Below are 115,343 nucleotides of genomic sequence, written 5' to 3'. Positions count from 1 at the left end.
AATCCGCCGCTCAGAGGAGCAGAAGATCGCGAGGCGCTGATCGAGGGGCTTTTAGATGGCACGATTGATTTTATCGCCACAGACCATGCACCGCATACAGAAGAAGAAAAGAACGAAACGATGCAGAGGGCACCTTTTGGGATTGTCGGACTTGAAACAGCGTTCCCGCTTCTGTACACACGTTTTGTGAAAACAGGGGAATGGACATTAAAAGAACTTGTTGATTATATGACCATCAAACCAGCAGAAGCCTTTGCTCTTCCATACGGAAAGCTGGAAGAAGGTCAAATTGCTGATATCACACTGATTGATTTAAACAAAGAAATGGCAATTGACAAAAAAAGCTTCTTATCTAAAGGACAAAATACACCGTTTGACAAATTGACTGTATCAGGATGGCCGGTCATGACACTTGCATCTGGGAAAGTCGTTTATGAAGAGGGGAGACTAGTAAAATGAAGAGACGCTTAGTGCTAGAAAACGGAACAGTATTCGAAGGAACAGGCTTTGGCAGCTTAGAACCGTCAGTCGGAGAAGTCGTCTTTAACACAGGGATGACAGGCTATCAAGAGATTTTGTCTGACCCGTCGTACTGCGGACAAATTGTCACACTCACTTACCCGCTGATCGGCAACTACGGCATTAACCGTGATGATTTTGAATCGATCACACCGTTTGTGAAAGGGCTGATCGTGAAAGAGCTTTGTGAAAAGCCTTCAAACTGGCGCTCTTCATACTCACTTGATGAGTATTTAAAAATGAAAAATATTCCGGGTCTCAGCGGCATTGATACACGCAAGCTCACGCGCATGATTCGAAGTGCAGGTACATTAAGAGGAGCATTTGCAGGACCGGATGAACAAGTAGAAGACGTTGTAAGCCGCCTTCAAACGATGCAGCTGCCAACAGATCAAGTAAGCCAAGTATCTGTGAAAAATGCGTATCCAAGCCCAGGAAGAGGCAAAAGAATTGTGCTTGTCGATTTCGGCATGAAGCACGGCATTTTGCGCGAGCTCAATAAGCGAGATTGTGATGTCATTGTGGTGCCATACAATATCACGGCAGATGAAGTATTACAGTTAAAACCAGATGGCATCATGCTTTCAAACGGACCTGGAGACCCAGTCGATGTACCAGAAGCAGTTGAAATGATTCAGCAGCTGATTGGAAAGGTACCACTCTTTGGTATCTGCCTAGGACACCAGTTATTTGCGCTTGCGTGCGGCGCAAGTACAGAAAAAATGAAATTTGGGCATAGAGGATCCAACCATCCAGTCAAAGAACTAGCAACTGGCAAGGTAACCTTGACGTCTCAAAACCATGGCTACACGGTTAGCGCCATTAATGAAGACGTGCTTGAAGTCACACATATTGCGCTAAATGACAACACCATTGAAGGATTAAAACATAAAGAAGCACCAGCATTCACTGTCCAGTATCACCCAGAAGCATCACCGGGTCCAGAAGATGCGAACTACTTATTTGACGAGTTCATGGACATGATTCATACAACTGAGAAAGAAGGGGAAGAAGTATGCCAAAACGCGTAGATATCAAAAAGATTTTAGTGATCGGTTCAGGTCCAATCATCATCGGTCAGGCAGCGGAGTTTGACTATGCAGGCACACAGGCTTGCTTAGCGCTAAAAGAAGAGGGCTATGAAGTCGTTCTTGTGAACTCTAACCCTGCGACGATCATGACGGATACAGAAATGGCCGATAAGGTATACATCGAACCACTGACACCAGAATTTTTAACACGAATCATTCGAAAAGAACGTCCTGATGCGATTCTGCCAACACTTGGCGGACAAACTGGATTGAACCTTGCTGTTGAATTATCAGATCTTGGTGTACTCGCTGAATGCGGTGTTGAAGTACTAGGCACAAAGCTGTCAGCTATTCAAAAAGCAGAGGACAGAGATTTATTCCGTAATCTAATGAATGAATTAAATGAACCTGTACCAGAAAGTGAAATTATCCATAACCTTGAAGAAGCGATGGCATTCACAGATCAAATCGGTTTACCGGTCATTGTTAGACCAGCCTATACACTAGGCGGCACAGGCGGCGGAATTTGTACAAATGAGCAAGAATTAAAAGAAATCGTCGAGAATGGACTGAAATTAAGTCCGGTGACACAATGTTTGCTTGAAAAAAGTATCGCAGGTTTTAAAGAAATTGAATATGAGGTCATGCGTGACAGCGGAGATCATGCCATTGTGGTTTGTAACATGGAAAACTTTGATCCTGTCGGCATCCACACAGGTGACAGTATCGTTGTGGCACCAAGTCAAACGCTAAGTGATCGTGAATATCAGCTGCTTCGTAATGTGTCACTCAAGTTGATTCGTGCACTTGGCATTGAAGGCGGATGTAACGTACAGCTGGCGATTGATCCAGACAGCTTCCAATACTATATTATCGAAGTAAACCCGCGCGTGAGCCGTTCTTCTGCTCTTGCGTCTAAAGCAACTGGATATCCAATTGCAAAACTTGCAGCGAAAATCGCAGTTGGCCTAACACTTGATGAAATGATGAACCCAGTCACAGGTAAAACATATGCAGCGTTCGAGCCAGCACTCGACTATATCGTTTCAAAAATCCCGCGCTGGCCGTTCGATAAATTTGAATCTGCCAACAGACGACTTGGAACACAAATGAAAGCAACGGGTGAAGTCATGGCGATTGGCCGCACATTAGAAGAGTCTCTTTTAAAGGCTGTTCGTTCACTTGAAGCGGATGTGCATCACATTGAATTAAAAGACGAAGCGGACATTACAAACGAAGTGCTTGAAAAGCGGATTATCAAAGCAGGAGATGAGCGTCTGTTTTATATCGCTGAGGCGCTAAGAAGAGGCTATACCGTCGAACAGATTCATGAATTCTCGAAAATTGATTATTTCTTCCTTCATAAGCTGGAAGGCATTATCGCATTTGAAAAGACACTAAAAGAAAACAAAGGCAATGTAGACGTTTTAAAAGAAGCGAAAGAAAAAGGTTTCTCAGATATTTATATTAGCCGCGAATGGAATATGAATGAGGCAGATGTCTATAACCTAAGAACAGAAGCAGGCATCGTTCCTGTGTATAAGATGGTGGACACATGTGCGGCAGAATTTGAATCAGAAACACCATATTTCTACAGCACATATGAAGATGAAAATGAATCCGAACGAACAGATAAGAAAAGTGTCATCGTGCTAGGCTCAGGTCCAATCAGAATCGGACAAGGAGTAGAATTCGATTATGCGACCGTTCATTCAGTGTGGGCAATCAAACAAGCAGGCTATGAAGCCATTATTATTAACAACAACCCTGAAACCGTCTCAACAGACTTTAGTATTTCAGATAAGCTCTACTTTGAACCACTCACTGTAGAAGATGTGATGCACATCATCGACCTTGAACAACCAGAAGGTGTCGTCGTTCAGTTTGGCGGACAAACAGCGATTAACTTAGCAGATGAATTATCAAATAGAGGGGTTCAGATACTTGGAACATCGCTTGAAGACCTTGACCGTGCGGAAAACCGTGACAAGTTTGAACAAACATTAGAAACTCTCGGCGTGCCGCAGCCAAAAGGTAAGACAGCAACGTCTGTGCCAGAGGCAGTAGCGATTGCGAATCAAATCGGTTACCCTGTGCTTGTCCGTCCTTCCTATGTATTAGGCGGCCGTGCAATGGAAATTGTGTATCAAGAAGCTGAGCTCCTTCACTACATGGAGAATGCGGTGAAAGTCAATCCGCAGCACCCAGTGCTCATTGACAAGTATTTGACAGGAAAAGAAATTGAAGTAGATGCTGTGTCTGACGGAGAAACGGTTGTCATACCAGGCATTATGGAACACATTGAAAGAGCCGGCGTTCACTCTGGAGACTCGATTGCGGTCTACCCGCCGCAAACTTTGTCTGAGGACATCAAAGCGAAAATCGCAGAATACACGATTAAACTCGCAAAAGGCCTTAACATCATTGGGCTTTTGAACATTCAATTTGTGCTATCAAAAGGTGAAGTGTATGTACTTGAAGTGAATCCGCGTTCAAGCCGGACTGTCCCATTCTTAAGTAAAATTACAGGCATTCCAATGGCGAACTTAGCTACAAAGGTTATTTTAGGAGAAAAACTGAAAAACTATGGCTACCAAGAAGGGCTTCATGTTGAGCAAGAAGGCGTATATGTGAAAGTTCCAGTCTTCTCTTTTGCAAAACTAAGAAGAGTAGATATTACACTAGGGCCTGAAATGAAATCAACAGGTGAAGTCATGGGGAAAGATATCACAATCGAAAAAGCCCTCTACAAAGGATTGATTGCATCAGGCATTCAAATTCCAAAAGACGGAACGGTTCTCCTGACAGTGGCTGATAAAGATAAAGAAGAAGGACTTGAGATTGCAAGAAGATTCCATTCCATCGGCTATCATATTTTAGCAACAGAAGGAACAGCGAATTACTTAAAACAAGCCTCTATTCCATCAAGTGTTGTCGGCAAAATAGGAGAAGAAGGAAAGAACCTGCTGGATGTCATTCGAAATGGTGAAGCCCAATTTGTCATCAATACCTTAACAAAAGGAAAACAGCCGGCAAGAGACGGCTTTAGAATTAGACGTGAATCTGTTGAAAATGGTGTCGCTTGCTTAACGTCACTAGATACAGCGGAAGCGATTTTAAGAGTGCTAGAGAGCATGACATTTAGAGCAGATGAAATGCCAGAAGTGAAAACGAATGCTGAGGTGACAGTAACGATATGAAAAAAGCATACTTGACGGTCGTCTCAAACCGAGAGATCGCTGATCATATTTACGAAATGACATTAAAGGGTGATCTTGTTGAATCCTTTCAAACAGCTGGACAGTTTCTTCATATAAAGGTCAGTGAATCCATGACACCGCTGCTGAGAAGACCGATCAGTATTGCCAACATTCATGCCGAAAAGCAAGAAGCAACCATCATTTACCGCGCAGAGGGAGAGGGCACAAAGCTCCTTTCCCAAAAGCGGGCGGGAGAGGCAGTCGATGTGTTAGGTCCGCTTGGAAACGGCTATGACCCTTCAGTCGTTCAGGCCGGACAGACCGCATTATTAGTCGGTGGAGGAATCGGTGTGCCTCCGCTATATGAACTGTCTAAGTTGTTAACGAAAAAAGGCGTCATCGTAAAACATGTTCTCGGTTTTCAATCGAAAAAGGATGTATTTTATGAGGAGAAGTTTCAAGCACTCGGAGATACGTTTATCGCAACCGGTGATGGGACATATGGTTCGAAAGGTTTCGTGACAAATGTCATTGAAGAGAATGAGCTGGACTTTGATGTCTTGCTTTCCTGTGGACCGACACCTATGTTAAAAGCACTAAAAGACTCTTATCCCGATAAGCCTGTCTATATTTCAATGGAAGAACGAATGGGCTGCGGAATCGGTGCATGCTTTGCTTGTGTCTGTCATACCGATCAGCACGAGAAACCGTACGTTAAAGTTTGTCTGGATGGACCTGTTTTTAAAGCGGAGGAGGTGGCGCTATCATGCTAAACATCGAATTACCCGGCTTATCTCTAAAAAATCCAATCATTCCTGCATCAGGCTGTTTTGGATTTGGAAAAGAATTCGCATCATTATATGACCTTTCCTTGCTGGGCGGCATCATGATTAAAGCCACGACCCTTGAACCGAGATTTGGCAACCCGACACCGAGGGTAGCTGAGACAGGAGCCGGTATGCTGAATGCGATTGGTCTCCAAAATCCAGGTCTAAAAGGCGTGCTTGAACATGAATTACCTTGGCTTGAGCAGTTCGATACCCCTATTATTGCCAATGTTGCTGGATCACAAGTTGATGATTATGTTGAAGTAGCGAAGCAAATTAGTCAAGCAAGTAATGTTCACGCCCTTGAACTGAATATCTCGTGTCCGAATGTGAAAACAGGTGGAATTGCCTTTGGGACCGATCCAGAAATGGCGGCTACATTGACAAAAGCCGTTAAGGAAGTTTCCTCCGTTCCTGTTTATGTGAAACTGTCACCTAATGTAGCCAATATCGTTGAGATTGCTAAAGCGATTGAATCGGCTGGAGCGGATGGACTCACCATGATCAATACCTTGATTGGGATGCGTTTAGATTTAAAGACAGGCAAACCCATTCTTGCCAATAAAACAGGCGGATTATCAGGTCCTGCTGTAAAACCTGTTGCCATCCGAATGGTGCATGAGGTCAGTCAGGCCGTTTCTATTCCGATTATTGGGATGGGCGGGGTGCAAAGCGCTGAAGATGTACTTGAATTTTTACTAGCTGGCGCAAGTGCGGTAGCTGTTGGGACAGCCAATTTTGTGAACCCATTTATTTGCCCGGAAATCATTGATGAACTGCCGAATGTGTTAGCGGCTTATGGGTATTCATCTGTAGAGGAATGCATCGGAAGGAGCTGGAAACATGAAGCACTTGCCCATCATCGCGCTTGATTTTCCATCAGGACAGGAGGCGCACGCCTTTATAGATCGTTTTGAAGGCACTCCATTATTCGTAAAGGTTGGCATGGAGCTGTTTTACCAAGAAGGTCCTGCCATTATTGACGCACTGAAAGAAAAAAATTGCCGTATTTTCCTTGATCTGAAGCTTCATGACATTCCAACAACTGTGCAAAAAGCGATGAACAGGCTTGCTGCACTTGGTGTTGATTTGGTGAATGTACATGCAGCCGGCGGGAAAAGAATGATGCAGGCGGCCGTAGAGGGACTTGAAAGCGGAACCCCTGCCGGGCAAAATCGCCCGGCTATTATTGCAGTGACCCACCTGACAAGCACGTCAGAAGATATGATGAAAAAAGAATTACTAATTGACCGCCCATTGCAAGAGGCGGTGCTTCATTATGGACAATTGGCATATGAAAGTGGACTTGATGGTGTGGTGTGCTCTGTTCATGAATCAAAACAGCTTCATGAACAAATCTCTCCTTCCTTTCTCACTGTCACACCAGGGATTCGCTTACCAAATGATCAAACGGATGACCAAAAGCGTGTGGCGACACCTGCCTTTGCCAAAGAACAGGGTGTTTCACAGATTGTTGTGGGAAGATCGATCACAAAAGCCACAAACCCAGTGGAAGCTTATCAACAAATTTTGAAAGAGTGGGAGTGACTGCCGGATGAAAACGAAAATCGCGAAGCATTTATTACAAATCAAAGCTGTCTCTTTAAAACCAGACGAACCATTTACATGGGCGAGCGGTATCAAATCACCGATTTACTGTGACAATCGCCTCACCTTGTCTTATCCTGAGGTCAGAGGAGACATTGCGGAAGGTTTAAAAGACTTGATTCTCACTCATTTTGAAGGAGCGGAAGTTGTCGCAGGTACAGCTACAGCTGGCATTCCTCATGCGGCATTAGCAGCTGATCGTCTGAACGTACCGATGTGCTATGTAAGAAGTAAACCAAAAGCACACGGAAAAGGAAATCAAATTGAAGGAGCCGTATCACCTGGCCAAAAGGTGGTTGTCGTAGAAGACCTCATCTCAACTGGAGGCAGCGTTCTTGAAGTTGTGGCTGCTTTAGAAGAAGAAGGCTGTGAAGTACTCGGAGTTGTTGCGATCTTCACTTATGGACTGCCAAAAGCAGCTGCGGCTTTTCAAGAGAAAAACATTCCCTATGTCACGCTGACAGACTATGACACACTGACAGAAGTGGCACTTGAGCTAAAAGCAATTGAGCCTTCTGCTATGAATAAACTAAAACGTTGGAGACAGGATCCTTCGTCTGAATCTTGGATGGAAGAAACGGTCTAAAAAGCTTGTCTTGTTTTAAAAAAGCTGTGCTGCGCTGCACAGTTTTTTATTTGGTTAAAAATAGTAAAAAAGACTCAAATTTAAATAAAAACTAATCCTATCAATAAAGTCGGGTTGACTTTTGTTTGAATTGTGTTAATATTTAATACAAATTAAAACTCTTATCCAGAGAGGTGGAGGGACTGGCCCGATGAAGCCCGGCAACCTGCGATTTGCAAGGTGCTACTTCCTGCAAAATGATTCTATTTTGAAAGATAAGGAAATCGTGAGCTTCCTCATCTTTCTTTCGGACTGAAAGAAAGTTTTTTTATTTTAACGGTGAGGAGGAAGAGGAGATGGAACTGAAACAAAACCAGGATGAGGACTTAGTGAAGCATATGCAAGAGCTGATTGGGGATATGAAATTCGGTTCAATTACGTTGATCGTTCAGGACGGTCAAGTGATTCAAGTGGAAAAAAATGAAAAAATCAGATTAAAGTAGTGCGGAGAATAGCAATAGAAGCAGTACTCCGGAAGGGGAGAAACAATGTTAACTTATGAAAATTGGCAAGAGCCGTCCATTACATTTCAAGAGGACGATTTGTATAAAGGGGCCCTATCTGTGCTGAAATGGGCGTACGGCCACTATGGTGATCAGCTCGTTTATGCATGCAGTTTTGGCATTGAGGGCATTGTCCTGATCGATCTTATTGCGAAAGTAAAAAAAGATGCAAGAATTGTCTTTTTAGATACAGGTCTGCATTTCAAGGAAACATACGACACCATTGATGCAGTTAGGGAAAGATATCCCGGGTTAGACATCGTGCTGAAAACACCTGAGCTGACGGTGGAAGAGCAGAATGAGCAGCATGGTGATAAATTATGGGAAACGAATCCTCAAAGCTGCTGCCATATGAGAAAGGTCATTCCATTGCAAGAGGCACTATCTGGCTATCCGGCATGGCTGTCTGGTTTAAGAAGAGAGCAGTCGCCTAAACGAGCAGGTACGAACTTCTTAAATAAGGATGAAAAATTCCAATCAGTCAAAGTATGTCCGCTCATTCACTGGACGTGGAAGGACATATGGAGATATGCGTCTAGAGAGGATCTTACTTATAATCCGCTGCATGACCAAGGATATCCAAGCATCGGGTGTGCACCTTGTACACAGCCGGCATTTACTGCTGATGATTTGCGTTCTGGAAGATGGTCAGGGACAGCAAAGACTGAGTGCGGATTACATGAGTAAGGGAGCATAATGTATGGAAATCGCCGCAATTTTATTTAGCTTATTCTTTGCTTTAAATATTGGCGCAAGCGGAGCAGCCGCTTCGATGGGCATCGCATATGGTTCAGGTGCGATCAAAAAGCCAATATACGCGCTCAGCGTTTGTGCAGTTGGAATATTAGCAGGTTCAGTGATTGGCGGCGGCGAGGTCGTCAAAACGATCAGCTCCGGGATTATGCCTGAATCTGTCATCACACTTGAAATTGTGTGTATCATCATTGGCTCGGCCGCATTATCACTTTTCATAGCGAACCTCTTGGCCATTCCTTTATCCACAAGTGAGGTCACAGTAGGAGCTGTGGTCGGTGTGGCAGCCGCATATAAAGTGCTGTATGTGAAATCGATCTTAGTCATTGTCTCTTTTTGGGTGATTATTCCGATTGTTGCCTTTGTTTTTACCTTTGCTGTTGTCAAAATCATCAGATTGTTCCCTAAACGGACATTATCCAAAAAAGGTACATTGATCTTATCTGTTGTTTTGATTATCAGTGGGTTTTTAGAAGCGTTTTCAGCCGGCATGAACAATGTCGCCAATGCGGTCGGCCCGCTTGTCGCATCAGGTGTTTTATCAGTCGGGCAAGGAACCCTTTACGGCGGAATCTTTGTGGCCATTGGGGCGCTGCTTCTAGGAAGAAGGGTACTAGAAACAAACGGAAAGAAAATTACACGCTATCAAACGGGTGAAGGCATTCTATTATCGAGCACCGGTGCAGGACTTGTCATCGTCAGCTCTATATTCGGACTCCCTGTTCCCCTTACTCAAATTACCTCCTCGTCCATTATTGGGCTTGGTATGGCAAAGGGTGGACCGAACATTTTTCATAAACATGTTGTGAAAAAAATGCTGAAGGTATGGGTTGTGTCACCTTTCTTATCACTTAGTCTATCTTATTTGTTGGTAAGCCTTTTCTTAAAAGGAGACTATTACTCTATCTTTATCATGATGAGTGTACTGCTTGCTTCACTAGGTGCACTGAGTCTTATGAAGGCAGTTAAAAATGAGAGCAGCTCGATTCATGAACAGGGCGGCGGGATTTAAATATAAATCCGACTATTAACATCTAATAAATATGAACATTGAGAGGAAGATGAACAAATGAGTTTAACACCACATGGTGGCGTATTAATTAATCGAGTAAATGAAGAATTTGATCTAAGCACAGCTGCGAAAGAAATTGAGCTGGATGCCATCTCTTTTGCAGACCTTGAACTCATCGCAATTGGCGGGTATAGTCCAATTGAAGGGTTTTTAACGAAAGCTGATTATGAAGCAGTTGTCAGCAGTATGCGACTAGCAAGTGGTGTCGTTTGGTCTCTTCCGATTACTTTGCCTGTCACAAAGGAAAAAGCAGCGGAGATCAATCGAGGTGACATTGTTCGTCTATCGTATAATGGAACAGTATACGGGGTCATTGAGGTAGAAGATCAATACACACCTGATAAGGAAAAAGAAGCAGTGAATGTGTATAAAACAGATGACCGCAATCACCCAGGCGTGAAAAAATTATTTGAACGCGGTGATACGTATATTGGTGGTAAAATTACACTGACGAAACGCAGTGAAAAACCTTTCCCGCAATTTACGTATGAGCCAGAAGAAACAAGAAAACATTTTAAAGAAAACGGCTGGAAAACCATTGTTGGTTTCCAAACGAGAAACCCAGTCCATCGTGCGCATGAATACATTCAAAAGACAGCACTGGAAACAGTGGATGGTCTATTTCTAAATCCACTTGTTGGTGAAACAAAATCTGATGATATTCCAGCAGATGTAAGAATGAAAAGCTATCAAGTGTTACTGAACGGTTATTACCCGAAAGACCGCGTCTTTTTAGGTGTTTTTCCTGCTGCCATGCGTTATGCTGGACCAAAGGAAGCGATTTTTCATGCGCTTGTGCGTAAAAATTATGGCTGTACACATTTTATTGTCGGCAGAGATCATGCAGGTGTTGGTGATTATTACGGCACATACGAAGCGCAGGAGCTATTTGAACAATTTACAAGCGAAGAAATTGGGATCACACCATTAAAATTTGAGCACAGCTTTTACTGCAATACATGTGAAGCCATGGCAACACCAAAAACATGCCCACATGATAAAAGCGAACATGTCATTCTTTCAGGTACAAAGGTTAGAACGATGCTGAGAAATGGTGAATTACCACCGAGCACGTTCAGCCGAAAAGAAGTCATTGAAACATTAATCGAAGGATTAAAAACGACGGTATCTTAAAGGAGGGTATGACATGAGCAACGAACATATCGTGTGGCATGATTCATCTATTACTAAAAAAGAATATCAACAGAAAAACAACCATACAAGCGGGATCATTTGGCTGACAGGACTAAGCGGTTCAGGTAAATCGACGATCGCCAACGCAGCGGCTCGAGAGCTGTTTGAACAGGGGTACCAAGTGACAGTTCTTGACGGCGATAACGTACGCCATGGACTCAATAAAGACTTAGGCTTTTCAGATGACGACAGAAAAGAGAACATTCGGCGCATCGGTGAAGTGGCGAAATTATTTGTTGAGCAAGGAACGATAGTTATTACTGCTTTTATTTCACCATTTCAAGAAGACCGCCAAATCGTAAGACAGTTAGTCGAAGACGGAGAATTTCACGAAGTGTTTGTGAAATGTGATCTGAACGTGTGTGAAGAGCGTGATCCAAAGGGATTATATAAAAAAGCAAGAAACGGCGAAATTCCATTTTTCACGGGAATCGATTCACCATATGAAGAGCCAGCTGCGCCTGAGCTCGTCCTAGATACAGGTGAATTATCACGCGAGGAGTCAAAACAGCGCCTTGTTGATTATGTAAAGGATAAAACGAAATAATCGCCTGATGGCAGGGGGAGAAAGCAAGATGGGGAAAGTATACATTGTTGGTGCCGGACCGGGTGACCCAGACTTAATTACGCTAAAGGCCCATAAGGCAATACAGCAGGCAGATGTCATTTTATATGATCGTCTTGTCAATCAAGAGATTCTTGCCCATGCCAAACCGGAGGCGGAGTTGATCTATTGCGGCAAACTGCCGAATCATCATACGATGAGACAGGAAGCGATTAATGAAGCGCTTGTTGCTCATGCGAAGGAAGGGAACATAGTCGTTCGTCTAAAAGGCGGTGATCCCTTTGTATTTGGTCGCGGCGGTGAAGAAATCGAATGCTTAGCTGAGCATGGTATTCCGTATGAAGTTGTCCCGGGGATTACTTCTGGCATTGCAGCGGCTGCTTATGCAGGCATTCCAGTCACGCACCGAGAATTCAGCTCAAATGTTGCGTTTGTGACAGGGCATTATCAAAAGGATGAACATTTTGAAGAAAAGTGGGAAGCGCTGGCGACGGGGATTGATACCCTTGTCATTTACATGGGCGTCAAAAACGTGGAAAGAGTCCAGCGGCTGCTTTTGAAAAATGGGCGGAATCCTGAAACCCCAGCTGCGTTTATTCACTGGGGAACGACCACAAGGCAAAAGACGACTTGCTGCACGGTGGCGACACTATCTAAAACGGTTGAAAAAGAAGGGATCGAGCACCCAAGTTTAATTGTGGTAGGAGATGTCGTTCACTTTCATCAAAAGTTGAACTGGTTTGAACCAGCACTGATTGAGAAATGAGAACAAAAAGGTGAAAAGACACGTGTAGACATCGTGTCTTTTCGTCTGAATAAAACTAAGGTCGCAAGGAGGAGTCAAATGAAACAAGCTGTCCTTTATGTTGGGCATGGAAGCAGGGTAAAAGAAGCACAGGATAAAGCCATTTCTTTTATGAAAAGCTGTATGCCGTTAGTCGAAGCAGATATCCAAGAAATTTGTTTTTTAGAGTTGACGGACCCTTCAATCGAAGAAGGGTTTGAGACTTGTGTACAAAAAGGAGCAACCCACATTGCGATCGTCCCGCTCCTCCTTTTAACTGCCATGCATGCCAAATCAGATATTCCAGATGAGATTGTGAAAGTACAAAAACGTTTCCCACAAGTGAAGGTGACATATGGAAGACCTATAGGCGTGAACCAAGAAGTCACGAAAGCTGTTATCGCAAGGATTGAAGAAGCTGGATACAAGGGAGAGCGTGCAAAAATTCTCTTAATTGGCCGCGGAAGCTCTGATCCAGATGTAAAGCGGGATGTGTTTGGCATTGCAGATGATGTCCGAAGTTTGTTGCCTTGTGCAGAGGTTTTTCCGTGTTTTATTACAGCGTGTGAACCGAATTATCGTGACGTCTTAGCACAGTTAACAGTAGATGATGATACGCCTGTCTATCTCGTGCCTTATCTTTTATTTACCGGCATTTTAATGAAAGAGATTGAGAGTGAAGCGAATCAGGCGAGAGAGCGGCTGCGAGATGTCCGTGTCTGCCGATACATTGGGTTTCATCCCCATGTAAAAGCAGCTTATATTGAACGTGTGCAGGAAACCATCTTAAACAAAGAGGATGCGTTTCGTTTTCAAGGAGAAAGCCATGCTTCCAGTTCATCTTGATCTAACCAATAAACACGTGCTAATTGCCGGCGGAGGAAGGGTTGCGGCTAGAAGGACGAGTGCGCTATGCATGGAGCCATGCAGCATAACCATTGTGAGCCCTGACATTTGTGATGAAATGGCGAATCTCATTGAGACATATCAGCTGACTTGGAAGAAAAAGAAAGTTGATGCGGAAGATGTAAAGGATGCATTTTTAATTGTCGCTGCTACAGACGATGCTTCAGTAAACGAGTGGATGACGCAATCAGCGCTTCCTCATCAGCTCGTCAACTGTGTGAGCCAGTCAGAGCTAGGCAATGTGATTGTGCCAAAGGTTGTAAGGGCAGGAAAAGTAACAATCTCCATATCTACGAGTGGTGCAAGCCCAGCCCGCACTAAACAGCTGGCTGCGGCCATTGAGACCTTGCTTGAACAAGAGGATGTAGATGCACTGGATGAGCTCTATATAGAAAGAAAAAAAAGACAAAGAAAAAGCCGATAAAATCTCATCTAAAAATTTAATCGGCTCTTTTTTATTTTCTCAGCTTTAGGACAACATCCTCATCAGGCGTCACAAATAATGTTTGCTGCTGATCATACGTGACAAAGCCCGGTTTTGCTCCGTTTGGTTTTTTCACATGCCGGATTTTCGTATAATCGACAGGGACGGAGCTTGATTCTTTTGCCTTCGAGAAGTAGGCAGCAATTTGTGCCGCTTCAAGCAAGGTTTGTTCATCAGGCGCTTTGTGACGAATGACAACATGTGATCCAGGAATATCCTTTGTGTGAAGCCAAATGTCATCACGAGCTGCCGCCTTTGTGGTCAAATATTCGTTTTGCTTGTTGTTTTTTCCAACGAGAATCGGAACACCTTGAGAAGATTCATACGTTTCCAGTTGAATGGCCGATGGTTTCTTCTTTTTGGCGTTGCGTTTTTGTTTGGGACGCAAATATTTTCCTTCCACCAGTTCTTCTCTTATTTCCTCTAAATCTTTTGGTGAGGCAGAGGACAGCTGCTGGATCAGCTCGTCAAAATAAACAATTTCTTCATGTGTTCGCTCAATTTGTTCATTTACGGCCTCTACTGCATTTTTTGCCTTTTGGTATTTTGTAAAATACGCTTGTGCATTTTCAGAAGGGGTTTTGTTTGTTTTGAGCGGGATCGTGATCTCTCCGCCTTCTTCATCATAATAATTGATAACAGTCGCTTCTTTATCCCCTTTTTTAATCGCATATATATTGGCAGTAAGCAATTCACCATAAAGCTGATACTTATGCGCATTTTGAGATTCTTCAAGTGTTCTTGTTAGTTTTTTCAGCTTGTTTTCATTTTTCTTTTTTTCATTGGCAACAAAACGTTCAAGATCAGCCGCCTGCTGTTTGACTCTGTCTCTTTCAGCTTTTCCGAAATAAAAACGGTCAAGTAGCTCGCTAAGAGAATCAAATGTCTTCATGTCACCATCGACGTGCTGAAGTTCTAATAAATAAAAATACTCTTTCCCATCTTTTCTCGTGAGCTGAGGGGTAAAAGAATGCGCCTGAATGAGCTGAAACATCTCGAGCAATGTACTTGGAATCGTTTCCTGATTGGCAAGACCGGCCCTGTGGACAGCTTCCTTAGCAAACAGCGGAGAAACCCCAGAGAATGTATCGACAATTTGATTGGCGATTTTCCCTTCTTGAAAACGTAAATGCTTTAAAATATCTTCCTTCGTCACGTCAAAAGGATTCAGCTTTTGCTGTGCCGGCGGCAGAAGATATTGATGTCCGGGTAGCACCGTTCGATAGCTGTTCACAGATGGAGAAAGATGTTTCAGTCCGTCAATGATCTGCTCCGTTTCGTCCTCCACGAGAATTAAGTTGCTGTGCCGGCCCATAATTTCAATATATAGCTTACGGGTTTGTTCATCGCCAATTTCATTTCGGCTTCGCACGTGCAGCACGATCACCCGATCTAACCCAATTTGTTCAAAACGTTCAATGAACCCACCCTCAAGATGTTTTCTGAGGAGCATACAAAACATTGGCGGTTCGCTCGGATTATCATCATGGTGCTCAGTGAGCTGTACCCTTGCATAGCTCGGGTGAGCGGATAAAAGAAGCTTATGATTCTTCCCCTTTGACCGGATATGAAAAATCAGCTCATGCTTGTATGGCTGATGTATTTTCGAAATTCTTCCGCCAGTTAATGTTTCTTGCAATTCATTTGTCATACCGTATGTAAAAATGCCGTCAAATGACATGTTGGATACACCCTCTTCTTTCACACAAATCTACTGAAAGAACCTTACGTTTTCTCGTTCTTTAGGCAGTCTTATTATTATAGCATGATTTAGGACGAGTCTGAATAAACTGGCTTATAGAACACTGCATAAGAGAGAGAACAAAAGAGGAGTGGACGAGGTCAAATGAATTGGCATGAACTGAACCAAACCGATTTATTAAAAACAATGAATACATCGATAGGTGACGGACTGTCAGAAAAAGATGTGCAAAAGCGGCTTGAAAAGCATGGGCCAAATGAATTACAGGAAGGGAAAAAGGTGTCGGCGTTCGTTATTTTTTTAGCGCAATTTAAAGACTTTATGGTGTTAATCCTGCTTGCGGCAACGATTATTTCTGCTTTTTTAGGTGAATACATTGATGCTGTGGCGATTGTGGCGATTGTGCTGATAAATGGTGTGCTTGGCTTTTATCAGGAACGCCGTGCGGAAAAGTCCCTCCAAGCACTAAAGGAATTATCAACGCCGCATGTCTATGCAAGGAGAAACAATGAATGGGTCAAGATCCCGTCCAAGCACCTCGTGCCGGGAGATATTGTGAAGTTTTCAAGCGGGGACCGAATTGGAGCAGATATCAGATTACTAGAAACAAAGAGTTTGGAAATCGAAGAATCTGCCCTCACTGGAGAGTCCATCCCAGCGGTCAAACATGCGAGTCCGCTCTCGCGAGATCATGTCTCACTTGGAGATTTGACGAACATGGCCTTTATGGGGACGCTTGTCACGAGGGGAAGCGGTGTAGGGGTTGTCATTGGTACAGGGATGAATACGGCGATGGGACAAATTGCCGGTATGCTGGATTCAGCAGGTAATATGGAAACACCGCTGCAAAGACGCCTTGAGCAGCTGGGGAAAATTTTAATTGTTGCTGCATTATTTTTAACTGTTCTTGTGGTTGTTCTTGGTGTGGTGCAAGGTCATGATTTGTATCATATGTTCTTAGCGGGTGTATCTCTCGCTGTTGCTGCGATTCCAGAAGGACTGCCGGCGATCGTCACTGTCGCACTTTCCCTAGGTGTGCAGCGGATGATTAAACAAAAATCCATTGTCAGAAAGCTGCCGGCTGTGGAAACACTCGGCTGCGCCTCGATTATTTGCTCAGATAAAACAGGCACAATGACACAAAATAAAATGACAGTGACACATGTATGGGCAGAGGGGAAAACGTGGAATATTTCTGGCACTGGGTACGAGCCGTCAGGTGATTTTACCTTAAACGGAGAACTTGTCCATGTAGACAAACATCCAAGCCTGCAAAAGGTGCTATTATACGGAGCACTTTGTAATACATCAACCATCTTTGAAAAAGACGGAGAGATGAGACTTGATGGTGATCCGACAGAAGGAGCACTTCTAACCGCTGCGCGTAAAGCGGGTTTTACAGAGCAATTCATCGAAGCGGGATTTCGTGTGGTGGAGGAATTCCCTTTTGACTCTGAAAGAAAAATGATGTCAGTCGTCGTGGAAACGAATCAGAAGGAGCGGTATGTCATTGCCAAAGGGGCGCCAGATGTGCTGATGAACCGTTCAAGTCATATGATGCACGGCGGACGCACCGCCTCATTTTCAAAGGCCCACCGGCAAGAAACAGAAGCTGCCATTCAAGGTTTAGCAAGACAAGCGCTTAGAACCATTGCGATTGCATATAAAAAAGTAAGCCTGACAGAAAAAATCACCTCTGTTCAGCAGGCAGAAACTGGCCTCACATTTATCGGTCTAGAGGGCATGATTGATCCACCTCGTCCTGAAGTGAGACGAGCGATTAAAGAATGCCGGGATGCTGGCATTAAAACAGTGATGATTACAGGCGATCACGTAGAAACGGCTAAAGCGATCGCTAAAGATTTAAGTCTCTTACCGAAGCAAGGAAAGGTGCTTGATGGAAAAGCTCTGGATCAGCTAAGCGACAAAGAGCTGGAGCAAACAGCAGAAGATGTGTACGTCTTTGCCCGTGTATCACCTGAGCATAAACTGAGAATTGTGAAGGCCTATCAAAAAAATGGCCATATTGTCGCGATGACAGGTGATGGGGTGAATGATGCGCCAGCGATTAAACAGGCGGATATTGGTATATCCATGGGGATTACCGGAACAGACGTTGCCAAAGAAGCTTCTTCTCTTATTTTGCTTGATGACAACTTTGCGACCATTAAATCCGCTATTAAAGAGGGCCGGAATATTTATGAAAACATTCGCAAATTTGTCCGCTATTTGCTGGCATCGAATGTGGGAGAGATTTTGGTCATGCTGTTTGCGATGCTTCTTGCGCTTCCATTGCCTCTCGTTCCAATTCAAATTTTGTGGGTAAACCTTGTCACAGACGGCTTGCCGGCTATGGCACTTGGAATGGATAAACCAGAAGGCGAGGTCATGAAGAGAAAGCCGCGCAACATGAAAGAGGGGATTTTTGCAAGAGGACTTGGTTGGAAGGTCATATCAAGAGGGTTTCTGATCGGGATTGCCACTTTGTTAGCCTTTATGTTTGTGTATCACCGTGATCCGAACAATCTTCAATATGCGCAGACGGTTGCATTCAGCACACTCGTTTTGGCGCAGCTCATTCATGTTTTTGACTGCCGCAGTGAACGGTCTATTTTTGAACGCAATCCATTCGGGAATATGTACTTGATCGGCGCCGTTGTGTCTTCCCTGCTGCTGATGCTTGTGGTCATTTATTATCCGCCGCTTCAGCCAATTTTCAAAACGGTGGCGGTCGCACCAGTCGATTGGCTTCTGATCATCGGTATGTCTGCATTGCCAACTTTTTTACTGGCAGGATCACTTTTGACAAGAAAAAAATAATTGGTTATGGTATAATTTTGAGGTAATAGTGTCTGCTATTACCTTTTTCATTTTATTAATATGAAAGAATTGGGTGTTTTCACATGATACGCAGTATGACGGGATTCGGCCAAGCGAGTAAAACGGATGGTGAACTGACAGTGTCAGTTGAGCTAAAATCGGTCAATCACCGTTTTAAAGAGGTTCATGCCCGTTTGCCGAGGCCGCTTTTATATTTCGAAGATACATTAAAAAAAATCATTCTTCGTCACGTGCAGCGCGGTCGAATTGAGCTGTTTGTTACGATTGAAGGCGGTAAACTTGCAAGCCGGTCTTTACAGATTGACTGGCCGCTGCTTGATGAATATATGAAAGCCGCAAAAGACCTTGAGGACCGCTATCATATTTCAGGTATTCAGCATGCACATGACTTACTGAAGCTGGAACAGGCTGTTCAGGTGGAAGAGTCAGTCAGCCGAAATGAGCAGCTGGAGCATTTGCTGATAGACACTTGTGAAGAAGCTGTCAAGGAGCTTTGCTTCATGAGAGAGCAGGAGGGAACATCACTTCAAAAAGACTGTGAACTCAGGCTGTCTGAACTCGAGGCATTTACAGAAGAAATCAAAGTGTTTGCACCAGAGGTTGTGAGTCAGTACAAAGAACGATTGAATCAAAGATTGCAAGAATGGATCGGAGAGGCGCTTGAAGAGAGTAGGCTGACCACAGAAGCGGCCATCTTTGCTGATCGCTGTGACATTACAGAAGAGATTACCAGGCTGAAAAGTCATTTTCAGCAGTTCCAGCAAATTTTGACGCAAGGCGGCGCTGCCGGACGAAAGCTTGACTTTCTTGTACAGGAGCTCAACCGTGAAGTGAACACGATTGGATCAAAAGCAAACCATCACCATTTAACAAAGCTGGTGGTTGAAATGAAAAGCGCTATTGAAAAAATAAAAGAACAAGTGCAAAATATAGAATAGTCATTGTGTATGCTGTTTACAGTGCGTCTCTTTCGGCGAGACTAGAGACGTTTATATTACAGGGGGACGAAAGAAGATGACCATAAAGTTGATCAATATCGGATTTGGAAACATCATTTCAGCGAATCGGATGATTTCGATCGTCAGTCCGGAATCAGCACCGATTAAACGAATGATACAAGACGCAAGAGATCGAGGCATGCTCATTGATGCGACATACGGAAGAAGAACCCGTGCTGTTGTCATTATGGACAGTGACCATGTCATCTTATCTGCCGTTCAGCCTGAGACTGTCGCGCAAAGACTTTCTGTAAAAGAAGAAATCATAGATGAAGGGCAGGGGTAATACGCCATTATGAAAGAAAGAGGACTTTTAATCGTTCTCTCTGGACCTTCGGGAGTTGGAAAAGGAACGGTCAGACAAGCCATTTTCTCCCAGGAAGATACGAAATTTGAATACTCTATTTCTGTGACAACCCGCAAACCGCGTGAAGGTGAAAGAAATGGTGTTGATTATTTCTTTAAAACCAGGGAAGAATTTGAACATATGATTGAAAACAAAAAGCTGTTAGAATGGGCAGAATATGTCGGGAATTACTACGGCACGCCTGTTGACTATGTAGAACAAACATTGAGCGAAGGAAAAGATGTTTTCCTTGAAATCGAAGTGCAAGGTGCACTTCAAGTAAGAGAAGCATTCCCGGAAGGTCTCTTTATTTTCCTTGCACCGCCAAGTCTTTCAGAACTTCAAAACCGCATTATTACACGCGGGACAGAATCTGAGGATCTCATCCGTAACCGAATGGCTGCTGCAAAAGAAGAAATTGAAATGATGGATGCTTATGACTATGTCGTTGAAAACGACGATGTCGAGCTTGCATGTGAAAGAATTAAAGCGATCGTCCTTGCAGAGCACCTGCGAAGAGACAGAGTCGCACCAAGATATAAAAAAATGCTGGGGGTAGAATAAACCATGTTAGATCCTTCAATTGACTCATTGATGAACAAACTTGACTCAAAATATACACTTGTCACAGTGTCTGCACGCCGTGCACGTGAAATGCAAATCCATCAAGATCAACAAATCGAAAACACAAAATCCTACAAATTTGTAGGGAAAGCTCTTGAAGAAATCGATGCTGGTCTTTTGACATTTGAAAAAGAAGAGCAAGAATAACATCGCTTCTGCTATGCAGATACGATACGTTCAAAAAAGTCAAAACTATGATTGGTTTTGACTTTTTTGAATTGTAGACGAATTTGTGAAAAAGGCCGTTAAGGGGGACAAACAAATGTTACAGTCAAAAAATATTTTACTCGGCGTCAGCGGAGGAATCGCCGTATATAAAGCAGCTGCACTCACTAGTAAACTCGTACAGGCAGGCGCAAACGTAAGAGTGATTATGACAGAATCTGCCCGTGAGTTTGTGTCTCCGCTCACCTTTCAAGCCCTATCTCGGCATGAGGTGTATGTGGATACATTTAAAGAAAACAATCCAAAAGTCATAGCGCATATTGATGTAGCTGACTGGGCCGATCTCATTCTTGTTGCCCCTGCAACAGCACATACCATTGGTAAAATGGCCGCAGGACTTGCTGATGATATGCTCACAACGACCTTGCTTGCTTCAACAGCTCCTGTATGGGTTGCACCGGCTATGAATGTGCACATGTATGACCATCCAGCTGTCAAGCGAAACATCCGCACTTTATATGAAGACGGCTACCGGTTTATAGAGCCAAGTGAAGGCTATTTAGCATGCGGCTACATTGGAAAAGGACGCTTAGAGGAGCCTGAAAAAATTGTTGAACACATCCGTGCGTTTTTTGATGAGCCAACCAGCTTGCCGCTTTCAGGCAAAAAAGTCGTGGTCACAGCTGGTCCTACACGAGAAGTGATCGACCCTGTTCGTTTCCTTTCAAATCGATCTTCTGGGAAAATGGGCTATGCCATTGCAGAAGCTGCCGAGCAAATGGGGGCTGATGTCACGCTCATTTCAGGACCTGTTTCGTTAACTGCACCTGAGCATGTCGATGTAGTGCAAGTGGAATCGGCTGAGGAGATGTATCAAGCAGCGTTAGAGGTGTACGAGTCAGCAGATATAGTGATAAAATCAGCAGCCGTTGCCGATTATACGCCTGTCACGACGTATTCTCATAAAATGAAAAAACAAGACGGTGAACTAGCGGTTGAATTTAAGCGGACGAAAGATATTTTAAAAGAGCTTGGGAAAAGAAAAGAACATCAGGTCCTAGTCGGCTTTGCAGCTGAGACGCAGGATGTTGAATACTATGCGAAAAAGAAAATCGAATCCAAGCATTTAGATATGATTGTCGCGAACAATGTTGCAGCAGAGGGCGCAGGCTTTGGCACAGATACAAATGTCGCAGCATTGATCAAAGCAGACGGAACAAAAAAAGAGCTGCCAATGATGAGCAAAAAAGATCTTGCCTTTGAAATCTTACAGGAGGCAAAGCAGCTGCTGCCAAAAGAGCGTGATCGAGCATGATTGCTGAAGTGATCGTCGATGTCACAACGAAAGCCATTGACAGGCCATTTGACTATCGTGTGCCAGACCGCTTTAAAGGCCTTGTCAAGGCTGGTATGAGGGTAGTGGTTCCTTTTGGCCCAAGGAAGATTCAAGGGTTTGTGACAAAAATCAAAGAAGAAACAGACGTACAGTCAGGAAATATCAAGGACATTGTCGATTTATTTGATTTATCTCCTGTTCTGACAGATGAGCTATTGGAGCTTTCCCACTGGCTGACGGAAAAAACATTGTCCTATCATATTACGGCGCTTCAATCGATGCTTCCAGCAGCGATGAAAGCAAAATATGAAAAAGAAATTCAGGTGTTATCAGCTGAGGAACTTCCGCAGTCATTGAAAGAGCTTTTCGGTCAGCAAGAGAGCATCCTTTACGCTGACATTCCGCCTGAACAGCTGAAGCCTATTCAAAAGCATGTCCAAAAAGGTCATCTAGAAGTCAGATATCACGTCTCACAAAAATCCGGAAAGAAAAAGGTGCGGACACTTCAGGTAGCAGTTACGAAAGAAAAACTTGAAGAAAAGCAGGAACAGTTAAAGAAAAATGCGGTGAAACAGAAGGCGCTGCTTGCCTTTTTACTTCAAGCGAATGAAACGACGTTTTTAGCAAAAGATTTGCAGCAGCAAACAGGTGCTAGTTCTCAAACGATAAAAGCCTTGATTCAAGAAGGCCTGTTAACAGAAAGCTATGAAGAGATTTATCGAGATCCTTATCGGGATAGGGAGTTTACACCATCTACTCCTCTTGATCTCACAACAGAGCAAGCAGAAGCGGCAAAACCCATTCATCAAGCAGTGAGCGATGAAAAACATGAAACGTTTTTACTGCACGGGGTCACAGGAAGCGGTAAAACCGAAATTTATTTACAGACGATTGATCATGTCCTCCAAAAGGGAAAAGAAGCGATCGTCCTAGTTCCTGAAATTTCATTAACGCCTCAAATGGTCCAGCGTTTTAAAGAGCGCTTCGGCTCCAATGTGGCTGTCCTTCATAGCGGCTTATCGACTGGGGAAAAATACGATGAATGGCGGAAAATCCACCGCAAGGAAGTCAAACTTGTCGTTGGCGCAAGATCGGCTGTTTTTGCCCCGTTTGAGAATTTAGGAATGATCATTATAGATGAAGAACACGAATCTTCATATAAACAAGAAGAAATGCCTCGGTATCATGCGAAAGATGTGGCCATTGAACGAGCAGGGCGGCACCAATGTCCGGTTGTATTAGGCAGTGCAACGCCTTCACTTGAGTCATATGCGCGTGCAAAAAAGGGTGTGTATACACTGCTGACGCTCAAACGGCGCGTCAATCAGCAGCAGCTGCCGCACGTTTCGTTAATTGATATGAGAGAAGAATTAAGAAACGGCAACCGCTCCATGTTCTCAGAAGAATTAATGCTCAGGTTAAAAGAAGTACTTGAAAGGAAAGAGCAGGCGGTTTTATTTCTCAATAAAAGAGGTTATTCATCCTTTGTGATGTGCCGGGATTGCGGATATGTGGAACAATGTCCTCATTGTGAGATATCTCTCACTTATCACCGCTTTCAAAAACGGCTGAAGTGCCATTACTGCGGTCACGAAGCTCCTGTACCTGCAGAATGTCCAGAATGCCATAGTGAGCATATTCGCTATTTTGGTACAGGCACGCAGCGTGTGGAAGAAGAGCTGACGAAGGTATTGCCAGAAGCAAGGGTCATCCGAATGGATGTAGATACAACCTCTCGGAAAGGCGCACACGAAAAGCTTCTCACGTCCTTTGGTAATAAAGAAGCAGACATTCTGCTTGGGACGCAAATGATTGCAAAAGGATTAGACTTCCCAGATGTTACACTTGTCGGTGTCCTTAGTGCGGATACGTCTCTTCACATCCCTGATTTTCGTTCAAGTGAAAAAACGTTTCAGCTTCTCACGCAAGTAAGCGGACGTGCGGGACGTCATGAAAAAGCGGGGTCAGTCATTATTCAATCATATACACCTTCGCATTATAGTATTGAATTAACCAAACAGCATGATTATGAAGCCTTTTATGAGCAAGAGATGTTGCACCGTCGTCATCAGTCCTATCCGCCATTTTATTTTTTGGCGATGGTGACTGTATCACATGAAGAAGTGACGAAGGCAGCGCATGTCACAGACAAAATTGTTCAGTTCTTGAAAATGAATTGTGCACCGAATACAAGGATTCTCGGTCCTGCTGCTTCTCCGATCGCTAAGATCAAAGATAGATATCGATATCAATGCGTGATAAAATACAAAAGGGAAAATGAACTGGCAAGTTTATTACGAAAAATACAAGATCATTATCAAAAAGAAATGGAACAAAAACAGTTGATGATATCAATCGATATGAATCCATATATGATGATGTAAAACGGAGGTCTTTTCGTGGCAATCAAACCGATAGTCTTACATCCTGCAGACGTGCTTGAACAACAAACAGAGCTTGTTGATACATTCGATAAAAAACTGAAAAAACTGCTGGATGATATGTATGATACAATGCTTGAACTAGATGGAGTCGGCCTAGCCGCACCACAAATCGGCATCTCAAAAAGAATCGCCGTGGTCGATATCGGCGAAGATTCTGGGAGGATTGACTTGGTAAATCCTGAGATTCTTGAAGTGGAAGGGAGCCAGACAGACATTGAAGGCTGCCTGAGCTTTCCATCTTTGTACGGAACGGTTGAAAGACCAAATTATGTGAAGGTGAAAGCCTTTGATAAGAAAGGCAAACCATTTACAATAGAAGCAGAAGGATTTTTAGCAAGAGCTTTATTGCATGAAATTGATCACTTAGACGGTGTATTATTCACGTCGAAAATCATTCAAACCTATACAGAAAAAGAACTTGCGGAAATGGAAGGGTGAAGAAAATGGCACGTATCGTATTTATGGGAACCCCTGATTTCTCAGTACCTGTGCTGCAAACACTTATAACAGAAGGATATGAAGTTGTCGGGGTCGTCACACAGCCAGATCGCCCGAAAGGCAGAAAACGAGTACTGACGCCGCCTCCTGTAAAAGTAGAAGCCTTAAAACACGGCATTCCAGTTTTACAGCCTGAAAAGGTACGTCTTGATGAAGAAATTGATAAAGTGCTTGCGTTAAAGCCAGATTTGATCGTAACAGCAGCGTTCGGACAAATTTTGCCAAAAAGATTACTTGATGAACCTGAATTTGGCTGTATCAACGTTCATGCCTCACTGCTGCCAGAACTAAGAGGCGGTGCACCGATCCATTATGCGATCCTGCAAGGCAAAAAGAAAACAGGCGTGACGATCATGTATATGGTAGAAAAGCTTGATGCAGGTGACATGATTAGCAAAGTAGAAGTAGAAATTGATGAATTAGACAACGTCGGAACACTGCACGATAAATTAAGTGTGGCTGGTGCGGCGTTATTAAAAGACACCGTTCCAAATGTGTTAAGCAGGTCTATCTCGCCAATTCCGCAAAATGAAGAGGCAGCAACGTATGCACCAAATATTAAGCGGGAGCAGGAAAGATTAGACTGGACCAAGCCAGGAGAAGAGCTTTACAACCAAGTTCGCGGCTTAAATCCATGGCCAGTTGCCTATACTGAATGGAACGGTGCTAACTTAAAAGTATGGGAAGCGAAAAAAGTTCCGCTTCAAGCACCAGAAGAACCTGGGAAAGTGATTGAGCTTCAAAAAGAAGGACCAGTCGTTGGAACAGGAAATCAGCAAGGCCTTTTATTAACGAGTGTACAGCCCGCTGGAAAGAAAAAAATGAGCGGTGAAGACTTCTTAAGAGGCGCAAATATCGAAATTGGGCAGAAATTAGGGTTAATCAATGAAGAAAAGTAATGTGAGAGAAGTAGCGCTGGACGCTTTAATCAAACTCGAACAAAATCAAGCCTACAGTAACTTGCTTTTGCAGTCAGTGATGAAAGAGAAAGAACTTTCCGATCAAGACAAACCGCTATTAACAGAACTTGTATACGGTACACTGCAAAACAAGCTGGCACTTGATTATATGCTCACACCCTTTGTGAAAAAACCGCAAAAAGTGGCTCCATGGGTGATGCAGCTTTTGCGGATGTCTCTTTATCAGATGGTTTACCTTGAAAAAATTCCAGATCGTGCAGCCATCCATGAAGCAGTGGAACTAACGAAAAAGCGCGGACATAAAGGCATTTCTTCACTAGTCAACGGCGTTTTGCGTTCCGTGCAAAGAGAAGGCGTGCCAGCATTTGATGCGATCAAAGATCCGGTAAAAAGGCTTTCAATAGAGACAAGCCATCCATTGTGGCTCGTACAAGAATGGGTGGAGGCGTACGGTTTTGAAGCAACAGAAAGCATGTGCCGTATTCATTTAGTCCCGCCAAAGCAGACATTGCGTGTCAATCGAATGAAAAAAGACCGCCCTGCACTGCAGCAAGAACTCATGGATGCAGGAATTGAAACAGAGCTCGGCGACTTATCTGAGGATGCACTCAAACTCATGAAAGGATCTATCGTATCTACTCCTTTCTTTCAAGAGGGCTTTGTCACGATTCAAGATGAAAGCTCCATGCTTGTCGCAAGAGCGCTGGATCCTCAGCCGGGAGAAATGGTGCTTGATGCCTGTGCCGCTCCTGGTGGTAAATCAACACATATCGCAGAGCAAATGAACGATGAGGGGAAGATTGTGTCTCTTGATTTACATGAGCACAAAGTAAAACTGATCAAACAGGCAGCAAAGCGTCTAAACTTAACGCATATTGAGGCAAAAGCGCTTGATGCAAGAAAAGCATCCGACCATTATGATGATGCTTCGTTTGACCGTATTCTCATTGATGCACCATGTTCAGGTTTTGGCGTCATCAGACGAAAACCAGATATGAAATATACAAAGTCCTCGGAAGACTCAGCAAGACTTGCGACAATTCAGCAATCGATCTTGCATGAAACAGCCCAGCTGCTAAAGCCAGGCGGAACCCTTGTATACAGTACATGTACAATGGATCCAACAGAAAATCAACAAGTGATTCATGCGTTTTTACAAGAACACCAAGACTTCGAACCCGATCTATCTCTTAATGAACGGCTGCCTGAGCAGGTTGCTCCGTTTGTTCAAAACGGAAGTGTACAAATTCTTCCTCATTATTTCGGAACAGATGGTTTCTTTATTTGCAGCATGAGAAAGAAGGGATAAAAAATGACAGAACAAAAACAAAAAGTAAGAAAAGAACTGAAAACAGACATGCCGTCGATCTACTCGTTTGAGCTAAATGAAATCAAAGACTGGTTAAAGGAACAAGGCGAAAAGCCTTTCCGTGCAACACAAATTTTTGAGTGGCTTTATGAAAAACGCGTCACATCCTTTGATGAAATGTCTAACCTTTCAAAGGAATTAAGAGAAAAATTAAAAGATCAATTCGCCATCACGACTTTAAAAACAGTGATCAAACAAACTTCTCAAGATGGAACGATCAAGTTCTTATTTGAATTACACGATGGCTATACCATTGAAACCGTGCTGATGCGCCACGAATATGGCAACTCTGTCTGCGTCACAACACAGGTTGGCTGTCGGATTGGTTGTACATTCTGTGCATCTACACTTGGCGGTTTGAAACGTAACCTTGAGGCGGGAGAAATTGTGGCCCAAGTATTGAAAGTACAACAGGCGCTTGATGAAACAGATGAACGCGTCAGCTCAGTTGTCATCATGGGTATTGGCGAACCGTTTGATAACTTTGATGAAATGCTTGCATTCCTTAAAATCATTAACCATGACAACGGTTTAAATATTGGTGCACGTCATATTACCGTTTCGACGAGCGGGATCATTCCAAAGATTTATCAATTTGCGGATGAGCAAATGCAAATCAACTTTGCTGTCTCCCTGCACGCACCAAATACTGACATTCGAAGCCGCCTCATGCCAATCAATAAGGCATACAAGCTGCCAAAATTAATGGAAGCTATTGAATATTACATTCAAAAAACAGGCAGACGCGTGAGCTTTGAATACGGTCTGTTTGGCGGAGTCAATGATCAAGTCCATCATGCAGAAGAACTTGCTGATTTATTAAAAGGAATCAAATGCCATGTAAACCTCATCCCGGTGAACTATGTACCAGAAAGAGATTACGTGAGAACACCAAGAGAACAAATCTTCCTATTTGAAAAAACGCTGAAAGAACGAGGCGTAAACGTAACGATTAGACGAGAGCAAGGCCATGATATTGATGCTGCTTGCGGTCAGCTAAGAGCGAAGGAGCGTCAGGAAGAGACGAGGTGACGAATGTTGATAAGGGCAGCCTTTCAAACCGATACAGGAAAAGTCCGTCAGCATAATGAAGATGATGCAGGTATTTTTGAAGCAAAAGAAGACACACTTCTAGCTGTTGTAGCAGATGGAATGGGAGGTCATCTTGCTGGTGATGTAGCCAGCAAGATGGCAGTTTCTTCTTTAAAAGAATACTGGCAGGAAACATCTTCAATTCCAAATAAACCAGCCGATCAAGAAAATTGGTTAATCTCAAAAATTAGCGATATTAATGACCAAGTATACGAACATGCGAAAAACAATGAGGAGTGCCAAGGAATGGGGACGACCATCGTTTGTGCGCTCGTTCATTTGCAAACGGTCACAATTGCCCATATTGGTGACAGCCGCTGCTATTTGCTAAGAGAAGGAGCACTGACCCAATTAACAGATGATCACTCACTAGTGAATGAGTTAGTGAAAACAGGAGAGATTTCAAAAGCGGATGCAGAATATCATCCAAGAAAAAATGTGCTGACCAAAGCGTTAGGAACGGATAAACACGTTCAAATTGATGCACGAACTTTTGAAGTGGACCCAGGAGATCAAATTTTGCTTTGCTCAGACGGATTATCGAATAAAGTAGAAGAAGAGCATTTGATTCAGATTTTATCGCAAACAACCGCACCAGATGAAAAAGTAACAGAGTTAGTTCAAACAGCGAATGACAACGGCGGTGAAGATAACATTACAGCAGTACTGTTAGAAATCTCCTCCCAAACAGAGGAGGGTGACAGCAAGTGTTGATCGGAAAAAGGATCAGCGGCCGTTATCAAATTCTTCGCGCCATAGGCGGAGGCGGAATGGCCAACGTTTATTTGGCGGAGGATATGATTTTAGATCGCGAAGTGGCGATTAAAATTTTACGGTTTGACTTTGCAAGTGATGATGATTTTATTAGACGGTTCCGGCGAGAAGCGCAATCAGCAGCCAGCTTAGATCATCCGAATATTGTCAGTATCTACGATGTAGGAGAAGAAGATGACATTTATTATATTGTCATGGAATATGTCGAAGGGATGACGCTGAAAGAATACATACACGCCAATGGACCGCTTCATCCAAAAGAAGCCGTTCGCATTATGGAGCAAGTCGTTGCGGCGATGGAAGAAGCCCATGCGAAACAGCTCGTCCATCGAGACATTAAGCCTCACAATATATTAATAGACAACTTGGGGAATATCAAAGTCACTGATTTTGGCATTGCCATGGCACTTAGCTCAGCGACCATTACCCATACGAATTCTGTTCTTGGTTCCGTGCATTATTTGTCCCCAGAGCAAGCGCGCGGCGGTCTTGCAACGAAAAAGTCAGACATTTATTCACTTGGTATTGTTCTTTATGAGCTGATTTCAGGACGCATGCCATTTGAAGGAGAATCCGCTGTCAGTGTCGCACTGAAGCATTTGCAATCAGAGCCGCCATCTGTGAGAAGGTGGAATCCTTCTGTACCACAAAGCGTGGAGAACATCATTTTAAAAGCGATGGCCAAAGATCCATTCTATCGATACGAAGATGCATCTGAAATGCAAAAAGACTTAAAAACGGCTTTTGACCCTGCAAGACTAAAAGAAAAGCGCTTTGTCATTGAAGAAGATCATGAAGCAACAAAAGCCATTCCCATTATAAAAGATCATCAAGTCGATCAAGACAATGAAAAAACAGCCGTCCACCCGGTTCAAAAACCAAAGAAAAAAGAGAAACAAAAGCCGAAGAAAAAACGGAAAAAATGGCCGTGGATTGTAGCATCGATCTTATTTGTTTTGACGGCTGCGACCATTTTAGCGATCACGGTCTTCCCAGGATTACTCTTTCCAAAAGACGTAGAGGTGACCGATGTTTCTGGCATGACGGTTGAAAAAGCGGAAGACACCTTGAAGAAAGCCGGATTTACCGTCGCTTCTGAACCCATTGATATTGCCGACGAGAAGATTGAAAAAGGGCTGGTTGTCAAAACAGACCCGAAAATTGGAACAAAGGTAAAAGAAGGGACAGAAATTCAGCTTTATCAAAGTACAGGTAAAGAAAAAACCGAATTACCTGATGTAACAGGTGAAAAGGTCGAGAAAGCAAAAGAACGATTAGAGAAAAAAGGGTTTAAACAGGTTGTTGTAGAGGAAGTGAATGATAATGACACAGAATCAGGCATTGTCATGGAACAGAAACCTTCCGCGAATACAGAACTTGTCGCAGCAGATGAAGAAGTCACATTGACCGTCAGTATAGGCCCTGCCGATATTACCTTACGGGATTTAACGACCTATAGTAAACAGGCCGCATCAAATTATCTAGAGGATAATGGACTAAAGCTAGATGAAAAAGAAGCATATTCTGACGATGTGCCAAAAGGTGAGGTCATGAAGCAAGAACCGGGAGCTGGGACAGCTGTTAAACCTGGTGATACGGTCAAAATTACGTTCTCTCTTGGACCAAAAGAGAAACCAGCCAAAACAGTGACTGAAAAGATTGCGATCCCATATGAACCAGAAACAGAAGGACAAGAAATGAATGTTCAAATATCTATTGATGATGCAGAACATAGCATTTCTGATTTATATGAAACCTTTAAAATCACTGCTCCCACTGAGCGAACGATTAAATTTAAGATAGAACCTGGTCAAAAAGGATACTATCAGGTGACTGTGGATGATAAAGTAGTAAGCTCCAAAACGATTGAATACCCTGATGATGAATAAAGGAGGGACTTTATGCCTGAGGGCAAAATTATTAAAGCATTAAGCGGATTTTATTATGTGCTGGATGAGTCTCTAGAAAGTGGCAAAGTAATTCAGTGTAGAGCAAGAGGGATTTTTCGTAAAAACAAAATAACCCCTCTTGTTGGAGATTATGTCGTCTATCAAGCAGATAACGATAAGGAAGGCTATTTGCTGGAAGTAAAAGAGCGGACCAATGAGCTGGTTCGGCCGCCTATTAGCAACGTTGATCAAGCGGTGCTCATTTTCTCAGCAGCAGAGCCGACCTTTAGTACATCGCTGTTAGACAGATTCCTAGTGCTTGTTGAAGAGAGCCAGATTGAACCGATTATCTGCATCACAAAAATGGACTTGCTGAAAACAGAGCAAGAGCGAGAAACGATTCAAGCCTATGCAGAAGACTATCGCCAAATTGGATACGACGTTCATTTAACATCGACGATCGAAGGGGATGGAATTGAAAAGCTGACCCCGCATTTCCATCACAAGATTACTGTTTTTGCAGGTCAATCGGGTGTAGGGAAGTCTTCCCTCTTAAATGCGATGAGTCCTGATTTAGCACTGAAAACAAATGATATTTCCTCCCATCTTGGCAGGGGGAAACATACAACAAGACATGTGGAACTCATTCGAACGGCTGAAGGGCTCATTGCCGATACACCAGGATTTAGCTCGCTTGAATTTACAGGTATCGAAGCGGAAGATTTAGGGCTCTATTTCTTAGAAATCAGAGAGAAGAGTGCAGAATGTAAATTCAGAGGCTGTTTGCACGTAAAAGAGCCTGGATGTGCAGTAAAAGAGGCAGTAGAACACGATCGCATCAGAGAGTATCGCTATCAGCATTATTTAGAGTTTTTAACTGAAATTAAAGACAGAAAGCCGAGGTACTAAATCATGGTTTATATTGCCCCATCCATTTTATCAGCCGATTTTGCCAATCTTGCGAAAGATATCCGTGATGTGGAACAAGGTGGAGCGGATTATATTCATATTGATGTGATGGACGGTCATTTTGTACCGAATATGACATTTGGACCAAATGTAGTGGAGGCGATCAGGCCGCATACAAAGCTGCCGCTCGATGTTCACTTAATGATTGAGCAGCCAGACCAGTATATCCCTGCATTTGCAAAAGCGGGCGCTGATATTATTTCTGTTCATGTCGAGGCGTGTCCACACTTACATCGCACGATTCAGCATATAAAAGAACAAGGTGTCAAAGCAGGGGTTGTTTTAAACCCGCACACACCCGTTTCTCAAATCGCGCATGTATTAGAGGATGTTGACCTCGTCTTATTCATGACGGTGAACCCTGGTTTTGGCGGACAGGCGTTTATTCCTGCTGTTCTCTCAAAGGTAAAAGAAGTAAAGACACTTAGTGAACAAAAAGGCTTAACTGATTTACTCATTGAAATAGATGGCGGTGTCAATGTAGAGACAGCAAAGAGCTGCAAAGAAGCAGGCGCTAATCTACTTGTTGCCGGCTCAGCGGTATATGGGAAAGACGACCGCGCGGCGGCCATTCAGGCCATTCGAGAAGCATAAGAAAAAGAACCAAAGTCATTGTGATCTTTGGTTCTTTTTCAATGGAGAGGAGCGTAAGCATGCACATACATATCGTAGCCGGCGGTCCTTTTGCGTACATCCCGCCGCTTGATCATGAAGCATCTGAGGAGGACATTCTCTGGATCGGCGTAGACCGGGGAACCCTTTTCTTACTAGAGCATGGCATTGTACCTGACAGAGCATTTGGTGATTTTGATAGTGTGACAGAAGAGGAGCTTCATGAACTGAAAAAGAAATTGCCTGCACTCAATCTATTTCAGGCAGAGAAAGATGAAACAGATTTAGAACTTGCGCTGAACTGGTCTTTGCGTCAGAATCCAGCACATATTCAAATTTACGGCATCACAGGCGGGAGAGCAGATCATTTTCTTGGGAATATCCATCTCCTTTATAAAGGCATTCAGCACAAACAGAGCATGACCCTTGTAGATAAACAAAATATTATTCAAATGTTTGGACCTGGTACATACGACATCAAACAAGACCCGGATAAAAAATATGTGTCGTTTTTGCCCTTCGGTACATCGGTTGAAAAGCTGACATTAAAAGGTTTCAAATATCCTCTGAAAAATTGTCATATTGAGCCTGGTTCCACACTATGTATTAGTAACGAACTCATCCACTCAAATGGTACTTTTTCTTTTCATGAAGGCATATTAATAATGGTAAGAAGCAAAGATTGACCAACCTATCAATGTGGATGGCTGATTAAGCTCAATTGTGCTGCAAGCGGTACTTTTAGGAGGGGGACAAAATGAAATTTTATACAATCAAACTGCCTAGATTTCTTGGCGGCATTGTCCGTGCGATGCTTGGTTCATTTAAGAAAGATTAATGAGTAATCTCCTTTATTTCCACATAAAAACGCCTGCTACATTTAACTGTAGCAGGCGTTTACTCTTGCTTATACACGCTCAACTTTACCAGATTTCAAAGCTCGAGCTGATACATATACTCTTTTAGGCTTACCGTCCACTAGAATACGAACTTTTTGAAGGTTCGCGCCCCATGTACGTTTTGTAGAGTTCATTGCGTGAGAACGGTTGTTCCCAGCTTTTGTTTTTCTGCCTGTAATAACGCATTTACGTGCCATTTGTTTCCCTCCTAACTGCGAAAACATCATCATATTCTTCATATACGTACTTAGAGATGCCTCAAGATACTTTAATAATTTACCACAGCTTCAAGGGGTTTGCAAGGATTGTTTGCTCCTCTTTCAAGAAAAATACCTTGACATCTTGATAAAAATTCAAGGCTATAGTATAAGTAGGATTGGGTCGGATTGAATGATTTCTTTTAAAAAGAAGGGTCTTATAGTAAAATAGTGATAACTCAGGGCAATTTCTCAAAAAGGGGGAACCAATGTGTCCATTGAACTTAGAACGAAATACGGACAAATTGATATATCAAATGAAGTCATTGCAATGGTGGCAGGAGGCGCTGCGATCGATTGCTATGGTATTGTTGGCATGGCGTCCAAAAATCAAATAAAGGACGGCTTGACGGATATTCTCCGCAAAGAGAACTTCAGCCGGGGTGTTCTTGTGCGTCAAAAAGAAGATCGCATTCATATTGATATGTACATCATCGTCAGCTACGGTACAAAAATATCAGAAGTCGCACATAATGTTCAAACGAAAGTCAAATATACGATTCATCACACGATTGGACTTTCAGTTGACTCAGTCAACATTTATGTACAAGGAGTAAAAGTTACGAACCCGTAGTAAGGAGGAAATATATTGTCTATTAGAAATCTGGGTGGCCGCTCATTTGCAAAAATGATTCTTGCAGGTGCTCACCATCTTTCTCAAAACGCACAAATTGTTGATGCGTTAAATGTTTTTCCAGTGCCAGACGGAGACACGGGGACAAATATGAATTTGTCAATGACTTCAGGGGCAAAAGCAGTTGAAGAAACAAATACCGATCACATTGGTAAGGTCGGGGTGGCTCTGTCGAAAGGGCTGTTAATGGGGGCAAGAGGAAACTCAGGTGTGATCCTGTCTCAGCTCTTCAGAGGTTTCAGCAAAAATATAGAACAAAAAGAAACAATTGACGCAAAAGAATTTGCGCTTGCCTTGCAGGCCGGTGTTGATACAGCATATAAAGCCGTCATGAAACCGATTGAAGGAACCATCTTAACGGTTGCAAAAGACGCAGCAAAGAAAGCGGTTGCTGTTTCAGCAACAGAAGACCAAATCGATCGTGTGCTTGAATTAACGATTGAGGAAGCAAGAGCATCACTTGACCGCACGCCAGATCTCCTTCCTGTTTTAAAAGAAGTCGGCGTTGTAGATAGCGGCGGTAAAGGACTTCTTTGTGTATATGAAGGTTTTCTTGCTTCATTAAGAGGAGAAGAGCTCCCTCCTAAAACGGCCTCTTTGCCAACATTAAAAGAATTAGTGAGTGCAGAGCATCATAAAAGTGCACAAAGCCATATGAACACAGAAGATATTGAATTTGGTTATTGTACAGAATTTATGGTGAAATTCGAAGAAGACAAACAGTCCTTTGACGAAAATGCCTTCAGAGAAGAATTAAGCGAATTCGGAGATTCACTTCTTGTGGTATCTGATGATACGCTTGCAAAAGTCCATATTCATGCAGAGCAGCCAGGAGATGTCTTATCATATGCACAGCGCTACGGCAGCTTGATTAATATGAAAATTGAAAACATGAGAGAGCAGCATAGCTCGATCGTCAATGAAGAAAAAGATCACTCGCCTGCTGCACCAAAAGCAACAGCTGCTGAAAAACAGCGTTTTGGAGTAGTGAGTGTCGCAATGGGAGAAGGGATTGCTGACTTGTTTAAAAGTATCGGAGCATCCGTCGTCATTGAAGGCGGACAGACAATGAATCCGAGCACAGAAGACATTGTCAAAGCAATTGATAGCATTCATGCCGAAACCGTCTTTATCTTACCTAATAATTCTAATATTGTCATGGCAGCTAAACAGGCGGCAACTGTCTCAAGTCGTGAGGTCGTTGTTATTCCGACAAAGACCGTTCCTCAAGGAATGTCGGCACTTCTTTCTCTCAATGAAGCAGCTTCAAATGAAGACAATGAAGCAGCGATGTTAGAAGCGATTGATCATGTGAAAAGCGGCCAAATTACCTTTGCAGTGAGAGATACCCAAATTGATGGGATCGACATTGCCAAAGGCGACTATATGGGCCTATACAATGGAAAAATCACCTTAACAGCTAAAAATCAATTAGATGCAGCAAAAGAGCTTTTGACCCAAATGGTGACAGAAGATGATGAGATTGTCACAATCATCAAAGGGGAAGATGCATCATCTGATGAGATGGAAGCTTTAGAAGCATATATTGAAGACACATTTGAAGATGTAGAAGTTGAAGTCCACGATGGAAAACAGCCGCTTTATTCATATATTTTGGCTGTTGAATAAAGAAAGAAGGGCACATGAAGCCCTTCTTCTTCTTTTGCATTTTTTTACTATGTGTTCATTCGTGAAATGAGTTGCGGGAATCGAATGAATCCATTAGTCTAAAGGGAGTAACAAACCAATCTGTGATTGGTGATGAGAGGGGAAGACCTATGAAATTTAGAAGTGTGTTTGATATTATTGGACCCGTCATGATTGGTCCATCAAGTTCGCACACGGCGGGTGCGGCTCGTATTGGAAGAGTGGCTCGCAGCTTGTTCGGAAGAGAACCGAAACGAATTACTGTATCGTTTTATGGCTCTTTTAAAGATACGTATAAAGGACACGGGACAGATGTAGCCATTATCGGCGGTGTTCTTGACTTTGATACATTTGATGAACGAATCAAAACAGCGATCGATATTGCAAAAAGCAAAGAGATCGACATTGAGTTTAAAGAAGAAGATGCGGTACCAGCGCATCCGAATACAGCAAAAGTAGAAATTTCAGATGCCAATGGAAAGCTTGAATTAATCGGCATTTCCATTGGCGGAGGTAAAATTGAAATCACAGAATTAAATGGCTTTGAACTGAGACTCTCAGGGAATCACCCGGCCATTCTTGTGGTTCATAACGACCGCTACGGGACGATTGCGGCAGTTGCCAATGTGTTAGCGAAATTTGCCATCAATATTGGTCATATGGAAGTGGCACGTAAAGAGGTCGGGCAAGAAGCACTCATGACGATTGAAGTGGATCAGAATATTGACCCAGCGGTTTTAACAGAGCTTGAGACGCTGCCAAACATTATTCAAGTCACACAAATTGCAGAGTAACAACAAGGAGGTTATGTATGATGTTTAAAAACGTCAAAGAACTCGTGCAGCTAACAGAAGAACGGAATACCTCCATTTCAGACATTATGATTACTCAAGAAATGGAAGTGACAGGGAAATCACGTGAAGACATTTTCTCGCAGATGTACCGCAACCTAGAAGTGATGGAACAGGCCGTTGAAAACGGACTGAAAGGTGTGAAATCATTATCTGGTTTAACAGGCGGAGATGCGGTGAAACTTCAAGCATATATCGCATCAGGCAAGACATTGTCTGGTCATACCATTTTAGATGCTGTCAGTAAGGCAGTGGCAACAAATGAAGTGAACGCAGCAATGGGAACGATCTGTGCAACGCCTACTGCTGGCTCAGCAGGTGTTGTGCCAGGAACGCTCTTTGCGGTGAAAGAAACATTAAAGCCAACAAAGGAACAAATGGTCAGATTCCTATTTACATCTGGTGCATTTGGTTTTGTTGTCGCCAATAACGCAAGTATCTCTGGTGCAGCAGGCGGATGTCAGGCAGAAGTAGGATCTGCATCAGGTATGGCAGCAGCAGCTATTGTAGAAATGGCAGGCGGTACGCCGCAGCAATCCGCTGAAGCCATGGCCATCACCCTAAAAAATATGCTGGGTCTTGTTTGCGATCCAGTCGCAGGACTTGTAGAAGTGCCATGTGTGAAACGAAACGCAATGGGCGCTTCTAATGCGATGATTGCAGCAGATATGGCACTTGCCGGCATTACAAGTCGCATCCCTTGTGATGAAGTCATTGATGCGATGTACAAAATTGGTCAAACGATGCCAACAGCTCTTCGTGAGACCGCACAAGGCGGGCTTGCTGCAACACCGACAGCAAGGGAGCTTGAAAAGAAGATTTTCGGAGGTGTGACCTCATCTCGTGATACAGAAACTGCAAGATAATATCTCTGCCCTCAAAGGGATTGGAGAAGAAACAGAAAAAACACTAAATGAACTTGGAATCTACACAGTAGCCGACTTACTCGGCTACTTTCCTTATCGATATGACGACTATGAGCTTCGCAACTTAGAAGAAGTCAGACATGACGAACGTGTCACAGTTGAAGGAAAAGTGCACAGTGAGCCCGTTCTCACCTATTATGGAAAAAAACGAAGCAGGCTGACATTCAGGCTGCTTGTCGGTCGTTTTTTGATTACAGCCATATGCTTCAATCGCCCCTATTTAAAACGAAGTCTTGCTTTAGGCGATACGGTATCCGTCACAGGCAAGTGGGATAAAAACCGGCAATCCATTATGGTGCAGGAATTTAAAAAAGGAACACACGAACAAGATGGCAGCATAGAACCCGTTTATTCGGTCAAAGAAAATGTAACCGTGAAAATGATGAGGCGATTTGTGAAACAAGCGTTGTCCCTCTATGTAGACCATGCAGAAGATCCACTGCCAAAGCAGCTTGTGGCTGCTTATAAACTCATGTCTTATCAAGAAGCACTAAAAACCATTCATCTCCCTGAAACGAGAGACTCACTCAAGCAAGCAAGACGACGATTCGTGTACGAGGAATTTCTCATCTTTCAGCTGAAGATGCAGGCGATCAGAAAAAAAGAACGAGAAAAAACATCAGGCATCCAGCATCCATTCTCAAAAGAGGCGGTCTTTGAGTTTGTACATAGCCTGCCGTTCCCGCTGACAAAAGCACAATCAAGAGTGCTTGATGAAATTATGGCAGATATGGCGTCCCCGTACCGCATGAACCGGCTTCTTCAAGGGGATGTTGGATCGGGGAAAACAGCTGTTGCGGCAATTGCTCTTTATGCCGCTCATTTATCCGGCTTTCAAGGTGCGCTGATGGTGCCAACTGAAATTTTGGCAGAACAGCATGCCGATTCACTGTATCAGCTATTTGAAAAATGGGGGCTAAATATTGCTCTTTTGACGAGTTCAGTGAAAGGAAAGCGCCGCAGAGAACTGCTTGAACGTCTGAAAGAGGGAGATATTGATATTTTAGTCGGCACGCATGCCCTTATCCAGGACGAAGTGGAATTTCAGCAGCTTGGCCTTGTTATTACAGATGAACAGCACAGGTTCGGCGTGGAACAGCGGAAAAAACTGCGAAGCAAAGGGCAGGACCCAGATGTTTTGTTTATGACCGCAACACCGATTCCAAGAACGCTTGCCATCACAGTATTTGGAGAAATGGACGTCTCAGTCATTGATGAGCTGCCAGCCGGCCGAAAGCAGATTGAAACGTATTGGGTGAAGCATGACATGCTTGAGCGGATTCTTGCTTTTGTTGATAAAGAGCTAAGAAAAGGCAGACAAGCGTATATTATTTGTCCACTTATAGAAGAATCAGACAAACTGGATGTCCAAAATGCGATTGATGTTCACAGCATGCTGACAGAGGCGTATCGCGGAAAATGGTCGATCGGCTTAATGCATGGGAAACTCGCAAGTGATGAAAAAGATCAAGTGATGAGAGATTTCACTTCCAATGAAGTGCAAATCCTTGTGTCAACGACAGTTGTTGAAGTTGGTGTCAACGTGCCGAATGCGACCATCATGGTCATTTATGATGCGGACCGCTTTGGACTGTCACAGCTTCATCAGTTAAGAGGCCGGGTCGGACGCGGAGAGCATCAATCTTTTTGTATTTTAATGGCGGACCCTAAATCAGAGACCGGTAAAGAGCGCATGCGGATCATGTCTGAAACAACGGATGGCTTTGAACTGTCTGAAAAGGACTTAGAACTAAGAGGCCCTGGCGACTTCTTTGGCAAGAAACAAAGCGGAATGCCTGAATTTAAAGTGGCAGATATGGTTCATGACTATAGAGCGCTTGAAACCGCTAGAAAAGATGCGGCAGAGCTCGTGCAGTCTGAAGCCTTTTGGACAGAACCTGAATACAAAGAACTTAGGCAAACACTCGTAGACAGCGGTGTGCTTGGCGGAGATAAATTGAGCTGATCAAGTGCTGGAGGAATTTTCTTGTCTTTTTGAAACAAGGATTGATTTATCATCTATGAGATTATATACTACTATTAGTACCTAGTCATAAATGTACGGATGGTGTCTGCATATGAAACTAAATAAAAAAGAACGACAAAAGCTTCTCCAGCAAACGATCAGCTCGACTCCGTTCATTACTGATGAAGAATTGGCAAGTAAGTTCGGTGTAAGCATTCAAACAGTTCGTCTTGACCGTTTGGAGCTGTCAATCCCTGAATTACGCGAACGAATTAAGCACGTGGCCGAAAAGACATTAGAGGATGAAGTGAAGTCTCTTCCGCTGGATGAAGTCATTGGAGAAATGATTGATGTAGAGCTTGATGATCAAGCGATTTCCATTTTTGAAGTAAGAAAAGAGCATGTATTCAGTCGTAACCAAATTGCCAGGGGACATCATCTTTTTGCCCAGGCAAATTCGCTGGCAGTAGCCGTCATCGACGATGAACTGGCTTTGACAGCAAAAGCAAATATTAAGTTTACAAGGCAGGTCAAACAAGGCGAAAGAGTCGTCTCAAAAGCCAAAGTTGCCTCACATGATAAAGAAAAAGGCAGAACCGTAGTTGAAGTAAACAGCTATGTAGGTGAGGAAGTTGTCTTCTCAGGCGATTTCGTCATGTATCGCTCAAAACAAAAGTAAAAGGTGGCACATAACATGAGAATTGCAGTCGATGCAATGGGGGGAGATCATGCCCCTAAAGCCATTATTGACGGTGTGCAAAAAAGCTTAGAAGCATTTTCAGATATCGAGATTACACTAGTCGGCGATGAAAGCAAGATCAAATCATACATAACAAATCATGAACGCATCACGATCTTAGATGCAAAAGAAGTCATTGAACCAACGGATGAGCCAGTGCGTGCAGTGAGACGTAAAAAGGATTCTTCTATGGTGAAAATGGCGCAGGAAGTTTCAGAAGGAAGAGCAGATGCCTGTATTTCAGCTGGAAATACTGGGGCACTCATGACAGCAGGCCTGTTTATCGTAGGCAGAATTGATGGCATTGACAGACCAGCACTTGCTCCGACGTTGCCAACACTTGATGGCAGCGGGTTCTTATTATTGGATGTCGGCGCAAACGTTGATGCAAAGCCAGAGCATCTTGTGCAATATGCCATGATGGGATCTATTTACGCAGAGCATGTCTTCCCGAAGAGCAATCCACGCGTTGGACTTTTAAATGTCGGGACAGAAGATAAAAAAGGCAACGATTTAACGAAAAAAACCTTTGAATTATTAAAAGCATCAGATTTGAATTTCGTAGGAAATGTAGAATCGCGTGACTTATTAGAGGGTGTAGCTGATGTCGTTGTCACAGATGGTTTCACGGGGAATATCGCCCTTAAAACGATCGAAGGCACAGCTCTTTCTGTTTTTAAAATGCTGAAAGAAACCTTAACATCCAGCTTCACAGCTAAAATAGCAGCAGGTATGATGAAGCCAAAATTAATGCAGATGAAATCTAAAATGGATTACTCCGAATATGGTGGTGCCGCATTATTTGGTTTAAAAGCGCCCGTTATTAAAGCGCATGGATCCTCTGATGAAAATGCGATTTTTCATGCCATTCGTCAGGCGCGCGACATCGTTAAAAAAGACGTTTCAGCTATCATTCATCAAGAAGTTCAAAAAGAAGACACGAATGAGTCGTAATGGAGGTAGAGCAGCATGAGTAAAATTGCTTTTTTATTCCCAGGCCAAGGCTCTCAAAAAATTGGCATGGGAAAAGATTTATTTGACCAAGAAGCAGCATCTAAAGCTGTGTTTGAAGAAGCAGATCAGACCCTTGGTTTTGATTTATCTTCAATGATTTTTGAAGGAGATGCAGAAGAACTGACGCTGACATATAATGCACAGCCAGCTCTTTTAACGACAAGCATCGCGATCTTAAAGAAGTTTGAAGAGAGCGGAATCAAAGCAGATTATGCAGCAGGGCACAGTCTGGGTGAATATACAGCCCTTGTTGCAGCGGGAGCTCTTTCGTTTAATGATGCCGTTTTCGCAGTGAGAAAGCGCGGCGAATTAATGAATGAAGCCGTTCCAGCAGGAGAAGGCGCAATGGCGGCGATTCTTGGCTTAGACCAAGCGGCGCTTGTAGAAGTGACAAAAGAAGTGACAGAAAGCGGTCATCTTGTAGAACTCGCGAACTTAAACTGTCCGGGGCAAATCGTCATCTCTGGTACAGCAAAAGGTGTGGAATTTGCATCAGAGAAAGCGAAAGAAAAGGGCGCAAAACGTGCAATTCCACTTGAAGTGAGTGGACCTTTCCATTCTGCATTAATGAAACCAGCAGCTGAAAAATTCACAGATGTATTATCTAAATTAGACATTTCTGATGCCGCGACGCCAGTGATTTCAAACGTAACAGCAGACATCGTGACATCACGTAATGAAATTGAAACGAAGCTGATTGAACAATTGTATTCTCCTGTTCGATTTGAAGAAAGTGTAGAACGCCTGATTGACTTAGGCGTGACAACATTTATTGAAATTGGTCCTGGTAAAGTGCTCTCAGGTCTTGTGAAAAAAGTCAATCGCCGCCTGACGACCATTTCTGTATCAGATCAAGAAACAATTGAAGCAGCTATTCAAACACTCAAGGGGGATTCTTGATGCTTACAAATAAAACAGCCGTTGTCACAGGTGCATCACGCGGTATTGGCCGTTCGATTGCGATCGATTTGGCGAAAAAAGGTGCCAATGTTGTGGTGAACTATTCAGGCAACGAAGCAAAAGCAAACGAAGTCGTCGATGAGATCAAAGCACTTGGCCAGCAGGCTTTTGCTGTCAAAGCGGATGTGTCAAATGCAGAAGAAGTACAGGCATTAATGAAACAAGCCGTTGATACATTTGGTTCAATCGACATTCTTGTGAATAATGCTGGAATTACAAAGGACAACCTGCTCATGAGAATGAAAGAAAATGAATGGGATGATGTCATTAACATAAACTTAAAAGGTGTCTTCAACTGTACAAAAGCTGTGACACGTCAAATGATGAAACAGCGCAGCGGAAGAATCATCAATGTAGCATCTGTTGTCGGCGTTTGCGGAAACCCTGGACAAGCAAACTACGTTGCAGCAAAAGCTGGTGTGATCGGATTAACGAAAACAACAGCGAAAGAGCTGGCAAGCCGTCATATTACAGTCAATGCCGTAGCACCAGGCTTTATTTCTACTGATATGACTGACAAGCTTGATGAGAATGTTCAAACAGAAATGCTAAAGCAAATCCCGCTCGCACGCTTTGGTGCGCCTGAAGATATAAGCAACGTTGTTGTCTTTTTAGCTTCAGAAGGAGCAGGTTATATTACAGGCCAAACCATCCAAGTGGATGGCGGAATGGTTATGTCCTAAGAAATATCAAAATTTCGTTACGTTTTCTCTAGTTTTTTAAAAACGAATCAACTATAATACTTTGAGGGGAGGTGAAAGGCAATGGCAGACGTATTAGAGCGTGTATCAAAAATTATTGTAGACCGCCTTGGCGTTGATGAGGCTGACGTGAAAATGGAAGCTTCATTTAAAGAAGATTTAGGCGCTGATTCCCTTGATGTAGTTGAGCTAGTTATGGAACTTGAAGATGAGTTCGATATGGAAATTTCTGACGAAGATGCTGAAAAAATTGCAACAGTCGGTGACGCTGTGAACTACATAAATAACCAGCAATAAGCGTAACAAAGTCCCGTCTATTTTCATGGCGGGACTTTGAAAATTTATGTTAGTTTCAACATATTCAGCTGATCAATTGTCAGCCTTTTTCAGATGCTAAGGAGCACGGTTTCCTTGCATGTAGAAAGAGAGACTCCATATAATCAGTATCCTTAAAGGCGATGACGCCTACCTGGAGGTTGCTATGCCAAAACAATATAAAGACAAACAGAAACAGAGCAAAAAACTAGAGCAATTCAGAGAATTTCAGCAGCGTATTTCTGTACATTTTAAAAATGAGAAACTACTCTATCAAGCCTTTACACATTCCTCTTATGTGAATGAGCATAGGAAAAAACCTTATGAGGATAATGAAAGACTTGAATTTTTAGGGGACGCTGTTTTAGAATTGACGATCTCACAGTTCTTATTTGCAAAGTACCCAGCCATGAGCGAGGGAGATTTAACAAAACTGAGAGCGGCGATCGTATGTGAGCCATCACTTGTGTCATTAGCGCATGAGCTGTCCTTCGGAGACCTTGTTCTTTTAGGAAAAGGGGAAGAAATGACAGGCGGTAGAAAGCGTCCGGCACTCTTAGCAGACGTATTTGAGGCGTTTATCGGAGCGCTTTATTTAGATCAAGGACTTGAGCCTGTTGAGCGATTCCTAGAAGCCTATGTGTACCCGAAAATTAATGACGGGGCATTCTCACATGTCATGGACTTTAAAAGCCAGCTTCAAGAATTTGTTCAGCGAGATGGAAAAGGTGTACTTGAATACCGAATCCTGCATGAAAAAGGCCCAGCACATAACCGGGAATTTGAAGCCAATGTATCCCTTAGAGGAGAAGTGCTCGGAATTGGAAATGGTCGTTCAAAAAAAGAAGCGGAACAGCATGCTGCACAGGAAGCACTTGCTAAATTACAGAAACATCATATGAACCAATAAAATCCCCCTCGTGATTCAGGGGGATTTCACTCTGTTTTCCATCATCTTTTTTCAGTTCATATGGTAAGATAATAGTACTTTAAATACATAAGGAGGATCACTCTCATGTTCCTCAAACGTTTAGACGTGATAGGATTCAAATCTTTCGCACAGCGGGTGACTGTAGACTTTGTCAAAGGGGTTACAGCTGTTGTTGGACCAAACGGAAGCGGCAAAAGTAATATTACTGATGCGATCCGTTGGGTACTTGGAGAGCAATCAGCAAAAAGCCTCCGCGGAGGAAAAATGGAAGACATCATTTTTGCAGGAAGTGATTCAAGAAAACGAGTCAACTTAGCAGAAGTGACATTAACGCTCGATAACGAAGATCACTTTTTGCCGATCGATTTTCACGAAGTCAGTGTGACAAGAAGAGTCTATCGTTCTGGAGAAAGTGAATTTCTCATTAACAATCAATCTGTCCGCTTAAAGGATATTATTGATCTTTTCATGGATTCAGGTCTTGGAAAAGAAGCTTTTTCGATCATCAGCCAAGGTAAGGTAGAAGAGATTCTATCGAGTAAAGCTGAAGAAAGACGTAGCATCTTTGAAGAAGCAGCTGGTGTCCTAAAATATAAATCAAGAAAGAAAAAAGCCGAGAATAAACTGTTTGAAACGCAGGACAACTTAAACCGGGTAGAAGATATTCTGCATGAACTAGAAGATCAAGTAGAACCACTAAGAATGCAGGCATCTATTGCAAAAGACTATCTGCAAAAGAAAGAAGAACTTGAAAATGTAGAAATTGCTCTCACCGTCCATGATATTGAAGCACTACACAAAAAATGGACAACACTTGGTGAAGCTGTCGAGCGGTTCAAACAAGATGAAATGAAGCAGTCCACAGACATTCAAGCGAAGGAAGCCAAAATCGAAGAATCGAGAGACCGTATTCAGGCGCTTGACGATTCGATTCATGACCTCCAAGAAGTCCTCCTTTTCACAAGTGAAGAACTAGAAAAGCTTGAAGGGAAAAAAGAAGTTCTAAAAGAACGAAAAAAAAATGCGGCCGCTAACCAAGGGCAGCTAGAAGACACGCTCGTGCGTTTAACCGAAAAACAGGCGTTGTTAACGGAAAAGATTGAACAGCAGAAAGTCACACGTAACAGCCTGCAAACAGAAGTGCAGCAGCTAAAAGATGAAGTGAAAACAAAACAACATCAGCTGTCTCTTCATAGTGAAGATGTGGAAGGGCAAATTGAACAGCTAAAAAGCGATTATTTTGACCTGTTAAACGAGCAAGCTTCTATCCGAAACGAACGTACATTACTAGAAGAACAGCAGCGCCAAGCAGCCTTGCAGCTAGAGCGGTTAACGCAAAATAATCAGAAACATATCGAAGAACGGGTATCTGTGAAGGAAAAGAAAACAGAAGCCGAAAAGCAACTTTCAGAACGAGAAGAAGACATTTTGGCTCAGGTGAAACGCTTTAGAGAAGCGGAACAAAAGCTAGAGCAGATGAAACGTCAATACGAGAAAAAAGAAACGGCTCTTTACCAAGCCTATCAATATGTACAGCAGGCAAAATCTAAAAAAGAAATGCTTGAATCCATGCAGGAAGACTTCTCAGGATTTTTCCAAGGAGTGAAAGAGGTTTTAAAGGCAAAGGACCGGTTAGGTGGTATTCACGGGGCGATTGCAGAGCTAATTCAAACAGAGCAGCAACATGAAACAGCGATTGAAATTGCACTTGGCGCAGCCACGCAGCATGTCGTTACTGAAAATGAAGCGGCTGCCAGACAGGCCATTGGATACTTAAAGCAGCATTCCTTTGGGCGTGCGACCTTCCTGCCGATGAACGTCATCAAAGAACGAACCATTCAGTTCAGAGATATTCAAATAGCTGAGCAGCATGACGCATTTATCGGCGTAGCGAGTCAGCTCGTTTCCTTTGATGAAAAGTATGAAAAAGTCATTCAGAATTTGCTTGGAACAGTCCTAATCGTGAAAGACTTAAAAGGTGCCAATGAGCTAGCGAAAATGCTTGGACATCGTTATCGTATCGTGACCCTTGATGGGGACGTGGTGAACCCAGGCGGTTCAATGACTGGGGGCGGCGTAAAGAAAAAGAACAATTCCCTCCTCTCCAGAAACCGAGAGATTGAAACATTAACAAAGCAGCTCGTTGAAATGGAAGAAAAAACAACGATCCTTGAAAAAGAAACAAAAGAAACGAAGCAATCGATTGCCGAAAGCGAAGTCCAATTAAATGAACTGCGTCAGCGCGGCGAAATGCTTCGAGAAAAGCAGCAAGAGTTAAAAGGGACATTATATGAACTGCAAGTAGCTGAAAAAAATATTAACGCTCATCTAGAGCTCTATGATCAAGAAAAAGCAGAGTTGCAGCAGCGCTCTAGCGAACTTGCGAGCAAGGACAAAGAGCAGGCAGCCCTTGAAACATCTATAGGTGAGAAACTCACCTCTCTTGACGAAGAGATCAACACGTTAACAAAACGGAAGCAGACCCAAAGCTCAACGAAAGAAACCATTTCTTCCGAATTAACAGAGCTGAAAATCTCGCTTGCCAAAAAAGAGCAGTCTTTAGCAAATGAACAAGAAAAACTGTCGAGCTTAACGGCTGAATTAGAAGAGGCCGAAAAGACGCTGACGGAAACAAAAGAAGACCTGTCTCTCTTAACAAGTGAAATGTCATCCAGCTCAAGCGGCGCCGAACAACTGGAAGAAGCGGCAAAAGAGAAACTGGAACATAAAAACAAAACGACAGCGCTTATCTCAGAGCGACGCAAACAGCGCCTGGCTCTTTCTGAAACATTAGAATTCGCAGAACGTGAACTGAAAGAACAAAAACGCCTGTATAAACAGCTCACGACAAGCTTAAAAGATGAAGAAATCAAGCTTGGCCGCATGGAAGTTGAACTTGATAACCTCATCGCCTACTTAAACGAAGAATATGCCCTTTCGTTTGAAGGAGCAAAAGAAATGTATCATCTGACGCTATCGCCGGATGAAGCAAGAAAACGCGTGAAATTGATCAAACTAGCCATTGAAGAGCTTGGAACAGTGAACTTAGGCAGCATTGACGAGTATGAACGTGTGAATGAACGTTTTCTCTTCTTAACTGAACAGCGCAATGATCTGACAGAAGCGAAAAATACGTTATTCCAAGTCATTGAAGAAATGGATCAGGAGATGACGAAACGTTTCTCTGAGACATTCTCTCAAATCCGCGGGCATTTTGAATCTGTTTTCCAAGCATTATTTGGCGGAGGAAGAGCAGACCTTAAGCTCACAGATCCAAACGATTTACTAAACTCAGGCGTCGATATTGTGGCGCAGCCGCCGGGGAAAAAGCTGCAAAATCTAAGCCTGCTTTCAGGCGGAGAAAGAGCATTAACAGCCATTGCTTTATTATTCTCGATCTTAAAAGTGAGACCAGTTCCATTCTGTGTGCTAGATGAGGTAGAAGCAGCGCTTGATGAAGCGAATGTGTTCCGCTTTGCCCAGTATTTAAAGAAATACAGTCAAGAAACACAGTTCATTGTGATTACACACCGAAAAGGAACCATGGAAGAAGCAGATGTTCTGTACGGTGTCACGATGCAGGAGTCAGGTGTCTCAAAACTGGTATCTGTCAAACTAGAGGAAACGAAAGAGCTTGTCCAGTAATTAAAGGAGGTTTTTGAACCAATGAGCTTTTTTAAGAAATTAAAAGAAAAATTTACGCAGCAAACCGATTCAGTATCAGAAAAGTTTAAAGATGGACTTGAAAAAACGAGAAATTCGTTTCAGGGAAAAGTAAATGAACTCATTTCTCGCTATCGTAAAGTGGATGAAGACTTTTTTGAAGAACTAGAAGAAGTGTTAATCGGTGCGGATGTCGGTTTCACGACTGTGATGGAACTGATTGATGAGCTGAAAAAAGAAGTGAAATTAAGAAACATTCAAGATCCAAGTGAAGTACAAGCAGTCATCTCTGAAAAACTCGTGGAGATTTACAATAGTGGTGAGGAACAAATCTCTGAACTGAACATTGAAGACGGCCGTTTAAATATCATTTTATTTGTAGGCGTGAACGGTGTCGGTAAAACCACAACCATTGGTAAGCTGGCAAACAAGCTGAAAAATGAAGGGAAATCCGTCATTTTAGCAGCAGGTGATACGTTCCGTGCGGGGGCGATTGAGCAGCTTGAAGTATGGGGCGAGCGCTCTGGTGTTCCTGTCGTTAAACAAACAGCAGGCTCTGACCCGGCAGCGGTCATCTATGATGCCGTTCAATCAGCTAAAGCCAAAAAAGCAGATGTCCTGATCTGTGATACAGCAGGCAGACTGCAAAATAAAGTCAACTTGATGAAAGAGCTAGAGAAGGTCAAGAGAGTCATTGAACGCGAAGTGCCCGATGCACCGCACGAAGTACTGCTTGCCCTTGATGCGACAACGGGTCAAAATGCGATGGCGCAAGCGAAGGAATTTTCTAAAGCGACAAACGTGACAGGTATCGCTTTAACAAAGCTTGACGGTACTGCAAAAGGCGGGATTGTTCTTGCCATTCGCAATGAGCTCAACATCCCTGTAAAACTTGTCGGATTAGGTGAAAAAGTAGACGATCTGCAAGAGTTCGATGCTGAATCGTATGTGTACGGATTATTCTCAGACATGATTGATCAAGAAGACTAATCAAGATGCCGGCAAAACTGCCGGCATTCAGCGTGTAGACAAACCCTCGCATTCTTTGTCAGTCCTGCGTGCTGGTGCTCACGAATGTGACATTCGCTCCGCGCCAGTACTCGTCCTTCCTAGACTTCAAAGGTTTTCTATCACGCTGAAAAGAAGACAAAGGGCTAAAATCAAGTTCATTTTAGCCCTTTGTCAACAATCTGGGGATGCCGGCAAAATTGCCGGCATTTTTATTTAAATATCGCCGCAGGAAGTGACAAGATAAAAACTTGACACATAGATCAGAACCGTGTAAACTTAGTTGTTGTAAAGGGAATGAACTTAACAAAGGGGAGAGAGCCCATGACGCTTGAAAAGACAACGAGAATGAACTACTTGTTTGATTTCTATCAATCGTTGTTGACCGCAAAACAAAAGAGCTACATGTCGCTTTACTACCTAGACGATTTTTCCCTCGGTGAAATTGCGGATGAATATGAAGTATCAAGACAGGCTGTTTATGATAATATTAAACGGACTGAAGCGATGCTTGAACAATATGAAGAAAAGCTGCTCTTGTTTAAGAAATTTAAAGAGCGTAAAGAACTTCTCACAAAAATGAGAGAGCTTGTAGCAGATTCCGCGCAAAAGGAAGAAGCAGAAGCTTTAATTGAATCGCTTGAGAAATTAGATTAGGAGGCGGCACAGTATGGCATTTGAAGGATTAGCCGACCGACTGCAGCAGACGATTTCAAAAATCCGCGGCAAAGGAAAAGTGTCAGAGCAAGATGTAAAAGAAATGATGCGCGAGGTACGCCTTGCCCTTCTTGAAGCTGACGTCAATTTTAAAGTAGTCAAAGACTTTGTGAAAAAAGTAAGCGAGCGGGCAGTTGGACAAGAGGTCATGCAAAGTCTTACCCCAGGACAACAGGTCATTAAAGTTGTAAAAGAAGAACTCACTGAATTAATGGGCGGGGAAGAGAGTAAAATCGCTGTAGCGAAAAAATCTCCAACTGTCATTATGATGGTTGGTCTTCAAGGGGCAGGTAAAACGACCACAACTGGAAAGCTTGCCAACTTACTTCGCAAAAAACATAATCGCAAGCCGATGATGGTGGCCGCTGATATTTACAGACCAGCAGCGATCCAGCAGCTTCAAACGCTTGGGAAACAGCTTGATATGCCCGTATTCTCATTAGGTGATCAAGTTAGTCCTGTCGAAATTGCCAAACAGGCAATTGAAAAAGCGAAAGAAGAACATCATGATTATGTCATTTTAGATACAGCAGGACGTCTTCATATTGATGAAGACTTAATGGATGAACTTCAGAAAGTAAAAGAAGTCGCAAATCCAGAAGAGATTTTCCTCGTTGTTGACTCGATGACTGGTCAAGATGCTGTCAATGTCGCAAAAAGCTTTAATGAACAGCTTGGTTTAACAGGTGTCATTCTGACAAAACTAGACGGTGATACGCGAGGCGGGGCAGCACTTTCAATTCGTGCAGTCACAAATACGCCGATTAAATTCGCCGCACTAGGTGAAAAGCTTGATGCAATTGAACCATTCCATCCAGAGCGGATGGCATCAAGAATTCTTGGCATGGGAGATGTGCTCACGCTTATTGAAAAGGCACAAGCAAACGTTGACCAAGATAAAGCGAAAGAGCTTGAACAAAAAATGCGGACAATGAGCTTCACGCTCGATGATTTCCTCGAGCAGCTTGGGCAGGTTCGCAACATGGGTCCACTTGATGAACTGATCCAAATGATGCCGGGAGCCGGTAAAATGAAAGGGCTCAAAAACGTCCAAGTAGACGAAAAGCAGCTCAATCACATCGAAGCGATCATTAAATCAATGACGACCGAAGAAAAAGAACAGCCAGAGGTCATCAATGCAAGCCGAAGAAAACGGATTGCAAAAGGAAGCGGAACATCTGTACAGGAAGTCAATCGCCTTTTAAAACAATTTGACGAAATGAAAAAGATGATGAAGCAAATGACCAACATGTCCAAAGGAAAGAAAAAAGGCGGCTTTAAATTACCATTTATGTAATTGGTTATACATGATAAAACCGTTGTTAAGAAAAAACACTTTACAAACCCTTTTATCATTGTTAATATACTATCTTGTTGAAATATTTTCGGAGGTGCTAGTAAAATGGCAGTAAAAATTCGTTTAAAACGTATGGGAGCAAAAAAATCTCCTTTCTATCGTATTGTTGTAGCAGATTCTCGTTCACCACGTGACGGTCGTTTCATCGAAACAGTTGGAACTTACAACCCAGTGGTATCACCAGCTGAGGTGAAAATCAACGAAGAATTAGCGCTTAAATGGCTTCAAAATGGTGCGAAACCATCTGATACAGTTCGTAACCTTTTCTCAAGCCAAGGAATTCTTGAAAAATTTCATAATGCGAAAAACAGCAAATAATGAATGAGCTGTCCTTGGAAGAATTGATTGTGTCCATCGTCGAGCCACTTGTTGATTTCCCTGAAGATATTCACGTATCTTCATTAGAAAAAGATGAGCAGGTCATTTACACACTGTCTGTCAATGCTGAAGATACCGGAAAAGTGATCGGAAAGCAGGGACGTACAGCTAAAGCGATACGAACAGTCATGTTTGCAGCAAGTGCAGAGTCTTCTAAGAAAGTTCAACTTGAGATTGCTGACTAAAAAGGGAGAGGGCTTAGGACCTCCCCTTTTTTTACACGTTTAAATCTATTTTTCGTTATACTGTAGAGGACAAATGCCTTCGGATAGGGGGACAAAAAGGAAGATGCAGATCATTCAACATGTCACCGTCATGCAAGTATTAACTGAAAGCAGTAAGGACAAACTGTTAACGACTTTTTTGGAGAAAAAAGAAAGACTAGAACGTGAATGCAATCAACTATATTTTCAACTAAAAAAGCATGAAAAAGAACCACATCAGCAAGAAGCCATCCCTCAATTTCAAAAAGCCATTGAAAAAAGACAAGAGAAAATGAGGCAAATTGATTTTCAAGTCGAGCAGCTGCATATCTTGCCTCTTGGCAGTGAAATGAAAGAAACAGAAGTGGATGCGCTGATTGAAGTAAAAATAGGTGATAAATGGGATGACAAAATGCAAGACAATGTCATCGTCGTGAAAGACGGCACCATTGTGGAAATACGTCAGGGGTGATTGAGAACATGGAGCTAGAATGGTTGAATGTCGGAAAGATCGTCAATACACATGGAGTGCGCGGAGAAGTACGTGTTGTGTCAAAGACTGATTTCCCAGAAGAACGCTACAAAAAAGGCAGCGTCCTTTATATTTTCAAACAAAATCAAAAAGAACCGCTAAAAGTGACTGTCGCATCACATAGACAGCACAAACAATTTGATTTACTGACATTTGAAGAAGTCGGCTCGTTAAATGAAGCTGAGCAATTAAAAGAGTCGATTTTAAAAGTAGAAAAAGAACATCTTGGTTCATTAGATGAAGGGGAATTCTATTTCCACGAAATCATCGGCTGTGAAGTATATGATGAAGAGGACAAACTGATTGGTCAAATCAAAGAAATTTTAACGCCAGGGGCAAATGATGTATGGGTGGTTGGAAGAAAAGGCAAAAAAGATGCCCTCATCCCTTATATTCCATCTGTCGTCAAAACAGTTGATATTTCATCCAAGAAAGTACACATTGAAGTGATGGAAGGACTCATTGACGAATGAAAATTGACTTTTTAACACTGTTTCCTGAAATGTTCGAAGGAGTGCTTCACTCATCGATCTTAAAAAAAGCTCAGGAAAAAGATGCGGTCTCATTTGATGTCGTGAATTTTAGGGAGTATTCCGATCATAAACATAAAACAGTGGATGACTATCCGTATGGCGGCGGTGCTGGCATGGTTCTGAAAGCACAGCCTGTATTTGATGCGGTAGAAGATTTAACGAAAAAAGCAAACAAGAAGCCCCGCATTATTCTTGTTTGTCCTCAAGGAGAAAGATATACACAAAAGAAAGCAGAAGAGCTTGCAAAAGAAGAGCATCTTATGTTCATTTGCGGCCACTATGAAGGCTACGATGAGCGCATCAGGGAGCATCTTGTCACAGATGAAATTTCAATCGGAGATTTCGTTCTCACAGGCGGAGAGCTGCCGGCGATGATGATTGCAGACAGTGTGGTCAGGCTTTTGCCTCATGTGCTTGGAAAAGAAGCGTCTCATATCGAAGATTCATTTAGTACAGGTCTGCTTGAGCATCCGCACTATACAAGACCAGCTGATTATAAAGGATTGAAAGTACCAGATGTGCTTCTCTCTGGAAATCATGCCAAAATTGAAGAGTGGCGGCGTAAAGAATCGTTGAAGCGAACCTATACAAGACGGCCAGATTTGATCGATTCTTGCAAAACATTAACGGATGAAGAAAAAAGATGGCTTTGGCAGCTTCATAATGACTAGATTGTATTGCACAAGGTATACAGGTGTGGTATGATACTACTTGTGACTTGGACGGCTTGCCGATTCAAGTTTGAAAACGATGTTCCGCTGCAATGAAGAAAGAGGACATGAGCATCTGTTGGAAGGAGTTGAAAACGATGCAACAATTGATTGAAGAAATCACAAAAGAACAATTACGCACTGATCTTCCTGCGTTCCGTCCTGGTGACACTTTACGTGTACACGTGAAAGTTGTCGAGGGTACTCGTGAGCGTATCCAGATCTTTGAAGGTGTTGTAATTAAGCGTCGTGGTGGTGGAATCAGCGAAACTTTCACAGTTCGTAAGATCTCTTACGGTGTAGGCGTTGAGCGTACATTCCCTGTACACACACCAAAAATCGCTAAGATCGAAGTTGTACGTCACGGTAAGGTACGTCGTGCGAAACTTTACTACCTACGTGAACTTCGCGGTAAAGCGGCTCGTATCAAAGAAATCAGACGATAATGATATCAAAGGAAAGAGCTTGTTACCTGTAACAGGCTCTTTTTTTGTACAATGTATAGAGACAACCGTTAGAAGAGAGAAGGTGCACATATGACAATTCAATGGTTTCCAGGCCATATGGCAAAAGCAAGACGGGAAGTCACAGAAAAATTAAAGCTCATCGACATCGTATTTGAATTAACCGATGCAAGGATTCCGATGTCCTCTAGAAACCCAATGATTGAAGAAATCCTCCAAAACAAACCGAAAATTATGCTTTTGAACAAAGCAGATAAAGCAGATCCTCGTATGACAAAAGAGTGGCAGGCACACTTTGAAGCGCAAGGTGTACGGTCGCTTGCCATTAATTCTGTCGATGGACAAGGGTTAAATCAAATCATTACGACATCAAAAGAAATCTTAAAAGAAAAGTTCGATCGAATGAAAGCAAAAGGTGTTAAGCCGCGTGCCATTCGAGCTTTGATTATCGGAATTCCCAATGTCGGCAAATCAACGCTGATCAATCGGTTGGCAAAGAAAAATATTGCGAAAACAGGAGATCGACCTGGTATTACGACGTCACAGCAATGGGTGAAGGTAGGAAAAGAACTTGAACTGCTCGATACCCCTGGAATTCTCTGGCCGAAATTTGAAGATGAACAAGTAGGTCTTAGGCTGGCCGTCACCGGAGCGATTAAAGACTCAATCATCAACTTGCAGGATGTCGCAGTGTATGCGCTGCGCTTTTTAGAAGAGCACTATCCAGAGCGATTAAAAAAACGCTATGATCTAGCAGAAATACCTGAAGATACAGTTGAGCTGTTTGATGCCATTGGCACAAAACGCGGCTGTCTGATGAGTGGAGGATTCATTAATTACGACAAAACGACCGAAATCATCATTCGGGATATTCGAACGGAAAAATTTGGTCCCCTCACTTTTGAGAAGCCTGAAAGCTAAAAGACACGCAGCTCATGCGGGTCTTTATTTTTTGCGAAAAACTGCCGATATAAAGAAGGAGGCTGCGGAAAAGCCAATGTACACGGTCAAACAAATAAAAGAATTAATAGAACAACATGCTGACGACGAGTCATACATTCGTGAACTATTGAAAGACGATACAAGAAAAAGTGTCCAGAAGCTGATGGACAAATGGAACAAAGAGAGAGAAAAACAGCAAGAACTACATGCAGCATGGAAGCAAATGCTGCAATTTGAAACCAAAGCAAAAGCGCAAGGATACACTTATATTGCAGGCATAGATGAAGCAGGAAGAGGACCACTCGCTGGCCCAGTGGTTGCGGCAGCTGTGATATTAAAAGAAGATACCGTCCTACTCGGTTTAAATGATTCAAAACAGCTATCTGAGAAAAAAAGAATGACCTATTATGAGCTCATTCAAAAGGAAGCGCTCGACATCGGCATCGGCATTGTTGATGCGGCAACGATTGACGAAATCAATATATACGAAGCATCAAGACTGGCGATGGTGAGGGCTGTAAAGCAGCTTACTCACACACCTGATTATCTACTCATAGATGCGATGACGCTCCCGCTTCCTACTCAACAGGAGAATATCATCAAAGGAGATGCTAAAAGCGCATCCATCGCAGCTGGTGCATGTATTGCCAAAGTGACAAGGGACCAAATGATGGAAGAGTATGGACGCCAGTACCCTGAGTATCAATTTGAAAAACATAAAGGGTATGGAACGAAAGAGCACCTTGCTGCCATTCAAACACATGGCGCCACACCTATCCACCGGTTATCATTTGCACCAGTGAAATCTGTTATTTCATAAATATTTTGACACAAGGAGGCTGCCTGTGATGACAAGAGTTGAAGATATACATACTGCACTGAATAGTCGGCTGAATACGGCAGAATCTGTTCCGCTTAACACGGAAGGAAAGGAAAATATTCACCGGCTCATACTTGGCAAAGTACTGAAAATGCTTGGTGATGATACAGCACTTGTTCAAATAGGTTCGACCAAAATCAAAGCGCAGCTAGCGGCTCAGCTCAAAGCCGATTCTTTCTACTGGTTCCAATTAGAACAAGAAGGTGGAGGCAGTCTGAGTAAATTAAGACCTGTTCAGCAATTTGACCAAGATCCTAAAACATTAAAGGATGCCGCAGCTAAACTACTAGAAGGTCTGTCGCTTAAAAATGGACTTGAACAAATGTTAACAGCTACAGCCTTTTTAAAAGAAAAACCGGTCATCAACGAAGCAGAGTTAAAAACGGCAGTAAAATGGATTGAACAACTTCAAGGCGCGGATATCAAAAAAGGTCTGCAAGCACTTCTTTTTGCTTTAAAGAAAGATTTGCCGATTCAGCAAGGAGTGCTCCAATCAATATTAGCGATGAAATCCCCCTCTGCACTTCATCAGGATGTGACAGCACTGCTAGATCGATTAACACAGCTTCCGAAGCAAACAGAAGCCACACAGGCTCTTACACAGGCCGTTCGTACGGTTGTAAATGCTGAGACAACTGTTCATGCAGAAAAGCTCTTATCGGTGCTTCTAGGAGCAAAAGAAGGTCAAACGAAGCAAGGAGAAAGCTTGCAACAGGTGCAGCCTCATGTCAATCCGGCTCAGCAAACAAAGCAGAGCCAGCCCGCCGCTATACAAGGGTGGCAGGTGGATACAGTGAATCAGAACAGCGTGCAGCAATTATTAAGTCCAAAACAGCTCCCGCTTCAGCAAATAGAACGCATTCTGACAAGCATCACAAAGCAAGGCATAGACGGACAGCGGCAGCTTGATGTAAAACAGCTCACATTACTGGTTCAAGCAGTCCAGCAGGCAGGGCCACAGGCTGACGCAAAGGCAGCCGTGCTTCAAAAGGAATTTCCGTTTCTTTCAAAAACAGAGGCGAACACATTGGCAAAGGTCATTCAGCAGACTGAACCTGCATTAAGCAATAAAACCGATGTACTCGATTTACTGATGACGATGAAAAAAGCGATAGGTGTACGAGATGAAATTGGGATGCTGAAATTACTGGAAAAGGGCAACCAAGATGTCAAAAGCCAAGAGCTTCACCAATTAAAGATGGTTTTAAATGATGCAAGGCAAGCTGATGTTCCCGAGCCCGTAAAAAAAGAAATGGATCAATTATTCCATAGATTAAATGGGCAGTTACTAGTGCATCAGGAAAACCAAACAGTTAGTCAAATGATGGTTTCTTACCCTCTTTTCTCAAAACATAGTGTTCAAGATTTAACCTTTATTCTAAAAGGGCATAAGAAAAAAGATGGCTCTATTGATATTTCTCAGTGCCGTTTAATGTTTTATTTAAACATGGAGAACTTAGAAGAAACGTTAATAGACTGTACGATTCAGCAAAAAGTGATGTCAATTACAGTCGAGACGGCTCACGAACTTCAAGGGACCATTAATCCAATGATTCCAGCTGTTCGAGAGAATTTAAATGCCCTAGGGTATAGTTTGACGGGGATTACAGCGAAAAAGAGAGAAGAGCCAATTGATCCGTCTGACTTTCTAGATGAACACTTTCATAAAATCAGCGAGAAAGGGCTTGACTTACGAGTATGAAAGATTCAAAACCGCTTAGAAGAGCGGTCGCTCTACACTATGATGAAGAAAAACAAAAAGCGCCAAAAGTCGTTGCAACAGGCAGCGGCTATGTGGCTGATCATATTATTGAAGAAGCTCAAAAAGCTGGGGTCCCTATTCAAGAAGACCGTAATTTAGTAGAACTGATGCGCCACTTAACGCTCGATGAGGAAATCCCAGAAGCGTTATACGATACTGTAGCAGAAATATTTTCATTTATCTATCGATTGGATCAAAAAATGAAAAAATAAGTGTTTTGACTGAAAAATTTATATTTTTAATAAAATAAAAGTTTGAATGTTTAGAAGGATTTTACGATTTTACATAGAACCCTAGACATTCTCTTTTTTATTCTTTAAAATGAAAGCGCAGTCTATTTTATAATTTTTGTTTCTACATATGTTGGGAGGATGGGAAATGAATATCCATGAGTACCAAGGAAAAGAAATCCTAAGAAAATATGGGGTTTCAGTTCCAAATGGTAAAGTAGCATTTACACCTGATGAAGCAGTGAAAGCATCAGAAGAGCTTGGAAGCTCTGTATATGTCGTAAAAGCACAGATTCATGCAGGCGGCCGTGGTAAAGCAGGTGGGGTAAAAATTGCAAAAACAAAAGATGAAGTGAAAGGGTTTGCAGAGGAATTGCTCGGCAAGACACTTGTCACACATCAAACAGGGCCTGAAGGGCGCGAAATAAAACGCTTACTTATTGAAGAAGGCTGCGATATTCAAAAAGAGTACTATGTAGGACTCGTTTTGGATAGAGCGACATCAAGAATTGTTTTGATGGCTTCTGAAGAGGGCGGTACTGAAATTGAAGAAGTAGCAGAAAAAACGCCAGAAAAAATCGTGAAAGTGGTCATCGACCCAGCGATTGGTCTCCAAGCCTATCAGGCGAGAGAAGTTGCGTTTAAAATTAATATTCCAACAAAATTAGTTGGTCAAGCTGTTAAGTTTATGACAAGCCTTTACAATGCGTTTATTGAAAAGGATTGTTCAATTGCCGAGATAAATCCTCTTGTTGTAACAGGTGATGGAAAAGTCATGGCACTTGATGCAAAATTAAACTTTGATAGCAATGCCTTATATAGACAAAAAGATATATTAGAATACCGTGACCTTGATGAAGAAGATCCAAAAGAGATTGAAGCATCTAAATATGACCTAAGCTACATTTCTCTAGATGGGAATATTGGCTGCATGGTGAATGGAGCAGGCCTTGCGATGTCTACAATGGATATCATCAAGCATTACGGCGGGGACCCTGCAAACTTCCTTGATGTTGGCGGCGGTGCAACTGCTGAAAAAGTAACGGAAGCATTTAAAATCATCTTATCTGATCAAAATGTCAAAGGGATTTTCGTGAACATTTTTGGCGGCATCATGAAATGTGATGTCATTGCAGAAGGTGTTGTTGAAGCGACGAAACAAGTCGGCTTAACATTACCACTCGTTGTACGTCTTGAAGGAACAAACGTTGAATTAGGGAAGAAAATCCTGAGTGATTCAGGCTTAAATATCACTTCTGCTGAGTCTATGGCTGACGGGGCAGAAAAGATTGTATCTTTAGTCAAGTAGAGCAGAAAGGCAGGGAACCTAAATGAGTGTATTTATTAATAAAAATACGAGAGTAATTGTTCAGGGGATTACCGGTTCAACCGCATTATTCCATACAAAACAAATGATTGAGTATGGAACAAATATCGTTGGCGGTGTCACACCTGGAAAAGGTGGAACTGAAGTAGAGGGAGTTCCTGTATTTAATACTGTATCTGAAGCAGTACAGACAACTGGAGCAAATGCTTCTGTTATCTATGTACCAGCACCATTTGCAGCAGACGCCATTTTAGAGGCTGTTGATGCAGAAGTGGATCTAGTGATTTGTATCACAGAACACATTCCAGTTCTGGATATGGTTAAAGTGAAACGCTATATGGAAGGTAAGAAGACAAGGCTTGTTGGACCGAACTGTCCTGGTGTGATTACACCTGAAGAATGTAAAATTGGCATCATGCCTGGCTACATTCATAAAAAAGGTCATGTTGGTGTTGTGTCTCGTTCTGGAACGCTTACATATGAAGCGGTACATCAGCTTTCAGAGGCTGGTGTTGGTCAATCAACAGCTGTAGGAATTGGCGGAGACCCTGTCAATGGCACGAACTTTATTGATGTATTAAAAGCCTTCAATGAAGATCCTGAAACGCATGCTGTGATCATGATTGGTGAAATCGGTGGTACTGCTGAAGAAGAAGCAGCTGAATGGGTAAAAGCAAATATGACCAAGCCGGTTGTCGGCTTTATTGGCGGTAAAACAGCGCCTCCAGGAAAACGTATGGGACATGCTGGTGCCATTATTTCTGGTGGTAAAGGAACTGCTGATGAAAAAGTAAAAACAATGCGTGAATGTGGAATTGAAGTGGCAGAGACACCATCTGTCATGGGAGAAACCTTAATTAAAGTGTTAAAAGAGAAGAATCTCTTCGAAGCTTGTAAAACGCATTAATGACACAAGAAGACTTGTTCTTTGACAAGTCTTCTTCTTTCTATCTTAAACTGGAGGAATGGTATGTACAACGTGTCCGAAAGAATGATTTTTCACCGCTTAAAAGGCCTCATCTCACCCTCTTTGTTAACAAAATGGTGGAAGGTCGATCCTGAGCTATATATAAATGAAGAAACACATCATTTCAAACAGGATCGATCATTACAAAAGATCGACTTTACCTGCTTACAACAAGCTGAAGAAAATGAATTCCCCATTTTTCAACACATCGTTCAAGCCTATTTAAAGCAAAATATTCACATGATTCCCATCACATCACCTTTATATCCCAGCTCACTAAAACACATTTATGATCCTCCCCCAGTATTATTCCTAAAAGGAAACGTTACCTATTTAAATGAAGAAAAAAGTTTAGGTGTAGTAGGTACACGAGTGCCATCCTCTTATGGAGAAGCGTGCGTGAAGAAAATTGTTGGAGAACTTGTAGAGGAAGATTGGATGATTGTGAGTGGTTTAGCAAAAGGAATTGATGGACTTGCACACAAAGAGTGCATAAGAAAAAAAGGAAAAACGATTGGTGTTGTAGCTGGTGGCTTTCAACATGTATATCCAAAAGAACATGTGCAAATGGCTCAATATATGGGAGAACATCATTTACTGTTGTCAGAGCATCCGCCTTATATCAAACCAGAAAAATGGCATTTTCCAATGAGAAACCGATTAATTAGTGCCCTGACAAGAGGAACCATCGCAAAGAAAAGAGCGGATCGCTTATTACAGCCTATCAGGCATTAGAGCAAGGAAAAGAAGTGTTTGCTGTTGCAGGATCGATCTTTGATTCTAATTCTATAGGTCCAGCTAGACTGATTCAGCAAGGTGCCAAGCTTGTTCATTCAACGAAGGATATTTTAGAGGAATTCTCCTTGAGCGGTGTTCAATATACTGAACTCCCATAAAAATATCGTTTGACAAAAGACATCGGAATATTTAATAATAGTGAGGATTTAAGTTTACACTTTGTTTTTCGTGTTTATAATGATGTTCATCATAAAGAATTTTTAACGATTGCCTGTTAGATAGGTGCAATTAACATAAATATAAATTTGTGAAATGGATAAAGAGAGAACACCTCTTAAGGGGGATTTTGAGTATGGCTGATTATTTAGTCATCGTTGAGTCGCCAGCAAAGGCGAAAACGATTGAGCGTTATTTAGGAAAAAAGTATAAAGTAAAGGCTTCAATGGGGCACGTAAGGGATTTACCGAAAAGTCAGCTTGGTGTTGACACTGAGCATGACTTCGAACCGAGATATATTACGATTCGAGGAAAAGGTCCAGTCTTAAAAGAATTAAAAACAGCAGCGAAGAAAGCAAAAAAAGTATATCTCGCAGCTGACCCCGACAGAGAGGGAGAAGCGATTGCTTGGCATTTAGCTCACAGCCTTGACCTTGACCTCTCTTCAGATTGCCGCGTTGTCTTTAACGAGATTACAAAAGATGCAATTAAAGATTCCTTTAAGCATCCACGTATGATCAATATGGACTTGGTTGATGCGCAGCAGGCAAGACGGATTTTAGATCGTCTCGTTGGATATAAAATCAGCCCGATTTTATGGAAGAAAGTCAAAAAGGGCTTAAGCGCCGGTCGTGTTCAATCAGTTGCACTCCGCCTGATTATTGACCGCGAGAATGAAATTAATGAATTCAAACCAGAAGAATACTGGACAATTGATGGCACCTTCCTAAAAGGGAAAGAAAGTTTTGAAGCGAGTTTCTTTGGCGTAAATGGCAAAAAACATCCGCTAAAAACAAAAGAAGATGTAAAAGAAATCCTTTCGAAATTAAAAGGAAGCAAATTTTCTGTTGAAAAAGTGACGAAAAAAGAACGTAAACGCAACCCAGCTGTTCCGTTTACAACATCTACCTTACAACAAGAGGCAGCGAGAAAACTAAACTTCCGTGCGAAGAAAACGATGATGATTGCACAGCAATTATATGAAGGAATTGATCTTGGTAAAGAAGGTACAGTAGGTCTCATTACATATATGAGAACGGACTCAACACGTATTTCCAATACGGCAATTGAAGAAGTATCTGCTTTCATTGATCAAACGTACGGCAAGAATTTCTTGAATACAACAAAACGTACTGCCAAAAAGAACGAAAATGCACAGGATGCTCACGAAGCCATCCGTCCGACTTCTACGCTAAGAAAACCAGCAGATGTCAAACATGTGCTAAGTAGAGATCAGCTTCGTCTTTATAAATTGATTTGGGAACGTTTTGTGGCAAGCCAAATGGCACCAGCTGTTCTTGATACAATGAGTGTGGATCTTGAAAATAACGGGCTTACTTTCCGTGCAAATGGAAGTAAGGTGAAATTCCCTGGATTTATGAAAGTATATGTTGAAGGGAAGGACGACCAGTTAGAAGAAAAGGACAAAATGCTTCCTGATCTGCAAGAGGGAGATACCGTTCTTTCAAAAGATATTGAACCAGAGCAGCACTTCACGCAGCCGCCTCCACGTTACACTGAGGCAAGACTTGTCAAAACCCTTGAAGAGCTAGGTATTGGCCGCCCATCTACGTATGCACCAACATTAGATACCATTCAAAAGCGTGGCTACGTGGCACTTGATAACAAACGGTTTATTCCAACAGAGCTTGGAGAGATTGTGCTCAACTTAATTATTGAATTCTTCCCTGAAATCATTAACGTAGAATTTACTGCGAAAATGGAAAAAGAACTTGATAGCGTTGAAGAAGGTACGATTGAATGGGTACGCATTATCGACAGTTTCTATCAAGATTTTGCAAAACGGGTAGAAAAAGCAGAAGCAGAGATGCAGGAAGTTGAGATTGAGCCTGAATACGCCGGAGTTGATTGCGAAGAGTGTGGTCATCCAATGGTGTACAAAATGGGGAGATACGGTAAGTTCATGGCATGCTCTAATTTCCCTGACTGCCGTAACACAAAACCAATTGTCAAAGATATTGGTGTCAAATGCCCGACTTGTCACGAAGGAAATATCGTTGAACGGAAATCTAAGAAGCGCCGCATTTTTTACGGTTGCGATCGTTTTCCAGAGTGTGAATTCGTTTCTTGGGACAAACCAATTGAAAGAAAGTGTCCAAAATGCGAAAATATGCTTGTAGAGAAAAAGCTGAAAAAAGGCATTCAAGTTCAATGTGTGAACTGTGATTATAAAGAGGAACAACAAAAATAGCGGTGAGCAGCCTTGTTCACCTGCTTTTTTATGTCATCAAATAGAACTTACGAAATAGGAGAGTTGTACAATGAGTCAATTTGTAAATGTGATCGGAGCAGGTTTAGCAGGAAGTGAAGCGGCATGGCAAATTGCCAAGCGCGGAATTAAAGTCCATCTGTATGAAATGAGACCTGTCAAACAAACACCAGCTCACCACACAGATAAATTTGCGGAGCTCGTATGCAGTAACTCATTGCGTGCGAATGCTTTAACGAACGCAGTCGGTGTTTTAAAGGAAGAAATGCGTCATTTAGATTCAGCAATCATCGCAGCAGCAGATGAAAGCTCGGTTCCTGCTGGTGGAGCGCTTGCAGTAGATCGTCATGAATTTGCAGCTAACGTCACAGACCGCGTGAAAAATCACCCGAATGTGACGGTCTTTCAAGAAGAAGTGCAAAGCATTCCAGAAGGTCCGACGATTATCGCAACGGGTCCTCTTACATCAGAAGCACTTTCAAAAGAATTAAAATCTTTAACAGGTGAAGAGTATTTATATTTCTACGATGCAGCAGCGCCTATCCTCGAGAAAGACAGCATCGATATGGATAAAGTGTACTTGAAATCACGTTATGATAAAGGGGAAGCGGCTTATTTAAACTGTCCGATGACAGAAGAAGAATTCGATCGTTTTTATGAGGCGCTCATTTCTGCTGAAACTGTGCCGTTAAAAGAGTTCGAAAAAGAAATCTTCTTCGAAGGCTGTATGCCCATTGAAGTCATGGCCAAAAGAGGAAAAAAAACCATGCTCTTTGGCCCGATGAAACCAGTTGGACTTGAAGATCCAAAAACAGGAAAAAGACCTTACGCTGTTGTTCAATTAAGACAGGATGATGCAGCAGGTACTTTATATAATATTGTTGGTTTCCAAACACATCTAAAGTGGGGCGATCAAAAGGAAGTATTCCGTTTGATTCCAGGTCTTGAAGAGGCAGAGATTGTTCGCTATGGTGTGATGCACCGTAATACATTTATTAACTCGCCAAGCCTTCTAAAACCGACGTATCAATTTAAAAATAGAGATGACTTATTCTTTGCCGGACAAATGACTGGTGTTGAAGGATATGTTGAGTCCGCGGCTTCAGGACTAGTGGCTGGAATCAATGCAGCTCGTTTTGTTAAAGGAGAAGAGCTTGTGACACTTCCAGAAGAAACAGCGATTGGCAGTATGGCTTACTACATCACATCAACAAACAAGAAAAGCTTCCAGCCGATGAATGCAAACTTTGGATTGCTGAAAGATCTTGGCGTTCGAATTAAAAACAAACAAGAGCGCTATGCAGAGTACGCTAAACGCGCAATCGAAACTATTCAAACTATTTCGAAATCTCTGTAGTAAAACATTGCACGGAAAGCAAGATATGTGATACCATTTAAAAGCCTTAAAGAGGTGTAAAAATGACAGATAAACAGCGTCTTGTCCACTTATTCATTGAATATTTGCAGATTGAAAAGAACTATTCAGCTTTAACGATCTCAGGTTATACTGAGGCGATTGAAGAGTTTGTCAGATTTATGAACATTCAAGGAATAGACGGTTTTGAAGAGGTATCCTATCAAGATACGAGAATTTATTTAACAGAAGCTTATGAAAAAGGCCTTACAAGAAGAACGATTAGTAAGAAAGTCTCTGCACTTCGCAGCTTTTATAAATTTTTATTAAGAGAACAGCTTGTGAAAGAAAATCCTTTTTTACTCGTTAGCTTACCAAAGCAGGATAAGCGAATTCCTTCATTTTTGTATGAAGAGGAACTAAAAGAGCTATTTACAGTTTCTGATGTAAATACACCGCTTGGTCAAAGAAATCAAGCCATTTTAGAACTACTTTATGCAACAGGTATGAGGGTCAGTGAGTTATGTTCATTAAAAGAATCTGATCTTGATTTATCGATGGATACAGTGCTTGTACATGGGAAAGGCAGCAAACAGCGGTATGTACCTTTCGGATCTTATGCACATGAAGCGCTCTCCACATATTTAGAGGATGGAAGGCAGAAGCTGAAAGTGAAGGGAAAGGATCGTGCTGATTCACATGTGTTTTTGAATCAGCGCGGAGCTCCTCTTACAGATAGAGGCGTTCGATTCATTCTAACTGAATTAATGAAAAAGGCGTCTGGCACATTACATATCCATCCACACATGTTAAGGCACACCTTTGCTACGCATCTTTTAAACGAGGGAGCGGATTTAAGAAGTGTTCAAGAACTTCTCGGTCACTCAAATTTATCATCAACACAGGTGTACACGCATGTATCAAAAGATTCTTTAAGAAAAACGTACATGTCTCATCACCCAAGGGCTTTTAAACGATCCTAAAAGGAGGTTTTTTCATGTCATCATTTCATGCAACCACAATCTTTGCCGTTCAACATAAAGGAAAAAGTGCGATGGCTGGAGACGGTCAAGTCACTTTTGGGCAGGCTGTCGTCATGAAACACACAGCAAAAAAAGTGCGCCGTCTTTTCGGAGGCAAAGTACTCGCAGGTTTTGCTGGTTCAGTTGCAGATGCATTTACACTCTTTGAGAAGTTTGAAACGAAGCTTGAAGAATACGGTGGTAACCTAAAACGAGCAGCTGTAGAACTGGCGAAAGAATGGCGGAGTGACAAGATGCTCAGACAGCTTGAGGCCATGCTTATCGTCATGAATAAAGAAAGCATCCTGCTCGTATCTGGAACAGGAGAGGTCATCGAGCCAGACGATGGCATTTTGGCTATCGGGTCAGGCGGCAACTACGCGCTTAGCGCCGGGAGAGCACTCAAAAAACATGCAGGTGACCATCTCTCAGCTCGAGAGATTGCAAAGGCGGCTCTTGAAACGGCCGGAGAAATCTGTGTCTACACGAACGATCAAATCACTTTAGAAGAGCTTGAATAGAAAGGACATGAGACGTATGGAGAAAAAGCCGTTCACCCCAAGAGAGATAGTTGAAAAGCTCGATCAGTACATTATTGGTCAGCTTGATGCGAAAAAAGCAGTGGCGGTGGCTTTAAGAAACCGTTACAGAAGAAGTCTTTTACATGATAAGCTAAAGGATGAAGTCGTTCCTAAAAACATCTTAATGATTGGTCCGACAGGTGTGGGGAAAACAGAAATTGCCCGCAGAATTGCAAGGATTTCTGGTGCACCTTTCATTAAAGTGGAAGCGACGAAGTTTACTGAAGTTGGATATGTCGGACGTGACGTAGAATCAATGGTCAGAGATTTAGTGGAAACAGCAATCAGACTAGTCAAAGAAGAAAAAATGAAGGATGTTCAAGAAGAAGCGGAAAAACAAGCAAACAAACGGCTTGTTCATCTACTTGTTCCTGGAAAGAAAAAAAGTCAGTCTGTGAAAAATCCTTTTGAGATGCTGTTTGGTGGTTCTGATGCTGATGAAAGTGATCGAGATCACTCAAGTGAAGAAGTAGAGCTTGAGTCGACGAGAAAACGCATTGCGCACCAGCTGGCGATGGGTGAACTTGAAGACCATTACGTCACGATTGAAGTTGAAGAGCAGCAGCCTTCCATGTTTGATATGCTTCAAGGCTCGGGTATGGAGCAAATGGGTATGAACATGCAGGATGCGCTTAGCAATCTCATGCCTAAAAAGAAAAAACGCAGAAAGCTGACCGTCAGAGAAGCGAGAAAAGCGTTAACTGCTGAGGAAGCTTCAAAACTGATTGATATGGATGAAGTCGGTCAGGAAGCCGTGCAAAAAGCAGAGCAGCAAGGAATCATCTTTATCGATGAAATCGATAAAATTGCCAAAAGCGGTGGTACATCGTCTGCAGATGTTTCTCGTGAAGGGGTTCAACGTGATATTTTACCGATTGTAGAAGGTTCCACTGTGATGACGAAGTATGGGGCTGTGAAAACAGATCATGTTCTATTTGTAGCAGCAGGTGCTTTTCATATGGCGAAACCCTCGGATTTGATTCCAGAGCTTCAAGGACGCTTCCCAATCCGTGTAGAATTAGATAAATTAAGTATAGAAGACTTTGTGAAAATCTTAACGGAACCAGATAACGCGTTATTAAAGCAATATAAGGCTTTACTTGAAACAGAAGGTATATCTCTTGAATTTTCTGACGATGCTATTCATAAGATTGCCGAAGTGGCTTATCACGTCAATCAGGAGACGGATAACATCGGTGCAAGAAGGCTTCACACCATACTTGAGAAGCTGCTAGAAGAGCTCTCATTTGAGGCGCCTGATATTACAATGGAAACAGTGACCATTACCCCTCAGTATGTAGAAGAGAAGCTAGGAAAGATTGCAAATAACAAAGACTTAAGTCAATTTATACTTTAACAAATGAATAAAGTAATCTAGGAGGATCATTATTATGGCGTTACTACAAAAAACAAGGATTATTAACTCGATGCTGCAAGATGCAGCGGGGAAACCGGTTAATTTTAAAGAAATGGCAGAAACACTGAGAGATGTCATTGATTCAAACATTTTCGTATTAAGCAGAAGAGGGAAGCTTCTTGGCTACTCCATTAACCAGCAGATTGAAAATGCACGTATGAAAAAAATGCTGGAAGATCGTCAGTTCCCTGAAGAATATACAAAAAGCTTATTCAATGTCCCTGAAACATCTTCAAACCTTGACATCAACAGTGAGTACACAGCTTTCCCGATTGAGAACCGTGATTTATTCCAATCAGGTTTGACAACGATTGTACCAATCATCGGAGGCGGAGACCGCTTAGGGACGTTAATCCTTTCTCGTTTGCAGGATACATTCACAGATGATGATTTAATTCTTGCTGAATACGGCGCAACAGTTGTTGGAATGGAGATTCTTCGTGAGAAAGCGGAAGAAATTGAAGAAGAAGCAAGAAGTAAAGCGGTTGTTCAAATGGCGATCAGCTCTCTTTCATACAGTGAACTTGAAGCGATTGAACATATCTTTGAAGAACTTGATGGAAACGAAGGGCTGCTTGTGGCAAGTAAGATTGCTGACCGTGTAGGAATCACTCGTTCAGTGATCGTAAACGCACTTCGTAAATTAGAAAGTGCAGGCGTTATTGAATCTCGTTCTCTTGGAATGAAGGGAACATACATTAAAGTATTAAACAACAAATTTTTAATTGAACTTGAAAATTTAAAATCTCACTAATCAAAAAACCCTTTTCGGCCGAAATAAACGCTGAAAAGGGTTTTTTTGTATAAAAAAAGAGGATTTGTCCGAAAAATGACACTCTTTTTTCCAAGAAACCCCTTACAATTCTGTAGTGCTTTGAATCTAGGTCTTTATACCTATTCGTAAAATAGATATATATTACGAGTTTTTTTTACAATTACATCATAGACTTTAATCCTATTATTTCTTACAATGAACATATGGTTTTACAAATCTCGACATGATTAAATGGAATGAAATACATATGATTGGAGGTATATGGTTTTGGATATATTTTCTGGAACGATAAGCAACCTTGAGAATGCCTTGGGCAGAGCGAATGTTAAGCAAAAAGTCATAAGCAATAATATCGCGAATATAGACACACCGAACTACAAGTCTAAAAAAGTTGCATTCCACGACATGCTAAATGATGCGTCAATCAAATTAGATGCTAAAAAAACATACCAAGGTCACATTGATTTTTCTAAAACAGGGTCTAATTATTCAGTTGTTTCGAGTAACCGTACTTCTTATCAAGAAAACGGAAATAATGTCGATATTGATCAAGAGATGAGTGAACTCGCTAAAAACCAAATTCAGTATAATGCGTTGGTTGAAAGAATGAGCGGAAAGTTCAATTCTCTTAAAACAGTTTTGACAGGAGGTAAGTGATGTCGATTTTTTCAGGCGTTAACGCTTCGGCCTCAGCATTAACAGCACAGAGGCTCAGAATGGACGTTGTATCCTCGAACCTTGCGAATATGGATACAACAAGAGCTAAACAGGTTGATGGCAAGTGGGAGCCTTATAGACGCAAGCTCGTCACATTACAGCCGTCAGGTGAATCATTTTCATCTATATTGAACTCAAGCATGAATTCGAGCGGCAAATTAGGAAACGGCGTCAAAGTAACAAAAATTACTGAAGACGAAACTCCATTCAACCTTCAATATGATCCTACAAATCCCGATGCCAATGAAAATGGATATGTTCAAACACCAAACGTTGATCCATTAAAGGAAATGGTTGATCTCATCAGCAGCTCAAGGTCATATGAAGCAAACGTGACTGCGCTGAATGCGAATAAAAGCATGCTGATGAAAGCTTTAGAAATAGGAAAGTAAGGTGAAAAGAATTGGTTAACGCAATATCTCCTTTCCAGCTTCAAACCGCTCAGCAAGCAAGTGAATTGACGAATGCGTCGTCTGTGCAGGCGGCTGCACCTAAAAGTCAAACGAATTTCTCTGATGTGCTGAAGAATTCCATTGAGGCATTAAATCAATCACAGCTGAAATCAGACCAGTATACGAATGCTCTCGCACAAGGGAAAGATGTCAATCTCGATGAAGTCATGATTGCTTCACAAAAAGCGAGTGTGACACTCACAGCTGCAACCGAGTTTCGGAATAAAGCAGTCGAAGCGTACCAAGAGATTATGAGAATGCAGATGTAGGAGGTGCTGGTGGACAAAAAATAGACTGAATGGAATGACCGGGGGTTAAGATGAATCGTACTTTAATGCAATTAAGAACAAAAACAGTTGAGTTTTGGCGAAATCGATCAAAATTACAAAAAATACTCATGATTGGCGGCGTAGCTGCCCTAGCAATCATTATTACGGTTGTTAGCATCTTTGCTTCTTCTGAAAAAATGGTTCCGTTGTTTAGAGATTTGTCTGAGGCAGAAGCAGGACAAATCAAACAGGAACTGGATGGCAAAAACGTTAAATCGGAACTTGCAAATAACGGAACGACGATTTTAGTTCCAGAAAAGCAAGCAGACACTTTAAAAGTCACACTCGCATCAGAAGGACTTCCTAAAACGGGGAATATTGACTACTCCTTCTTTGCGAACAATTCCGGCTTCGGTTTAACAGATAATGAATTTGATGTTCTGAAAGTAGACGCAACTCAGACAGAACTATCCAATCTGATCAACACGATTGATGGGATTAAAGATTCAAAGGTTATGATTAACCTGCCAAAAGATTCCGTTTTTGTTGGAGAAGAGCAAAGTAATGCATCAGCATCAATTGTGCTGCAAGTTCAACCAGGCTACACGCTTACTCAGCAACAAGTAAAAGGCCTTTATCATCTTATTTCAAAAAGTGTGCCGAATTTAAAAACAGAAAACATTGTCATTATGGACCAAGATTCCAACTACTATGACTTAAACAGCAGCTCAGATTCCTATGCAAGTGGAATGGATGCACAGCAGCAGAAAAAAGAGGAGATTGAAAAGAATCTTCAACGAAAAATTCAACAGCTGCTTGGAACGATGATGGGTCAAGAGAAAGTTGCCGTATCGGTCACTACAGACATTGATTTTACTGAAGAAAAAAGAAAAGAAGATCTTGTCGAACCAGTTGATCAAGAAAACATGCAAGGAATTGCTGTCAGCGCTGAAAAGATTGCTGAAACTTATTCAGGTAATGGCGCAGCAGCTGGAGGCACCGCTGGAACAGGTGACGATGATGTCACAAATTATCAAGGTGCCGATGGAACGAATGGAAGCGGAGATTACGAAAAGAGCGAAGATCGTATCAATTATGAAGTCAACCGCATTCATAAAGATATCAAAGAAAGTCCTTATAAAATCAGAGACGTTGGCATTCAGGCACTAGTTGAACCGCCTACTGCAAACGATCCGAACTCATTAACTGCTGAAAGGCAGGATGATATCAAAAAAATTCTTTCAACCATCATCAGTACATCGATTGATAAAGAATACACAAACGGTCAAGCACTCACTCAAGCTGACTTAGATAACAAAATCGTTTTATCTGTATCAAAATTAGACGGTAAACAGCAAACGGCAGCAGAAAACCCTTCAAACAATATTCCGATTTGGGTTTATATTGTTGGCGGTGTGCTACTAATTGCCATTATCGCTCTCATTATCCTTCTCGTACGTAAGCGAAGAAAAGATGAGGAAGAAGAGTTTGAGTTTGATGAACGTACACCAATTCATGTTCCTGATATCGATACTGAGCCAGAAACAGAAGAAATGGTGAGAAAAAATCAGCTTGAAAAAATGGCAAAAGATAAACCAGAAGACTTTGCTAAATTGCTACGCAGCTGGCTGTCCGAGGATTAGGAGGAATACACATGTCGAGAAAAGATCCAAATCGACTAACAGGCAGACAAAAAGCAGCAATCCTAATGATTTCCTTAGGGCTAGACGTGTCAGCATCTGTATACAAACATCTGTCTGAAGACGAAATAGAAAAATTAACATTAGAAATTTCAAATGTAAGAAGTGTAGATACTGCTAAAAAAGATGAGATCATCGAAGAATTTCACAGCATTGCCATCGCGCAGGACTACATATCACAAGGTGGCCTTATGTACGCAAGACAAGTGCTTGAAAAAGCGCTTGGTGAGGACAAAGCGGACAGCATCTTAAATCGCTTAACATCCTCACTTCAAGTGAAACCATTTGATTTTGCTAGAAAGGCTGACCCAGAGCAAATTTTAAACTTTATCCAGCATGAGCATCCACAAACCATTGCGCTCATTCTTTCCTACCTAGATCCAGTACAGGCTGGACAGATTTTATCTGAGTTAGGCGAGGAAGTACAAACCGAGGTTGCAAGAAGAATTGCTTTAATGGACCGCACATCTCCAGAGATCATCAATGAGGTGGAACGTATTCTTGAACAAAAGCTCTCTTCAACCTTTACGCAAGATTATACTCAAACGGGCGGAGTCGAAGCGGTAGTCGAAGTCCTGAATGGTGTAGACCGTGCAACGGAGAAAACCATTTTAGATACACTGGAAATTCAAGATCCTGAGCTTGCTGATGAAATTAAGAAACGTATGTTTGTCTTTGAAGACATTGTCACTCTTGATAGCAGAGCCATTCAGCGCGTGATTCGAGATGTTGAGAATGACGATTTACTACTTGCACTCAAAGTGGCAAGCGAAGAAGTCAAAGAAATTGTCTTCCGCAACATGTCGCAACGTATGGTCGAAACGTTCAAAGAAGAAATGGAGTTTATGGGACCTGTCCGGCTTAGAGATGTCGAGGAAGCACAGACTCGTATTGTCAGCATCGTAAGACGACTTGAAGAGGCTGGAGAAATCGTCATAGCTCGAGGTGGAGGAGACGATATCATTGTCTAGGATTATCAAACATGAAACATCTGTTATTCCTGAACAAGGCCGTCAAACCATTCCCTTGCAGCAAGTGGAATTCAAAAGAGAACATCACGAAGAAGAGCTTGTCAACGAGACAGAAGCATCTCAACTTGTATTAAGTGATGCGCAAGATGAAGCAAGCCGTATTTTAGAACAAGCAAATCGTGAGCTGGAACAAACAATGGCTGAAATCAATCAGCGGCGAGCTGATTTTGAAGCAGAAAGAGTACAGCTCGTTGAAGAAGCGAAACAAACAGGATATCAAGATGGTTTTCAAAAGGGCGAAGCAGATGCGAATTTACAGTATCAATCGATTCTTGATCAAGCGAATGACATTGTCAGCCTTGCAAAGCAGGACTATGAAGCGAAAATCGAAAGCTCTGCTGAAGAAATTGTCGAACTTGCCTTTGAGCTCGCTAAACGAGTATGGAATGCAGCTGAGGACACAAAAGAACAATTTTTAACGCTAGTGAAGCAGGTCATTTCAGAAGTGAAGGAATATGACGATATTTCCATCTATGTCGACCCTGCACATTACGAACATGTGATGGAATATAAAGATGAATTAAATAGAATCCTTCAAAAGAATACACATCTTGCCATTTACTCGGATGAAAAAGCACCAAAAGGTACTTGTTACGTCGAAACAAGCTTTGGAAAAGTGGAAGCGAGCGTTGATACCCAAATGAATCAGTTAAAAGAAAAGTTATTAGAAGTCATTGATTCAGGTGATCACAAATGAACATAGATGTGCTAAAAGAAACGATTGAAACCGCCGATCCTTATAAACGTTTTGGTAAAGTCAATCGAGTTGTTGGACTGATGATCGAGTCCAAGGGGCCAGAAAGCTCAATCGGTGATGTATGTCTTATTCACAAAAAAGGGAGTAAGAATCATCCGATCAAAGCAGAAGTCGTTGGCTTTAAAGATGAAAACATTTTGCTCATGCCCTACGTAGAAGCCTCTAACATCTCACCAGGCAGTCTTGTTGAAGCAACAGGTGAATCGTTAAAGGTCAAAGTAGGAACTGGTTTAATCGGGCAGGTTGTTGATGCCTTCGGTGATCCACTGGACGGCAGCATGCTTCCTAAAGGACTTGCACCTGTCTCAACAGAACAATCTCCTCCAAACCCGATGGACAGACCGCCTATTCGTGAAAAAATGGGCGTTGGTGTCAGAGTGATCGACAGCTTGCTCACAGTCGGCACTGGTCAAAGAATTGGCATATTCGCGGGAAGCGGTGTTGGTAAAAGTACCTTGATGGGGATGATTGCCAAGCAGACAGAAGCGGATCTCAATGTCATTGCACTTGTTGGAGAGCGTGGACGTGAAGTTCGCGAGTTTATCGAAAAAGATTTAGGAGCTGAAGGACTGAAGCGTTCGATTGTTGTTGTCGCAACTTCAGATCAGCCCGCACTGACAAGATTAAAAGCAGCCTATACTGCAACAGCTATTGCCGAATATTTCAGAGACAGAGGAAAAAATGTCATGTTTATGATGGATTCTGTCACAAGGGTCGCCATGGCACAGCGGGAAATAGGACTTGCAACCGGTGAACCGCCAACAACAAAAGGATATACGCCTTCAGTGTTCGCTATACTGCCAAAATTGCTAGAACGAACTGGTACAAATCAACTTGGTTCCATCACAGCGTTTTACACAGTGCTTGTTGATGGTGACGATATGAATGAGCCGATCGCTGATACAGTGCGGGGGATTTTAGATGGCCACATAGTACTTGATCGTGCACTGGCCAACAAAGGACAGTTTCCAGCTGTCAATATTCTGAAAAGTATCAGTCGTGTTATGAGTAATATCGCAAGTCATGATCACAAGGAAGCGGCTAACCGGTTCCGCCAGCTTTTATCCACATATCAAAACGCTGAAGACCTCATTAACATTGGAGCATATAAAAAAGGCTCCTCTAAAGATATTGATGAGGCCATGCAAGCTTACCCACAACTGATTTCATTTTTGAAGCAGGACGTTGAAGAGGCTGTATCGATTGAAGACAGCGTGAGGATATTGCTCAGTTTGATGAATAGAGAGGATTGACAAAAACAGTGAGATATCAATACAAATTTCAAAAGCTCTTAGAATTGAAAGAAAGTGAAAAAGACAAATCACTCGCAGCGTATCAACAATCCGTTTCGGCATTTGAGCAAGCCGCTGAAAAACTCTATGAAAATATGAGTAAAAAAGAGCTAATGGAAAAGAGCAAAGAAGAAAAGCTGAGAAGTGGGATGAGTGTTCAAGAAATGCGTCATTATCAGCAATTTGTGACGAACTTAGATAACACCATTCATCATTATCAGCAGCTTGTGATCATGAAACGCCATCAAATGAATGAAAAACAATCTGATTTAACTGAAAAAAATATTGAGTTTAAAAAGTTTGAAAAAATGAAAGAAAAGCAATTTGAAAAGTTCTCCCTTGAACATAAGGCAATTGAAATGAAAGAAATGGATGATATCTCTATCAGCCAATTCATGTTTCAAGGACATTAGGAGTCGAGATGAATGCCTAAGAAGGAAAAAACAAAGGAATCAAGCGGCGGCGGTAAATTTCAATGGATCTTGTTTATTGTCATTATCCCATTGGTTGTGCTTGTGATTGTAACGGGCACAATCCTTTATATGGCAGGTTATGATCTAAAGAAACCGCTCCAAAACATTCCGGGGATTAGCAGCTTGGTTGGATCAGATGACACATCAAAAACGTCATCTTCAAATAACGATCAACGTGATACAGAGTTGAAAGCGTTGAAAAAGACGATTAAAGAACAAGAGAATGAACTTGAAATTGCTCAAAAAGACTTGAAGACAAGTGATGAAGAGATTAAACGATTGAATCAAAAAATCAATTCACTTGAAAAAACATCTGATAAAGAGAACACGTCAGCAAGTGACAGTTCATCAAACAGTACATCATCAAGTAATAACGCATCAGGATCTTCAACTGATTCGTCAGCATCTTCTAATCAGCAATCAAAAGGAAAGGTCGCCAGCATTTATGAAAGCATGGATGCAGGGAAATCTGCCAAAATTCTATCAGAGCTAAGTGATAAAGAAGCTTTGAAGATCCTTGAAGAGCTGAGTAAAAATAAGCTGACGGACATATTAGCAAAACTGACACCTCAGAAGGCAGCAACGTTCACGAAGGAGCTTGCCAAAAAAGAAGAAAGTGAAAATGGAGGTGGACAATAAGTGAAGCTATTGGACATTGGAGCCTTACAGCAATCTTCCCAAGGTCTCTCGGGACTAAAGGGAGAGGGGGCAGTATCTGCTCGCGGCCTGTTTAAACAATTGTTAAATGGCGCAGGTATTCAAAGTGGTCCAGCTATTTCTCAGCCGGCGGAAACCAATCTATCCATGAATGATGCGATGCAAATCATTGAAAAATGGATACAATCACCTGAAGAAGGAATAGATGGAGATCTTCTTGCGGCACTTCAGGCGCTGCAAGGTCAAAAGCTTGAGGGGGCTGACTTAAAGTCACTTGAAGAGCTATTTCAAAAGATGGAATCGGTTATCTATGGCGATCAGGATGAGAAGCCAGTTGCTGAACATAGTGAACAGCTCATACAAGTCCACTTTTTCTTATATCAAATACTGAATCAGCAGCCGGTGAGCTTTGATGCAAAACTTGTACAGGATATTCAAGCAAAAGGTGAAGATTTCATCAAGTTTCTAACGAAAAACGGAGCAGATGAAAAGCTCATTCAACAAGTAAAAGAGCAGTTCTTCTCGCAAGGATCGGCACCTAAGCTGAATAATATGTCGCAAAGCGAGCTGAAACACTTTAATCAGTTAATCGATCATATGATGGCGAATGCGAAAGGGTCAGATAAAGAGTGGAAAATTTCCTTAGGAGAGTTAAAAGAAATGGTTGCTCCAAGGCAAGAATCTTCCTTCTCATCTCCAGCAAAAGGTGCTGCCTCACTTGAATGGCTTATGAAAAAAGAAGTCACCAAAGGTCAAGGCACTACGGCACCTGCTTCTGAAAAAACAATCACCCATACGCTGCTTCCAGGGCATAAACAGTTCTTCCAACTGCAATCAGCTGCTCCTGTGCAGCAGACGCAAACAACTGACGAAAAGCCAGGCACGGTTGATCAGCAGATTTTAAATACGTGGAAACAAATGAAGTTCACACCATTTGGCAATTCAAGCGGACGGTTTACCGTACGATTAAATCCAGAAAATCTAGGGTTTATTACCATCCAGCTAACGAAACAAAACGGGATGTATGCGAGTAAAATTACAGCTTCAACGCAAGCAGCAAAAGAGCTGCTCGAGCATCATCTGCCGCAGCTCAAGCAGGCGTTACCGAATATGTCGGTTCAAGTTGACCGTTTCCATATACCGCTTCAGTCAAATGAGCAGCCGTCTTTTGGACAATTTAATGAGGAAGGCAAGCAGCAGCCATCAAAAGGACAAAGTTTCCAGCAGCCTGATGAACAGGAAGCTGAATTCCAAGATGTACTGGATGCGCTTGTTGGATCAGAAGAAGAAGAGGAGGAGATCTAATGGCAACTGTTGATGCGACGAATAGAACAGCCGCACAAGCGGACACTTCTTCAAACGCAGCAAAGAAAACAGATACACTTGGCCGAGATCAGTTCTTGAAAATCTTGCTTACGCAGCTTCAAAACCAAGATCCGACAAACCCGATTGATGACCGTGAGTTTGTCACACAGCTTGCAACATTTTCTTCTTTAGAACAACAAATGAATATGAATGAATCAATCACTCAAATGAATCAGATCATGTCTACATTTGTTGCACACCAAGATCCATTTACGACATATGTAGGATGGATTGGTAAAGAAGTAGAGGGTAAACAAGATGATAAAGACATATCTGGCATTGTGAAGTCTGTGAAAAACATAAACAATGAATACTTCCTATATTTAGAAGATGGAACGAAAATCAGCCCTTGGGACGTTACAACTGTTGGAGAAAAATCGTAAGCAAATCGAGGAGGAAAATAAATGTTACGCTCACTTTACTCAGGAATTAGCGGAATGAAAAACTTCCAAACAAAATTAGATGTTGTAGCCAATAACGTAGCCAACGTCAATACACACGGATACAAAAAAAGCCGTATTACGTTTAAAGATATGGTCAGTCAAACCATTGCAAGTTCTGGTGGACCGACGAATAACTCTGGTTCAATCAACTCAAAACAAGTTGGATTAGGATCAGCTTTATCTTCTATTGATAAAATCATGACATCAGGTTCTTCTCAAAATACAGACGAACCATATGATTTCTATATTAATGGAGATGGATTTTTCCGTATTGAAAAGCAAGGTGAAATCCTATTTACAAGAACAGGGAACTTCAAACCTGATTCAAATGGGGATTTGATAACATCTGATGGAAACTATCTTCTTGGGATGGATGGGCAAAGAATCAACATTCCACGAGACAATGTGTCAAGTGTTAGTGTTGGGCCAGATGGGACCGTTTCTGTAGTTGAGAACAACGTTTCTCGTACTGTTGGACAAGTATCACTTGTGTCTTTCAGTAATGCAGGAGGACTAGATAAAGTTGGGGATAACTTATATCGCCAAACACTCAGTTCCGGTGCACCAAGTAATGCCATGGCTCCTGGAACTCAAGGAACAGGTGAACTTCAAACAGGTAAACTTGAAATGTCAAACGTTGATTTAACAGACGAGTTTACAGAAATGATTATCGCACAGCGTGGATTCCAATCGAATGCAAAGACGATCACAACATCTGATGAAATTCTGCAAGAACTTGTGAATCTGAAACGATAGGAGGTAGGGGGAGCGGTTTATCGCTTCTCTGCTTAATATGATTGAAGTGACAAGATTAAATGGCAAAGGATTTATGCTCAACGCTCTCCATATCGAGCAAATCGAAAGCTTTCCAGACACGACCATTACACTCGCCAATGGAAAGAAATTCGTTGTGAAAGAAGATGAAGAGCAGCTTCAGGAGAAAATCATTTCTTTCTATAGAAAAATCCAAGTCATTTCATTGAATCAAGGAATAGAGGAGTTTGAATGAAGAAGAAATTAGTCGTAGTAATGCTAATCATGATTATTGCTATCGTCGGAATTGGAGCAGGTATTGTCTTTCTGGTGAATGGGTCAGACGAAGCAAAAGCAGAAAAAGAGCCAACAGCAGATGAAGTCGTAAAAGCTTCTGTTGAAATTCCTGAGATTGTGACCAATTTAAAATCTGAAGGAAATGCGGTTAAACTTGTACTAAATATTGAAACAGATTCAGAAAAAGCCAAAGAAGAGCTTGAAAAAAGAAGCTTCCAAGTGAAAGATGCTGTGATCGACATTTTATCAGACACGAATGCAGATGAACTTGATGGCAAAAAAGGCAGAGAACATTTTAAAACACAGGTCAAAAACAAAGTGAATAACTATTTGCAAGATGGCAAGGTGAAAGAAGTTTATATAACCTCCTTTAATCTGCAATAGAGGCGATTAATTGACACGATGGAGGTGAAGAAATGTCAGGAGAAGTGCTTTCCCAGAATGAGATCGACGCATTATTATCCGCCATATCAACAGGCGAAATGGATGCAGAAGAGCTGAAAAAAGAAGAAACGACGAAAAAAGTGAAAGTGTATGACTTTAAACGTGCACTGCGCTTTTCAAAAGACCAGATTCGAAGTTTAACAAGAATTCATGATAACTTCGCTAGACTGCTTACCACACACTTTTCAGCGCAGCTAAGATCATATATTCAAATTTCTGTCAGCTCGGTTGACCAAGTGCCATATGAAGAATTTATTCGTTCGATTCCTAATATGACATTATTAAACTTATTTTACGTCAGCCCGCTTGAAGGAAGAATCATGCTTGAAGTGAACCCAACGATTGGCTATGCCATGATGGATAGGCTGATGGGTGGGATTGGCATTAGTCATAATAAGACAGAATCACTGACAGAAATCGAAACAAAGATTATCTCAAACATGTTTGAGGGAGCTTTGGAAAACTACAGAGAAGCGTGGCAGTCCATAACCGACATCGAGCCAGAAATGGCAGATTTCGAGGTAAATCCCCAGTTTGTTCAAATGGTGTCACCAAACGAAACAGTTGTCGTCATTTCTCTTAATACACAAATTGGTGAGGTAAGCGGGGTTATTAATCTCTGTATTCCTCACGTAGTATTAGAGCCTATTATTCCGAAGCTGTCTGTACACTACTGGATGCAATCGGAACGAAATGAACCGAAAAAAGAAGAAACAAAGGCCATTGAAAAACGGATTATGACGGCGAAAATACCGGTAGTCGCAGAGCTTGGACAATCGGAAATGACGGTGGAAGAGTTTTTGAATTTGGAAATTGGTGATTGTATTGCCTTGGACAAACCAGTAAATGCGCCTCTTACTGTTATGGTCGGAAATAAACCGAAATTCTTGGGACAGGCCGGCCGCGTGAATCGGAAACAGGCGATTCAAATTCTAGATCACGACATAAGAGGTGAAGAAGATGGAGAATAACGGAAGTAAATTATCACAAGATGAGATCGATGCGCTCCTTAAAGGAGGCAGCAATGACGATATAGAGCCTGATACACTCCTTTCTGCAATGGAACAAGATGCCATTGGGGAAATCGGAAATATATCATTTGGAAGCTCTGCAACAGCACTTTCAACCCTATTAAGTCAAAAAGTGGAGATTACAACTCCAACTGTCACAGTGATTCAAAAAAGCAAGCTGAATGAGGAATTTCCTCATCCGTATGTCGCGATTGAAGTGAATTATACGGAAGGCTTCAGCGCTAGTAACCTGCTTGTCATCCAGCAAACCGATGCGGCAGTCATTGCGGATTTAATGATGGGCGGAGATGGAACAAATGCTGACCCGTCGTTAAGTGAAATTCACTTAAGTGCAGTACAAGAAGCAATGAACCAAATGATGGGTTCAGCAGCGACGTCCATGTCAACAGTCTTTAATAAAAAGATTGATATTTCTCCGCCTCGCGTTGAGTTGCTTGATGTGAAAGAAGGAGAAGGCACAGACCGCATTCCAGCTGAAGAGATGCTTGTCAAAGTGTCCTTTAGATTAACAATAGGTGAACTCATAGATTCAAATATTATGCAGCTTTACCCTATTACGTTTGCGAAAGATTTGATTGCAGAATTAACAGACCCAGCGGAAGAAGAGCCGGTTCAAGAAGCACCTCAGAGTGCACCTGAACCACAGCAGGCTGCTCCGCAAGTACAATCTGCTCCTATGCAGCAATCGGCACCGCCGAAAAGACAGGCGAAGCCAAAGCCGGCAGAACCTGTCAATGTGGCGCCAGTTGAATTTGAGGCATTTAGTGAGCCTCAGCATACAACAAGTCAGCTCGGTAATCTTGATATGCTGATGGATATTCCACTTTCCATTACAGTGGAGCTTGGAAGAACGCAGCGCAGTGTGAAAGAAGTACTTGAACTTTCCGCTGGAAGTATCATTGAACTGGACAAACTTGCAGGTGAGCCAGTCGACATTCTGGTCAACAAACGAATCGTCGCCAAAGGAGAAGTTGTTGTCATTGATGAGAACTTTGGTGTACGTGTGACTGACATTTTAAGTCAGTCTGAAAGACTTTCTAATTTAAAATAAACAAACATATAGGGAGAGAATAAGTAAATGGCTACTAAGGTATTAATCGTAGATGATGCAGCATTCATGAGAATGATGATTAAGGATATTCTTGTAAAAAATGGATTTGATGTAGTAGGAGAAGCAGAAAACGGCGCACAAGCTGTTGAAAAATATAAAGAAACATCTCCTGATCTAGTCACAATGGATATCACAATGCCAGAAATGGACGGGATCACAGCATTAAAAGAAATTAAACAAATCGATGCTTCGGCAAAAATCATTATGTGCTCAGCGATGGGACAACAATCAATGGTTATTGATGCCATTCAAGCAGGTGCAAAAGACTTTATCGTGAAGCCATTCCAGGCAGACCGTGTACTTGAAGCAATTAATAAAACGTTAGGCTAAAAAAGGGTGTAAGACTTGTTGAAAAAACGTTTGATATGTATAGCAATGATCAGTTTTATGCTTTTCTTGACAGCGCAGCCCGCCTCACTGTTTGCTGAAACAAAAGATCCTGAAAATGGCACAGTGAATGACTGGCTCAAAGATGAGAAAGAAAGCAAAAAGGATACAGAAAAGAAAACCACTGACAATCAAACGAATCCGGCAGAAGAAGTTCCCTCTTCTTCTGTCTCCATTATGGATTTTGTCAAAATGATTGGTGCCTTACTTTTTGTCATCCTGCTCATTTACGGATTGGTGAGATTTGTTGGAAAGCAAAACCGCTTACTCAAGCCATTTCGCTATGTTGAAAATATTGGCGGAACGACGGTTGGTCAAAATCGTTCAGTTCAGCTGATCAAAGTGGGCAAACGAGTATTAGTTGTCGGCGTAGCAGACTCAATCCAGCTGCTAAAAGAAATCGATGATGAACAAGAATGCGAAGCGATTGTGAAACAATACGAAGAAGCGATGGAAAGTAAGACTGACTTACCGAAAATGATGCAAAAATTAACATCGCAAGTGAAGAAACACGATCAGCCGACCACTTCTTCTTTTTCAGCCAATTTAAAGGCGCAGCTAGCCGAATTGAAAAAGACCCAATCAGAAGTCAGAAAGAAAGGCCCGAAACAAAATGAATGAGTTTATCGATTTATTTAATTCCAGTGGCGCAGGAAATATTAGCACATCTGTCCGTCTTCTTTTATTGTTAACTGTATTTTCAGTTGCACCAGGCATTCTTATTTTAATGACCTGTTTTACACGGATTGTGATTGTTCTTTCGTTCGTCAGAACATCACTTGCAACCAACTCAATGCCGCCAAACCAAGTGCTTGTAGGACTTGCTTTGTTTCTCACATTTTTTATTATGGCACCCACGTTCTCAGAGATTAATAAAGAGGCACTCACGCCGCTGTTAAATGATGATATTACGTTAAATCAGGCCTATGAAAAAGCCGAAGTGCCAATTAAAGAGTTTATGAGTAAACATACGAGACAGAAAGATTTGGCTTTATTTCTTAGTTACGCAAAAATGGATACCCCTGAATCGATTAAAGATATTCCCTTAACGGCGATGGTACCAGCATTTGCAATTTCAGAATTAAAGACGGCATTTCAAATTGGTTTTATGATTTTTATTCCATTTTTAATTATTGACATGGTGGTCGCAAGTGTCCTGATGTCGATGGGGATGATGATGCTTCCGCCGGTTATGATATCGCTCCCTTTCAAAATATTGTTATTTGTATTAGTTGATGGATGGTATTTGATTGTTAAATCTTTGCTGCAAAGCTTTTAGAGTAGGTGCTTAAAACATGAGTTCAGAATTTGTCATTACGATGGCTGAAAGATCAGTGTATGTTGTTTTACTTGTCAGCGGGCCGCTTCTTGCGCTCGCACTAATCGTGGGACTAATTGTCAGTGTGTTTCAGGCGACAACCCAAATCCAAGAACAGACGCTTGCGTTCATTCCAAAAATTGTTGCAGTGCTCATTGGACTTGTTGTGTTTGGTCCGTGGATGCTTTCAACAATTGTGTCATTTACAACAGAGCTGTTCTCGAATTTAGATCGATTTGCAGGTTAATCAGAGATGTCAATCATAGAATTATTTCCTGCCTTTCTTCTCGTTTTCATTCGGATCACCGCTTTTTTTGTGACAGTGCCGCTATTAGCGCATCGAACGATACCAGCAGTTCACAGAGTTGGTTTTTCACTGTTTTTGGCTGTCATTAGTTTTAGCACCATTAAAGAACCGCCAGCACTCGATATCGACGGTCTTTACATGATGCTTGCCGTGAAAGAAGCAATGGTCGGACTTCTTCTTGGACTGATTGCATATATCATGGTGTCCGCAGTTCAAATTGCCGGCTCATTCATCGATTTTCAAATGGGTTTTGCGATCGCCAATATTATTGATCCACAAACAGGGGCGCAAACGCCGCTGATGGGGCAGTTTTTTTATACGGTGACCTTGCTGCTGATGCTGGCAACAAATGCACATCATTTGCTGCTTGATGGAATCTATTACAGTTTTCAATATATTCAAGTTGATCAGTATGCACTGAACTTCGGTAGTGAATCCTTTGCTTACTTTATTGCAAAGAGCTTCAACCAAATGTTCATCATAGCCTTTCAAATCTCAGCACCTGTTGTGGCTAGTTTGTTTTTAGTCGATTTGGCATTAGGAATTGTGGCACGTACAGTTCCGCAAATGAACGTATTTGTCGTTGGACTTCCCATTAAAATGGGCGTGAGTTTTATTATGATCATCATTTGTATGGGTGTCATCTTCGGGGTCGTCCAAAATACATTTGAAACGATTGTGCTCACCATGAGGAATTTCTTAGCATTGGTCGGTGGTTCGTCATGACGACAAGACTTAGACTCGACTTGCAATTTTTCGCAGGTGAAAAAACAGAAAAAGCAACACCGAAAAAGAGACGGGATTCACGTAAAAAAGGGCAGGTTGCCAAAAGTACCGACGTCAATACAGCCATCTCATTTCTACTAATCTTTTTATCATTCTTTTTTATTGGGCCTTTTATGAAAGAGCGTATTATTGCGCTCATTGAACGTTTTTATTCAACAACGATGCTAATGAAGGTTAGCACATCTAATATTCACCAGTTATTCTTGGAATTGCTTCAAGAGACAGGTCTCCTCCTCATGCCAATTCTTGGTGTTGGGATGCTGGCAGGGATCATCAGTAACTATTTACAAGTTGGATTTCTCTTTTCAACTGAAGTGATCAAGCCCAAATTAGAAAAGCTTGATCCAATCAAAGGGTTTAAACGAATATACAGTATTCGAGCACTCGTTGAGCTATTAAAATCCATTTTAAAAATTGGTTTTGTTGGTTTTGCGACATTTATCGCTCTATGGATGCACTTTGACGAAATCTTGCGGCTCCCTCTACTCACTGCAGAGGAAACCCTTCATTTCGTGGCAAATATGACCTTGATTATGGGGCTATATGCAGCAGGTGCTCTTCTGATCTTAGCCGGGCTTGACTACATGTATCAGAAATTTGATTATGAAAAAAACTTACGGATGTCTAAACAAGACATCAAAGATGAGTATAAAAAATCAGAGGGTGACCCGCTCATAAAATCAAAAATTAAACAGCGGCAAAGGGAAATGGCCATGAGACGGATGATGCAGGAAGTCCCAAAAGCGGACGTCATCATTACAAACCCGACCCACTACGCAATTGCCTTGAAATATGACGAAGAAAAGATGGACGCGCCGTTTGTTGTGGCAAAGGGAACAGATATTTTGGCTTTGAAAATTAGAACAATTGCGAAAGAACACGATGTCATGACTGTAGAGAACCGGCCGCTCGCCCGTGCTCTCTATGATCAAGTGGATATCAACCAAGCGGTGCCGGAAGAATATTTTAAGGCGATCGCAGAAATTTTGGCTTACGTATATAAAACGAAACAAAAGATTTTATGAATTTTTGGTTTTAAAAGGAGAGAACAGGCATGTCAGCAAGAGATTTATCTGTTTTATTCAGTGTTATTTTAATCGTGGCGATGCTGGTCATACCGTTTCCGCCCGTCCTATTAAGTATTTTAATTATTATTAATATTTCTCTTGCGCTTATCGTGCTTCTCACCACAATGAACATGCAAGAACCACTGCAATTTTCCATTTTTCCATCGTTACTTTTGCTCTTAACACTGTTTCGTTTAGGGCTTAACATCTCTACAACCCGTTCTATTTTATCAACTGGAGATGCTGGTAAGGTTGTAGAAACGTTTGGATCATTTGTTGTTGGGGGCAATATACTCGTTGGTCTGGTTGTCTTCCTTATTCTGATCATCATTCAGTTTATTGTCATCACCAAAGGGGCGGAGCGTGTATCAGAGGTTGCGGCCAGATTTACACTCGACGCGATGCCAGGTAAACAAATGAGTATTGACGCAGATTTGAATGCAGGAATGCTGACAGAAAGTGAAGCTAGAAACCGCCGTGAAAAAGTAGCAAGAGAAGCAGACTTTTATGGTGCGATGGATGGTGCAAGTAAGTTCGTTAAAGGGGATGCCATCGCAGGTATTATCATCGTTATTATCAATATTATTTTTGGCATCATTATTGGGATGATTCAGCAAGGAATGTCGATTCAAGAATCAGCTTCCCACTTTACTCTTTTAACAGTAGGGGACGGAATTGTGTCGCAAATCCCTGCACTTCTCATCTCAACAGCGACAGGGATTGTTGTCACGAGAGCGGCTTCTAACGGAAACCTTGGTTCAGACATTACGGGTCAGCTCTTTGCCTTCCCTGCCATGCTTTACGTCACAGCAGGTACGATCTTCCTGCTTGGATTGTTTACGCCAATTGGCGTACTTTTGACAGGGCCGATCGCAGGTTTACTTGCACTCGGTGCGTACATGATGTCGAAAAACAAACAGGATCAAGAAGAGATTGAAGAAGTACTGGAAGAACAGGCAGAGGTAGAAGAGATGAAAAGTCCAGAAAGCGTCATTCATCTCCTGCAAATGGATGCCATTGAATTTGAATTTGGCTACGGGTTGATCCCGCTTGCAGATGCCAATCAAGGCGGAGACCTGCTAGACCGAATTGTCATGATCAGAAGGCAGCTTGCTCTTGAACTAGGTCTTGTTATTCCAGTTGTCCGTATTCGAGACAACATTGCGCTGAACCCGAACGAATACAGGCTCAAAATAAAAGGGAACGAAGTGGCAAAAGGAGAGCTGCTGCTCGATCATTACTTAGCGATGTCTCCAACGCCTGATGATGATCCGATTGAAGGAATTGAAACAATCGAACCATCCTTTGGCCTGCCGGCAAAATGGATATCAGAAGCAGAAAAAGATCAGGCTGAAATGCTTGGGTATACAGTGGTCGATCCAGCATCTGTTGTGTCTACCCACATCACAGAGAAGATTAGACAAAACACCCATGAACTGCTTGGACGCCAAGAAACGAAGCAATTAATCGATCATCTGAAAGAAAGTTATCCAGTTCTAGTAGATGAGGTAACACCGAATCCACTAGCGGTCGGGGATATCCAAAAAGTACTTGCAAAGCTTCTGAAAGAAAAGGTCTCCATTCGAAACCTTGTGACCATTTTTGAGACCCTTGCAGACTACGGAAAATTAACGACTGATACAGACTTGCTAACAGAGTATGTTAGACAGGCACTTGCAAGACAGATTACTGCACAGTATGCAAGAGAAAATGAATCACTGAAAGTCGTGACATGCTCAGGCCGAGTCGAAAAGGTGATTGCAGACAGCGTGCAGCAAACAGAGCATGGGAACTACTTATCGTTAGATCCAGAATCCTCTGAAAGTGTGATTCAATCAGTGGCGAGAGAAATTGAACAGCTTTCGCTTCGTCAGGAAACGCCGGTTCTATTATGCTCACCTCCTATAAGAATGTACGTCAAACAGTTGTTAGAAAGATATTTCCCAGATTTACCGGTACTATCTTATAACGAACTAGAAGCAAATGTGGAAGTACAGAGCATCGGAGTGGTGGATATCTAATGAAAATGAAAAAAATCACAGCGAATTCTATGCAGGAGGCAACGATCCAAATCAGGCAGCAGCTTGGGAAGGATGCCGTCATATTAAATTCGAAAACCGTTGTCAAACGAAAGCTGTTCGGTTTAAAGAAACAGCAAATGGTCGAAGTGATTGCAGTGCTGGATCAAGATTTTGAAGAAAGAGCCGGCAAAGGATTACAACCAGCAGCTGCGCCTATCCCGGTGTTACCGAAAAAGGAGCAGACTCAACACCTTACACAAGAGCTGCCGGCTGCTGCTCAAGCAGTCAAAGCAGCGCCTTCTCATTCTCAGCCTATAGAATATGCAAGAAACGAACGCCATGCCGGGATCTTGCCGGATTCTCTCATGAAAATGGATCAAAAGCTAAAGGATCAAGGTCTTGATGATGAGATTCGAGATGAATGCTTAAAGGGTCTTTTAACAAAGGGTGCTGTGAAAGAAGAGCAGATTGAAAAAGAACTTGAAAAATTACTCACAGGGTTGCTGCCGGCTCACACTTCTGATGAGCCGATGATTCGTTCGAAATACATTGTGCTGTTTGGTTCAACTGGTGCTGGTAAAACGACAACGATTGCAAAGCTGGCTGCGAAAACGGCTATTCAGCAGCAAAAGAAAATTGCTTTTATCACAACAGATACGTACCGGATTGCAGCGATTGAACAACTAAAAACATATGCTGAACTGCTGAATGCACCTCTTGAGGTTTGTTATTCAAGAGAGGACTTTGTGAAAGCACAGCAGACCTTTAAAGACTATGATCATATTTTCATCGATACAGCAGGCCGTAACTTTAAAGAAGAGGCGTACATCAAAGAGCTGACAGATATCATTCCATTTGATGAAAGCATTCAAAGTTTTCTTGTCATGAGTGCGACATCGAAATATCAAGATATGAAAGCCATGGTCAAACGTTTTGAACACGTTCCAATCGATCAATTTATTTTCACAAAAGTTGATGAAACAGACACGATGGGAACGATCTTTCAAATCATTGCAGAATCTCAAATCGGGCTCGGGTTTTTAACAAATGGTCAAAATGTGCCTGAGGATATTCTTGAGAGTTCCCCCCTTGATTTGACAAGGATGGTCTTACAATGATGAAGCCTGACCAAGCCGAAGGTTTAAGAAAGCTTGTTCAGCAGAACCAACTGATTGTACCGAACTCTCTTCGTGCGAATGGACAAGCGAAAACCATTGCTGTCATGAGCGGTAAAGGCGGAGTAGGTAAATCGAATTTGACGCTGAATATGGCACTGTCTATCGCAAGTACGGGCAAGCAAGTGCTCATCATCGACCTCGACTTTGGCATGGGGAATATTGATATTTTACTAGGGAAAACATCGACCAGCTCTATATTAGACGTGCTTGTTAGGAAAAAATCCTTCCAAGCGGCTATGACAAAAGGAACGGACAATCTGTATTACATTTCTGGCGGAAGCGGGCTTGAACAGCTGTTTTCTTTAGACAAAGATCAATGGTCGTTCTTTTTAGAAGAGATGGAGAAAATATTGAATGACTTTGATTGTATATTCTTTGATATGGGTGCAGGCTTGTCAAAAGATCAACTCCCTTTTGTCTTATCGGCAGGAGAAGTGGTTGTTGTGACAACGCCAGAACCAACATCCATCATGGATGCCTACAGCGCAATTAAGCACTTAGCCATTCATCAGTTTGAACAGTCTGTTCAAATCATTGTCAACCGGTGTAAAACCCCTTCGGAAGGATCTGAAACGTACCGGAAATTAGCAGGAGTGGTGACGTCCTTTCTACACCGAAAGCTTGTATTTGCTGGTGCGGTACCTGATGATCCTGCTGTTCCTAAAGCAGTCACTGAACAAATGCCATTTTATATGAAGCAGCCTCATTCAAGGCTAAGTAAAACCATTAAAATGCTGGCTGAAACACTTTATCATCAGCAGATAAGAGAGGCACAGAGAGAGCAGCATACGTTTATAGATAAGTTGTCCTCTTTTTTTAAAAGGAGGAAGGTGGACTCATGATTAGAGTGCTTGTAGTAGATGACTCGGCTTTTATGAGAAAACTCATCAGTGATTTCCTAAGTGCCGAGCAAGAAATTGAAGTCGTCGGAACGGCGCGAAATGGAGAAGATGCCTTAAAGCGGATTAAGGAATTGAATCCAGATGTTGTCACACTTGATGTGGAAATGCCTGTTCTAAATGGAACAGAAGCATTAAAACAAATTCTGGCTGAACACGACCTTGCTGTGATTATGGTGTCAAGCCAGACGAAGCAAGGGAAGGAATTAACCATCCATTGCTTAGAACTCGGTGCTTTTGACTTTGTGACAAAGCCTTCAGGAAGTATTTCGCTCGATTTACACAAAGTAAGAGGTCAAATTGTAGAGCGGGTACTTGCGGCAGGCCTGTCGAGAAAACGTACTGAGAAACAAGTTTCTCCTAAGCCGTTCATGAAGCCGCCAAGTCCAATTCCAGCGGCCGCTCCCCGCCTGCAAGAAGTAAGAAGCGGCTCATCACTCCGAAAGATTATTTCAATCGGAACTTCTACGGGAGGGCCTAGGGCGCTTCAACGAGTCGTCACGAAGCTGCCAAAAGACATAGAGGCGCCGATTTTGATTGTGCAGCATATGCCGGCAGGATTTACGGCATCGCTGGCTACTAGATTAGATCATTTATCACAAATTACAATCAAAGAAGCTCAAGATGGAGACATCGCTAAAAATGGAGTGGCTTACATAGCTCCTGGTGGATTGAATATGTCACTTCATGAACAAGGGGCAGCTTTAGTGATCAGGCTGTCCCCAGAAGACACTGACAGCCGTCACAAACCTTCTGTTAACTATTTATTTGAATCCATCAGCAACATAAAAGGTTACGAGAAAATCGCTGTCATTATGACAGGAATGGGTAGTGATGGCACAGAAGGTGTCAAAAAAATGGTCGCAAGCGGTCATACAAAAGTCATTGCAGAAAAAGAAGAATCATGTGTTGTTTTCGGAATGCCTAAATCAGTCATTAAAGCAGGCCTTGCACATGAAACAAGGCATGTGGATGACATCGCACATGCAATTATAAGCTCCATGAAAAAAGAGAGGGCGTGAACACGTTGGATGTAAACCAATACTTAGATATCTTTTTAGATGAAAGCAGAGAACACTTACAAACTTGTAATGAAAAACTTCTTGAATTAGAAAAGAACCCAACAGACTTGCAGCTAGTGAATGATATATTCAGAGCCGCTCATACACTGAAAGGCATGAGTGCAACGATGGGCTTTGATGATATGGCTCAATTAACACATCATTTAGAAAACATGTTTGATGCCATCAGAAACGAACAAATGATTGTCACTCCTGAATCAATGGATACGATGTTTGAAGCACTCGATCACCTTGAAGCAATGGTTCAATCGATTGCAGAGGGCGGGGATGGAAAACGTGATGTCACGGAGATTAGTAAAAAACTAGATGTGACAGGAAGCCATGCAGAAACAGCATCTGCCGTTGAGACAGCTGAAGCATCATCAGCTGCAAGCGACCTAAATTATAACGAATTTGAGCGTACAGTTCTTGATGAAGCAAGAGAACAAGGCTTTAAATGTTATGAGCTGACCGTGACATTAAGTGACGCATGCTTATTAAAAGCCGTTCGTGTCTATATGATTTTTGAAAGACTGAACGAAGCAGGAGAAGTTGTCAAAACGGTTCCGAATGCAGAACTTTTAGAATCAGAAGATTTTGAATCTGAATTCAGCATTTCTTACTTATCGAAACAGCCGATGGAAGAAGTGAAAAAAATCGTGACAGCGATCTCAGAGGTTGAACAAGTGGAGATTTCTGAAGTCTCTGCCTTTGAAGAAGCGGCTCCGGCTGAAACAAAAGCAGCGAAACCTGAGCAGAAAAATGAAGAAGCCACAGTTCCTGCCGCTAAAGCGCCAGCAAACGATGCGCCAAAAGCAAATGGCAATAACGGTGCAGCTGCCGGCGGAACGAAAACGATCCGTGTCAACATCGATCGTCTAGATTCACTTATGAACCTGTTTGAAGAGCTTGTCATAGATAGAGGACGTTTAGAACAGATTGCCAAAGAACTTGAAAACAACGAACTCACGGATACAGTGGAAAGAATGTCCCGTATTTCTGGAGACCTGCAATCGATCATCTTGAACATGAGAATGGTACCTGTAGAAACGGTGTTTAACAGATTCCCACGTATGATTCGTCAATTGACGAAAGAGCTCAATAAGAAAATTGAACTGATCATTGAAGGTGCTGAGACAGAGCTTGATCGAACAGTGATCGATGAAATTGGCGATCCGCTCTTACACTTACTTAGAAACAGTCTCGATCACGGGATTGAATCACCAGAAGAACGTGTGAAAAAAGGCAAACCAGAAAAAGGAACCGTTCTATTAAAAGCGTATCATAGCGGAAACCATGTCTTCATTGAAGTAGAAGATGATGGCGGCGGGATTAACCGTAAAAAGGTCCTTGAAAAAGCATTAGAGCGCGGGGTTATTACAGAAAGAGAAGCGGAAACGCTTGAAGATCACCAAATTGATTCATTGATCTTTGCAGCAGGGTTCTCTACAGCTGATACGATTTCTGATATTTCGGGCCGAGGTGTAGGTCTTGACGTTGTGAAAAACAAGCTGGAATCATTAGGTGGTTCTGTGAGTATTAACTCAACAGAAGGTCAAGGCTCACTGTTCTCAATTCAGCTTCCACTCACATTATCGATCATTTCCGTCCTTCTTGTGAAACTAGAGGAAGAAACATTTGCTATTCCGATTTCTTCTATTATAGAAACGGCTGTCATTAAGAAGAGTGACATCCTTCAAACGCATGATCGTGAAGTCATTGATTTCCGTGGATTTATCGTACCGGTTGTGTACTTGAAGAAACAGTTCAACGTACCAAATGCGAATGATTTAGAAGAAGAACTGCACATTATTGTTGTCCGTAAAGGAGACAAGCTAACAGCATTTGTGGTCGATTCGTTTATCGGTCAGCAAGAGGTTGTATTGAAATCACTTGGAGATTACCTACCAAACGTATTTGCGATATCAGGCGCAACAATCTTAGGTGACGGTCAGGTTGCACTCATCGTTGACTGTAATGCACTGATTAAGTAAAAAACAATAGAGGAGCGGTCTGAAATGAGTACAGATATCAAAACTGGCGAAAAGATGATTGTGTTTATCGTAAACAAAAAAGAATACGCCATTTCAGTATCAGAAGTAAAGTCCATTGAAAAATGGCAGCAGCCGACAAGAGTTCCTGGCGTTGCCCCTTATATATGCGGTGTCATTAATCTACGTGGTGTCGTGACACCTGTCATTGACCTTAGAGTGAGACTTGGATCAACTGACAACGAGATTACAGACGAAACAAGAATGATTATTGTACAAGTTGGTGACATTGAAGTCGGCTGGATTGTTGATGAAGCAAATGATGTCATTACTGTTCATCAGGAAGAGGTAGAATCTTCTACTGATACAGCTGAAAAAGAAGGACTGTCATGGGTGACAGGTATTATTAAGCATGATCAGCGTCTATTCAATATCATTCATGCTGGTGCGGTCCTCGACAAGAGCGTGCAAGATGCACCTGTTCATTAAGGGGGATGTGAGATGAGCATTTTCAATGAAATTAAAGATGAACAGCTAGATATATTAAGTGAGGTTGGGAATATCGGAGCAGGCCATGCAGCGTCTGCTCTTGCCAGCCTATTGAATCGCAAAATTGATATGGCTGTTCCTTTTGTCAAAGTTCTCTCGTTTGAAGATTTAATGGATTTCTTTGGTGGAGCAGACCTTCCAGTTGCCAGTATCTTTTTGCGAATGGAGGGTGATCTTACCGGTTCAATCTTTTTCATTATGCCGTTTGAACAAGCTGAACAATTTGTAAGAGAGCTTGTTCAGGACCCAGCATTTGATATTGATACGATTCATGAACACATGCTAGGAACATCAGCGCTTCATGAGTTAGGAAATATTTTAGCAGGCTCTTATTTATCAGCACTTGCCGATTTAACAAAACTGCAGCTTCACCCAAGTGTTCCAGATGTCACGCTCGACATGTTTGGGGCTGTCATTAGTGAAGGATTAATGCAGTTTAGCCCTCTCGGCGATCAGGCGATTGTGATTGATACATCTATTTTTGATGATCAAAATCAGCAAGAGCTGAAAGGAAATATGTTTCTATTACCAGACTTTGAATCGTTTGAAAAACTGTTCAAAGCATTAGGTAACCTATAATGAACGTGCAGATTCCGGCAGTTGTAAAGGTTGGTATAGCGGATGTTCAGCTTGTGAAAACACCGGACCGTATTCGGACATCCGGTCTCGGTTCTTGCGTAGGACTTGTCCTTTTTGACCAAGAAAAAAAACTGGCAGGACTTGTCCATGTCATGCTTCCAGACTCCTCTCTTTCAAAAGGAGCGGTAGAGAACTTGGCTAAGTATGCAGATACAGGTGTCAAGCATACAATTGATCTGCTCTTAAAAGAAGGAGCGCGCAAACATGCGCTAAAAGCGAAGCTTGCTGGCGGCGCAGAAATGTTTAAATTTAAGTCAACCAATGATCTGATGAGAATTGGACCTAGAAATGTATCAGCTGTGAAAGAACATCTGTCTCTTCATCATATCCCGATCATTAGTGAGGACACGGGCGGAAACAATGGACGCACGATTGAATTCGATCCGCTTACAACAGAACTTGAGATCCGCACTGTGAAACAAGGCATTATGAAGATATAACTAAGGAAGTATAGGGGGAGAAAGATGCAATCCTTAAATTACGAAGATCAGGCGCTATGGGCTAGATGGAAAGAGTGGAAGGACCCAGCTGCTGGAGATGATCTTATGCGCCGCTATATGCCGCTCGTCACATATCATGTTGGAAGAATTTCCATCGGTCTCCCGAAGTCAGTGCACAAAGAAGACTTGATCAGTCTAGGGATGCTCGGTTTATATGATGCCCTTGAAAAATTTGACCCCGGAAGAGATCTGAAGTTTGATACATATGCATCCTTCAGAATTCGTGGGGCCATCATCGACGGTCTTCGTAAAGAGGACTGGCTGCCTCGTACATCAAGAGAAAAAACAAAAAAAGTAGAAGCGGCAATTGAAAAGCTTGAACAGCGATATTTACGAAATGTGACACCAACAGAGGTTGCTGAAGAACTCGGCATGAGTGAACAAGATGTGGTCACAACGATGAATGAAGGGTTCTTTGCGAATTTGCTCTCGATTGATGAGAAGCTGCATGATCAAGAAGACGGAGAAAACGTTCAAGTCATGATTCGCGACGAAAAGACTGTGACACCTGAAGAAAAAATGCTGAAAGATGAATTAATTGAACAGCTTGCCGAAAAAATGACAGAGCTTTCGGAAAAAGAAAAGCTTGTGATAAGTCTTTTCTATAAAGAGGAATTGACGTTAACGGAAATTGGTCAAGTGCTTAATTTATCGACCTCCCGCATTTCGCAAATTCATTCAAAGGCATTGTTCAAGCTTAAGCATCTGCTTGATAAAGCCATTCAATCTTAAAGAGTTAGTGAGTGAAAAAATATGCTATGGCTGATTAGCTTTATGCTTCATGCTGCACTTATTTATTTTGTGATCATTTTATACACGAGAATGAATTCGCTGAAGGCAACAGAACAAAAGCAGCGAGAGCTTTTAGAAGAAACGGAAAATACCCTGGCTGCATTTTTGATGGAAGTCAAAGAAGAGAATGAAAAACTATCAAAAGCTGCAGCCACTTCCCCTGATTTTTCTGCTGAAGAGCTGAAATCGGATCTTCAGACACCAAAGCAGCCACAACCACCAATTGAATCCCTGCAATCGGTAGAAAGTGAAGATCCAGTTCCAGAGCACCTGTCGACTCTCCTTAGCGAAGTTGAGGTGCAGGAAGAGAAGGTAAACGAACCCGTTTCAAGTCTCGAAACAGAAGCTTCTACGCCTTCTGAAAGTGAAATAGAAGAAACATTCGAGGAACAAGTAAAGGCCTTATATGATCAAGGGCTATCATTAGAAGAAATAGCGAAAGAATTAAAAACGGGCAAGACAGAAATCGAACTTTTATTAAAATTTAGCGGAAAGCTGTAAAGGATTCTTGATTGTCAGTCCATCATGTGTTATATTATTTCTTGGTGTTAAATACACACGCTTAATGATTCGTATGAAGGTGCTGCCGTGGCGCAGTTTTATGTGAACATGACTTAAGCGGAGGAAAAAAAACCATTATATTAGGAGGCAACAACATGTCAGTTATTTCTATGAAACAATTGCTAGAAGCTGGTGTTCACTTCGGTCACCAAACACGCCGTTGGAACCCAAAAATGAAGCGTTACATCTTTACAGAGCGTAACGGTATCTACATCATCGATCTTCAAAAAACGGTGAAAAAAGTAGAGGAAGCTTACAACTTCACGAAAAACCTTGCTGCTGATGGAGGAAAAATCCTTTTCGTTGGTACGAAAAAGCAAGCACAAGATTCAGTGAAAGAAGAAGCAATCCGTTCTGGTATGTTCTATGTAAACCAACGCTGGCTTGGTGGAACGTTAACAAACTTTGAAACAATCCAAAAACGTATCAAACGTTTAAAAGATATTGAAAAAATGCAAGAAAACGGTACGTTCGAAGTTCTTCCTAAGAAAGAAGTCGTTCAACTGAAAAAAGAATTAGAACGTCTTGAAAAATTCCTAGGCGGAATCAAAGACATGAAGGGTCTTCCAGATGCACTTTTCATTATCGACCCTCGTAAAGAGCGTATTGCAGTTGCAGAAGCTCGTAAATTGAATATCCCAATTATCGGTATCGTTGACACAAACTGTGATCCAGACGAAATTGATGTTGTGATCCCTGCAAACGATGATGCAATCCGTGCTGTAAAACTTCTAACTGCTAAAATGGCAGATGCGATTCTTGAGTCTAAACAAGGCGAAGAAGAAGCTGTTGTAGAAGAAACGACAGAAACTGAAACAACAACTGCGTAACCTATTCAAAAGGTGATAAGAGGGAACTGCCTTTTATCACCTTTTTTTCACCTAGTAATCCGTGTTTTAACATAGAAGGAGGAAATGTAAAATGGCAATTACTGCTCAATTAGTAAAAGAACTGCGTCAAAAAACTGGTGCAGGTATGATGGACTGTAAAAAAGCGTTAACAGAAACTGATGGTGACATCGATAAAGCAATCGATCTTCTAAGAGAAAAAGGGATCGCAAAAGCTGCGAAAAAAGCAGACCGTATTGCGGCAGAAGGATTAACTCTTATTAAAACTGACGGCAACACTGGCGTTATCCTAGAAGTGAACTCTGAGACTGATTTCGTTGCGAAAAACGAAGGATTCCAAAATCTTCTTAACGAACTTGCTGATCATTTACTTGCTGCGAAACCTGCAACAATTGAAGAAGCACATGCTTCTAAAATGGAAAATGGTTCAACAGTTGAAGAACATATTACTTCTGCAATTGCGAAAATCGGAGAAAAAATTACGCTGCGCCGTTTCTCAGTCATCACAAAAGAAGATAACGCTGCATTCGGTTCTTACTTACACATGGGCGGACGCATCGGTGTATTAGCGGTTCTTAACGGAACAACTGATGAAGAGCTTGCGAGAGACATCGCAATGCACGTTGCTGCTGTAAACCCTAAATACATTTCTCGTGACCAAGTGTCTGAAGAAGAAGCAAACCGTGAGCGTGAAGTATTAACACAACAAGCGCTTCAAGAAGGAAAGCCTGAAAATATCGTTGCTAAAATGGTAGAAGGCCGTCTAAACAAATTCTTCGAAGAAATTTGCTTACTTGACCAAGCATTCGTTAAAAACCCAGATGAAAAAGTGAAACAAGTTGTAGGTGCGAAAAACGCAACTGTTCAAACTTATGTTCGCTATGAAGTGGGCGAAGGTATCGAAAAGCGTCAAGACAACTTTGCTGAAGAAGTTATGAGCCAAGTGAAAAAATAATGTTTGAAAAGCTCTCTGGGGCTTTTTTAGGGAGCACAAGCACTGTGTTCCCTATTTTTTAGAGGATATTGATTTACAAAAGGCGGTTTCTTACGCATAATAAGAGACGGTATAGTTTACACTTGGAGGTTATCATGAGCAAACCGAAATATAATCGCATTGTACTGAAGCTAAGTGGAGAAGCACTAGCTGGTGATGCTGGAAATGGAATTAACCCAACTGTCATTCAATCAATTGCAAAGCAAGTAAAAGAAATTGCAGAACTTGATGTTGAAGTTGCAGTCGTTGTAGGTGGAGGAAACCTTTGGCGTGGTAAGACAGGCAGTGACTTAGGAATGGACCGGGCAACAGCAGACTATATGGGGATGCTTGCAACAGTGATGAATTCATTGGCATTACAAGACAGCCTAGAAACGCTTGGTATTCAGTCTAGAGTACAAACCTCTATCGAAATGAGACAGGTTGCAGAGCCATACATAAGAAGAAAAGCGATCCGTCACCTTGAGAAGAAACGTGTCGTGATTTTTGCTGCAGGTACTGGTAACCCTTATTTCTCTACTGATACAACAGCAGCACTTCGTGCAGCTGAAATTGAAGCAGATGTCATTTTAATGGCGAAAAACAATGTAGACGGTGTCTACAGTGCTGATCCTCGTACAGATGCGGATGCAGTAAAATATGATAAGCTTTCATATCTTGATGTACTAAAAGAAGGGCTTGCTGTAATGGATTCTACTGCGTCCTCATTATGTATGGACAATGACATTCCATTAATCGTCTTCTCTATTATGGAAGAAGGAAATATTAAACGTGCCGTCAATGGCGAATCAATCGGAACGATCGTGAGGGGGAAATAACGTGTCAAAAGAAGTGTTGAACCAAACAAAAGAAAAAATGGAAAAAGCCGTTCAAGCATACGGACGTGAACTAGCAACTGTCCGTGCGGGCAGAGCTAATGCTTCCCTTTTAGACAAAGTAACAGTGGATTACTATGGTGCGCAAACACCACTAAACCAAATTGCGTCAATTACAGTGCCAGAAGCACGTATGCTGATTATCACACCTTACGATAAAACAGCGATCGGTGATATCGAAAAGGCGATCCAAAAGTCTGATCTTGGTATCACACCAACAAGTGACGGAAACGTGATCCGTATTGCGATCCCAGCACTAACAGAAGAAAGACGTAAAGAACTTGTAAAAGTTGTGAGAAAATACTCAGAAGAAGCAAAAGTAGCTGTTCGTAACGTTCGTCGTGATGCAAACGATGAATTGAAAAAGCTAGAGAAAAATGGGGAGATCACTGAAGATGAATTAAGATCATCTACAGAGGATGTTCAAAAATTGACAGATGAATATGTCGCTAAAATTGATGAAGTGACAAAAGATAAAGAAAAAGAAATCATGGAAGTTTAAGAAAAAACTATGTACAATAGATAATAGTGAAAAGACCCTCTTCATGTTTACAGGGGGTTTTTTTGTTAATACTGTTGAGGACTATATTATTAGCGGGAACGCAACCTTTTTGGGTGATGGAGGAATCTCATGCTCAATATACTCAAAAATTGGAAGAATCAGCAAACAGCAGCTTCCAACTTAGAAAGCCTGACAAAAGAAGACATATTAAATGGAGAAATTCCTGAACATATCGCCATTATCATGGATGGGAATGGAAGATGGGCGAAGAAACGTGCGCTTCCACGGGTAGCAGGACATCATGAAGGAATGAAAGTTGTCAAGCGCATGACCAAGCTTGCAAATGAGCTGAATGTCAAAGTGCTGACTTTGTATGCTTTCTCTACAGAAAATTGGAAACGTCCAAAACTAGAAGTAGACTTTTTAATGAAGCTTCCTGAAGAGTTTCTAAACATCTATCTGCCTGAACTCATCGAGGAAAATGTCCGTGTACGTTTAACAGGTGATCCAGACGGCCTCCCGCAGCATACGAAAAAAGCGGTAGAGAACGCAGTGAAGAGTACGGCGAATAATGACGGACTCATTTTAAATTTTGCGCTCAATTATGGAGGACGGACAGAAATTATTTCTGCATGCAGACAAATTTCTGAAAAAGTCAAAGAAGGCAAGCTTCGAGCAGAAGACATCACAGAAGAGATGTTTTCAGCTTATTTAATGACAGAATCTCTTCAAGATCCGGATTTGCTTATTCGCACGAGTGGAGAAATTAGATTAAGCAACTTTATGCTTTGGCAAATTGCATACAGCGAGTTTGTCTTTACGGATGTGCTTTGGCCTGACTTTTCTGATGAGCATCTCATAGGCGCTATCGGAGAGTACCAGCGCCGCGGCCGGAGGTTCGGTGGAATTTAGAGGGTGGTGCAGATGAAACAAAGAATTTTGACGGGTGTTCTGGCAGCTGCAGTGTTTTTACTTGCAGTGATTTATGGACAAATGCCATTTACCCTGCTGATTTATTTAATGGGAAGTGTCGCTCTCTTTGAGCTTCTTAGAATGAAAAAGATTTCGATTTTCAGCTTTCCTGGCATTGTCAGCTTAATATTGCTTTGGCTTTTAATGGGCGGAGAAAATAGCTTCTTCCCGAACGTAGACGCATCAAAAATGCAGATTGCTTTATTTGCAGTCTTAATCCTTTTAACTTATACAGTTCTGAGCAAAAACTCTTTCACATTCGATGAGGTTGCTTTTGTTATATTAGCCACATTATATATTGGCGTTAGTTTCTATTATTTTATTCAAATTAGAGGCTTGTATGGCATGAGTGCGATCTTCTTCGCAGCGGTGATTATTTGGTCCACTGACTCAGGTGCCTATTTTATTGGGAAATCTATGGGGAAACGAAAGCTTTGGCCAGAGATCAGCCCAAACAAAACAGTAGAAGGATTTATCGGCGGAATCGTCACAGCGGTCGTGCTGTCACTTGTGTTCCAGGCGGTTACAGGATTTTTGCCATCATATCTGCTTGTTATGTTTATTACTCTTTTGCTAAGTATTTTTGGACAGCTTGGCGACCTTGTGGAATCTGCTTTAAAGCGTCATTACCATGTGAAGGATTCAGGGACAATACTCCCAGGTCATGGCGGAATTTTGGACAGGTTTGACAGCTTTTTATTCGTTCTGCCGTTTTTATATCTATTGCTGGCCACGTTTGCTAGCTAACCTCATAGAAACTAATTGAACGAGAGAAGGAGTGGCAATTTGAAATATATTTCGCTATTAGGCGCAACAGGATCAATTGGAGAACAAACATTAGATGTGATCAGGCAGCATCCAGACAAATTCAAGTTGAAAGCGATGACGTTTGGCAGAAATATAGACAAGGCCATCCCTATCATTGAACAATTTCAGCCTGAATTTGTTGGATGTGTAGACGAAGAGACCTATCGCACGTTAAAAGGTCATTCATTTCAATACGATGTCAAAATGGCTGCGGGTGATGAAGCGAACATCGAAGCAGCGACCTATGATGCAGTGGATGTTGTGGTCAATGCACTGGTAGGAAGTGTCGGACTTGTGCCGACATTAAAAGCCATTGAACAAAAAAAGACGATCGCACTTGCAAATAAGGAAACACTTGTGACAGCTGGTCATATAGTAAAAGAGTACGCCAAAAAGTATGACGTGCCTTTACTTCCTGTCGATAGTGAACACTCCGCTATTTTTCAATCCCTGCAAGGTGAACAAGCTAAAAACATTGAACGCTTAATCGTCACAGCTTCAGGCGGCAGTTTCCGAGATAAAAAACGCACGGAGCTTGAAGGTGTCACGGTTGAAGAAGCGCTGAATCATCCAAACTGGTCCATGGGCGCAAAAATCACGATTGATTCAGCGACCATGATGAATAAGGGGCTTGAGGTGATTGAGGCGCATTGGCTGTTTGATATCCCATACGATCAAATTGATGTGCTGTTACATAAAGAGAGCATCATCCATTCCATGGTGGAATTCCATGACAAAAGTGTCATGGCTCAGTTAGGTACACCTGACATGAGGGTTCCGATTCAATACGCGCTCACTTACCCTGATAGAGCGCCATTAAAAGAAGCGAAATCATTAAACCTTTGGGAGATTGGACAATTAAATTTCCAAAAAGCGGATTTTGACAGGTATCGCTGCTTACATTTTGCTTATGAATCAGGTAAAATAGGAGGGACAATGCCTACTGTGCTTAATGCAGCCAATGAAATAGCTGTTGATGCATTTCTAAAAGGCAAAGTAACGTTCCTGCAAATTGAAGAATTGATTGAAAAGGCACTGAACAGACATCATGTGATTTCAACGCCTAGTTTGCAAGATATCCATGAAGTGGACAAAGATACACGAGACTTTGTTCAATCAATCCTCGCATAAGGTGGTATGTTCGTGAATACAGTGATTGCGTTTATTATTATTTTTGGAACGCTCGTTTTTTTCCACGAGCTTGGCCATTTAATTATGGCGCAGCGCGCAGGCATTTTATGCCGCGAGTTCGCAATTGGTTTTGGACCGAAGATTTTCTCCTTTAAACGAAAAGAAACCGTCTATACCATCAGACTTCTGCCAATCGGCGGATTTGTTAAAATGGCTGGAGAAGATCCTGAAGTCATTGAAATTAAACCGGGTCATACAGTGGGGCTCTTATTCAATGAGCAAAATGAAGTAGAAAAAATCATTTTAAATGATAAAGAGAAATATCCTGATGCACTTGTCATTGAAGTTGAACAAATTGATTTAGATCATGCGATGAGAATTTCAGGATATGAGGCTGGAAATGAAGACATCCTGACTGGCTACAATGTAAGCCAAACAAGCTTCTATATTGCAGATGGTGAAGAAATTCAAATTGCACCATACAACCGTCAGTTTGGTTCAAAAACAGTATGGCAGCGCATTAAAGCCATTGCAGCTGGACCGATTATGAACTTTATCTTGGCATATGTGATTCTTGTGGCTTTAGGATTTATTCAAGGTGTAACCGTGGATGATCCTGTACTTGGTAAGCTGACAAAAGACGGCCGGGCAGCGCAAGCTGGGCTTATGCAGGGAGATCATATCGTTTCAATTAACGGGGATAAAATGAATTCTTGGACAGACGTTGTTCAAACGGTTCAAAAAAACCCAGATAAAAAAATGAATGTCGTCATTGACCGAGATGGCAAAGAAAGCACCATTCAGGTTGTACCGGAAGCTGTGAAGGCAGAAGGAAAAACCATTGGCCGTTTTGGCTCTTATCCGCCAACGGAAAATGGCTTTCTCAAAGTCATTTCATCCTCAGGCACTACAGTGATATCTACAGCAGGTCTCATCTTAACGAACTTGCAAAAGATTGTCACAGGGCAATTTTCGTTAGATATGCTTGCAGGTCCTGTTGGAATATATGACATGACAGGAGAAGTAGCGAAACAAGGTGTGTTAACATTAATGCAGTTTGCTGCGTTTCTTAGTATCAACTTAGGGATCGTGAATTTATTACCGATTCCTGCATTAGACGGAGGAAGATTACTTTTCCTATTCGTTGAAGCCATTCGCGGCAAACCAATTAATCGTGAGAAAGAGGCACTTGTTGTCTTCATTGGTGTTGCGTTCCTCATGCTATTAATGCTAGTAGTGACATGGAATGACATCCAGCGATTATTTTTATAAAAACCATTCTCTCTTGTTTCTCATTCTGGGAAACAAGAGTTTTTGTGAGAAGTCCTATTTCTTAAATGAGGTGTAACGACATGAGACAATCCCTGACTTTCATTCCAACTCTTCGAGAGGTGCCGGCAGATGCTGAGGCAAAAAGTCATCAGCTATTAGTAAGAGCTGGATTTATTAGACAAAACACGAGCGGTATCTATCATTATTTGCCGTTAGCACATAAAGTGATTCAGCACATTCAATCCATTGTTCGCAAGGAAATGGAAAAGGCGGGAGCAGCTGAACTGTTAATGCCAGTGCTGCAGCAAGCAGAAATGTGGCAAGAGTCAGGAAGATGGTATACATACGGTCCAGAACTCATGCGTATGAAAGATCGTCACGGCCGCGAGTTTGCACTTGGCCCAACACACGAAGAAGTGATCACATCACTCGTACGCAGTGAAGTAAAATCGTATAAAAAGCTTCCTTTGACACTATATCAAATCCAATCTAAATTCCGTGATGAACAAAGACCTCGCTTTGGGTTATTGCGCGGACGTGAATTTATTATGAAGGACGCCTATTCATTCCACTCTTCACCAGAGAGCCTTGATGACACATACAACAAAATGTTTACAGCTTACTCGAATGTCTTTTCAAAAGTAGGTCTTAACTTTAGACCCGTCATTGCCGATTCTGGGGCAATGGGAGGAAAAGATACACATGAGTTTATGGCACTGTCAGAAGTAGGAGAAGATACAATCGCATACTCTGACACATCTTCCTACGCTGCGAACATTGAAATGGCTGAGGCTGTGTATCACGGAGAAGAAGCAAACCCTGCGGACTTCAAAGAACTTGAGAAAGTACACACGCCGCAGGTAAAGACGATACAAGATGTTGCGGCATTCTTAGAAGTCGCTCCTTCTACATGTATCAAATCTGTCTTGTTTAAAGCGGACGATGCGTATGTACTTGTCCTGACAAGAGGCGATCATGAAGTAAATGATGTGAAAGTGAAAAACTTAGTTGGAGCACAGCTTGTTGAGCTTGCTTCACGTGAGGAAGTACTAGACGTGATCGGAACAGAACCAGGATTTGTTGGACCAGTGAAGCTTGAAGCGGAAGTAACGATTTATGCAGACCACGCTGTAAAAGGAATGACAAACGCAGTTGTAGGTGCAAATGAATCGGATTATCACTATGTCAATGTTAATCCTGCTCGTGATCTGTCAGTGAAGGAATATACAGATCTTCGCTTGATTCAAGAAGGAGACGTTTCTCCAGATGGTGAAGGCACAATCCAGTTCGCAAAAGGAATTGAAGTAGGACAAGTCTTTAAACTAGGCACGCGTTATTCAGAGGCAATGGATGCAACATACCTCGATGAAAATGGACGTGCGCAGCCAATGATCATGGGCTGCTATGGCATCGGAATTTCTAGAACTCTTTCTGCGATTGTTGAACAGCATCATGATGACAAGGGGATTATTTGGCCAGAAACAGTTGCGCCATATGATCTTCATCTACTTGCCTTAAACATGAAAAACGATGCACAAAAGGAACTGGCTGAAACGCTGTATGAGCGTTTACAGGAAGAGGGCTATGATGTCCTTTTCGATGACCGCCAAGAGCGTGCAGGCGTTAAATTTGCCGACAGTGACTTAATTGGACTGCCAATTCGCATTAGCTGCGGGAAACGTTCAGAAGAAGGTATTGTCGAAGTGAAATTCAGAAAATCAGGTGAATCACACGAAGTATCTGTTGATGAACTGATTTCATTTATACGCCAAGCATAAAAAACGAACAAAAAAATGAAGGTACCTCCTGCAAAAAAGAGGTACCTTTCTGATTTGCAAAAGGAGGGTCCTGTCTTGGATGAACAATTACCGATTACCCGGCGGCAATTTCATATATTACTCAATCAGATTCAAATGACAGATGATGACCTCAGTCGTTACTTTGAAGAAGGCGAGATCGTCAAATTGACGGTGCATAAGGCGGCAAAAACGTGGCATTTCCATTTTAAATTTAAGGCGCTTTTGCCTTACCAAGTATATGCAATGTTTTTAAGCAGGCTGACAAATGCATTTTCTCATATTGCACAAGTTACTTGTACGATTGAAGTCAATGATCCGCACATATCTGAAGAGCTCGTTCAATCGTATTGGTCCCATTGTGTGGAAGAGCTTCAAGGGATTTCTCCCCCAATCATCAGCTTGCTTCAACAGCAAAAACCAGCCCTGTCTGGACATAAGATCATCATCAAAACAAAAAGCGAAACTGAGGCTCTAGCCATCAAGAAGAAATATAGCCCAATGCTTCAGGCTGCATTTAAACAAGTTGGTTTTCCAGAACTTCAATTTGATACAGAAATTTTTGTATCAGATCAAGAGATTCAGAAGTTCAGAGAACAAAAACTTGCTGAAGATCAAGAAAGAGCCATGCAAGCCCTTGTTGAGATGGAGAAGAAGGAAAGTGAGGATCAAGAGGAAGCTCCTTCTGGCCCTCTGATGATTGGCTATCAAATCAAAGACAATGAAGAAATACGTACGCTTGATAGTATTATGGACGAAGAAAGACGAATCACCGTCCAAGGGTACGTGTTTGATGCAGAAACGCGCGAACTAAAAAGCGGCAGAACCCTTTGTATCTTTAAAATTACCGATTATACGAATAGTATTTTGATCAAAATGTTTGCGAGAGAAAAAGAAGATGCTCAGCTCATGAAATCCTTGAAAAAAGGGATGTGGGTTAAAGCAAGAGGAAGCATTCAAAACGATACGTTTGTGAGAGATCTTGTCATGATCGCAAATGACGTCAATGAAATGAAACCTCAGCTGAAAGAAGATACTGCACCTGAGGGAGAAAAGCGTGTTGAGCTTCATTTGCATTCGCCGATGAGCCAGATGGATGCTGTCACTGGCATCGGTAGACTTGTTGAACAAGCAAAAAAATGGGGGCATGAGGCCATTGCCCTGACAGATCACGCCGTTGTACAATCCTTTCCAGATGCGTATGCAGCAAGTAAAAAGCATGGCATCAAAATGATGTACGGGGTGGAAATCAATTTAGTCGACGACGGGGTACCGATTGCGTATAATCCAGAGCACCGCTTATTAGAAGATGCGACGTTTGTCGTATTTGATGTTGAGACAACAGGACTCTCTGCTGTGTATGATACGATCATTGAGCTTGCAGCCGTGAAAATCAAAGGCGGGGAAATCATTGACCGCTTTGAGGCATTTGCAAATCCTCATCATCCGTTATCAGCAACAACCATTGAACTAACCGGTATCACGGACGACATGGTGAGAGATGCACCAGATGTGGTCGATGTGGTTCGGGATTTCAAAGAGTGGATTGGACAAGATATCCTTGTTGCTCACAATGCGAGCTTTGATATGGGCTTTTTAAATGCAGCATATAAGCGACTGTTAAAAACAGATAAAGCGTCAAACCCTGTCATCGATACACTAGAACTCGGCCGATTCCTTTATCCAGAATTTAAAAATCACCGGCTGAACACGCTGTGTAAAAAGTTCGATATTGAACTCACGCAGCATCACCGGGCGATTTATGATGCAGAAGCAACTGGTTACCTCATGCTGAAGATGCTAAAAGATGCGGCTGAAAAAGAGATTGCTTACCACGATCAATTGAATGAAAACATGGGGCAGTCCAATGCGTATCAGCGCTCACGTCCTTACCATGCAACCGTGATTGCACAAAATGAGACGGGTCTAAAGAATTTATTTAAGCTTGTTTCACTTTCTCATATTCATTATTTCTACCGCGTGCCGCGTATCCCTCGCTCACAGCTTGAGAAATATCGAGAAGGTTTAATTGTTGGGTCTGCTTGTGATAAGGGTGAAGTGTTTGAAGGGATGATGCAGAAGTCACCTGATGAGGTAGAAGACATTGCCGCATTTTACGACTATTTAGAAGTTCATCCGCCAGAAGTGTATCAGCATTTACTCCAGCTGGAGCTTGTTCGGGATGAACGTGCATTAAAAGAGATCATCACAAACATTGTAAAACTTGGTGAAAAACTGAATAAACCAGTCGTGGCGACTGGAAATGTGCACTACCTGCATCCAGAAGACAAAATTTATCGCAAAATCTTAATTTCATCACAAGGCGGGGCGAATCCACTCAATCGTCATGAACTGCCAAAAGTTCATTTTAGAACAACTGATGAAATGCTAGAAGCCTTCTCTTTTCTTGGAGATGAGAAGGCGAAAGAGATTGTCGTGACGAATACGCAAAAAGTATCTGAGATGGTCGAAAGTATTAAACCAATCAAAGACGATCTTTATACACCAAAAATTGAAGGTGCAGATGAAGAAATTCGGGAAATGAGCTATAACATGGCTCGCAGCATCTACGGTGACGATTTACCGAAAATTGTAGAAGACCGGATTGAGAAAGAATTAAAGAGTATTATTGGTCACGGTTTCGCTGTTATTTATTTAATTTCTCATAAGCTTGTTAAGAAATCACTTGATGATGGATATCTAGTTGGTTCAAGGGGATCAGTTGGTTCATCTCTCGTTGCGACATTAACAGAGATTACAGAAGTGAACCCGCTTGCGCCGCACTATGTATGTCCAAGTTGCAAGCACTCTGAGTTCTTTAATGATGGATCGGTTGGCTCAGGATTTGACCTTCCTGATAAAGACTGTCCTGAATGCGGGACGCCGTATAAAAAAGACGGACACGATATTCCGTTTGAAACGTTCTTAGGTTTTAAAGGAGATAAAGTGCCCGATATCGACTTGAACTTCTCAGGAGAATATCAGCCGATTGCCCATAACTATACGAAAGAGCTGTTTGGTGAAGAGTATGTATACCGCGCAGGTACAATCGGTACCGTTGCAGAAAAAACGGCATATGGTTATGTGAAAGGCTACGCAGGAGATCATAACCTTCATATGAGAGGTGCTGAAATTGACCGGCTCGTACAGGGCTGTACGGGCGTCAAACGGACAACGGGCCAACATCCAGGCGGTATTATCGTCGTGCCGGATTATATGGACATTTACGATTTCTCACCAATTCAATATCCAGCAGATGCGACAGGTTCTGATTGGAAAACGACGCATTTTGATTTCCATTCAATCCATGATAACTTGCTGAAACTAGATATTCTTGGACACGATGATCCAACGGTCATTCGGATGCTTCAGGACTTGAGCGGAATTGATCCAAAAACGATTCCGACAGATGATCCTGAGGTCATGAAAATCTTCCAAGGAACGGAACCTCTCGGTGTCACAGAAGAACAAATTGGATGTAAAACGGGAACACTTGGGATCCCAGAGTTTGGCACAAGGTTTGTTCGTCAGATGCTTGAAGATACAAAACCGACCACCTTCTCGGAGCTTGTTCAGATCTCTGGTCTATCTCACGGTACAGATGTATGGCTCGGCAACGCCCAAGAGCTGATTCATAATAAAACGTGTGAACTAAGCGAAGTGATTGGCTGTCGTGATGATATTATGGTCTATCTGATTTATCAAGGGTTAGAGCCGTCACTTGCCTTTAAAATCATGGAATCTGTTCGTAAAGGGAAGGGACTTCCTCCTGAATGGGAAGAGGAGATGAAGAATAATAACGTACCGAACTGGTACATTGATTCTTGTAAAAAGATTAAATACATGTTCCCTAAAGCCCACGCGGCTGCTTATGTATTAATGGCTGTTCGGATTGCTTATTTCAAGGTGCACCATGCACTTCTGTACTATGCGGCTTATTTTACCGTTCGTGCTGATGATTTTGATATCGAAACGATGACAAAAGGATCGAATGCGATTCGAGCGGTCATGGACGATATTAACTCAAAAGGTCTTGATGCATCACCGAAAGAGAAGAACCTATTAACTGTATTAGAGCTTGCACTTGAAATGTGTGAAAGAGGCTATCACTTTAAAAAAGTAGACCTATACCGATCAAGTGCCACTGAGTTTATCATTGATGGAGACGGGCTAATCCCGCCATTCAACTCCATCCCTGGACTCGGAACAAACGTTGCGTTAAATATTGTACGCGCACGCCAAGATGGTGAATTCCTTTCAAAAGAAGATTTACAAAAACGAGGAAAAGTGTCTAAGACCATCCTTGAGTATTTGGATCGTCAAGGCTGCTTAGAAGCACTTCCTGATCAAAACCAGCTTTCTTTGTTCTAATGTGAAAAATGAAGAGCGCCCTTAAAGGGCGTTTCAGCATGTAGACAAACCCTCGCATTCTTTGTCAGTCCTGCGCTCCGGTGCTCACGAATGTCAAATTCGCTCTGCTCCGGTGCTCGTCCTTCCTAGACTGCAAAGGTTTTCTATCACGCTGAAAAGAAGACAAAGGGCTAAAATCAAGTTCATTTTAGCCCTTTGTCAACAATCTGGAGCGCCCTTAAAGGGCGTTCTTTTTTGTATATACAATAATATTATTATGTTAACTAAATATTTTAACTGGAATTATTTTCTTGTTGGTTCATATATCTTGATTTAACGTCGTGTTTTGAGAGAAGAGATTGTATGTCATTCTTTCTACCCAAATAGAGCAAAAAAGAGAATTTAGCCGTCTGAAATGTTCTCATACGACATATGATCATTTTGGGTACAGTCACATGAAGAATCAGGAGAAAACCCTCGGTGAGCGTCAAGCTGATGGCTGTTTACTATGCACATTTTTGAAACACGCTTGATTCTTTTCAACACTGTACAAAACACGAACGGAATGACAAGGAGGTGGTCATTTCTTGTTCAATGTTTCACGTTTAAGAAAAAAGAAGGGGTGAGAAGTAGGTACATGTCAGATTACAACTATGTAGAGGTGCTTCAAAAATCCATTTTGTTTTACGAAGCCCAGCGTTCCGGAAAGCTTCCTGAAAGCAATCGTCTTAACTGGCGAGGGGATTCTGGACTAGAGGATGGGAAAGATGTTGGTCATGATTTAACAGGCGGCTGGTACGATGCTGGTGATCATGTGAAGTTCGGACTTCCGATGGCCTACTCGGCAGCCGTGCTTGCATGGACAGTCTATGAGTACCGAGAAGCTTACGAAGAGGCAGAGCTGCTTGATGATATGTTAGATCAAATCAAGTGGGCAACCGATTATTTTTTGAAAGCCCATACAGGTCCAAATGAATTTTGGGCACAAGTAGGCGATGGGAACGCGGATCATGGCTGGTGGGGTCCAGCAGAAGTGATGCCGATGAACCGGCCAGCATTTAAAATTGATGAACATTGTCCAGGAACAGAAGTAGCCGCCCAAACTGCAGCCGCTTTAGCAGCAGGTTCAATTATTTTTAAAGAAACAGACGCGCCATATGCAGCAAAGCTTCTCACCCATGCAAAACAGCTTTATGCATTTGCTGACCAATATCGCGGTGAGTATACAGATTGTGTCACCAATGCTCAGCCATTTTATAATTCCTGGAGTGGCTATATTGATGAGCTCATTTGGGGTGGAATATGGCTCTACTTGGCGACAAATGACCAGACCTATTTAAACAAAGCACTAAAAGCAGTAGAAGAATGGCCGAAGGATTGGGACTATACGTTTACGATGTCGTGGGACAATACCTTTTTTGCTTCGCAAATTTTACTTGCGAGAATCACAAAGGAGAAAAGGTTTATCGAATCGACGGAGCGTAATCTCGATTACTGGTCGACGGGTTTTGTTCAAAATGGAAAAGTAGAAAGAATCACTTATACGCCTGGCGGACTAGCGTGGTTAGATCAATGGGGTTCACTTCGTTATACAGCAAATGCTGCATTTTTAGCGTTTGTGTACGCAGATTGGGTCTCTGATCAAGAAAAAAAGAATCGATACCAAACGTTTGCGATCAGGCAAACACACTATATGTTAGGGGATAATCCGCAAAATAGAAGCTATGTCGTTGGGTTTGGCAAAAATCCGCCGATGCATCCACACCATCGAACTGCACATGGCTCATGGTCTAATCAGCTGACAACTCCTTCTTCTCATCGGCACACGCTTTATGGAGCGCTTGTTGGGGGGCCTAATGCACAGGATCAGTATACCGATGACATCTCTGACTATGTATCAAACGAGGTAGCAACAGACTATAATGCCGCCTTTACTGGAAATGTAGCCAAAATGGTACAGCTGTTTGGTCAGGGGCAGTCAAAACTGCCGAATTTTCCGCCTAAAGAAAAAGTGGAAGATGAGTTTTTTGTAGAGGCAGCTGTCATGAGTAACGATACAACATCTACTCAGATCAAAGCCATTCTATACAATCGATCAGGCTGGCCGGCCAGAAGTAGTCAATCACTTTCTTTTAGATATTATGTCAATCTGAGCGAGATATTTGCGAAGGGATTCACTGATAAAGATATTCAAGTGACAGCTGTCTACAATGAAGGCGCTTCCTTATCTCCGTTAACGGTGTATGACGCATCATCCCATATCTATTTTACAGAAATCGATTTTACTGGCGTAGCTATTTTTCCAGGAGGCGAATCGCTTCATAAGAAGGAAATACAGTTCCGGTTATCTGCGCCAAATGGTGCGAATATATGGGATGCCTCAAATGATTATTCCTTTCAAGGATTAACATCCAATATGCAAAAAACAGCGAGAATTCCTGTTTTTGATCAAGGTGATTTAGTATTTGGTACGCTTCCGAATAAATAAATATAAAGGGTGAGGACATGACAAATAAAGAACGGTTTTTAACACTTTATCATCAAATGAAAAACGATGCGAATGGATATTTTTCAAAAGAAGGCATTCCGTATCATTCCGTTGAAACACTCATTTGTGAGGCACCTGATTACGGGCATATGACAACTTCAGAAGCTTACAGCTATTGGTTATGGCTTGAAGCATTGTATGGTCACTACACAGGCGATTGGAGCAAACTAGAAGCGGCTTGGGATAATATGGAGAAGTTTATCATTCCAGTAAACGAAGATGGACATGACGAACAGCCGCATATGAGCTCTTACAATCCATCCAGCCCAGCCACATACGCTTCAGAAAAACCATATCCAGATCAATATCCGAGCCAGTTGACGGGTGCTCGCCCTGCTGGTCAAGATCCAATTGATCAAGAACTGAGGTCAACTTACGGAACGAATGAAACGTATTTAATGCACTGGCTTCTTGATGTAGACAACTGGTATGAATATGGGAATTTGCTCAACCCATCACATATAGCCGCATATGTAAACACATTCCAGCGGGGTCCGCAAGAATCCGTATGGGAGGCCATCCCTCATCCATCACAAGATGATAAAACAGCCGGAAAGCCCAATGAAGGTTTCATGAGCTTGTTCACAAAAGAAAATCAAGCGCCAGCCGCCCAGTGGCGCTACACAAATGCGACGGACGCTGATGCACGTGCGATACAGGCAATGTATTGGGCAAAGGAACTTGGCTATAATGGGTCAGCCTATCTTAATAAAGCGAAAAAGATGGGTGATTTCCTTCGCTACGGAATGTATGATAAATATTTTCAAACAATTGGAAGCGGCAAGCAAGGTAATCCGTATCCTGGAAATGGAAAAAGTGCATGTCATCACTTAATGGCGTGGTACACCTCTTGGGGCGGGGGACTTGGAGAATATGCGAATTGGTCATGGCGTATCGGAGCGAGCCATTGTCATCAAGGGTATCAAAACCCAGTCGCTGCCTACGCTTTATCCTCAGATAAGGGAGGCTTAAAGCCATCGTCACCAACTGCTGCAAGTGATTGGGAAAAGACGTTAAAGAGACAGCTTGAATTTTACGTCTGGCTTCAATCAAAAGAGGGAGCGATTGCAGGAGGTGCTACCAACAGCTGGAATGGAGACTATAGCGCTTATCCTGCAGGAAGAAGCACATTTTATGATATGGCTTATGAAGATGCGCCTGTTTACCATGATCCTCCGTCCAATAACTGGTTTGGAATGCAAGCATGGCCGATTGAGCGTGTAGCAGAGCTTTATTATATCTTTGCAAAAGATGGCGACAAAACATCTGAAAATTTCCAAATGGCCAAATCTGTCATCACAAAATGGGTCAACTATTCACTAGATTATATTTTTATTGGCACTCGTCCTGTGTCGGATCAAGATGGGTATTTTTTAGATGGTCAGGGTCAAAGGATTCTAGGGGGGACAAATGTTGCTGTTGCTACGACGAGTGCACCTGGAGAGTTTTGGATTCCTGGGAATATAGAATGGAGCGGCCAGCCTGACACTTGGAGCGGATTCCAATCTGCAACAGGTAATCCAAATTTAACGGCAGTTACAAAAGATCCTACTCAGGATACTGGTGTACTGGGCAGTCTAATCAAAGCACTCACATTCTTTGCTGCTGCAACACAGAAAGAGACAGGAAACTACACAGCACTTGGCATAAGAGCAAAAGAGACAGCGGCACAGCTCCTTGAGGTCGCTTGGAATTACAATGATGGTGTAGGGATTGTGACAGAGGAAGACAGAGAAGACTACCACCGTTTCTTTAAAAAAGAAGTGTACTTCCCAAATGGCTGGAACGGAACATTTGGTCAAGGAAATCAGATCCCTGGTTCCAGCACCATTCCTTCTGACCCGCAGCGAGGAGGTAACGGAGTGTATACGAGCTTTGCAGATCTTCGTCCGAAAATCAAGCAAGACCCAGCTTGGTCAGCCCTGGAGAGTAAATATCAAGCATCTTTTAATGAAGCAACAGGCAAATGGGAAAACGGAGCGCCAAGTTTTACCTATCACCGTTTCTGGTCGCAAGTTGATATGGCTACGGCTTATGCAGAATACCATCGTCTCATAAACGAATAGAACTTAGTGCAGCTGCCGGCTTTTTTAGTCGGCGGTCTTCTCATGAGATAAATGAAGTGAAAGCAAAGGTGATGTCATCATGGTTAATAAGAAAGAATTTATGAATCATTCATCGAATGGCGGATCACAGGAACAAGAAAATCAAAGCTGGAGAAAAGAAGCAAATAATCGAATCTTACAACATAGACAAAGAGAGCTTGTCATAAACGTCATCGATAAGGAACAAAAGCCAGTTGCCGGAATAGAGGTAGAAATAAAACAAATCAGACATGAATTTGCATTTGGTTCAGCAATGAATGACCAAGTACTATTCAATCAAACGTATGCTGATTTTTTTGTTCAACATTTTAATTGGGCTGTGTTTGAAAATGAGGCAAAATGGTATGCAAATGAGCCTGAACGAGGGAAAATAACATACGAAAAAGCAGATGCCATGCTGAATTTTGCCAATAGACACCAAATTCCAGTGAGGGGGCACGCCTTATTTTGGGAGGTAGAGGATGCCAATCCAAACTGGCTGAAATCATTACCGAATCATGAAGTATATGAAGCCATGAAAAGGCGGCTTGAGCATGCAGGCAATCATTTCAAAGGGAAATTCCGTCATTGGGATGTAAACAACGAAATGATGCATGGTTCATTTTTTAAAGACCGGTTTGGGAAACAGATTTGGAAATGGATGTATGAAGAAACGAAAAAAATTGATCCTCAAGCCTTGCTGTTTGTCAATGATTATAATGTAATCTCATACGGCGAACATCACGCATATAAAGCACATATCAATGAACTTCGTCAGTTGGGGGCACCAGTTGAGGCCATTGGAGTTCAAGGTCACTTTGAAGATCGAGTGGATCCAGTCGTTCTAAAACAAAGACTAGATGTGCTTGCTGAGCTTGGTCTACCGATATGGGTGACAGAGTATGACTCTGTTCATCCGGATGCCAATAGACGAGCGGATAACTTAGAAGCTTTATATCGGGTAGCCTTTAGTCACCCAGCCGTAAAAGGTGTGCTGATGTGGGGATTTTGGGCGGGTGCTCATTGGAGAGGAGAGCACGCTGCCATCGTGAATCATGATTGGTCGTTAAATGAAGCAGGCAGGCGTTATGAAAAGCTTCTACAGGAGTGGACGACACAAAGAGTGGAAAAAACAGATGCGAATGGCCAAGTGACATGTCCAGCGTTTCACGGGACGTATGAGGTTCGAATTGGTGAAGTAAGTAAAATGTTGCAGCAGCAGACGATTGAACTTGACTCAACCAAACATACACCTCTTCAACTAGATATCATCGTACCAGTAGAATAAGAGATTGTGAGGAGAATGGAATGAAAAAATGGGTTCAACGGGTGGCTTGTTTTATGCTGCTGATCACTTTATGGGCGGGTTGGTTCACTCTGACCGTAAAGGCCTCCTCCTATGTGCAAACATCTGGTACACATTTTGTATTGAACAACCACCCATTTTACTTTGCTGGCACAAATAATTATTATTTCCATTACAAATCAAAAAAGATGGTAGATGCTGTTTTTGACGATATGAAGGCAATGGATTTAAAGGTTATTCGTATTTGGGGATTTCACGATGGTACCCCTCAAGAAAACTCAGTCTTACAATCTCGTCCAGGTGTTTATGAAGAATCCGGTTTTCAAAAACTAGACTATGCGATTTATAAAGCAGGGCAGGAAGGAATCAAGCTGGTCATCCCACTCGTGAACAATTGGGATGACTTTGGCGGGATGAATCAATATGTGAAGTGGTTTCAGGCAGGATCACATGATCACTTTTATACAGATCCTCGGATTAAAACAGCTTACAAAAACTATGTGCGCTATGTATT

The 115,343-nt window shown here is 42.1% G+C and carries 113 protein-coding genes, 1 pseudogene and 1 riboswitch (2 of these 115 running past the window's edge); of the genes and pseudogenes, 112 read left to right on the top strand and 2 right to left on the bottom strand.

Going from position 1 to position 115,343, the window contains the following annotated elements; genetic code table 11:
* The 15 genes from N521_RS15810 to N521_RS15745 all read left to right on the top strand — a co-directional run.
* On the top strand, nucleotides 1-459 hold the final stretch of the coding sequence (locus N521_RS15810) for a dihydroorotase (protein ID WP_035392124.1). 828 nt of this gene lie to the left of the window's left edge; the window shows 459 of its 1,287 coding nt (coding positions 829-1,287); the start codon falls outside the window, past its left edge; its stop codon occupies nucleotides 457-459.
* Nucleotides 456-1,550: a carbamoyl phosphate synthase small subunit gene (locus tag N521_RS15805; protein WP_019743288.1), complete on the top strand. Its 1,095-nt coding sequence runs from the start codon at nucleotides 456-458 to the stop codon at nucleotides 1,548-1,550. Before N521_RS15810 ends, N521_RS15805 begins: the two co-directional genes overlap by 4 nt.
* Nucleotides 1,535-4,750, top strand: a complete 3,216-nt coding sequence (gene carB / locus N521_RS15800) for a carbamoyl-phosphate synthase (glutamine-hydrolyzing) large subunit (protein ID WP_035392121.1) — start codon at nucleotides 1,535-1,537, stop codon at nucleotides 4,748-4,750. The genes N521_RS15805 and carB overlap by 16 nt, the downstream gene beginning before the upstream one ends.
* Nucleotides 4,747-5,523 carry a dihydroorotate dehydrogenase electron transfer subunit gene (locus N521_RS15795; protein ID WP_035392118.1) on the top strand — a complete coding sequence of 259 codons (777 nt, stop codon included), beginning with the start codon at nucleotides 4,747-4,749 and terminating at the stop codon, nucleotides 5,521-5,523. The genes carB and N521_RS15795 overlap by 4 nt, the downstream gene beginning before the upstream one ends.
* Entirely contained in the window at nucleotides 5,517-6,449 is a 933-nt protein-coding gene (locus N521_RS15790; RefSeq protein WP_017359348.1) for a dihydroorotate dehydrogenase, read from the top strand. Before N521_RS15795 ends, N521_RS15790 begins: the two co-directional genes overlap by 7 nt.
* Nucleotides 6,421-7,125 (top strand): orotidine-5'-phosphate decarboxylase, encoded by a 705-nt coding sequence (pyrF, locus tag N521_RS15785; RefSeq protein WP_035392115.1) that lies wholly within the window; start codon nucleotides 6,421-6,423, stop codon nucleotides 7,123-7,125. The genes N521_RS15790 and pyrF overlap by 29 nt, the downstream gene beginning before the upstream one ends.
* 7 nt (nucleotides 7,126-7,132) lie before the next feature.
* Nucleotides 7,133-7,771 carry an orotate phosphoribosyltransferase gene (pyrE, locus tag N521_RS15780; RefSeq protein WP_035392113.1) on the top strand — a complete coding sequence of 213 codons (639 nt, stop codon included), beginning with the start codon at nucleotides 7,133-7,135 and terminating at the stop codon, nucleotides 7,769-7,771.
* 158 nt (nucleotides 7,772-7,929) lie between these two features.
* Nucleotides 7,930-8,032, top strand: a riboswitch (SAM riboswitch).
* 74 nt (nucleotides 8,033-8,106) lie between these two features.
* Nucleotides 8,107-8,253, top strand: a complete 147-nt coding sequence (locus N521_RS19415; RefSeq protein ID WP_008344920.1) for a YezD family protein — start codon at nucleotides 8,107-8,109, stop codon at nucleotides 8,251-8,253.
* A gap of 45 nt (nucleotides 8,254-8,298) precedes the next feature.
* The gene (locus N521_RS15775) at nucleotides 8,299-9,000 is read left to right on the top strand and encodes a phosphoadenylyl-sulfate reductase (protein WP_007499702.1); all 702 of its coding nucleotides are present in this window, start codon (nucleotides 8,299-8,301) and stop codon (nucleotides 8,998-9,000) included.
* Between the two features lie 13 nt (nucleotides 9,001-9,013).
* A complete protein-coding gene (locus N521_RS15770; RefSeq protein ID WP_008344915.1) occupies nucleotides 9,014-10,078 on the top strand; it encodes an inorganic phosphate transporter in 1,065 nt (354 codons plus the stop codon).
* A gap of 57 nt (nucleotides 10,079-10,135) precedes the next feature.
* Complete coding sequence (sat, locus tag N521_RS15765; RefSeq protein WP_024720328.1) at nucleotides 10,136-11,272, top strand: sulfate adenylyltransferase; 1,137 nt, start codon at nucleotides 10,136-10,138, stop codon at nucleotides 11,270-11,272.
* A 13-nt stretch (nucleotides 11,273-11,285) separates the two neighbouring features.
* Nucleotides 11,286-11,879, top strand: coding sequence for an adenylyl-sulfate kinase (gene cysC, locus N521_RS15760; protein ID WP_008344911.1), 594 nt, complete (start codon nucleotides 11,286-11,288; stop codon nucleotides 11,877-11,879).
* 28 nt (nucleotides 11,880-11,907) lie between these two features.
* The gene (gene cobA, locus N521_RS15755) at nucleotides 11,908-12,663 is read left to right on the top strand and encodes a uroporphyrinogen-III C-methyltransferase (protein WP_024720329.1); all 756 of its coding nucleotides are present in this window, start codon (nucleotides 11,908-11,910) and stop codon (nucleotides 12,661-12,663) included.
* A 78-nt stretch (nucleotides 12,664-12,741) separates the two neighbouring features.
* Nucleotides 12,742-13,527 carry a sirohydrochlorin chelatase gene (locus tag N521_RS15750; RefSeq protein ID WP_025207310.1) on the top strand — a complete coding sequence of 262 codons (786 nt, stop codon included), beginning with the start codon at nucleotides 12,742-12,744 and terminating at the stop codon, nucleotides 13,525-13,527.
* Complete coding sequence (locus N521_RS15745; protein ID WP_025207311.1) at nucleotides 13,508-14,011, top strand: precorrin-2 dehydrogenase/sirohydrochlorin ferrochelatase family protein; 504 nt, start codon at nucleotides 13,508-13,510, stop codon at nucleotides 14,009-14,011. Before N521_RS15750 ends, N521_RS15745 begins: the two co-directional genes overlap by 20 nt.
* A 31-nt stretch (nucleotides 14,012-14,042) precedes the next feature.
* Here N521_RS15745 and N521_RS15740 read toward each other — a convergent pair whose 3' ends face one another.
* Nucleotides 14,043-15,752 carry an Rqc2 family fibronectin-binding protein gene (locus N521_RS15740; RefSeq protein ID WP_035392109.1) on the bottom strand — a complete coding sequence of 570 codons (1,710 nt, stop codon included), beginning with the start codon at nucleotides 15,750-15,752 and terminating at the stop codon, nucleotides 14,043-14,045.
* A gap of 165 nt (nucleotides 15,753-15,917) precedes the next feature.
* Here N521_RS15740 and N521_RS15735 point away from each other — a divergent pair, with 165 nt between their 5' ends.
* The 17 genes from N521_RS15735 (at nucleotide 15,918) to spoVM (ending at nucleotide 33,488) form a co-directional block, all read left to right on the top strand.
* Nucleotides 15,918-18,593, top strand: coding sequence for a calcium-translocating P-type ATPase, SERCA-type (locus N521_RS15735; protein ID WP_035392107.1), 2,676 nt, complete (start codon nucleotides 15,918-15,920; stop codon nucleotides 18,591-18,593).
* An 83-nt stretch (nucleotides 18,594-18,676) separates the two neighbouring features.
* Complete coding sequence (locus tag N521_RS15730; RefSeq protein ID WP_007499682.1) at nucleotides 18,677-19,552, top strand: YicC/YloC family endoribonuclease; 876 nt, start codon at nucleotides 18,677-18,679, stop codon at nucleotides 19,550-19,552.
* Nucleotides 19,553-19,628: 76 nt separating this feature from the next.
* Nucleotides 19,629-19,898, top strand: a complete 270-nt coding sequence (gene remA / locus N521_RS15725) for an extracellular matrix/biofilm regulator RemA (protein WP_008344898.1) — start codon at nucleotides 19,629-19,631, stop codon at nucleotides 19,896-19,898.
* Nucleotides 19,899-19,907: 9 nt separating this feature from the next.
* Nucleotides 19,908-20,522: a guanylate kinase gene (gene gmk / locus N521_RS15720; RefSeq protein WP_007499680.1), complete on the top strand. Its 615-nt coding sequence runs from the start codon at nucleotides 19,908-19,910 to the stop codon at nucleotides 20,520-20,522.
* A 3-nt stretch (nucleotides 20,523-20,525) separates the two neighbouring features.
* Entirely contained in the window at nucleotides 20,526-20,729 is a 204-nt protein-coding gene (rpoZ, locus tag N521_RS15715) for a DNA-directed RNA polymerase subunit omega (RefSeq protein WP_008344896.1), read from the top strand.
* Nucleotides 20,730-20,844: 115 nt separating this feature from the next.
* A complete protein-coding gene (gene coaBC / locus N521_RS15710; protein WP_025207314.1) occupies nucleotides 20,845-22,062 on the top strand; it encodes a bifunctional phosphopantothenoylcysteine decarboxylase/phosphopantothenate--cysteine ligase CoaBC in 1,218 nt (405 codons plus the stop codon).
* Nucleotides 22,059-24,467 (top strand): primosomal protein N', encoded by a 2,409-nt coding sequence (gene priA, locus N521_RS15705; RefSeq protein WP_025207315.1) that lies wholly within the window; start codon nucleotides 22,059-22,061, stop codon nucleotides 24,465-24,467. The genes coaBC and priA overlap by 4 nt, the downstream gene beginning before the upstream one ends.
* Nucleotides 24,468-24,482: 15 nt before the next feature.
* Nucleotides 24,483-24,965 carry a peptide deformylase gene (def, locus tag N521_RS15700; RefSeq protein ID WP_017359337.1) on the top strand — a complete coding sequence of 161 codons (483 nt, stop codon included), beginning with the start codon at nucleotides 24,483-24,485 and terminating at the stop codon, nucleotides 24,963-24,965.
* Between the two features lie 5 nt (nucleotides 24,966-24,970).
* Nucleotides 24,971-25,924 carry a methionyl-tRNA formyltransferase gene (gene fmt / locus N521_RS15695; RefSeq protein WP_017359336.1) on the top strand — a complete coding sequence of 318 codons (954 nt, stop codon included), beginning with the start codon at nucleotides 24,971-24,973 and terminating at the stop codon, nucleotides 25,922-25,924.
* Nucleotides 25,911-27,254 (top strand): 16S rRNA (cytosine(967)-C(5))-methyltransferase RsmB, encoded by a 1,344-nt coding sequence (rsmB, locus tag N521_RS15690; protein ID WP_035392103.1) that lies wholly within the window; start codon nucleotides 25,911-25,913, stop codon nucleotides 27,252-27,254. Before fmt ends, rsmB begins: the two co-directional genes overlap by 14 nt.
* Nucleotides 27,255-27,257: 3 nt before the next feature.
* A complete protein-coding gene (gene rlmN / locus N521_RS15685) occupies nucleotides 27,258-28,346 on the top strand; it encodes a dual-specificity RNA methyltransferase RlmN (RefSeq protein WP_007499669.1) in 1,089 nt (362 codons plus the stop codon).
* A gap of 3 nt (nucleotides 28,347-28,349) precedes the next feature.
* Entirely contained in the window at nucleotides 28,350-29,120 is a 771-nt protein-coding gene (locus tag N521_RS15680; protein ID WP_034647887.1) for a Stp1/IreP family PP2C-type Ser/Thr phosphatase, read from the top strand.
* Nucleotides 29,114-31,069, top strand: coding sequence for a Stk1 family PASTA domain-containing Ser/Thr kinase (pknB, locus tag N521_RS15675; protein WP_017359108.1), 1,956 nt, complete (start codon nucleotides 29,114-29,116; stop codon nucleotides 31,067-31,069). Before N521_RS15680 ends, pknB begins: the two co-directional genes overlap by 7 nt.
* Before the next feature lie 12 nt (nucleotides 31,070-31,081).
* On the top strand, nucleotides 31,082-31,978 hold the full coding sequence (rsgA, locus tag N521_RS15670; protein WP_035392100.1) for a ribosome small subunit-dependent GTPase A: 897 nt from the start codon (nucleotides 31,082-31,084) through the stop codon (nucleotides 31,976-31,978).
* 3 nt (nucleotides 31,979-31,981) lie between these two features.
* Nucleotides 31,982-32,632, top strand: coding sequence for a ribulose-phosphate 3-epimerase (rpe, locus tag N521_RS15665; protein ID WP_035392097.1), 651 nt, complete (start codon nucleotides 31,982-31,984; stop codon nucleotides 32,630-32,632).
* 59 nt (nucleotides 32,633-32,691) lie between these two features.
* Complete coding sequence (locus N521_RS15660; RefSeq protein WP_035392095.1) at nucleotides 32,692-33,336, top strand: thiamine diphosphokinase; 645 nt, start codon at nucleotides 32,692-32,694, stop codon at nucleotides 33,334-33,336.
* A gap of 71 nt (nucleotides 33,337-33,407) precedes the next feature.
* A complete protein-coding gene (gene spoVM / locus N521_RS15655; RefSeq protein ID WP_008354550.1) occupies nucleotides 33,408-33,488 on the top strand; it encodes a stage V sporulation protein SpoVM in 81 nt (26 codons plus the stop codon).
* 69 nt (nucleotides 33,489-33,557) lie between these two features.
* Here the strand turns inward: spoVM and rpmB are convergent, their stop codons facing one another.
* A complete protein-coding gene (rpmB, locus tag N521_RS15650; RefSeq protein ID WP_003212514.1) occupies nucleotides 33,558-33,746 on the bottom strand; it encodes a 50S ribosomal protein L28 in 189 nt (62 codons plus the stop codon).
* Nucleotides 33,747-34,017: 271 nt separating this feature from the next.
* On the opposite strand from rpmB, the gene N521_RS15645 reads away from it, so the two are divergent.
* The 80 genes and pseudogenes from N521_RS15645 to N521_RS15250 form a co-directional block, all read left to right on the top strand.
* Nucleotides 34,018-34,380, top strand: coding sequence for an Asp23/Gls24 family envelope stress response protein (locus tag N521_RS15645; RefSeq protein ID WP_008344871.1), 363 nt, complete (start codon nucleotides 34,018-34,020; stop codon nucleotides 34,378-34,380).
* Between the two features lie 15 nt (nucleotides 34,381-34,395).
* Complete coding sequence (locus N521_RS15640) at nucleotides 34,396-36,069, top strand: DAK2 domain-containing protein (RefSeq protein WP_025207321.1); 1,674 nt, start codon at nucleotides 34,396-34,398, stop codon at nucleotides 36,067-36,069.
* A gap of 149 nt (nucleotides 36,070-36,218) precedes the next feature.
* Nucleotides 36,219-36,881, top strand: coding sequence for an L-serine ammonia-lyase, iron-sulfur-dependent subunit beta (sdaAB, locus tag N521_RS15635; RefSeq protein WP_035392091.1), 663 nt, complete (start codon nucleotides 36,219-36,221; stop codon nucleotides 36,879-36,881).
* Between the two features lie 20 nt (nucleotides 36,882-36,901).
* Nucleotides 36,902-37,804, top strand: a complete 903-nt coding sequence (sdaAA, locus tag N521_RS15630) for an L-serine ammonia-lyase, iron-sulfur-dependent, subunit alpha (RefSeq protein WP_026050092.1) — start codon at nucleotides 36,902-36,904, stop codon at nucleotides 37,802-37,804.
* The gene (gene recG / locus N521_RS15625) at nucleotides 37,782-39,830 is read left to right on the top strand and encodes an ATP-dependent DNA helicase RecG (RefSeq protein ID WP_035392088.1); all 2,049 of its coding nucleotides are present in this window, start codon (nucleotides 37,782-37,784) and stop codon (nucleotides 39,828-39,830) included. The genes sdaAA and recG overlap by 23 nt, the downstream gene beginning before the upstream one ends.
* Before the next feature lie 112 nt (nucleotides 39,831-39,942).
* On the top strand, nucleotides 39,943-40,509 hold the full coding sequence (gene fapR, locus N521_RS15620; protein ID WP_017359102.1) for a transcription factor FapR: 567 nt from the start codon (nucleotides 39,943-39,945) through the stop codon (nucleotides 40,507-40,509).
* Nucleotides 40,510-40,524: 15 nt separating this feature from the next.
* Nucleotides 40,525-41,523, top strand: coding sequence for a phosphate acyltransferase PlsX (gene plsX / locus N521_RS15615; protein WP_017359101.1), 999 nt, complete (start codon nucleotides 40,525-40,527; stop codon nucleotides 41,521-41,523).
* A 15-nt stretch (nucleotides 41,524-41,538) separates the two neighbouring features.
* Nucleotides 41,539-42,483 (top strand): ACP S-malonyltransferase, encoded by a 945-nt coding sequence (gene fabD / locus N521_RS15610; RefSeq protein ID WP_035392086.1) that lies wholly within the window; start codon nucleotides 41,539-41,541, stop codon nucleotides 42,481-42,483.
* Nucleotides 42,483-43,226 carry a 3-oxoacyl-[acyl-carrier-protein] reductase gene (gene fabG / locus N521_RS15605; protein ID WP_008344855.1) on the top strand — a complete coding sequence of 248 codons (744 nt, stop codon included), beginning with the start codon at nucleotides 42,483-42,485 and terminating at the stop codon, nucleotides 43,224-43,226. The genes fabD and fabG overlap by 1 nt, the downstream gene beginning before the upstream one ends.
* An 81-nt stretch (nucleotides 43,227-43,307) precedes the next feature.
* Nucleotides 43,308-43,541 carry an acyl carrier protein gene (gene acpP / locus N521_RS15600; protein WP_008344853.1) on the top strand — a complete coding sequence of 78 codons (234 nt, stop codon included), beginning with the start codon at nucleotides 43,308-43,310 and terminating at the stop codon, nucleotides 43,539-43,541.
* A gap of 184 nt (nucleotides 43,542-43,725) precedes the next feature.
* The gene (gene rnc, locus N521_RS15595; protein ID WP_008344850.1) at nucleotides 43,726-44,469 is read left to right on the top strand and encodes a ribonuclease III; all 744 of its coding nucleotides are present in this window, start codon (nucleotides 43,726-43,728) and stop codon (nucleotides 44,467-44,469) included.
* A gap of 105 nt (nucleotides 44,470-44,574) precedes the next feature.
* Nucleotides 44,575-48,135, top strand: coding sequence for a chromosome segregation protein SMC (smc, locus tag N521_RS15590; protein WP_035392084.1), 3,561 nt, complete (start codon nucleotides 44,575-44,577; stop codon nucleotides 48,133-48,135).
* A 21-nt stretch (nucleotides 48,136-48,156) separates the two neighbouring features.
* Entirely contained in the window at nucleotides 48,157-49,143 is a 987-nt protein-coding gene (gene ftsY, locus N521_RS15585; protein WP_017359097.1) for a signal recognition particle-docking protein FtsY, read from the top strand.
* 342 nt (nucleotides 49,144-49,485) lie between these two features.
* Complete coding sequence (locus N521_RS15580) at nucleotides 49,486-49,818, top strand: putative DNA-binding protein (RefSeq protein WP_008344844.1); 333 nt, start codon at nucleotides 49,486-49,488, stop codon at nucleotides 49,816-49,818.
* Between the two features lie 13 nt (nucleotides 49,819-49,831).
* Nucleotides 49,832-51,175 carry a signal recognition particle protein gene (ffh, locus tag N521_RS15575; RefSeq protein WP_007499640.1) on the top strand — a complete coding sequence of 448 codons (1,344 nt, stop codon included), beginning with the start codon at nucleotides 49,832-49,834 and terminating at the stop codon, nucleotides 51,173-51,175.
* Between the two features lie 105 nt (nucleotides 51,176-51,280).
* Nucleotides 51,281-51,553: a 30S ribosomal protein S16 gene (gene rpsP / locus N521_RS15570; RefSeq protein WP_008344841.1), complete on the top strand. Its 273-nt coding sequence runs from the start codon at nucleotides 51,281-51,283 to the stop codon at nucleotides 51,551-51,553.
* Nucleotides 51,553-51,798: a KH domain-containing protein gene (locus tag N521_RS15565; protein ID WP_012009937.1), complete on the top strand. Its 246-nt coding sequence runs from the start codon at nucleotides 51,553-51,555 to the stop codon at nucleotides 51,796-51,798. Before rpsP ends, N521_RS15565 begins: the two co-directional genes overlap by 1 nt.
* Nucleotides 51,799-51,901: 103 nt before the next feature.
* Nucleotides 51,902-52,288 (top strand): YlqD family protein, encoded by a 387-nt coding sequence (locus tag N521_RS15560; protein ID WP_008344839.1) that lies wholly within the window; start codon nucleotides 51,902-51,904, stop codon nucleotides 52,286-52,288.
* Nucleotides 52,289-52,296: 8 nt separating this feature from the next.
* Nucleotides 52,297-52,821 (top strand): ribosome maturation factor RimM, encoded by a 525-nt coding sequence (rimM, locus tag N521_RS15555; protein ID WP_007499637.1) that lies wholly within the window; start codon nucleotides 52,297-52,299, stop codon nucleotides 52,819-52,821.
* Nucleotides 52,818-53,552 carry a tRNA (guanosine(37)-N1)-methyltransferase TrmD gene (trmD, locus tag N521_RS15550; RefSeq protein ID WP_007499635.1) on the top strand — a complete coding sequence of 245 codons (735 nt, stop codon included), beginning with the start codon at nucleotides 52,818-52,820 and terminating at the stop codon, nucleotides 53,550-53,552. Before rimM ends, trmD begins: the two co-directional genes overlap by 4 nt.
* A gap of 137 nt (nucleotides 53,553-53,689) precedes the next feature.
* Nucleotides 53,690-54,037: a 50S ribosomal protein L19 gene (gene rplS, locus N521_RS15545; RefSeq protein ID WP_008344834.1), complete on the top strand. Its 348-nt coding sequence runs from the start codon at nucleotides 53,690-53,692 to the stop codon at nucleotides 54,035-54,037.
* Nucleotides 54,038-54,127: 90 nt separating this feature from the next.
* Nucleotides 54,128-54,976: a ribosome biogenesis GTPase YlqF gene (gene ylqF, locus N521_RS15540; protein ID WP_007499632.1), complete on the top strand. Its 849-nt coding sequence runs from the start codon at nucleotides 54,128-54,130 to the stop codon at nucleotides 54,974-54,976.
* Nucleotides 54,977-55,052: 76 nt separating this feature from the next.
* Entirely contained in the window at nucleotides 55,053-55,817 is a 765-nt protein-coding gene (locus tag N521_RS15535) for a ribonuclease HII (RefSeq protein ID WP_017359096.1), read from the top strand.
* A gap of 28 nt (nucleotides 55,818-55,845) precedes the next feature.
* A complete protein-coding gene (locus tag N521_RS15530) occupies nucleotides 55,846-57,579 on the top strand; it encodes a hypothetical protein (protein ID WP_035392079.1) in 1,734 nt (577 codons plus the stop codon).
* On the top strand, nucleotides 57,576-57,851 hold the full coding sequence (locus N521_RS15525; protein ID WP_008344827.1) for a FlhB-like flagellar biosynthesis protein: 276 nt from the start codon (nucleotides 57,576-57,578) through the stop codon (nucleotides 57,849-57,851). Before N521_RS15530 ends, N521_RS15525 begins: the two co-directional genes overlap by 4 nt.
* A gap of 166 nt (nucleotides 57,852-58,017) precedes the next feature.
* Nucleotides 58,018-59,178 carry an ADP-forming succinate--CoA ligase subunit beta gene (sucC, locus tag N521_RS15520; protein ID WP_008344824.1) on the top strand — a complete coding sequence of 387 codons (1,161 nt, stop codon included), beginning with the start codon at nucleotides 58,018-58,020 and terminating at the stop codon, nucleotides 59,176-59,178.
* Nucleotides 59,179-59,200: 22 nt separating this feature from the next.
* Nucleotides 59,201-60,103 carry a succinate--CoA ligase subunit alpha gene (gene sucD / locus N521_RS15515; RefSeq protein WP_007499624.1) on the top strand — a complete coding sequence of 301 codons (903 nt, stop codon included), beginning with the start codon at nucleotides 59,201-59,203 and terminating at the stop codon, nucleotides 60,101-60,103.
* A gap of 63 nt (nucleotides 60,104-60,166) precedes the next feature.
* Nucleotides 60,167-61,059 (top strand): annotated as a pseudogene (gene dprA / locus N521_RS15510) (DNA-processing protein DprA).
* A 194-nt stretch (nucleotides 61,060-61,253) separates the two neighbouring features.
* A complete protein-coding gene (topA, locus tag N521_RS15505) occupies nucleotides 61,254-63,329 on the top strand; it encodes a type I DNA topoisomerase (RefSeq protein WP_035392076.1) in 2,076 nt (691 codons plus the stop codon).
* Nucleotides 63,330-63,399: 70 nt separating this feature from the next.
* Nucleotides 63,400-64,704, top strand: a complete 1,305-nt coding sequence (trmFO, locus tag N521_RS15500) for an FADH(2)-oxidizing methylenetetrahydrofolate--tRNA-(uracil(54)-C(5))-methyltransferase TrmFO (protein WP_007499618.1) — start codon at nucleotides 63,400-63,402, stop codon at nucleotides 64,702-64,704.
* A gap of 62 nt (nucleotides 64,705-64,766) precedes the next feature.
* On the top strand, nucleotides 64,767-65,684 hold the full coding sequence (xerC, locus tag N521_RS15495; RefSeq protein ID WP_007499616.1) for a tyrosine recombinase XerC: 918 nt from the start codon (nucleotides 64,767-64,769) through the stop codon (nucleotides 65,682-65,684).
* Between the two features lie 14 nt (nucleotides 65,685-65,698).
* Nucleotides 65,699-66,244, top strand: coding sequence for an ATP-dependent protease subunit HslV (gene hslV, locus N521_RS15490; protein WP_007499614.1), 546 nt, complete (start codon nucleotides 65,699-65,701; stop codon nucleotides 66,242-66,244).
* 16 nt (nucleotides 66,245-66,260) lie between these two features.
* Nucleotides 66,261-67,661, top strand: a complete 1,401-nt coding sequence (hslU, locus tag N521_RS15485; RefSeq protein ID WP_017367242.1) for an HslU--HslV peptidase ATPase subunit — start codon at nucleotides 66,261-66,263, stop codon at nucleotides 67,659-67,661.
* A gap of 34 nt (nucleotides 67,662-67,695) precedes the next feature.
* Nucleotides 67,696-68,475, top strand: coding sequence for a GTP-sensing pleiotropic transcriptional regulator CodY (codY, locus tag N521_RS15480; protein WP_007499612.1), 780 nt, complete (start codon nucleotides 67,696-67,698; stop codon nucleotides 68,473-68,475).
* 288 nt (nucleotides 68,476-68,763) lie between these two features.
* Nucleotides 68,764-69,153 carry a flagellar basal body rod protein FlgB gene (gene flgB, locus N521_RS15475; protein WP_017359092.1) on the top strand — a complete coding sequence of 130 codons (390 nt, stop codon included), beginning with the start codon at nucleotides 68,764-68,766 and terminating at the stop codon, nucleotides 69,151-69,153.
* Entirely contained in the window at nucleotides 69,153-69,605 is a 453-nt protein-coding gene (gene flgC / locus N521_RS15470) for a flagellar basal body rod protein FlgC (RefSeq protein WP_007499610.1), read from the top strand. The genes flgB and flgC overlap by 1 nt, the downstream gene beginning before the upstream one ends.
* Nucleotides 69,606-69,616: 11 nt before the next feature.
* Nucleotides 69,617-69,934: a flagellar hook-basal body complex protein FliE gene (gene fliE, locus N521_RS15465; RefSeq protein WP_007499609.1), complete on the top strand. Its 318-nt coding sequence runs from the start codon at nucleotides 69,617-69,619 to the stop codon at nucleotides 69,932-69,934.
* A gap of 50 nt (nucleotides 69,935-69,984) precedes the next feature.
* Complete coding sequence (gene fliF / locus N521_RS15460; protein ID WP_035392073.1) at nucleotides 69,985-71,577, top strand: flagellar basal-body MS-ring/collar protein FliF; 1,593 nt, start codon at nucleotides 69,985-69,987, stop codon at nucleotides 71,575-71,577.
* 11 nt (nucleotides 71,578-71,588) lie between these two features.
* Nucleotides 71,589-72,605, top strand: a complete 1,017-nt coding sequence (fliG, locus tag N521_RS15455; protein WP_008344808.1) for a flagellar motor switch protein FliG — start codon at nucleotides 71,589-71,591, stop codon at nucleotides 72,603-72,605.
* Nucleotides 72,598-73,362 (top strand): flagellar assembly protein FliH, encoded by a 765-nt coding sequence (gene fliH, locus N521_RS15450; RefSeq protein ID WP_025207330.1) that lies wholly within the window; start codon nucleotides 72,598-72,600, stop codon nucleotides 73,360-73,362. The genes fliG and fliH overlap by 8 nt, the downstream gene beginning before the upstream one ends.
* Nucleotides 73,359-74,675 (top strand): flagellar protein export ATPase FliI, encoded by a 1,317-nt coding sequence (gene fliI, locus N521_RS15445; RefSeq protein ID WP_008344803.1) that lies wholly within the window; start codon nucleotides 73,359-73,361, stop codon nucleotides 74,673-74,675. Before fliH ends, fliI begins: the two co-directional genes overlap by 4 nt.
* 8 nt (nucleotides 74,676-74,683) lie before the next feature.
* Nucleotides 74,684-75,127, top strand: a complete 444-nt coding sequence (gene fliJ, locus N521_RS15440) for a flagellar export protein FliJ (protein ID WP_024720352.1) — start codon at nucleotides 74,684-74,686, stop codon at nucleotides 75,125-75,127.
* A gap of 12 nt (nucleotides 75,128-75,139) precedes the next feature.
* Entirely contained in the window at nucleotides 75,140-75,826 is a 687-nt protein-coding gene (locus N521_RS15435; protein WP_007499599.1) for a MotE family protein, read from the top strand.
* Nucleotides 75,827-77,149, top strand: a complete 1,323-nt coding sequence (gene fliK / locus N521_RS15430; RefSeq protein ID WP_035392069.1) for a flagellar hook-length control protein FliK — start codon at nucleotides 75,827-75,829, stop codon at nucleotides 77,147-77,149.
* The gene (gene flgD, locus N521_RS15425) at nucleotides 77,149-77,592 is read left to right on the top strand and encodes a flagellar hook assembly protein FlgD (RefSeq protein WP_035392066.1); all 444 of its coding nucleotides are present in this window, start codon (nucleotides 77,149-77,151) and stop codon (nucleotides 77,590-77,592) included. Before fliK ends, flgD begins: the two co-directional genes overlap by 1 nt.
* 21 nt (nucleotides 77,593-77,613) lie before the next feature.
* Complete coding sequence (flgG, locus tag N521_RS15420; protein WP_007499593.1) at nucleotides 77,614-78,408, top strand: flagellar basal body rod protein FlgG; 795 nt, start codon at nucleotides 77,614-77,616, stop codon at nucleotides 78,406-78,408.
* Between the two features lie 37 nt (nucleotides 78,409-78,445).
* Nucleotides 78,446-78,661 carry a swarming motility protein SwrD gene (locus tag N521_RS15415; protein ID WP_008344794.1) on the top strand — a complete coding sequence of 72 codons (216 nt, stop codon included), beginning with the start codon at nucleotides 78,446-78,448 and terminating at the stop codon, nucleotides 78,659-78,661.
* Nucleotides 78,658-79,086: a flagellar basal body-associated protein FliL gene (gene fliL / locus N521_RS15410; protein WP_007499592.1), complete on the top strand. Its 429-nt coding sequence runs from the start codon at nucleotides 78,658-78,660 to the stop codon at nucleotides 79,084-79,086. Before N521_RS15415 ends, fliL begins: the two co-directional genes overlap by 4 nt.
* A 32-nt stretch (nucleotides 79,087-79,118) precedes the next feature.
* On the top strand, nucleotides 79,119-80,117 hold the full coding sequence (gene fliM, locus N521_RS15405; RefSeq protein WP_007499590.1) for a flagellar motor switch protein FliM: 999 nt from the start codon (nucleotides 79,119-79,121) through the stop codon (nucleotides 80,115-80,117).
* Entirely contained in the window at nucleotides 80,107-81,228 is a 1,122-nt protein-coding gene (gene fliY / locus N521_RS15400; RefSeq protein ID WP_008344791.1) for a flagellar motor switch phosphatase FliY, read from the top strand. Before fliM ends, fliY begins: the two co-directional genes overlap by 11 nt.
* Before the next feature lie 27 nt (nucleotides 81,229-81,255).
* On the top strand, nucleotides 81,256-81,618 hold the full coding sequence (locus N521_RS15395; RefSeq protein WP_007499584.1) for a response regulator: 363 nt from the start codon (nucleotides 81,256-81,258) through the stop codon (nucleotides 81,616-81,618).
* Between the two features lie 18 nt (nucleotides 81,619-81,636).
* Complete coding sequence (fliZ, locus tag N521_RS15390; RefSeq protein WP_024720357.1) at nucleotides 81,637-82,296, top strand: flagella biosynthesis regulatory protein FliZ; 660 nt, start codon at nucleotides 81,637-81,639, stop codon at nucleotides 82,294-82,296.
* Nucleotides 82,289-82,954 (top strand): flagellar type III secretion system pore protein FliP, encoded by a 666-nt coding sequence (gene fliP, locus N521_RS15385; protein ID WP_007499580.1) that lies wholly within the window; start codon nucleotides 82,289-82,291, stop codon nucleotides 82,952-82,954. Before fliZ ends, fliP begins: the two co-directional genes overlap by 8 nt.
* 16 nt (nucleotides 82,955-82,970) lie before the next feature.
* Complete coding sequence (gene fliQ, locus N521_RS15380) at nucleotides 82,971-83,240, top strand: flagellar biosynthesis protein FliQ (RefSeq protein WP_003211206.1); 270 nt, start codon at nucleotides 82,971-82,973, stop codon at nucleotides 83,238-83,240.
* A 6-nt stretch (nucleotides 83,241-83,246) separates the two neighbouring features.
* Complete coding sequence (gene fliR / locus N521_RS15375; RefSeq protein ID WP_007499578.1) at nucleotides 83,247-84,026, top strand: flagellar biosynthetic protein FliR; 780 nt, start codon at nucleotides 83,247-83,249, stop codon at nucleotides 84,024-84,026.
* A complete protein-coding gene (flhB, locus tag N521_RS15370) occupies nucleotides 84,023-85,111 on the top strand; it encodes a flagellar biosynthesis protein FlhB (RefSeq protein WP_007499576.1) in 1,089 nt (362 codons plus the stop codon). Before fliR ends, flhB begins: the two co-directional genes overlap by 4 nt.
* A 29-nt stretch (nucleotides 85,112-85,140) precedes the next feature.
* Nucleotides 85,141-87,174: a flagellar biosynthesis protein FlhA gene (flhA, locus tag N521_RS15365; protein WP_035392063.1), complete on the top strand. Its 2,034-nt coding sequence runs from the start codon at nucleotides 85,141-85,143 to the stop codon at nucleotides 87,172-87,174.
* The gene (gene flhF, locus N521_RS15360; protein WP_035392060.1) at nucleotides 87,174-88,292 is read left to right on the top strand and encodes a flagellar biosynthesis GTPase FlhF; all 1,119 of its coding nucleotides are present in this window, start codon (nucleotides 87,174-87,176) and stop codon (nucleotides 88,290-88,292) included. The genes flhA and flhF overlap by 1 nt, the downstream gene beginning before the upstream one ends.
* Nucleotides 88,289-89,194: a MinD/ParA family protein gene (locus N521_RS15355; RefSeq protein WP_035392057.1), complete on the top strand. Its 906-nt coding sequence runs from the start codon at nucleotides 88,289-88,291 to the stop codon at nucleotides 89,192-89,194. Before flhF ends, N521_RS15355 begins: the two co-directional genes overlap by 4 nt.
* Nucleotides 89,191-90,273, top strand: coding sequence for a protein-glutamate methylesterase/protein-glutamine glutaminase (locus N521_RS15350; protein ID WP_008344775.1), 1,083 nt, complete (start codon nucleotides 89,191-89,193; stop codon nucleotides 90,271-90,273). Before N521_RS15355 ends, N521_RS15350 begins: the two co-directional genes overlap by 4 nt.
* Nucleotides 90,274-90,278: 5 nt before the next feature.
* Complete coding sequence (locus N521_RS15345; protein WP_035392054.1) at nucleotides 90,279-92,306, top strand: chemotaxis protein CheA; 2,028 nt, start codon at nucleotides 90,279-90,281, stop codon at nucleotides 92,304-92,306.
* Nucleotides 92,307-92,330: 24 nt separating this feature from the next.
* Nucleotides 92,331-92,792, top strand: coding sequence for a chemotaxis protein CheW (locus N521_RS15340; RefSeq protein ID WP_007499568.1), 462 nt, complete (start codon nucleotides 92,331-92,333; stop codon nucleotides 92,790-92,792).
* A gap of 12 nt (nucleotides 92,793-92,804) precedes the next feature.
* Nucleotides 92,805-93,431, top strand: a complete 627-nt coding sequence (locus tag N521_RS15335; RefSeq protein ID WP_007499567.1) for a chemotaxis protein CheC — start codon at nucleotides 92,805-92,807, stop codon at nucleotides 93,429-93,431.
* Nucleotides 93,431-93,931, top strand: a complete 501-nt coding sequence (locus tag N521_RS15330; protein WP_007499566.1) for a chemotaxis protein CheD — start codon at nucleotides 93,431-93,433, stop codon at nucleotides 93,929-93,931. Before N521_RS15335 ends, N521_RS15330 begins: the two co-directional genes overlap by 1 nt.
* 24 nt (nucleotides 93,932-93,955) lie before the next feature.
* Nucleotides 93,956-94,723 carry a FliA/WhiG family RNA polymerase sigma factor gene (locus N521_RS15325; protein WP_007499565.1) on the top strand — a complete coding sequence of 256 codons (768 nt, stop codon included), beginning with the start codon at nucleotides 93,956-93,958 and terminating at the stop codon, nucleotides 94,721-94,723.
* 21 nt (nucleotides 94,724-94,744) lie between these two features.
* Nucleotides 94,745-95,284, top strand: a complete 540-nt coding sequence (locus N521_RS15320) for a hypothetical protein (protein ID WP_017359079.1) — start codon at nucleotides 94,745-94,747, stop codon at nucleotides 95,282-95,284.
* Nucleotides 95,285-95,439: 155 nt separating this feature from the next.
* Nucleotides 95,440-96,174: a 30S ribosomal protein S2 gene (gene rpsB, locus N521_RS15315; protein ID WP_007499561.1), complete on the top strand. Its 735-nt coding sequence runs from the start codon at nucleotides 95,440-95,442 to the stop codon at nucleotides 96,172-96,174.
* 91 nt (nucleotides 96,175-96,265) lie between these two features.
* Nucleotides 96,266-97,147: a translation elongation factor Ts gene (gene tsf / locus N521_RS15310; RefSeq protein ID WP_007499558.1), complete on the top strand. Its 882-nt coding sequence runs from the start codon at nucleotides 96,266-96,268 to the stop codon at nucleotides 97,145-97,147.
* A gap of 134 nt (nucleotides 97,148-97,281) precedes the next feature.
* Nucleotides 97,282-98,004 (top strand): UMP kinase, encoded by a 723-nt coding sequence (pyrH, locus tag N521_RS15305; RefSeq protein WP_008344767.1) that lies wholly within the window; start codon nucleotides 97,282-97,284, stop codon nucleotides 98,002-98,004.
* A gap of 1 nt (nucleotide 98,005) precedes the next feature.
* Nucleotides 98,006-98,563 carry a ribosome recycling factor gene (gene frr / locus N521_RS15300; protein WP_008344764.1) on the top strand — a complete coding sequence of 186 codons (558 nt, stop codon included), beginning with the start codon at nucleotides 98,006-98,008 and terminating at the stop codon, nucleotides 98,561-98,563.
* A gap of 129 nt (nucleotides 98,564-98,692) precedes the next feature.
* Nucleotides 98,693-99,475 (top strand): isoprenyl transferase, encoded by a 783-nt coding sequence (locus N521_RS15295; RefSeq protein WP_007499552.1) that lies wholly within the window; start codon nucleotides 98,693-98,695, stop codon nucleotides 99,473-99,475.
* Nucleotides 99,476-99,487: 12 nt separating this feature from the next.
* A complete protein-coding gene (locus N521_RS15290) occupies nucleotides 99,488-100,282 on the top strand; it encodes a phosphatidate cytidylyltransferase (RefSeq protein ID WP_007499550.1) in 795 nt (264 codons plus the stop codon).
* A 39-nt stretch (nucleotides 100,283-100,321) separates the two neighbouring features.
* On the top strand, nucleotides 100,322-101,473 hold the full coding sequence (gene dxr / locus N521_RS15285; RefSeq protein ID WP_019744167.1) for a 1-deoxy-D-xylulose-5-phosphate reductoisomerase: 1,152 nt from the start codon (nucleotides 100,322-100,324) through the stop codon (nucleotides 101,471-101,473).
* Nucleotides 101,474-101,479: 6 nt separating this feature from the next.
* The gene (gene rseP / locus N521_RS15280) at nucleotides 101,480-102,745 is read left to right on the top strand and encodes an RIP metalloprotease RseP (RefSeq protein WP_007499546.1); all 1,266 of its coding nucleotides are present in this window, start codon (nucleotides 101,480-101,482) and stop codon (nucleotides 102,743-102,745) included.
* 80 nt (nucleotides 102,746-102,825) lie between these two features.
* Nucleotides 102,826-104,523 (top strand): proline--tRNA ligase, encoded by a 1,698-nt coding sequence (locus tag N521_RS15275; protein WP_008344758.1) that lies wholly within the window; start codon nucleotides 102,826-102,828, stop codon nucleotides 104,521-104,523.
* Nucleotides 104,524-104,598: 75 nt separating this feature from the next.
* Entirely contained in the window at nucleotides 104,599-108,912 is a 4,314-nt protein-coding gene (locus N521_RS15270; RefSeq protein WP_035392051.1) for a PolC-type DNA polymerase III, read from the top strand.
* Nucleotides 108,913-109,528: 616 nt separating this feature from the next.
* Nucleotides 109,529-111,379, top strand: coding sequence for a glycoside hydrolase family 9 protein (locus tag N521_RS15265; RefSeq protein ID WP_035392050.1), 1,851 nt, complete (start codon nucleotides 109,529-109,531; stop codon nucleotides 111,377-111,379).
* A 17-nt stretch (nucleotides 111,380-111,396) separates the two neighbouring features.
* Nucleotides 111,397-113,505 (top strand): glycoside hydrolase family 48 protein, encoded by a 2,109-nt coding sequence (locus N521_RS15260; protein ID WP_008344753.1) that lies wholly within the window; start codon nucleotides 111,397-111,399, stop codon nucleotides 113,503-113,505.
* A gap of 79 nt (nucleotides 113,506-113,584) precedes the next feature.
* The gene (locus tag N521_RS15255) at nucleotides 113,585-114,811 is read left to right on the top strand and encodes an endo-1,4-beta-xylanase (RefSeq protein WP_035392047.1); all 1,227 of its coding nucleotides are present in this window, start codon (nucleotides 113,585-113,587) and stop codon (nucleotides 114,809-114,811) included.
* Between the two features lie 20 nt (nucleotides 114,812-114,831).
* Nucleotides 114,832-115,343, top strand: partial view of a glycoside hydrolase 5 family protein gene (locus N521_RS15250; protein WP_035392044.1) — the 5' portion only. The gene runs 619 nt beyond the window's last position; only the first 512 of its 1,131 coding nucleotides appear in the window; its start codon is at nucleotides 114,832-114,834; its stop codon lies beyond the right edge, outside the window.

Source organism: Bacillus sp. UNC125MFCrub1.1, assembly GCF_000701305.1.
In the GTDB taxonomy this organism is placed as follows: Bacteria; Bacillota; Bacilli; order Bacillales; family Bacillaceae; genus Bacillus; species Bacillus altitudinis.
Note: the sequence above shows the minus strand (reverse complement) of the source record. Positions and strands in the feature narration are given on the sequence as shown.

Excerpts from the sequence above, each read along its gene's own strand:
- rpe (WP_035392097.1), top strand. The coding sequence starts at position 31,982 with ATGGTTTATATTGCCCCATCCATTTTATCAGCCGATTTTGCCAATCTT.
- N521_RS15775 (WP_007499702.1), top strand. The coding sequence starts at position 8,299 with ATGTTAACTTATGAAAATTGGCAAGAGCCGTCCATTACATTTCAAGAG.
- trmD (WP_007499635.1), top strand. The coding sequence starts at position 52,818 with ATGAAAATTGACTTTTTAACACTGTTTCCTGAAATGTTCGAAGGAGTG.
- N521_RS15750 (WP_025207310.1), top strand. The coding sequence starts at position 12,742 with ATGAAACAAGCTGTCCTTTATGTTGGGCATGGAAGCAGGGTAAAAGAA.
- rimM (WP_007499637.1), top strand. The coding sequence starts at position 52,297 with ATGGAGCTAGAATGGTTGAATGTCGGAAAGATCGTCAATACACATGGA.
- N521_RS15395 (WP_007499584.1), top strand. The coding sequence starts at position 81,256 with ATGGCTACTAAGGTATTAATCGTAGATGATGCAGCATTCATGAGAATG.
- fliF (WP_035392073.1), top strand. The coding sequence starts at position 69,985 with ATGAATCGTACTTTAATGCAATTAAGAACAAAAACAGTTGAGTTTTGG.
- sdaAA (WP_026050092.1), top strand. The coding sequence starts at position 36,902 with ATGTTTAAAAACGTCAAAGAACTCGTGCAGCTAACAGAAGAACGGAAT.
- N521_RS15335 (WP_007499567.1), top strand. The coding sequence starts at position 92,805 with ATGAGCATTTTCAATGAAATTAAAGATGAACAGCTAGATATATTAAGT.
- pyrH (WP_008344767.1), top strand. The coding sequence starts at position 97,282 with ATGAGCAAACCGAAATATAATCGCATTGTACTGAAGCTAAGTGGAGAA.
- remA (WP_008344898.1), top strand. The coding sequence starts at position 19,629 with ATGACCATAAAGTTGATCAATATCGGATTTGGAAACATCATTTCAGCG.
- N521_RS15320 (WP_017359079.1), top strand. The coding sequence starts at position 94,745 with ATGCTATGGCTGATTAGCTTTATGCTTCATGCTGCACTTATTTATTTT.
- flhF (WP_035392060.1), top strand. The coding sequence starts at position 87,174 with ATGAAAATGAAAAAAATCACAGCGAATTCTATGCAGGAGGCAACGATC.
- spoVM (WP_008354550.1), top strand. The coding sequence starts at position 33,408 with ATGAAATTTTATACAATCAAACTGCCTAGATTTCTTGGCGGCATTGTC.
- fapR (WP_017359102.1), top strand. The coding sequence starts at position 39,943 with ATGAAACTAAATAAAAAAGAACGACAAAAGCTTCTCCAGCAAACGATC.
- fliI (WP_008344803.1), top strand. The coding sequence starts at position 73,359 with ATGAACATAGATGTGCTAAAAGAAACGATTGAAACCGCCGATCCTTAT.
- N521_RS15745 (WP_025207311.1), top strand. The coding sequence starts at position 13,508 with ATGCTTCCAGTTCATCTTGATCTAACCAATAAACACGTGCTAATTGCC.
- N521_RS15730 (WP_007499682.1), top strand. The coding sequence starts at position 18,677 with ATGATACGCAGTATGACGGGATTCGGCCAAGCGAGTAAAACGGATGGT.
- codY (WP_007499612.1), top strand. The coding sequence starts at position 67,696 with ATGGCGTTACTACAAAAAACAAGGATTATTAACTCGATGCTGCAAGAT.
- flgD (WP_035392066.1), top strand. The coding sequence starts at position 77,149 with ATGGCAACTGTTGATGCGACGAATAGAACAGCCGCACAAGCGGACACT.
- N521_RS15680 (WP_034647887.1), top strand. The coding sequence starts at position 28,350 with ATGTTGATAAGGGCAGCCTTTCAAACCGATACAGGAAAAGTCCGTCAG.
- rlmN (WP_007499669.1), top strand. The coding sequence starts at position 27,258 with ATGACAGAACAAAAACAAAAAGTAAGAAAAGAACTGAAAACAGACATG.
- fliG (WP_008344808.1), top strand. The coding sequence starts at position 71,589 with ATGTCGAGAAAAGATCCAAATCGACTAACAGGCAGACAAAAAGCAGCA.
- fliR (WP_007499578.1), top strand. The coding sequence starts at position 83,247 with ATGTCAATCATAGAATTATTTCCTGCCTTTCTTCTCGTTTTCATTCGG.
- N521_RS15260 (WP_008344753.1), top strand. The coding sequence starts at position 111,397 with ATGACAAATAAAGAACGGTTTTTAACACTTTATCATCAAATGAAAAAC.
- rpsP (WP_008344841.1), top strand. The coding sequence starts at position 51,281 with ATGGCAGTAAAAATTCGTTTAAAACGTATGGGAGCAAAAAAATCTCCT.
- rsmB (WP_035392103.1), top strand. The coding sequence starts at position 25,911 with ATGAAGAAAAGTAATGTGAGAGAAGTAGCGCTGGACGCTTTAATCAAA.
- N521_RS15295 (WP_007499552.1), top strand. The coding sequence starts at position 98,693 with ATGCTCAATATACTCAAAAATTGGAAGAATCAGCAAACAGCAGCTTCC.
- ffh (WP_007499640.1), top strand. The coding sequence starts at position 49,832 with ATGGCATTTGAAGGATTAGCCGACCGACTGCAGCAGACGATTTCAAAA.
- N521_RS15330 (WP_007499566.1), top strand. The coding sequence starts at position 93,431 with ATGAACGTGCAGATTCCGGCAGTTGTAAAGGTTGGTATAGCGGATGTT.
- N521_RS15580 (WP_008344844.1), top strand. The coding sequence starts at position 49,486 with ATGACGCTTGAAAAGACAACGAGAATGAACTACTTGTTTGATTTCTAT.
- N521_RS15805 (WP_019743288.1), top strand. The coding sequence starts at position 456 with ATGAAGAGACGCTTAGTGCTAGAAAACGGAACAGTATTCGAAGGAACA.
- fabG (WP_008344855.1), top strand. The coding sequence starts at position 42,483 with ATGCTTACAAATAAAACAGCCGTTGTCACAGGTGCATCACGCGGTATT.
- flhA (WP_035392063.1), top strand. The coding sequence starts at position 85,141 with ATGTCAGCAAGAGATTTATCTGTTTTATTCAGTGTTATTTTAATCGTG.
- coaBC (WP_025207314.1), top strand. The coding sequence starts at position 20,845 with ATGTTACAGTCAAAAAATATTTTACTCGGCGTCAGCGGAGGAATCGCC.
- fliL (WP_007499592.1), top strand. The coding sequence starts at position 78,658 with ATGAAGAAGAAATTAGTCGTAGTAATGCTAATCATGATTATTGCTATC.
- ftsY (WP_017359097.1), top strand. The coding sequence starts at position 48,157 with ATGAGCTTTTTTAAGAAATTAAAAGAAAAATTTACGCAGCAAACCGAT.
- N521_RS19415 (WP_008344920.1), top strand. The coding sequence starts at position 8,107 with ATGGAACTGAAACAAAACCAGGATGAGGACTTAGTGAAGCATATGCAA.
- N521_RS15415 (WP_008344794.1), top strand. The coding sequence starts at position 78,446 with ATGATTGAAGTGACAAGATTAAATGGCAAAGGATTTATGCTCAACGCT.
- flgC (WP_007499610.1), top strand. The coding sequence starts at position 69,153 with ATGTCGATTTTTTCAGGCGTTAACGCTTCGGCCTCAGCATTAACAGCA.
- cobA (WP_024720329.1), top strand. The coding sequence starts at position 11,908 with ATGGGGAAAGTATACATTGTTGGTGCCGGACCGGGTGACCCAGACTTA.
- carB (WP_035392121.1), top strand. The coding sequence starts at position 1,535 with ATGCCAAAACGCGTAGATATCAAAAAGATTTTAGTGATCGGTTCAGGT.
- cysC (WP_008344911.1), top strand. The coding sequence starts at position 11,286 with ATGAGCAACGAACATATCGTGTGGCATGATTCATCTATTACTAAAAAA.
- rpoZ (WP_008344896.1), top strand. The coding sequence starts at position 20,526 with ATGTTAGATCCTTCAATTGACTCATTGATGAACAAACTTGACTCAAAA.
- N521_RS15265 (WP_035392050.1), top strand. The coding sequence starts at position 109,529 with ATGTCAGATTACAACTATGTAGAGGTGCTTCAAAAATCCATTTTGTTT.
- flhB (WP_007499576.1), top strand. The coding sequence starts at position 84,023 with ATGACGACAAGACTTAGACTCGACTTGCAATTTTTCGCAGGTGAAAAA.
- N521_RS15350 (WP_008344775.1), top strand. The coding sequence starts at position 89,191 with ATGATTAGAGTGCTTGTAGTAGATGACTCGGCTTTTATGAGAAAACTC.
- rseP (WP_007499546.1), top strand. The coding sequence starts at position 101,480 with ATGTTCGTGAATACAGTGATTGCGTTTATTATTATTTTTGGAACGCTC.
- N521_RS15325 (WP_007499565.1), top strand. The coding sequence starts at position 93,956 with ATGCAATCCTTAAATTACGAAGATCAGGCGCTATGGGCTAGATGGAAA.
- N521_RS15435 (WP_007499599.1), top strand. The coding sequence starts at position 75,140 with ATGCCTAAGAAGGAAAAAACAAAGGAATCAAGCGGCGGCGGTAAATTT.
- fliQ (WP_003211206.1), top strand. The coding sequence starts at position 82,971 with ATGAGTTCAGAATTTGTCATTACGATGGCTGAAAGATCAGTGTATGTT.
- N521_RS15565 (WP_012009937.1), top strand. The coding sequence starts at position 51,553 with ATGAATGAGCTGTCCTTGGAAGAATTGATTGTGTCCATCGTCGAGCCA.
- fmt (WP_017359336.1), top strand. The coding sequence starts at position 24,971 with ATGGCACGTATCGTATTTATGGGAACCCCTGATTTCTCAGTACCTGTG.
- N521_RS15560 (WP_008344839.1), top strand. The coding sequence starts at position 51,902 with ATGCAGATCATTCAACATGTCACCGTCATGCAAGTATTAACTGAAAGC.
- tsf (WP_007499558.1), top strand. The coding sequence starts at position 96,266 with ATGGCAATTACTGCTCAATTAGTAAAAGAACTGCGTCAAAAAACTGGT.
- sat (WP_024720328.1), top strand. The coding sequence starts at position 10,136 with ATGAGTTTAACACCACATGGTGGCGTATTAATTAATCGAGTAAATGAA.
- trmFO (WP_007499618.1), top strand. The coding sequence starts at position 63,400 with ATGAGTCAATTTGTAAATGTGATCGGAGCAGGTTTAGCAGGAAGTGAA.
- N521_RS15290 (WP_007499550.1), top strand. The coding sequence starts at position 99,488 with ATGAAACAAAGAATTTTGACGGGTGTTCTGGCAGCTGCAGTGTTTTTA.
- fliY (WP_008344791.1), top strand. The coding sequence starts at position 80,107 with ATGGAGAATAACGGAAGTAAATTATCACAAGATGAGATCGATGCGCTC.
- N521_RS15525 (WP_008344827.1), top strand. The coding sequence starts at position 57,576 with ATGAAAGATTCAAAACCGCTTAGAAGAGCGGTCGCTCTACACTATGAT.
- flgG (WP_007499593.1), top strand. The coding sequence starts at position 77,614 with ATGTTACGCTCACTTTACTCAGGAATTAGCGGAATGAAAAACTTCCAA.
- fliM (WP_007499590.1), top strand. The coding sequence starts at position 79,119 with ATGTCAGGAGAAGTGCTTTCCCAGAATGAGATCGACGCATTATTATCC.
- N521_RS15770 (WP_008344915.1), top strand. The coding sequence starts at position 9,014 with ATGGAAATCGCCGCAATTTTATTTAGCTTATTCTTTGCTTTAAATATT.
- rnc (WP_008344850.1), top strand. The coding sequence starts at position 43,726 with ATGCCAAAACAATATAAAGACAAACAGAAACAGAGCAAAAAACTAGAG.
- hslU (WP_017367242.1), top strand. The coding sequence starts at position 66,261 with ATGGAGAAAAAGCCGTTCACCCCAAGAGAGATAGTTGAAAAGCTCGAT.
- ylqF (WP_007499632.1), top strand. The coding sequence starts at position 54,128 with ATGACAATTCAATGGTTTCCAGGCCATATGGCAAAAGCAAGACGGGAA.
- N521_RS15535 (WP_017359096.1), top strand. The coding sequence starts at position 55,053 with ATGTACACGGTCAAACAAATAAAAGAATTAATAGAACAACATGCTGAC.
- N521_RS15660 (WP_035392095.1), top strand. The coding sequence starts at position 32,692 with ATGCACATACATATCGTAGCCGGCGGTCCTTTTGCGTACATCCCGCCG.
- rsgA (WP_035392100.1), top strand. The coding sequence starts at position 31,082 with ATGCCTGAGGGCAAAATTATTAAAGCATTAAGCGGATTTTATTATGTG.
- sdaAB (WP_035392091.1), top strand. The coding sequence starts at position 36,219 with ATGAAATTTAGAAGTGTGTTTGATATTATTGGACCCGTCATGATTGGT.
- N521_RS15790 (WP_017359348.1), top strand. The coding sequence starts at position 5,517 with ATGCTAAACATCGAATTACCCGGCTTATCTCTAAAAAATCCAATCATT.
- sucC (WP_008344824.1), top strand. The coding sequence starts at position 58,018 with ATGAATATCCATGAGTACCAAGGAAAAGAAATCCTAAGAAAATATGGG.
- topA (WP_035392076.1), top strand. The coding sequence starts at position 61,254 with ATGGCTGATTATTTAGTCATCGTTGAGTCGCCAGCAAAGGCGAAAACG.
- xerC (WP_007499616.1), top strand. The coding sequence starts at position 64,767 with ATGACAGATAAACAGCGTCTTGTCCACTTATTCATTGAATATTTGCAG.
- priA (WP_025207315.1), top strand. The coding sequence starts at position 22,059 with ATGATTGCTGAAGTGATCGTCGATGTCACAACGAAAGCCATTGACAGG.
- N521_RS15740 (WP_035392109.1), bottom strand. The coding sequence starts at position 15,752 with ATGTCATTTGACGGCATTTTTACATACGGTATGACAAATGAATTGCAA.
- pyrF (WP_035392115.1), top strand. The coding sequence starts at position 6,421 with ATGAAGCACTTGCCCATCATCGCGCTTGATTTTCCATCAGGACAGGAG.
- N521_RS15530 (WP_035392079.1), top strand. The coding sequence starts at position 55,846 with ATGACAAGAGTTGAAGATATACATACTGCACTGAATAGTCGGCTGAAT.
- fabD (WP_035392086.1), top strand. The coding sequence starts at position 41,539 with ATGAGTAAAATTGCTTTTTTATTCCCAGGCCAAGGCTCTCAAAAAATT.
- N521_RS15275 (WP_008344758.1), top strand. The coding sequence starts at position 102,826 with ATGAGACAATCCCTGACTTTCATTCCAACTCTTCGAGAGGTGCCGGCA.
- rpsB (WP_007499561.1), top strand. The coding sequence starts at position 95,440 with ATGTCAGTTATTTCTATGAAACAATTGCTAGAAGCTGGTGTTCACTTC.
- rplS (WP_008344834.1), top strand. The coding sequence starts at position 53,690 with ATGCAACAATTGATTGAAGAAATCACAAAAGAACAATTACGCACTGAT.
- acpP (WP_008344853.1), top strand. The coding sequence starts at position 43,308 with ATGGCAGACGTATTAGAGCGTGTATCAAAAATTATTGTAGACCGCCTT.
- smc (WP_035392084.1), top strand. The coding sequence starts at position 44,575 with ATGTTCCTCAAACGTTTAGACGTGATAGGATTCAAATCTTTCGCACAG.
- N521_RS15255 (WP_035392047.1), top strand. The coding sequence starts at position 113,585 with ATGGTTAATAAGAAAGAATTTATGAATCATTCATCGAATGGCGGATCA.
- plsX (WP_017359101.1), top strand. The coding sequence starts at position 40,525 with ATGAGAATTGCAGTCGATGCAATGGGGGGAGATCATGCCCCTAAAGCC.
- N521_RS15355 (WP_035392057.1), top strand. The coding sequence starts at position 88,289 with ATGATGAAGCCTGACCAAGCCGAAGGTTTAAGAAAGCTTGTTCAGCAG.
- N521_RS15795 (WP_035392118.1), top strand. The coding sequence starts at position 4,747 with ATGAAAAAAGCATACTTGACGGTCGTCTCAAACCGAGAGATCGCTGAT.
- fliP (WP_007499580.1), top strand. The coding sequence starts at position 82,289 with ATGAATGAGTTTATCGATTTATTTAATTCCAGTGGCGCAGGAAATATT.
- N521_RS15340 (WP_007499568.1), top strand. The coding sequence starts at position 92,331 with ATGAGTACAGATATCAAAACTGGCGAAAAGATGATTGTGTTTATCGTA.
- gmk (WP_007499680.1), top strand. The coding sequence starts at position 19,908 with ATGAAAGAAAGAGGACTTTTAATCGTTCTCTCTGGACCTTCGGGAGTT.
- N521_RS15735 (WP_035392107.1), top strand. The coding sequence starts at position 15,918 with ATGAATTGGCATGAACTGAACCAAACCGATTTATTAAAAACAATGAAT.
- rpmB (WP_003212514.1), bottom strand. The coding sequence starts at position 33,746 with ATGGCACGTAAATGCGTTATTACAGGCAGAAAAACAAAAGCTGGGAAC.
- sucD (WP_007499624.1), top strand. The coding sequence starts at position 59,201 with ATGAGTGTATTTATTAATAAAAATACGAGAGTAATTGTTCAGGGGATT.
- hslV (WP_007499614.1), top strand. The coding sequence starts at position 65,699 with ATGTCATCATTTCATGCAACCACAATCTTTGCCGTTCAACATAAAGGA.
- pyrE (WP_035392113.1), top strand. The coding sequence starts at position 7,133 with ATGAAAACGAAAATCGCGAAGCATTTATTACAAATCAAAGCTGTCTCT.